The organism is Bacillus sp. FSL W8-0116 (assembly GCF_038003825.1).
GTDB lineage: Bacteria > Bacillota > Bacilli > Bacillales > DSM-4216 > Bacillus_O > Bacillus_O smithii.
The window spans coordinates 1,841,030-1,956,372 of record NZ_JBBOPY010000001.1 but is presented as its reverse complement, the minus strand read 5'-3'; the positions used below and the strand labels follow the sequence as shown (position 1 = coordinate 1,956,372).

The 115,343-nt window shown below is 42.4% G+C and carries 87 protein-coding genes, 6 tRNA genes, 9 rRNA genes, 1 other RNA gene, 2 pseudogenes and 1 other annotated feature (1 of these 106 cut by a window edge); of the genes and pseudogenes, 14 read left to right on the top strand and 91 right to left on the bottom strand.

Annotation, left to right across the window (positions count from 1 at the left end; translation table 11 throughout):
• Positions 1–109: 109 nt before the first annotated feature.
• Genes clpC through N1I86_RS09195 form a run of 4 tightly spaced genes read right to left on the bottom strand, consistent with a single transcriptional unit; the run spans position 110 to position 4,665 of the window.
• Positions 110–2,554, bottom strand: coding sequence for an ATP-dependent protease ATP-binding subunit ClpC (clpC, locus tag N1I86_RS09210; RefSeq protein ID WP_341096001.1), 2,445 nt, complete (start codon positions 2,552–2,554; stop codon positions 110–112).
• Positions 2,555–2,569: 15 nt separating this feature from the next.
• The gene (locus tag N1I86_RS09205) at positions 2,570–3,640 is read right to left on the bottom strand and encodes a protein arginine kinase (RefSeq protein WP_048622356.1); all 1,071 of its coding nucleotides are present in this window, start codon (positions 3,638–3,640) and stop codon (positions 2,570–2,572) included.
• The gene (locus N1I86_RS09200; protein WP_003354818.1) at positions 3,630–4,184 is read right to left on the bottom strand and encodes a UvrB/UvrC motif-containing protein; all 555 of its coding nucleotides are present in this window, start codon (positions 4,182–4,184) and stop codon (positions 3,630–3,632) included. The genes N1I86_RS09205 and N1I86_RS09200 overlap by 11 nt, the downstream gene beginning before the upstream one ends.
• Positions 4,185–4,200: 16 nt before the next feature.
• Positions 4,201–4,665 (bottom strand): CtsR family transcriptional regulator, encoded by a 465-nt coding sequence (locus N1I86_RS09195; RefSeq protein ID WP_371836624.1) that lies wholly within the window; start codon positions 4,663–4,665, stop codon positions 4,201–4,203.
• 279 nt (positions 4,666–4,944) lie between these two features.
• On the opposite strand from N1I86_RS09195, the gene N1I86_RS09190 reads away from it, so the two are divergent.
• Positions 4,945–6,126 (top strand): IS701 family transposase, encoded by a 1,182-nt coding sequence (locus N1I86_RS09190; RefSeq protein ID WP_003353085.1) that lies wholly within the window; start codon positions 4,945–4,947, stop codon positions 6,124–6,126.
• A gap of 298 nt (positions 6,127–6,424) precedes the next feature.
• Here the strand turns inward: N1I86_RS09190 and rrf (N1I86_RS09185) are convergent.
• The 18 genes from rrf (N1I86_RS09185) to spoIIE form a co-directional block, all read right to left on the bottom strand.
• Positions 6,425–6,540 (bottom strand): 5S ribosomal RNA (gene rrf / locus N1I86_RS09185).
• Between the two features lie 76 nt (positions 6,541–6,616).
• Positions 6,617–9,549 (bottom strand): 23S ribosomal RNA (locus N1I86_RS09180).
• A 260-nt stretch (positions 9,550–9,809) separates the two neighbouring features.
• Positions 9,810–11,364: ribosomal RNA gene (locus N1I86_RS09175) — 16S ribosomal RNA — on the bottom strand.
• The 16S, 23S and 5S rRNA genes sit together here, the layout of an rRNA operon.
• 279 nt (positions 11,365–11,643) lie before the next feature.
• On the bottom strand, positions 11,644–13,131 hold the full coding sequence (lysS, locus tag N1I86_RS09170; RefSeq protein WP_341095999.1) for a lysine--tRNA ligase: 1,488 nt from the start codon (positions 13,129–13,131) through the stop codon (positions 11,644–11,646).
• A 178-nt stretch (positions 13,132–13,309) separates the two neighbouring features.
• Positions 13,310–14,305: a tRNA dihydrouridine synthase DusB gene (dusB, locus tag N1I86_RS09165; protein WP_270584646.1), complete on the bottom strand. Its 996-nt coding sequence runs from the start codon at positions 14,303–14,305 to the stop codon at positions 13,310–13,312.
• 25 nt (positions 14,306–14,330) lie between these two features.
• Positions 14,331–14,537 (bottom strand): helix-turn-helix domain-containing protein, encoded by a 207-nt coding sequence (locus tag N1I86_RS09160; RefSeq protein WP_003352282.1) that lies wholly within the window; start codon positions 14,535–14,537, stop codon positions 14,331–14,333.
• Positions 14,489–15,016: a 2-amino-4-hydroxy-6-hydroxymethyldihydropteridine diphosphokinase gene (gene folK / locus N1I86_RS09155; RefSeq protein ID WP_003352283.1), complete on the bottom strand. Its 528-nt coding sequence runs from the start codon at positions 15,014–15,016 to the stop codon at positions 14,489–14,491. The genes N1I86_RS09160 and folK overlap by 49 nt, the downstream gene beginning before the upstream one ends.
• Complete coding sequence (gene folB, locus N1I86_RS09150) at positions 15,009–15,380, bottom strand: dihydroneopterin aldolase (RefSeq protein ID WP_040340789.1); 372 nt, start codon at positions 15,378–15,380, stop codon at positions 15,009–15,011. The genes folK and folB overlap by 8 nt, the downstream gene beginning before the upstream one ends.
• Entirely contained in the window at positions 15,373–16,194 is an 822-nt protein-coding gene (folP, locus tag N1I86_RS09145; RefSeq protein ID WP_081472993.1) for a dihydropteroate synthase, read from the bottom strand. The genes folB and folP overlap by 8 nt, the downstream gene beginning before the upstream one ends.
• Before the next feature lie 960 nt (positions 16,195–17,154).
• Entirely contained in the window at positions 17,155–18,084 is a 930-nt protein-coding gene (gene cysK, locus N1I86_RS09140) for a cysteine synthase A (RefSeq protein ID WP_341095996.1), read from the bottom strand.
• Between the two features lie 249 nt (positions 18,085–18,333).
• Entirely contained in the window at positions 18,334–19,212 is an 879-nt protein-coding gene (hslO, locus tag N1I86_RS09135) for an Hsp33 family molecular chaperone HslO (protein ID WP_003352288.1), read from the bottom strand.
• Positions 19,213–19,226: 14 nt separating this feature from the next.
• Positions 19,227–19,994 carry a type III pantothenate kinase gene (locus tag N1I86_RS09130; RefSeq protein ID WP_040340791.1) on the bottom strand — a complete coding sequence of 256 codons (768 nt, stop codon included), beginning with the start codon at positions 19,992–19,994 and terminating at the stop codon, positions 19,227–19,229.
• 423 nt (positions 19,995–20,417) lie between these two features.
• Positions 20,418–22,421 (bottom strand): ATP-dependent zinc metalloprotease FtsH, encoded by a 2,004-nt coding sequence (ftsH, locus tag N1I86_RS09125; RefSeq protein WP_003352291.1) that lies wholly within the window; start codon positions 22,419–22,421, stop codon positions 20,418–20,420.
• Between the two features lie 117 nt (positions 22,422–22,538).
• A complete protein-coding gene (hpt, locus tag N1I86_RS09120; protein ID WP_003352292.1) occupies positions 22,539–23,093 on the bottom strand; it encodes a hypoxanthine phosphoribosyltransferase in 555 nt (184 codons plus the stop codon).
• Positions 23,087–24,502, bottom strand: coding sequence for a tRNA lysidine(34) synthetase TilS (gene tilS, locus N1I86_RS09115; protein ID WP_003352293.1), 1,416 nt, complete (start codon positions 24,500–24,502; stop codon positions 23,087–23,089). Before tilS ends, hpt begins: the two co-directional genes overlap by 7 nt.
• A gap of 361 nt (positions 24,503–24,863) precedes the next feature.
• Positions 24,864–25,856 (bottom strand): protein kinase domain-containing protein, encoded by a 993-nt coding sequence (locus N1I86_RS09110; RefSeq protein ID WP_003352294.1) that lies wholly within the window; start codon positions 25,854–25,856, stop codon positions 24,864–24,866.
• Complete coding sequence (locus N1I86_RS09105) at positions 25,825–26,559, bottom strand: VWA domain-containing protein (RefSeq protein WP_003352295.1); 735 nt, start codon at positions 26,557–26,559, stop codon at positions 25,825–25,827. Before N1I86_RS09105 ends, N1I86_RS09110 begins: the two co-directional genes overlap by 32 nt.
• A gap of 75 nt (positions 26,560–26,634) precedes the next feature.
• Positions 26,635–29,115, bottom strand: a complete 2,481-nt coding sequence (gene spoIIE / locus N1I86_RS09100) for a stage II sporulation protein E (protein WP_003352296.1) — start codon at positions 29,113–29,115, stop codon at positions 26,635–26,637.
• A gap of 404 nt (positions 29,116–29,519) precedes the next feature.
• Here spoIIE and N1I86_RS09095 point away from each other — a divergent pair.
• Positions 29,520–29,593 (top strand) — tRNA-Met (locus N1I86_RS09095).
• 368 nt (positions 29,594–29,961) lie between these two features.
• Here N1I86_RS09095 and N1I86_RS09090 read toward each other — a convergent pair.
• The 27 genes from N1I86_RS09090 to metG all read right to left on the bottom strand — a co-directional run bounded on the left by N1I86_RS09090 (position 29,962) and on the right by metG (position 57,702).
• Positions 29,962–30,390, bottom strand: a complete 429-nt coding sequence (locus N1I86_RS09090; protein WP_003352297.1) for a S1 domain-containing RNA-binding protein — start codon at positions 30,388–30,390, stop codon at positions 29,962–29,964.
• Positions 30,391–30,465: 75 nt separating this feature from the next.
• Complete coding sequence (locus N1I86_RS09085; protein ID WP_003352298.1) at positions 30,466–30,861, bottom strand: FtsB family cell division protein; 396 nt, start codon at positions 30,859–30,861, stop codon at positions 30,466–30,468.
• A 22-nt stretch (positions 30,862–30,883) separates the two neighbouring features.
• Positions 30,884–31,513 carry a spore cortex biosynthesis protein YabQ gene (gene yabQ / locus N1I86_RS09080; RefSeq protein WP_341095992.1) on the bottom strand — a complete coding sequence of 210 codons (630 nt, stop codon included), beginning with the start codon at positions 31,511–31,513 and terminating at the stop codon, positions 30,884–30,886.
• Positions 31,510–31,809 (bottom strand): sporulation protein YabP, encoded by a 300-nt coding sequence (yabP, locus tag N1I86_RS09075; RefSeq protein ID WP_003352300.1) that lies wholly within the window; start codon positions 31,807–31,809, stop codon positions 31,510–31,512. The genes yabQ and yabP overlap by 4 nt, the downstream gene beginning before the upstream one ends.
• A 108-nt stretch (positions 31,810–31,917) precedes the next feature.
• The gene (locus tag N1I86_RS09070) at positions 31,918–32,139 is read right to left on the bottom strand and encodes a hypothetical protein (RefSeq protein ID WP_341095990.1); all 222 of its coding nucleotides are present in this window, start codon (positions 32,137–32,139) and stop codon (positions 31,918–31,920) included.
• A gap of 140 nt (positions 32,140–32,279) precedes the next feature.
• Positions 32,280–32,540: an RNA-binding S4 domain-containing protein gene (locus N1I86_RS09065; protein ID WP_040340798.1), complete on the bottom strand. Its 261-nt coding sequence runs from the start codon at positions 32,538–32,540 to the stop codon at positions 32,280–32,282.
• 75 nt (positions 32,541–32,615) lie between these two features.
• A complete protein-coding gene (gene mazG / locus N1I86_RS09060; RefSeq protein ID WP_003352303.1) occupies positions 32,616–34,082 on the bottom strand; it encodes a nucleoside triphosphate pyrophosphohydrolase in 1,467 nt (488 codons plus the stop codon).
• A complete protein-coding gene (locus N1I86_RS09055) occupies positions 34,082–35,677 on the bottom strand; it encodes a putative polysaccharide biosynthesis protein (protein WP_341095987.1) in 1,596 nt (531 codons plus the stop codon). Before N1I86_RS09055 ends, mazG begins: the two co-directional genes overlap by 1 nt.
• A gap of 202 nt (positions 35,678–35,879) precedes the next feature.
• On the bottom strand, positions 35,880–36,416 hold the full coding sequence (gene spoVT, locus N1I86_RS09050) for a stage V sporulation protein T (protein ID WP_341095984.1): 537 nt from the start codon (positions 36,414–36,416) through the stop codon (positions 35,880–35,882).
• 295 nt (positions 36,417–36,711) lie between these two features.
• Positions 36,712–40,239: a transcription-repair coupling factor gene (mfd, locus tag N1I86_RS09045; RefSeq protein WP_270583675.1), complete on the bottom strand. Its 3,528-nt coding sequence runs from the start codon at positions 40,237–40,239 to the stop codon at positions 36,712–36,714.
• Positions 40,240–40,309: 70 nt separating this feature from the next.
• Entirely contained in the window at positions 40,310–40,540 is a 231-nt protein-coding gene (locus tag N1I86_RS09040; protein ID WP_003352307.1) for an anti-sigma-F factor Fin family protein, read from the bottom strand.
• A 66-nt stretch (positions 40,541–40,606) separates the two neighbouring features.
• Positions 40,607–41,167: an aminoacyl-tRNA hydrolase gene (gene pth, locus N1I86_RS09035; protein WP_341097306.1), complete on the bottom strand. Its 561-nt coding sequence runs from the start codon at positions 41,165–41,167 to the stop codon at positions 40,607–40,609.
• 300 nt (positions 41,168–41,467) lie between these two features.
• Positions 41,468–42,112 (bottom strand): 50S ribosomal protein L25/general stress protein Ctc, encoded by a 645-nt coding sequence (locus tag N1I86_RS09030; RefSeq protein ID WP_048622336.1) that lies wholly within the window; start codon positions 42,110–42,112, stop codon positions 41,468–41,470.
• A 312-nt stretch (positions 42,113–42,424) separates the two neighbouring features.
• Positions 42,425–43,381: a ribose-phosphate diphosphokinase gene (locus N1I86_RS09025; protein ID WP_048622335.1), complete on the bottom strand. Its 957-nt coding sequence runs from the start codon at positions 43,379–43,381 to the stop codon at positions 42,425–42,427.
• A gap of 15 nt (positions 43,382–43,396) precedes the next feature.
• Entirely contained in the window at positions 43,397–44,770 is a 1,374-nt protein-coding gene (glmU, locus tag N1I86_RS09020) for a bifunctional UDP-N-acetylglucosamine diphosphorylase/glucosamine-1-phosphate N-acetyltransferase GlmU (protein WP_341095980.1), read from the bottom strand.
• A 183-nt stretch (positions 44,771–44,953) separates the two neighbouring features.
• On the bottom strand, positions 44,954–45,247 hold the full coding sequence (spoVG, locus tag N1I86_RS09015) for a septation regulator SpoVG (protein ID WP_003352313.1): 294 nt from the start codon (positions 45,245–45,247) through the stop codon (positions 44,954–44,956).
• Positions 45,248–45,519: 272 nt separating this feature from the next.
• Positions 45,520–45,897 carry a RidA family protein gene (locus tag N1I86_RS09010; protein ID WP_003352314.1) on the bottom strand — a complete coding sequence of 126 codons (378 nt, stop codon included), beginning with the start codon at positions 45,895–45,897 and terminating at the stop codon, positions 45,520–45,522.
• 15 nt (positions 45,898–45,912) lie between these two features.
• Positions 45,913–46,746, bottom strand: coding sequence for a pur operon repressor (gene purR / locus N1I86_RS09005; protein WP_003352315.1), 834 nt, complete (start codon positions 46,744–46,746; stop codon positions 45,913–45,915).
• A 61-nt stretch (positions 46,747–46,807) separates the two neighbouring features.
• On the bottom strand, positions 46,808–47,677 hold the full coding sequence (gene ispE, locus N1I86_RS09000) for a 4-(cytidine 5'-diphospho)-2-C-methyl-D-erythritol kinase (RefSeq protein ID WP_341095978.1): 870 nt from the start codon (positions 47,675–47,677) through the stop codon (positions 46,808–46,810).
• A 1,285-nt stretch (positions 47,678–48,962) separates the two neighbouring features.
• On the bottom strand, positions 48,963–49,148 hold the full coding sequence (locus tag N1I86_RS08995) for a small, acid-soluble spore protein, alpha/beta type (RefSeq protein ID WP_003352318.1): 186 nt from the start codon (positions 49,146–49,148) through the stop codon (positions 48,963–48,965).
• Positions 49,149–49,356: 208 nt separating this feature from the next.
• Positions 49,357–49,626 (bottom strand): biofilm formation stimulator Veg, encoded by a 270-nt coding sequence (gene veg / locus N1I86_RS08990; RefSeq protein ID WP_003352319.1) that lies wholly within the window; start codon positions 49,624–49,626, stop codon positions 49,357–49,359.
• 848 nt (positions 49,627–50,474) lie between these two features.
• Positions 50,475–51,356 carry a sporulation peptidase YabG gene (gene yabG / locus N1I86_RS08985; protein ID WP_003352320.1) on the bottom strand — a complete coding sequence of 294 codons (882 nt, stop codon included), beginning with the start codon at positions 51,354–51,356 and terminating at the stop codon, positions 50,475–50,477.
• 138 nt (positions 51,357–51,494) lie between these two features.
• Positions 51,495–52,370 (bottom strand): 16S rRNA (adenine(1518)-N(6)/adenine(1519)-N(6))-dimethyltransferase RsmA, encoded by an 876-nt coding sequence (gene rsmA, locus N1I86_RS08980; RefSeq protein WP_003352322.1) that lies wholly within the window; start codon positions 52,368–52,370, stop codon positions 51,495–51,497.
• Positions 52,367–52,924 (bottom strand): ribonuclease M5, encoded by a 558-nt coding sequence (rnmV, locus tag N1I86_RS08975; protein ID WP_341095975.1) that lies wholly within the window; start codon positions 52,922–52,924, stop codon positions 52,367–52,369. The genes rsmA and rnmV overlap by 4 nt, the downstream gene beginning before the upstream one ends.
• Before the next feature lie 201 nt (positions 52,925–53,125).
• Positions 53,126–54,331 (bottom strand): G5 and 3D domain-containing protein, encoded by a 1,206-nt coding sequence (locus tag N1I86_RS08970; RefSeq protein ID WP_003352324.1) that lies wholly within the window; start codon positions 54,329–54,331, stop codon positions 53,126–53,128.
• A 211-nt stretch (positions 54,332–54,542) separates the two neighbouring features.
• Positions 54,543–55,310, bottom strand: coding sequence for a TatD family hydrolase (locus tag N1I86_RS08965; protein ID WP_003352325.1), 768 nt, complete (start codon positions 55,308–55,310; stop codon positions 54,543–54,545).
• A 442-nt stretch (positions 55,311–55,752) separates the two neighbouring features.
• The gene (metG, locus tag N1I86_RS08960) at positions 55,753–57,702 is read right to left on the bottom strand and encodes a methionine--tRNA ligase (protein WP_003352326.1); all 1,950 of its coding nucleotides are present in this window, start codon (positions 57,700–57,702) and stop codon (positions 55,753–55,755) included.
• A 630-nt stretch (positions 57,703–58,332) separates the two neighbouring features.
• Between metG and N1I86_RS08955 the strand changes: the two genes are divergently transcribed.
• The gene (locus tag N1I86_RS08955; RefSeq protein WP_003352328.1) at positions 58,333–58,626 is read left to right on the top strand and encodes an AbrB/MazE/SpoVT family DNA-binding domain-containing protein; all 294 of its coding nucleotides are present in this window, start codon (positions 58,333–58,335) and stop codon (positions 58,624–58,626) included.
• A gap of 87 nt (positions 58,627–58,713) precedes the next feature.
• On the opposite strand, the gene rsmI is transcribed toward N1I86_RS08955, so the two are convergent.
• The 15 genes from rsmI to N1I86_RS08880 all read right to left on the bottom strand — a co-directional run bounded on the left by rsmI (position 58,714) and on the right by N1I86_RS08880 (position 72,517).
• A complete protein-coding gene (gene rsmI / locus N1I86_RS08950; protein ID WP_048622327.1) occupies positions 58,714–59,592 on the bottom strand; it encodes a 16S rRNA (cytidine(1402)-2'-O)-methyltransferase in 879 nt (292 codons plus the stop codon).
• Positions 59,582–59,857: a GIY-YIG nuclease family protein gene (locus N1I86_RS08945; protein WP_048622326.1), complete on the bottom strand. Its 276-nt coding sequence runs from the start codon at positions 59,855–59,857 to the stop codon at positions 59,582–59,584. Before N1I86_RS08945 ends, rsmI begins: the two co-directional genes overlap by 11 nt.
• Positions 59,841–60,581, bottom strand: a complete 741-nt coding sequence (locus N1I86_RS08940; RefSeq protein WP_003352332.1) for a tRNA1(Val) (adenine(37)-N6)-methyltransferase — start codon at positions 60,579–60,581, stop codon at positions 59,841–59,843. Before N1I86_RS08940 ends, N1I86_RS08945 begins: the two co-directional genes overlap by 17 nt.
• Before the next feature lie 349 nt (positions 60,582–60,930).
• Positions 60,931–61,290 (bottom strand): DNA replication initiation control protein YabA, encoded by a 360-nt coding sequence (gene yabA / locus N1I86_RS08935; RefSeq protein ID WP_003352334.1) that lies wholly within the window; start codon positions 61,288–61,290, stop codon positions 60,931–60,933.
• Positions 61,291–61,304: 14 nt separating this feature from the next.
• Positions 61,305–62,132: a PSP1 domain-containing protein gene (locus N1I86_RS08930; protein WP_003352335.1), complete on the bottom strand. Its 828-nt coding sequence runs from the start codon at positions 62,130–62,132 to the stop codon at positions 61,305–61,307.
• Positions 62,125–63,138 (bottom strand): DNA polymerase III subunit delta', encoded by a 1,014-nt coding sequence (gene holB / locus N1I86_RS08925; protein WP_315968599.1) that lies wholly within the window; start codon positions 63,136–63,138, stop codon positions 62,125–62,127. Before holB ends, N1I86_RS08930 begins: the two co-directional genes overlap by 8 nt.
• Before the next feature lie 13 nt (positions 63,139–63,151).
• Positions 63,152–63,592, bottom strand: coding sequence for a YaaR family protein (locus N1I86_RS08920; protein ID WP_003352337.1), 441 nt, complete (start codon positions 63,590–63,592; stop codon positions 63,152–63,154).
• A 375-nt stretch (positions 63,593–63,967) separates the two neighbouring features.
• Positions 63,968–64,603 carry a dTMP kinase gene (tmk, locus tag N1I86_RS08915; RefSeq protein WP_341097302.1) on the bottom strand — a complete coding sequence of 212 codons (636 nt, stop codon included), beginning with the start codon at positions 64,601–64,603 and terminating at the stop codon, positions 63,968–63,970.
• 349 nt (positions 64,604–64,952) lie between these two features.
• Positions 64,953–66,371: an aminotransferase class I/II-fold pyridoxal phosphate-dependent enzyme gene (locus N1I86_RS08910; RefSeq protein WP_341095969.1), complete on the bottom strand. Its 1,419-nt coding sequence runs from the start codon at positions 66,369–66,371 to the stop codon at positions 64,953–64,955.
• A 246-nt stretch (positions 66,372–66,617) separates the two neighbouring features.
• Positions 66,618–66,812 (bottom strand): sigma factor G inhibitor Gin, encoded by a 195-nt coding sequence (locus N1I86_RS08905; RefSeq protein WP_327805821.1) that lies wholly within the window; start codon positions 66,810–66,812, stop codon positions 66,618–66,620.
• A 580-nt stretch (positions 66,813–67,392) separates the two neighbouring features.
• Positions 67,393–67,508, bottom strand: a 5S ribosomal RNA gene (gene rrf / locus N1I86_RS08900).
• Between the two features lie 76 nt (positions 67,509–67,584).
• Positions 67,585–70,517: ribosomal RNA gene (locus N1I86_RS08895) — 23S ribosomal RNA — on the bottom strand.
• Positions 70,518–70,597: 80 nt separating this feature from the next.
• A tRNA-Ala gene (locus tag N1I86_RS08890) sits at positions 70,598–70,673 on the bottom strand.
• Positions 70,674–70,696: 23 nt separating this feature from the next.
• Positions 70,697–70,773 (bottom strand) — tRNA-Ile (locus N1I86_RS08885).
• Positions 70,774–70,962: 189 nt separating this feature from the next.
• Positions 70,963–72,517: ribosomal RNA gene (locus N1I86_RS08880) — 16S ribosomal RNA — on the bottom strand.
• A gap of 339 nt (positions 72,518–72,856) precedes the next feature.
• Between N1I86_RS08880 and N1I86_RS08875 the strand changes: the two genes are divergently transcribed.
• A complete protein-coding gene (locus N1I86_RS08875) occupies positions 72,857–73,900 on the top strand; it encodes an IS30 family transposase (protein ID WP_048622401.1) in 1,044 nt (347 codons plus the stop codon).
• Between the two features lie 688 nt (positions 73,901–74,588).
• Here N1I86_RS08875 and N1I86_RS08870 read toward each other — a convergent pair.
• From N1I86_RS08870 to tadA, 7 genes are all read right to left on the bottom strand, one after another.
• Complete coding sequence (locus N1I86_RS08870) at positions 74,589–74,855, bottom strand: pro-sigmaK processing inhibitor BofA family protein (protein ID WP_003352257.1); 267 nt, start codon at positions 74,853–74,855, stop codon at positions 74,589–74,591.
• A gap of 54 nt (positions 74,856–74,909) precedes the next feature.
• Positions 74,910–75,128, bottom strand: a complete 219-nt coding sequence (locus N1I86_RS08865; RefSeq protein ID WP_003352258.1) for a YaaL family protein — start codon at positions 75,126–75,128, stop codon at positions 74,910–74,912.
• Positions 75,129–75,141: 13 nt separating this feature from the next.
• Positions 75,142–75,738, bottom strand: a complete 597-nt coding sequence (gene recR / locus N1I86_RS08860; protein ID WP_003352259.1) for a recombination mediator RecR — start codon at positions 75,736–75,738, stop codon at positions 75,142–75,144.
• Between the two features lie 9 nt (positions 75,739–75,747).
• The gene (locus tag N1I86_RS08855) at positions 75,748–76,071 is read right to left on the bottom strand and encodes a YbaB/EbfC family nucleoid-associated protein (protein WP_003352260.1); all 324 of its coding nucleotides are present in this window, start codon (positions 76,069–76,071) and stop codon (positions 75,748–75,750) included.
• A 149-nt stretch (positions 76,072–76,220) separates the two neighbouring features.
• Entirely contained in the window at positions 76,221–77,912 is a 1,692-nt protein-coding gene (gene dnaX, locus N1I86_RS08850) for a DNA polymerase III subunit gamma/tau (RefSeq protein ID WP_003352261.1), read from the bottom strand.
• Between the two features lie 412 nt (positions 77,913–78,324).
• An RNA gene (gene ffs / locus N1I86_RS08845) (signal recognition particle sRNA large type) lies at positions 78,325–78,589 on the bottom strand.
• Positions 78,590–78,700: 111 nt separating this feature from the next.
• Entirely contained in the window at positions 78,701–79,177 is a 477-nt protein-coding gene (tadA, locus tag N1I86_RS08840) for a tRNA adenosine(34) deaminase TadA (RefSeq protein ID WP_003352262.1), read from the bottom strand.
• A gap of 289 nt (positions 79,178–79,466) precedes the next feature.
• On the opposite strand from tadA, the gene N1I86_RS08835 reads away from it, so the two are divergent.
• Positions 79,467–80,753 carry a LysM peptidoglycan-binding domain-containing protein gene (locus tag N1I86_RS08835; RefSeq protein WP_003352263.1) on the top strand — a complete coding sequence of 429 codons (1,287 nt, stop codon included), beginning with the start codon at positions 79,467–79,469 and terminating at the stop codon, positions 80,751–80,753.
• Positions 80,754–81,573: 820 nt separating this feature from the next.
• Here N1I86_RS08835 and N1I86_RS08830 read toward each other — a convergent pair.
• From N1I86_RS08830 to guaB, 6 genes are all read right to left on the bottom strand, one after another.
• Positions 81,574–81,666 (bottom strand) — tRNA-Ser (locus N1I86_RS08830).
• Positions 81,667–81,808: 142 nt separating this feature from the next.
• Positions 81,809–83,092: a serine--tRNA ligase gene (gene serS, locus N1I86_RS08825; RefSeq protein ID WP_003352267.1), complete on the bottom strand. Its 1,284-nt coding sequence runs from the start codon at positions 83,090–83,092 to the stop codon at positions 81,809–81,811.
• A 116-nt stretch (positions 83,093–83,208) separates the two neighbouring features.
• Positions 83,209–83,419: a binding site (T-box leader), on the bottom strand.
• 54 nt (positions 83,420–83,473) lie between these two features.
• Positions 83,474–84,058, bottom strand: a complete 585-nt coding sequence (gene pdxT, locus N1I86_RS08820; RefSeq protein WP_003352268.1) for a pyridoxal 5'-phosphate synthase glutaminase subunit PdxT — start codon at positions 84,056–84,058, stop codon at positions 83,474–83,476.
• 13 nt (positions 84,059–84,071) lie between these two features.
• Positions 84,072–84,953 (bottom strand): pyridoxal 5'-phosphate synthase lyase subunit PdxS, encoded by an 882-nt coding sequence (pdxS, locus tag N1I86_RS08815; RefSeq protein WP_003352269.1) that lies wholly within the window; start codon positions 84,951–84,953, stop codon positions 84,072–84,074.
• A gap of 158 nt (positions 84,954–85,111) precedes the next feature.
• Positions 85,112–86,455 carry a D-alanyl-D-alanine carboxypeptidase family protein gene (locus N1I86_RS08810; RefSeq protein WP_003352270.1) on the bottom strand — a complete coding sequence of 448 codons (1,344 nt, stop codon included), beginning with the start codon at positions 86,453–86,455 and terminating at the stop codon, positions 85,112–85,114.
• A gap of 368 nt (positions 86,456–86,823) precedes the next feature.
• On the bottom strand, positions 86,824–88,290 hold the full coding sequence (gene guaB / locus N1I86_RS08805) for an IMP dehydrogenase (RefSeq protein ID WP_003352272.1): 1,467 nt from the start codon (positions 88,288–88,290) through the stop codon (positions 86,824–86,826).
• A gap of 114 nt (positions 88,291–88,404) precedes the next feature.
• Here guaB and N1I86_RS08800 point away from each other — a divergent pair, with 114 nt between their 5' ends.
• Positions 88,405–89,370: a YaaC family protein gene (locus N1I86_RS08800; RefSeq protein ID WP_003352273.1), complete on the top strand. Its 966-nt coding sequence runs from the start codon at positions 88,405–88,407 to the stop codon at positions 89,368–89,370.
• A 302-nt stretch (positions 89,371–89,672) separates the two neighbouring features.
• On the opposite strand, the gene rrf (N1I86_RS08795) is transcribed toward N1I86_RS08800, so the two are convergent.
• The 13 genes from rrf (N1I86_RS08795) to dnaA form a co-directional block, all read right to left on the bottom strand.
• A 5S ribosomal RNA gene (gene rrf / locus N1I86_RS08795) occupies positions 89,673–89,788 on the bottom strand.
• Positions 89,789–89,864: 76 nt separating this feature from the next.
• Positions 89,865–92,797 (bottom strand): 23S ribosomal RNA (locus N1I86_RS08790).
• 80 nt (positions 92,798–92,877) lie between these two features.
• Positions 92,878–92,953 (bottom strand) — tRNA-Ala (locus tag N1I86_RS08785).
• A 23-nt stretch (positions 92,954–92,976) separates the two neighbouring features.
• A tRNA-Ile gene (locus tag N1I86_RS08780) sits at positions 92,977–93,053 on the bottom strand.
• A 189-nt stretch (positions 93,054–93,242) separates the two neighbouring features.
• Positions 93,243–94,797: ribosomal RNA gene (locus N1I86_RS08775) — 16S ribosomal RNA — on the bottom strand.
• A 367-nt stretch (positions 94,798–95,164) separates the two neighbouring features.
• A complete protein-coding gene (locus N1I86_RS08770; protein WP_003353413.1) occupies positions 95,165–96,256 on the bottom strand; it encodes an HD-GYP domain-containing protein in 1,092 nt (363 codons plus the stop codon).
• A 328-nt stretch (positions 96,257–96,584) separates the two neighbouring features.
• Positions 96,585–99,050, bottom strand: a complete 2,466-nt coding sequence (gene gyrA, locus N1I86_RS08765; RefSeq protein ID WP_341095964.1) for a DNA gyrase subunit A — start codon at positions 99,048–99,050, stop codon at positions 96,585–96,587.
• Between the two features lie 101 nt (positions 99,051–99,151).
• The gene (gyrB, locus tag N1I86_RS08760) at positions 99,152–101,077 is read right to left on the bottom strand and encodes a DNA topoisomerase (ATP-hydrolyzing) subunit B (protein WP_270583207.1); all 1,926 of its coding nucleotides are present in this window, start codon (positions 101,075–101,077) and stop codon (positions 99,152–99,154) included.
• Positions 101,078–101,356: 279 nt separating this feature from the next.
• The gene (gene remB / locus N1I86_RS08755; protein ID WP_003353417.1) at positions 101,357–101,614 is read right to left on the bottom strand and encodes an extracellular matrix regulator RemB; all 258 of its coding nucleotides are present in this window, start codon (positions 101,612–101,614) and stop codon (positions 101,357–101,359) included.
• Positions 101,615–101,618: 4 nt separating this feature from the next.
• On the bottom strand, positions 101,619–102,743 hold the full coding sequence (gene recF / locus N1I86_RS08750; protein ID WP_341095961.1) for a DNA replication/repair protein RecF: 1,125 nt from the start codon (positions 102,741–102,743) through the stop codon (positions 101,619–101,621).
• Between the two features lie 16 nt (positions 102,744–102,759).
• Positions 102,760–102,978, bottom strand: coding sequence for a S4 domain-containing protein YaaA (yaaA, locus tag N1I86_RS08745; RefSeq protein WP_003353420.1), 219 nt, complete (start codon positions 102,976–102,978; stop codon positions 102,760–102,762).
• A gap of 403 nt (positions 102,979–103,381) precedes the next feature.
• A complete protein-coding gene (gene dnaN, locus N1I86_RS08740) occupies positions 103,382–104,524 on the bottom strand; it encodes a DNA polymerase III subunit beta (protein ID WP_003353421.1) in 1,143 nt (380 codons plus the stop codon).
• A 187-nt stretch (positions 104,525–104,711) separates the two neighbouring features.
• Positions 104,712–106,055 (bottom strand): chromosomal replication initiator protein DnaA, encoded by a 1,344-nt coding sequence (dnaA, locus tag N1I86_RS08735; protein WP_341095958.1) that lies wholly within the window; start codon positions 106,053–106,055, stop codon positions 104,712–104,714.
• A 644-nt stretch (positions 106,056–106,699) separates the two neighbouring features.
• Here dnaA and rpmH point away from each other — a divergent pair.
• The 4 genes and pseudogenes from rpmH to N1I86_RS08715 all read left to right on the top strand — a co-directional run.
• A complete protein-coding gene (rpmH, locus tag N1I86_RS08730; protein WP_003353423.1) occupies positions 106,700–106,834 on the top strand; it encodes a 50S ribosomal protein L34 in 135 nt (44 codons plus the stop codon).
• Between the two features lie 93 nt (positions 106,835–106,927).
• Positions 106,928–107,284: a ribonuclease P protein component gene (gene rnpA / locus N1I86_RS08725; protein ID WP_003353424.1), complete on the top strand. Its 357-nt coding sequence runs from the start codon at positions 106,928–106,930 to the stop codon at positions 107,282–107,284.
• Between the two features lie 880 nt (positions 107,285–108,164).
• Complete coding sequence (mnmE, locus tag N1I86_RS08720; RefSeq protein ID WP_187118544.1) at positions 108,165–109,544, top strand: tRNA uridine-5-carboxymethylaminomethyl(34) synthesis GTPase MnmE; 1,380 nt, start codon at positions 108,165–108,167, stop codon at positions 109,542–109,544.
• Between the two features lie 32 nt (positions 109,545–109,576).
• A pseudogene (locus tag N1I86_RS08715) lies at positions 109,577–109,972 on the top strand (FAD-dependent oxidoreductase); the annotation flags it as partial.
• A gap of 219 nt (positions 109,973–110,191) precedes the next feature.
• On the opposite strand, the gene N1I86_RS08710 reads toward N1I86_RS08715, so the two are convergent.
• On the bottom strand, positions 110,192–111,235 hold the full coding sequence (locus N1I86_RS08710) for an IS30 family transposase (RefSeq protein ID WP_048622401.1): 1,044 nt from the start codon (positions 111,233–111,235) through the stop codon (positions 110,192–110,194).
• A gap of 104 nt (positions 111,236–111,339) precedes the next feature.
• Between N1I86_RS08710 and mnmG the strand changes: the two are divergent.
• The 4 genes and pseudogenes from mnmG to N1I86_RS08690 all read left to right on the top strand — a co-directional run.
• Positions 111,340–112,848, top strand: a pseudogene (gene mnmG / locus N1I86_RS08705) (tRNA uridine-5-carboxymethylaminomethyl(34) synthesis enzyme MnmG); the annotation flags it as partial.
• A gap of 192 nt (positions 112,849–113,040) precedes the next feature.
• Positions 113,041–113,757: a 16S rRNA (guanine(527)-N(7))-methyltransferase RsmG gene (gene rsmG, locus N1I86_RS08700; RefSeq protein ID WP_341095955.1), complete on the top strand. Its 717-nt coding sequence runs from the start codon at positions 113,041–113,043 to the stop codon at positions 113,755–113,757.
• 194 nt (positions 113,758–113,951) lie between these two features.
• On the top strand, positions 113,952–114,806 hold the full coding sequence (gene noc / locus N1I86_RS08695) for a nucleoid occlusion protein (RefSeq protein ID WP_341095953.1): 855 nt from the start codon (positions 113,952–113,954) through the stop codon (positions 114,804–114,806).
• Positions 114,807–115,089: 283 nt separating this feature from the next.
• Positions 115,090–115,343, top strand: the 5' portion of a protein-coding gene (locus N1I86_RS08690; protein WP_003353431.1) for a ParA family protein. Its footprint extends 508 nt past the window's final position; only the first 254 of its 762 coding nucleotides appear in the window; it begins with the start codon at positions 115,090–115,092; the stop codon falls past the right edge of the window.

Below are 115,343 nucleotides of genomic sequence, written 5' to 3'. Positions count from 1 at the left end.
TAACTTTAACGAAGCCAAATAACTTTCGATATCTCCGGGCATCAAAGGGAGGTTGTAACGGCTTTAGATCCGAATTCTTCCAGAATCGGGATAGGGTACTTTTTAGATGTCATTCCATTACTCCAATTGACGGTTGTTTTGTTTTTACTACGAATTCGTTATTTTCCACGTCAATCACGACATTTTGTCCTGGATGGATATTGCCTTTTAAAAGTTCTTCCGACAGCCGATCTTCAATATGTTTCTGGATCGCCCGACGCAACGGACGAGCTCCATATTCAGGATCGTATCCTTCTTCGGCAATTTTCTCTTTTGCTTTATCGGTCAGTTCAAGCTCAATATGCTGCTCTTTCAAACGTTTGGTTAATTGATCAGACATTAACGAAACAATCTGTTTCAATTGATCTTTTTCCAACGAATGGAACACAATAATTTCGTCAATTCGATTTAAAAATTCAGGACGAAATGCTCTTTTGAGTTCTTCCAGCACTTTCCCTTTCATATCTTTAAATTCCTGCTCGCCGTCCTGAATATTAAATCCAACATACTTGTTTTTCTTCAACGCTTCAGCGCCCACATTGGACGTCATTATCAGAACTGTATTCCGGAAATCAACCGTTCTACCTTTTGAATCAGTTAAACGGCCGTCTTCTAATACTTGAAGAAGAATGTTGAAAACATCCGGATGCGCTTTTTCAATTTCGTCTAGCAATATAACAGAATATGGCTTACGTCTAACCTTTTCTGTTAATTGTCCGCCTTCCTCAAATCCGACATAACCAGGAGGAGAACCAACTAAACGAGAAGTCGAATGTTTCTCCATATATTCTGACATATCGATTCGGATCATAGCATCTTCATCGCCAAACATGGCTTCCGCCAATGCTCTAGCCAGCTCTGTTTTCCCAACTCCGGTCGGTCCGAGGAAAATAAAGGAGCCGATTGGACGTTTTGGATCTTTTAATCCTGCCCGTGCACGGCGAACAGCTTTAGCCACCGCTTTTACAGCTTCTTCCTGGCCAATGACCCGCGAATGTAAAATCTCTTCAAGATTTAACAATCTTTCTGTTTCAGTTTGTGCCAGTTTGGAAACAGGGATTCCTGTCCAGCTGGAAACAACTGTCGCAATATCTTCAACCGTCACTTCGCTGTTTTCTTTTCCTTGTTTTTCTTTCCAAGATTTTTTCGTTTCTTCCAACTGCTCGCGCAATTTTTGCTCAGCGTCTCTTAAAGAAGCTGCTTTTTCAAATTCTTGGCTTTGTACAGCTGCATCTTTTTCTTTTCTAATTTCTTCAAGTTTTTGCTCCAGTTCTTTTAAATTCGGAGGAGTGGTAAAGGAGCGTAATCTTACTTTCGAGCCTGCTTCATCAATAAGGTCAATCGCTTTATCCGGCAAGAAACGATCCGAAATATAACGATCCGATAATTTAACCGCCGCTTCAATCGCTTCATCTGTAATGGATACACGGTGATGTGCTTCGTAGCGATCTCTTAGCCCTTTTAAAATTTGAATCGATTCTTCAATGGTCGGTTCATCTACTTGAATAGGCTGGAAGCGTCTTTCCAAAGCAGCATCTTTTTCGATATATTTGCGATATTCATCTAATGTTGTTGCTCCAATACATTGCAACTCGCCTCTTGCCAATGCCGGCTTCAATATATTGGATGCGTCAATGGCGCCTTCTGCTCCTCCCGCACCGATTAAAGTATGGAGCTCGTCGATAAACAAAATAATATTTCCTGCTTGCCGGATTTCATCCATGACTTTTTTCAAACGGTCTTCAAATTCTCCTCGATATTTCGTTCCGGCTACAACGGTCCCCATATCCAATGTCATAACTCGTTTATCACGAAGAGTTTCCGGCACTTCATTATTGACTATTTGTTGGGCTAATCCTTCCGCAATGGCTGTTTTCCCAACACCCGGTTCACCAATCAATACTGGATTGTTTTTCGTTCTGCGGCTTAACACTTCAATCACACGTTGAATTTCTTTACTGCGTCCGATCACAGGATCAAGTTTTCCGTCGCGAGCAATAGCTGTCAAATCTCTAGCCAAGCTATCCAGTGTCGGCGTATTGGCATGGGCGGACGATCCTGATGCATGCCCATGCGTTTCATTGCTTCCTAAAAGCTGCAGCACTTGTTGACGAGCTTTATTTAAACTAATTCCTAAATTGTTCAATACGCGGGCCGCAACACCTTCGCCTTCTCGGATCAACCCGAGTAAAATATGCTCGGTTCCAACATAAGAATGTCCCAGTTTTCTGGCTTCATCCATTGAAAGCTCAATTACTTTTTTAGCCCTTGGCGTATAATGAATGGTTTGGGCGACTCCTTGGCCTTTCCCAATTAAATTCTCCACTTCATTCTGAATTTTTTCAGGGCTCAAACCTAAACCGTAAAGAGCCTTCGCCGCAATTCCTTCGCCTTCCCTTACCAACCCTAATAAAATATGCTCGGTTCCGATATTATTGTGTCCAAGACGGATTGCCTCTTCTTGAGCTAATGCCAGAACTTTCTGAGCCCTTTCGGTAAATCTCCCAAACATCATCTCTTTTCTCCTCCTTTAATATCCATGTTCCTGTCTTAATTTTTCCCGAATCAATGTCGCTCTGCGTACATCTCGTTCCTCGGGGCGAAGCGAAGCTCCTGCATACTGTTGCAAAAATCCCGGCTGAGTTAAAATCAATAATTCATTTAAAACATTCTTAGAAATAGTATTAATATAACCTAAATCTATACCTAATCTAACATCGGAAAGACATTGAGCTGCTTCTTTTGATTCAATAATACGCGAATTGGCCAACACTCCATAGGAACGGAAAATCCTGTCTTCCAATTGTATATGATTTGTTTTGACCAATGCTTCTCTAGCGGATCTTTCTTGATCAATAATTTGGGAAACAACGCTTATTAAATCGTTAACGATTTCCTCTTCTGATTTCCCTAATGTCAGCTGATTAGAAATTTGGAATAAATTCCCCACTGATTGGCTTCCTTCACCATAAATTCCTCGGACGACCAGTCCTAATTGATTAATTGCCGGAATGATCTGATTCATTTGTTGAGTCATGACAAGTGCCGGAAGATGAACCATGACGGATGCGCGAAGGCCGGTGCCAACATTTGTGGGACAACTCGTGAGATAGCCGATTTTTTCGTCAAAAGCATATGGAACTTTTTCTTCGATCAAATCATCAATTTGGTTGGCTTTAACTAAAGTTTCCTTTAATTGTAATCCAGAAGCCAGGCATTGTATACGAATATGATCTTCTTCGTTCACCATAATGCTGATATCTTCATTTTCTGACAAAAAAACAGCTCCGTAATTGGTACCTTCTGCGAGAAGAGGACTAATGAGATGCTTTTCTACAAGCACTCTTTTTTGAAGCGGCTGCAGTTCATTCATTAACAGCAATTCCAGAGGATTTTCATTCATCCCGGGAAACCTTTTTAAAGCCTCTCCCACTTCATGCACGACTTTCATCGCCTCATCGCCAGAAAAAACGGTAGGAAATTGATGATTTTCTAAATTCCGAGCCAGCCTGATTCGGGAACTCAATACGATGTCAGAGTGAGGGCCTTCGTTTTTCATCCAAGAACTTACAGCATGATTAATAAATTTCTCAAGAGACATGATTTTCTCCTCCCTCTTGATTGATTTGACTTTCAAGAGAGCGAATTTCATCACGGACTTGCGCCGCTTTTTCAAACTCCTCTTTAGCTACTAACGACTGAAGTTGCTGCTTCAAATGGGCAATTTTCTTTTTTAAGTGCAGGGCTCCTCCTTTTCGTTTAGGGATTTTGCCATGATGAGCATTATTTCCTCCATGTAGTCGTTTTAATATAGAATCTATATGGTCCGCAAACGTTTTGTAACAATGCGAACAGCCAAATTTCCCTGTATTCACAAATTGTTGAAACGTCATATGACAATAGTCGCATTGCAATTCATCCGGCTGAACAAAAGGATTCTGATCTACCTTTTGAAAAACAGGCTCAACGTTAAACAATCCCGCTAGAAGGTTGTTAATGGAAAACCCTTGGCTTCCTCCAAAAAAAGAAAATTCCCCTTTTTCTTTTGCACAATGCTCACACAAATGAAATTCTGTTTTTTCTCCGTTAATGATCTTTGTGAAATGAAGAGTGGCTGGGCGCAGATGACATTCCTGGCATATCACAATATTCACCTCTCCATTACTTGAATTTTAAAGTTAAAAGCATCGCCTTAAGCATTCTCGCTCTTAACTCGTCCCGCTCCGGCAAATCAATATATAAAACAGAGCGATCCATAACACTGATCATAATTTTGGCTTCCCTTTTGGAAATAACCTCTTCTTCCACTAATCTATATACAATCTGTTCGGCGTTCGCTTGAGAAATTCGATTCCCGACTAAGGAAATCAACTGGTCTATTAAGTGGGATTGATCATGAGTCTGAACTTTCATGATGCGTATATATCCACCGCCGCCTCTTTTGCTTTCCACTAAATAGCCTCTTTCAATCGTAAATCTTGTGTTTATCACATAATTAATTTGAGAAGGGACACATTGAAATTTATCGGCAATTTCACTTCTTTTTATTTCTACAATTTCACTTTCGCTCATTTCTAAAACTTTTTTTAAGTAATTTTCAATAATGTCCGATATGTTTCTCACCAAGCCTCCTCCTCTTCTGACTTTGACTATATTTGACATTAATTATAACGGAAATAACTCTTGTTTGGCAATTTTTAAGTATGTATGATCCGCTTTTTCATAACAAAAAAATGAATGCTGCAAATCGACTTGCCGCAAAAGTCATTTCTCTTTTCAATTATTTTACTGTAGATGAGCAAATTCGCTAACATAAATTTACAACCAAACAAAAAAGAAGACATGAACCCGATTCCTTGGTTAGAATAGATGTGCCACAACTACTCACAAGGGGGTTCATGTCTCATGAATAGATTAGCACATCACCTAGGAATCCACAAGTTTTTGACGATGTTGGGGTTGGCACTTTATTTCTCAAAACCTGTCATGAAGCATCTCGTTCATATCGTGGATGCGATGATTACAAAGGGCTTTTCGGGAACACTGACCGATCTACATCACGGGAGTTTTCATCCGAACCATCGCACGACACTCAGCCATTTTTTCACGAAAAGCCCATGGGAAGAAGAGACGTTGCTTCGCAAACTCCAGCAGTGGGTGCTTCATCGTGTCGAACGCAGCTCGAAACGAGAGAATCAACCCATTTTTGTTTCGATCGATGATACGATTTGCCAAAAAACGAAGCCCTCGTCACGGGCAACACACGCCATTCAAGGGTGTGATTGGCACTATTCTCACGCAGAGAAAAAGTCGATCTGGGGACATTCTCTCGTTTGGCTCATGGTTCATACGATGACCCAAGCGTTTCCTTTTGCCTTTCGCCTCTACGACAAGACGGCGGGGAAAAGCAAAGGGGAACTCGCGATCGAGATGCTTTCTTCGTTGGATGTGAGTCGACCCGTTTATGTGCTCATGGACTCTTGGTATCCATCGAAAACCCTCGTGGGAGCCTGCTTGAAAAAAGGGTTCCACGTCATCGCGATGCTCAAGACGAATCGGATTCTCTATCCAAAAGGGACGGCCATTCAAGCAAAGGAATTTGCCAAATCTATGGAGCCACGGGATACCCGCCTCGTCACGGTGGGAAAAGAGCGTTATCGGGTGTATCGCTACGAAGGTGCTCTGAACGGTCTCAAGGATGCCGTGGTGCTGCTCGCATGGAAAGCCGATCAGCCGATGACACCGAAACATCTTCATTGCGTCTTGAGCACCGATCGCGAGCTAAGCGATGAAGACATCTTGTGCTACTATGCCGAGCGTTGGTCGATCGAATGTTTTTTCCGTCAAGCGAAAGACCAGCTGAAACTCGATGGATACCGCGTTCGCGGGCGTCGGGCGGTGAAACGGTATTGGATCTTGGTGCAACTTGCGTATGTGTACAGCATGTTCGAGTCGAACAGTGATGTTTCGGATGGGCTCGATCTCCTGCGCAAGAGAAAAGGACATAGCCTCGTGGAGTTCATTTATCGTGCAGCAAAACAAAATATTCCCATTGATGCCGTGAAAAAACAGCTCCACGTGGCATAAGGGGTACCCCGTTTGTCTCTTTTTCGTATGGTAATCATTGTTAATAAAAATGCTCATCTACAGTTATTTTATTCTTACGATCAATAATGTTAACAATTCTCGGCCATTTTATTCTTTTTTGGCGCAAAAAGAAAAGAACAAATTAAAAAATACTAGATTTTGCTCGATAATTGAGTACGAAAAAAGGGGATTAGCACCTCCTGTCCGATAGACGGCGTTTCAATGAAATTTAACGCAAATAAATTGCTCCCATTCTTGGTGCACAAAAAAACCCATTACGATTGTAATGGGATTTTCTGCCTGGCAGCGTCCTACTCTCGCAAGGGGAAACCCCTCACTACCATCGGCGCTGAAGAGCTTAACTTCCGTGTTCGGGATGGGAACGGGTGTGACCTCTTCGCCATCGCCACCAGACGGTATGCAGTTGTCGGAACGATTGTTCCTTCAAAACTAGATAGAAGAAGCAGTTTCACCGATTTCGCGCTTTCTTTTGGTTAAGTCCTCGATCGATTAGTATCCGTCAGCTCCACGTGTCACCACGCTTCCACCTCGGACCTATCTACCTGATCATCTTTCAGGGATCTTACTTTCCGAAGAAATGGGAAATCTCATCTTGAGGGGGGCTTCATGCTTAGATGCTTTCAGCACTTATCCCTTCCGCACATAGCTACCCAGCGATGCCTCTGGCGAGACAACTGGTACACCAGCGGTGCGTCCATCCCGGTCCTCTCGTACTAAGGACAGCTCCTCTCAAATTTCCTGCGCCCGCGACGGATAGGGACCGAACTGTCTCACGACGTTCTGAACCCAGCTCGCGTACCGCTTTAATGGGCGAACAGCCCAACCCTTGGGACCGACTACAGCCCCAGGATGCGATGAGCCGACATCGAGGTGCCAAACCTCCCCGTCGATGTGGACTCTTGGGGGAGATAAGCCTGTTATCCCCGGGGTAGCTTTTATCCGTTGAGCGATGGCCCTTCCATACGGAACCACCGGATCACTAAGCCCGACTTTCGTCCCTGCTCGACTTGTAGGTCTCGCAGTCAAGCTCCCTTCTGCCTTTGCACTCTGCGAATGATTTCCAACCATTCTGAGGGAACCTTTGGGCGCCTCCGTTACCTTTTAGGAGGCGACCGCCCCAGTCAAACTGCCCACCTGACACTGTCTCCCACCCCGATCAGGGGTGCGGGTTAGAATTTCAGTACAGCCAGGGTAGTATCCCACCGGCGCCTCCACCGAAGCTGGCGCTCCGGCTTCCAAGGCTCCTACCTATCCTGTACAAGCTGTACCAAAATTCAATATCAGGCTGCAGTAAAGCTCCACGGGGTCTTTCCGTCCTGTCGCGGGTAACCTGCATCTTCACAGGTACTATAATTTCACCGAGTCTCTCGTTGAGACAGTGCCCAGATCGTTACGCCTTTCGTGCGGGTCAGAACTTACCTGACAAGGAATTTCGCTACCTTAGGACCGTTATAGTTACGGCCGCCGTTTACTGGGGCTTCGGTTCGCACCTTCAAGCAAAGCTTTAAGCGCTCCCCTTAACCTTCCAGCACCGGGCAGGCGTCAGCCCCTATACTTCGCCTTACGGCTTCGCAGAGACCTGTGTTTTTGCTAAACAGTCGCCTGGGCCTATTCACTGCGGCTTCTCGGGGCTATGCACCCCAAAAAGCACCCCTTCTCCCGAAGTTACGGGGTCATTTTGCCGAGTTCCTTAACGAGAGTTCTCTCGCACACCTTAGGATTCTCTCCTCGCCTACCTGTGTCGGTTTGCGGTACGGGCACCTTTTTCCTCGCTAGAGGCTTTTCTTGGCAGTGTGGAATCAGGAACTTCGGTACTATATTTCCCTCGCCGTCACAGCTTGAGGTGAGTGGCAACGGGATTTGCCTCGCTGCCCCTCTCACTGCTTGGACGCACATCCAACCGTGCGCTTACCCTATCCTCCTGCGTCCCCCCATCGCTCAAACGGAAAAGAGGTGGTACAGGAATATCAACCTGTTGTCCATCGCCTACGCCTGTCGGCCTCGGCTTAGGTCCCGACTAACCCTGAGAGGACGAGCCTTCCTCAGGAAACCTTAGGCATTCGGTGGAAGGGATTCTCACCCTTCTTTCGCTACTCATACCGGCATTCTCACTTCTAAGCGCTCCACCAGTCCTTCCGGTCTGGCTTCTCTGCCCTTAGAACGCTCTCCTACCGCGGACACCCGAAGGTGTCCACCCGCAGCTTCGGTGATACGTTTAGCCCCGGTACATTTTCGGCGCAGAATCACTCGACCAGTGAGCTATTACGCACTCTTTAAATGGTGGCTGCTTCTAAGCCAACATCCTGGTTGTCTAAGCAATTCCACATCCTTTTCCACTTAACGTATACTTTGGGACCTTAGCTGGCGGTCTGGGCTGTTTCCCTTTTGACCACGGATCTTATCACTCGCAGTCTGACTCCCAAGGATAAGTCGCTGGCATTCGGAGTTTGTCTGAATTCGGTAACCCGATGAGGGCCCCTAGTCCAAACAGTGCTCTACCTCCAAGACTCTTCCCTTGAGGCTAGCCCTAAAGCTATTTCGGAGAGAACCAGCTATCTCCAAGTTCGATTGGAATTTCACCCCTACCCACACCTCATCCCCGCACTTTTCAACGTGCGTGGGTTCGGGCCTCCAGTAAGTGTTACCTCACCTTCACCCTGGACATGGGTAGATCACCTGGTTTCGGGTCTGCGACCCCATACTCATGCGCCCTGTTCAGACTCGCTTTCGCTGCGGCTCCGTCTTTTCGACTTAACCTCGCATGAGATCGCAACTCGCCGGTTCATTCTACAAAAGGCACGCCATCACCCGTAAACGGGCTCTGACTACTTGTAGGCACACGGTTTCAGGTTCTCTTTCACTCCCCTCCCGGGGTGCTTTTCACCTTTCCCTCACGGTACTGGTTCACTATCGGTCACTAGGGAGTATTTAGCCTTGGGAGATGGTCCTCCCAGCTTCCGACGGGATTCCTCGTGTCCCGCCGTACTCAGGATCCACCAGGGAGGGAACGAAGTTTCGACTACAGGGTTGTTACCTTCTCTGACGGGCCTTTCCAGACCTCTTCGTCTACCTCGTTCCTTTGTGACTCCACCATTGGTGTCCTACAACCCCAGAAGGCAAGCCTTCTGGTTTGGGCTGTTCCCGTTTCGCTCGCCGCTACTCAGGGAATCGCTGTTGCTTTCTCTTCCTCCGGGTACTTAGATGTTTCAGTTCCCCGGGTTGCCTTCCTTACCCTATGGATTCAGGCAAGGATGCTGCCCCATTACGGGCAGCGGGTTTCCCCATTCGGAAATCTCCGGATCAACGCTTACGTACAGCTCCCCGGAGCTTTTCGGAGTTAGTCCCGTCCTTCATCGGCTCCTAGTGCCAAGGCATCCACCGTGCGCCCTTTCTAACTTAACCATGTTGGTTCTATCCTAGATGGCGATACTCGGTTTATGCTGCTTCTTTCTTCTATCTAGTTTTCAAGGAACAAGTGCGAAGGATGAAATCCTTCAAAACTGAACAAAACGAAAGCGTACAATTGATATCTGTCCAGCTCCGGCTCCTAGGTGCTCGAGGTCACAATCCATCTTGCTGCGGTGGTTGAAATACTACCTCCTCGCAAGCTGTCTTGTGCTTGTCGCACCTGAACAGTCGCCTCTGCTTTTCTTCTTCCTTAGAAAGGAGGTGATCCAGCCGCACCTTCCGATACGGCTACCTTGTTACGACTTCACCCCAATCATCTGCCCCACCTTCGGCGGCTGGCTCCCGTAAGGGTTACCTCACCGACTTCGGGTGTTGCAAACTCTCGTGGTGTGACGGGCGGTGTGTACAAGGCCCGGGAACGTATTCACCGCGGCATGCTGATCCGCGATTACTAGCGATTCCGGCTTCATGCAGGCGAGTTGCAGCCTGCAATCCGAACTGAGAATGGTTTTTTGGGATTGGCTCCACCTCGCGGTTTCGCGACCCTTTGTACCATCCATTGTAGCACGTGTGTAGCCCAGGTCATAAGGGGCATGATGATTTGACGTCATCCCCACCTTCCTCCGGTTTGTCACCGGCAGTCACCTTAGAGTGCCCAACTGAATGCTGGCAACTAAGGTCAAGGGTTGCGCTCGTTGCGGGACTTAACCCAACATCTCACGACACGAGCTGACGACAACCATGCACCACCTGTCACTCCGTCCCCCGAAGGGGAACCCTCTATCTCTAGAGGTAGCGAAGGATGTCAAGACCTGGTAAGGTTCTTCGCGTTGCTTCGAATTAAACCACATGCTCCACCGCTTGTGCGGGCCCCCGTCAATTCCTTTGAGTTTCAGCCTTGCGGCCGTACTCCCCAGGCGGAGTGCTTAATGCGTTAGCTGCAGCACTAAAGGGTGGAAGCCCTCTAACACTTAGCACTCATCGTTTACGGCGTGGACTACCAGGGTATCTAATCCTGTTCGCTCCCCACGCTTTCGCGCCTCAGCGTCAGTTACAGACCAGAGAGCCGCCTTCGCCACTGGTGTTCCTCCACATCTCTACGCATTTCACCGCTACACGTGGAATTCCGCTCTCCTCTTCTGCACTCAAGTCTCCCAGTTTCCAATGACCCTCCACGGTTGAGCCGTGGGCTTTCACATCAGACTTAAGAGACCGCCTGCGCGCGCTTTACGCCCAATAATTCCGGACAACGCTTGCCACCTACGTATTACCGCGGCTGCTGGCACGTAGTTAGCCGTGGCTTTCTGGTCAGGTACCGTCAAGGTACCGCCCTGTTCGAACGGTACTTGTTCTTCCCTGACAACAGAGCTTTACGATCCGAAGACCTTCTTCGCTCACGCGGCGTTGCTCCGTCAGACTTTCGTCCATTGCGGAAGATTCCCTACTGCTGCCTCCCGTAGGAGTCTGGGCCGTGTCTCAGTCCCAGTGTGGCCGATCACCCTCTCAGGTCGGCTACGCATCGTCGCCTTGGTGAGCCGTTACCTCACCAACTAGCTAATGCGCCGCGGGCCCATCTGCAAGCGGCAGCTTGCGCCGCCTTTCAACCTTCCTTCATGCGAAGGAAGGTATTATCCGGTATTAGCCCCGGTTTCCCGGAGTTATCCCCGTCTTGCAGGCAGGTTGCCCACGTGTTACTCACCCGTCCGCCGCTAACTTTCAAAAAGCAAGCTTCTTGAAAGTTCGCTCGACTTGCATGTATTAGGCACGCCACCAGCGTTCGTCCTGAGCCAGGATCAAACTCTCCAAAAAGAAATTTGACTTGGCTTGTTTCTATCGAAACATTGATTTACGCTTCGTTTTGTTCAGTTTTCAAGGATCCATTCTGTTCGCAAATCAGCGACCTTTATATATTATCACTCTTCTCACACAACGTCAATACTTTTTTTGAAAGATCTTTGATCGTGCGTGATTTAACAGCGACAACGAAAATAAATATATCACCTGTTCAGAAAATGCGCAAGTATTTTTTTAATAAAAAACGGCTGCTGAAAATAATGCACGCAGCAGTTTCAGCAGCCACAGTCTCTCTTAATCTCTTTGACGCATTAATGGGAAAAGCAGCACATCCCGAATGGACGGTGAGTTGGTTAACAACATAACCAAGCGGTCCACACCGATTCCCAAACCGCCTGTAGGCGGCATTCCGTATTCCAGAGCTTCCACAAAATCTTCATCCATCATATGAGCTTCATCATTGCCTTGTTCGCGTTCTTTTAACTGAGCTTCAAAACGCTGACGCTGATCAATCGGGTCATTTAATTCCGTAAATGCATTGGCATGTTCGCGACCAACAATAAACAATTCAAAGCGATCCGTAAATCTTGGATCTTTTTCGTTTTTCTTAGCCAAAGGAGAAATTTCCACAGGATGGCCATAAACAAAAGTAGGTTGAATGAGTTTGTCTTCCACTCGTTGTTCAAAAAATTCATTAACAATATGACCGAATTTCATATTATCTGTTATCTCAATATTATGTTCTTTCGCCAACGCACGAGCCTCTTCATCGCTCATTTGTTTCCAGAAGTCAACGCCTGTATATTCTTTAATAGCATCGACCATGTGCAGACGTCTCCACTCAGGGGTAAGATCAACCGTATGTTCCCCATACTGGATAACTTGAGTTCCCAGCACTTCTTGCGCTATATGAGAGATTAAATTTTCTGTAAGCTTCATGATATCCGTATAATCAGCATAAGCTTCATATAACTCTATCATGGTGAACTCGGGGTTATGACGAGTTGAAATCCCTTCGTTTCTAAAAACTCGTCCGATTTCATATACCTTTTCTAACCCTCCAACAATTAGGCGCTTTAGATGAAGCTCAATGGCAATGCGCATATACAAAGGCATGTCCAAAGCGTTATGATGAGTAATAAATGGACGGGCTGCTGCTCCTCCGGCAATCGCATGCATCATAGGCGTTTCTACTTCAAGGTAGCCGTGAGCATCCAAATACCGGCGCATCGATTGAATGATTAAGCTTCTTGTAATAAACGTTTGTTTGCTTTCAGGATTGACGATTAAATCCAAGTAGCGCTGGCGGTAGCGTTGTTCGACATCTTTTAATCCGTGGAATTTATCAGGGAGCGGGCGAAGAGATTTGGTTAAGAGTTCAAAGTGGTCCACTTTGATCGATAGTTCATCGACTTTTGTTTTAAAAACAGTACCTGTAACGCCAACGATATCTCCTAAATCTGCTGTTTTAAACAAATCGTATTCGCTGTCTCCAACATTATCTTTGCGTACATAAATTTGAATTTGGCCGGTCAAATCCTGTATATGAGCAAAACCTGCTTTCCCTTTGCCGCGTTTTGTCATAATTCTTCCGGCCACCGCTACTTTTACGTTTTTATTCTCTAATTCTTCATTTTCAAGAGCTTCATATTCAGATCTTATTTCTTGAGATAGATGCGTGCGTTCGAAGCGTTTGCCGAACGGATCGATTCCTTTACTGCGAAGAGATTCTAATTTTTCTCTTCTTACAGCAAATTGATCATGTGTATCTTCATGACTCATTTTTTTCACTCCTACATCTGATATTTATTTATTGATGGTCGCACGTTTATACATTTACGATTGTGCATGTTCTTCATATATAGACATCCCTATTATTTTATAATTTATTTGTCCCAAATAGCAATGTTTATGGAAAACTTCCTTACAAAAAAACTGCCAATAAGTTGGCAGTTTCTATTCATCCTGCTTGAACAGATTGTTTTTCTTCTAGTTCTTCCACAAAAGAAGTCAGCAGATTGACGAGTTCGTCTCGAGTCGTGCAGGCATTAATCGCATTTCTGACTTTGGCGTTTCCGCGAATTCCTTTTAAATACCATGACGCGTGTTTTCTCATTTCTCTAACAGCAATTTCTTCATTTTTCAAAGCAATCAAACGATCCAAGTGAAGAATGCAGACATCGATCTTTTCTCTCGGGGTAGGTTCACCAATTAACTCTCCAGTTTCGAGATATTTAACGGTCCGATAAATCATCCAAGGATTCCCAAGTGCTGCTCTCCCTATCATGACGCCATCGCAGCCTACTTCTTCAAGCATTCTTTTTGCATCCTGCGGCGTACTGACATCACCGTTACCGATGACAGGGATGCTTACAGCTTGTTTTACTTCACGGATAATGTCCCAGTTTGACGTGCCTTCGTACATTTGAGCTCTTGTTCTTCCATGAACGGCAACCGCTTGTCCACCTGCGCGTTCTACTGCTTGCGCATTTTCCACTGCATAGATATGTTCCTCATCCCAGCCTATTCTCATTTTAACGGTAACCGGTTTTTCCACTGCGTCAACAACAGCGGCTACCATTTCATAAATTTTATTGGGGTCAAGCAACCATTTTGCCCCAGCATCACATTTTGTAATTTTTGGCACTGGACATCCCATATTGATATCAATAATATCAGCGTTCGTATTTTTATCAACGAACTTGGCCGCTTCTACGAGGGATTCTTTTTCTCCCCCAAAAATCTGCAGACTAAGCGGTTTTTCGCGTTCATCAATATAGAGCATGTTCATTGTTTTTTCGTTTTTAAAAATTATTCCCTTGTCACTCACCATTTCCGCATAAACAAGCCCTGCGCCAAACTCTTTTACTGTCAATCGAAAAGCCGAGTTGCAAACGCCAGCCATCGGCGCAAGAACCACCGGGTTTTTCATTTCGATATTTCCTATTTTAAGCATATGCTCTATCCCCTTTTACGTTTATTTAGTCGGAAGGGTTAAGCTCTTCCATTGAAATTTGCAGGCATTCAGCCACTTGCCTTAAAAAATCCTCTGTCGGCAAGCGGTTTCCCCTTTCAATCTCTCCTAAAACCGAAACCGAAATTCCTAATTCATTCGCCAATCCCTCTTGAGTATATCCCTTTAGCTTTCGAAAAGCGCGTATACGTCTTCCCCATTTATCTGTTTCCATAACCGTACCCCTTCTTTGTTTGGAATTTGTTCTAATATGTCAATTAAAGGTTTATCTATTGTCGGGATCTTTAAAAAAGGATCGATTTCTAAAATCGGAATAAGTACAAACAACCTTTCGTGCATTCGTGGGTGCGGTATGATCAAACGATCTGTTTTCCTATTTTCATTATTATAAAGCAAAATGTCAAGATCGATCGTTCTTGGCCCCCATTTTGTTTCTCTTACTCTCCCTAGCGACTTTTCAATTTCCAGGCAAGTTTCCAGCAATTCTTCGGCATCAAGCGATGTTTTTATTTTGACTGCCATATTTAAAAACTTCCCTTGATCAGTATATCCGACCGGATCCGTTTCATAAACGGAAGAAATGGCCAGAACGTTTATCTTCGGATGACAAGCCAATGCCTGAATGGCATGTTTCAAATAATTCATCCGATCGCCGAGATTTGAACCAAGCGATAAATATGCAATATTATTCATGATTTTCCCTGCCTCTAGTAATCTCTACCGCTACATAATTGTAATGGCCCGGGATGGGAGGATTGGGTTTCACCACCTTAATGGTGCATTCATTTACAATCGGAAACTTTTCTAATATTTGTCTAGCGATTGTCTCCGCAGCCGTTTCCACCAATCGAAAAGTCTGTTTCTCCATGATTTCTTTACAAACCATGTAAACTTCAGCATAATTGACTGATTGAGTTAAATCGTCTGTTTCTCCTGCTTTTTTTAAAGATAACCGTAATTCTGCGTCCACTTCGAACCGTTGTCCTAGCCGGTTTTCTTCGGGATAGACCCCGTGATAGGCGTAAAATCCCATCCCTTTTAAGATCACTTTATCCAATCCTCTCACCTTTTCCCATTAGTGCATCCATCATTTTCACCATTCGGCTGATCGGTTTCACATCGTGTACACGTACGATATGACATCCTTTTTGCATGCCAAATAAACAAGTTGCGCCTGTCCCTTCCATCCTTTCTTCTACCGGAAGGTCCAGCACATGCCCAATTACTCTTTTTCTAGAAGTAGCTAAAAGTACAGGATAGCCAAGAGCCACAATTTTATCGAGATTTTGCATCAACAGCATATCTTGATCTCTATCTTTTGCAAAACCAATACCCGGATCCAAAATGATTTTATCGTCGGGAACACCCGCTTTTTTCGCTATCTCAATACTTTCATATAAATCAAACAAAACATCTCTTACAAAATTTTCATAATCCATATTAGGGCGGTTATGCATCAAAATGATCGGCACTTTTTTTTCCGCTGCCACATCCGCAATTTCCGGGTCTTGTTTGGCCCCCCAAACATCATTAATTATATGGGCACCTGCTTCAATCGCTTCCGCTGCCGTCCTCGCCTTAAAGGTGTCAATGGAAATAGGCGCATCTACTCGCTTGGATACTTCTTGAATGACCGGAATCACCCTTCGCAATTCTTCCTCTATCGAAACAGGCTTATGGCCGGGACGTGTAGATTCTCCTCCTACATCGATAATCCCTGCTCCATCTTGTACCATCTCGATAGCATGAGATACTGCATCCTCCACCGAATAAAACTTGCCGCCATCCGAAAAAGAATCAGGGGTTACATTTAAAATCCCCATAATATACGTTTTTTTATCAAAATCGAACCGAAAGCGCCCCGCAAGCATTTTCATATGAATCATCCCCTTAGCACGTTAGAACTTCTCTTTTGGACTTATTGTAGCATAATTTTTGAAAAAACGATGGCAAATCAGATGCAAGCCGCGCGGGTGTTTTTATAAACCAAAAACAGCCCGTAATCAACGAAAAACTATTCATTGCTACTATTCATGTAAAGTTGTGGAAATCGATTCCGGAAGGTTTTTTGAGGGAAAATGATAGACTAATGCCCCGCGTTGTTATTCCTACGAGCTTAAGGGGGGTTGATGGATGCAAGGAAATACAGGGATCGAGTAGGAGGGAGCGATTAACTCCCGTCCTCTCACACCACCGTACGTACGGTTCCGTATACGGCGGTTCAATTAAGATAATTGACGCAAGTCTTTATAACTTCCGTGAATAGCTATTCTCTTTATGCCAGTGGTCACTCCACCCTCCAAGAGGTCTCCCACGGGATTCACCGCTTCCTCCCTCAAGTGAGGTACTACGTTTTCTGTGTTCATCATGACTCACTGAATACCAAGGGCTATTCTCTCTTAATTGTTCGGTCCTTCTTAGTTGTTCTAGACCAACTAATACTATGACCTCTGCTGACTTCTGACGGTTCAGCTACTTATCACTAAGTAGGTTATGAAGAGTACTTCACATATCCGCCAGACCTCCCCGGGTAAGTACATGCACTTTCACACCATCTATCCGCCTCATTTACTCGATATGACCTTCGACAGAAAGGGCTTTGTTTTGTTATGCAAACTCACTCCATCATACCTAGCCTTATATGAGGTTCGTGTTCCTCGGACCGGTGTTTTGCCTCCAGCTTCCTTCAGATTCCGCGTCACCACGGACACCCTTGCTCTTGGCTAACCTCTACTTCTGTCTTCGGGGTTCGGGGCTTACACCCTATAGTTCATGTACATGCCGGGCGCACATAAAAAAAAGCAAGCCATTTCGGCTTGCTTTTTCAAAGCTTAGTTTTCAAATTGATAAAGCGGTGTGCTTAAGTAGCGTTCCCCATTGTCTGGAACAATCGCCAAAACTTTTTTGCCTTTTCCTAACTTTTTGGCGACTTGAAGAGCCGCATAAATGGCAGCGCCAGCAGAAATGCCTCCGAGCACTCCTTCATTCAGTGAAGCTTTTCTTGCAGAATCGAATGCTTGTTCAGTAGTTACCGTAATCACTTCGTCATAAACATCGGTATCTAAAACTCTAGGAACGAAGCCTGCCCCAATTCCTTGAATTTTATGTGGGCCAGGTTGTCCTCCGGATAAAACCGGGGAATCTGCTGGTTCTACTGCATAAATTTTAATATTCGGATATTTTTCTTTCAGCACTTGGCCTGTTCCCGTAATGGTTCCGCCTGTACCGATACCGGCTACAAATGCGTCCAGTTGTTCATCACCGAACTGTTCTACAATTTCTTTACCGGTCGTTCGACGATGAATTTCCGGGTTAGCAAGGTTTTCGAATTGTTGAAGCAACAGATAGCCATTTTCTTTAGCGAGCTCTTCTGCTTTTTTGATGGCGCCTTTCATTCCTTCGGGACCTGGAGTAAGAACAAGTTGAGCTCCATATGCTTTCAGAAGGTTGCGACGTTCTAAACTCATCGTTTCCGGCATAACAAAAATCGCAGGATAGCCTTTCGCCGCAGCTACCATAGCAAGTCCGATCCCGGTGTTTCCGCTTGTAGGCTCAATGATCGTTCCGCCAGGTTGAAGTTTTCCTGATTTTTCAGCCGCTTCGATCATGGCCAATGCAATACGATCTTTTACGCTGCTGCCCGGATTGAAATACTCTAATTTTAAATAAACATCAGCTGAATCGGCATCGACAATTCTGTTCAGCTTTACAATCGGCGTATTCCCGATCAATTCTGTAATGGAATTTGCAATTTTTGCCACTTCGATCACCTCAAAACCGAGTAATTTTATTGGTATTATCGTAGATAATTTACCAATAAATTATCAAAATGTCAATTGATAATGTCTGAAATTTATAATAAAACAAAAAAAATCTTTGGATTTAAACGGAAAATACATTATTTTAAAAAAATATGATCTAATAGAGAATACTATCTTAAGTATCCAAAAAAGGAACAACAGCCCTATTATCAAAACGGGCGGGAAAATTTCCCGCCCAATAGATGGTCTTTATTTTGCTTCTTGCAGCATGGCTTCCAATTCGTCTTTAGTAAATACATATTTCTCATTGCAAAAATGACATTGCGCTTCCGCTTGGCCATCTTCATCGATCATGTCTTGAATTTCCTCTTTTCCCAGCCCAATAATGGCAGTCGCAAAACGTTCCTTAGAACAATTGCACTTAAATTGAACAGGTATTTTATCCAGTATTTTTACTTTGTCTTTCCCAAGAATTTCAAATAAAATTTCTTCCGGAGTTAATCCATTCTGAATGAGCTTTGAAATGGGCGGAATCGTTTTGAGTCGTTCTTCTATCCTGTCAATCGTATCATCATCGGTGCCAGGCATCAATTGAATAATAAATCCTCCGGCAGCCAGAATCGAATTGTCAGGATTCACCAAGACTCCCACACCGACAGAAGAAGGGATTTGTTCAGAGGAAGCAAAATAATAAGTAAAATCTTCACCAAGTTCACCGGATACAATCGGAACTTGTCCGGAAAAATTTTCTCTTAATCCAAGATCTTTCACGACTGTAAGTGTTCCTGAGGTCCCAACAGAACGGCGGACATCAAGTTTTCCATGTTCATTTAAATCGAAATGGGTTTGAGGATTGGTGACATAGCCGCGGACATTTCCGTTCGCGTCGCTGTCTACTAAAATAATCCCGATAGGGCCTCCGCCATCCACTTTAATGGTCACTTTGGCGTTTCCTTTCATCATGGAACCCATCATGACCCCGGCTGTCATAGTACGCCCTAATGCTGCAGATGCTGTAGGCCATGTGTAATGTCTTCTTTGTGCTTCTCCGACTGTGTTGGTTGTATTGGCAGCATAAGCACGGACCTTGCCATCAAAAGCAAGGGCTTTTATTAAATAATCACTCATATGTTTCTCCTTTCCTATTCCATGTTTCGCTTATAAATGAGTCTCAAGCCTTTCAACGTCAAAAACGGATCAACGTGATCGATGGTTTCCGATTCATTGGCAATAAGCGAGGCCAATCCCCCGGTGGCAATCACTTTCGGCTCAATTTTGCTATATGCTTTCATTCGACTGACAATGCCGTCAACCTGTCCTACAAACCCATAAAAAATCCCGGACTGCATGGCTGCAACCGTACTTTTTCCAATGATATGGTCGGGTGCCGCAATTTCTATCCGGGGCAGTTTTGATGCCCTAGTATATAAAGCTTCCGTGGAAATACCAATGCCCGGGGCAATAGCTCCTCCCATATACTGTTCCTTCTCATTGATATAACAATAAGTAGTTGCCGTACCAAAATCGACGATAATTAACGGACTTCCGTATTCGTGTATCCCGGCAACCGCATTCACAATTCGATCCGCTCCTACTTCACGCGGATTGTCGTATTTAATATCCAGCCCCGTTTTAATTCCTGGACCTACAATCAGCGGGTTCACATGAAAATACTTTTGACACATTCTCTCTAAGGAAAACATAATAGGAGGGACTACCGATGAAATGATAATACCATGAATATCTTCAAACCGAATCCCCACATGCTCAAAAAGAGATTTCACCAACATGCCGTATTCATCTTCCGTTTTACTCCGGTTCGTTTCGATTCGCCAATGGAATTTTAATTCGTCCTTTTCATATACCCCTAATACTGTATTAGTATTTCCTACATCCAATACAAAAATCAACCCACTCACCACACATATTAATCTTAAAAATTCCTGTCAACATCATATCACAGAATATCCGATTTTCGTAAAGATTGGCTCTTGCAGAAAAGTTTCCGAACATACCCGTTGATACTAGCCGTAAACTAAACGAAAAATCCAACTTGTTGAAATCCATGTTCATCTACTGCAGAGACGTATCCATATTCGTTCATCGCAAACATCCAACTCAAAAAAGTCGTTAAAAACCATTCTGCTCTTTTCCCATCTGTATTCATGAAACAAGTTTGCCGCGAAAGTTTATCTGCTTCATTTCAAAAATAGCCTCCCGGATATCAAAGCTGTTCCATCTTTGATATCCGGGAGGCTTTATATCATTGTCGTCTTACTTTATGCCCAAAAAAGCTTCCAAGCAAGCTTGCTTTCCTCTTGAAGGAGTCGATCTTAAACTGTTTTGTCCCCATCGTTCCCTGAATGCGGGGGATTTTTATCAGAATTGGAAGTCGATTCACTCTGATCTGTTGAATCATATTGATTCGATTCTTCCGTCGGCGACTCTTCTTTTTTCTGAATATTTACCTTTACATTATCATTGTTTGTTGCCTTTTTGTCAGTTGAAGCGGAACGGTCCGGTAAAGTGCCGTGTTCCACTAAATGTTTAATTTGAGCCGCATCCAGCGTTTCTACTTCCAACAGTGTTGTAGCAATCAATTTCACTTTATCTTGGTTTTCAGTCAGAATCTTTTTAGCGCGCTCATAACACTCTTTAATAATACGCTGAATTTCAAGATCAATTTCGTAAGCGATTGCATCCGAATAATTTTGCTCACTGTTTAAATCCCGTCCAAGGAACACTTGGCCTTGAGATTGTCCGAACTGAAGCGGACCCAATTTATCGCTCATTCCAAATTCGGTTACCATTCTGCGAGCGATACTTGTAGCGCGTTGGAAATCATTATGAGCACCAGTCGACACTTCTCCGAAGGTAAGCTCTTCCGATACACGACCCCCAAGCAATCCTGTGATCTTATCCAGCAATTCTGGTTTTGTCATAAAATAACGATCTTCTTTCGGAAGCATAACCGCATATCCACCAGCTTGACCGCGCGGGACAATCGTTACTTTATGAACCATTTCCGCATCATCCAGTACAAGTCCAATCACTGTATGCCCAGCCTCGTGGAAAGCCACAATTCTTCGTTCTTTTTCTGAAATCACTTTGCTGCGTTTGGCCGGTCCGGCAATGACGCGGTCTGTTGCCTCATCAATATCGGACATATCTATTTTTTTCTTGTTTGCACGGGCCGCAACAAGTGCCGCTTCGTTCAACAAGTTTTCCAAATCTGCTCCAGAAAAACCGGGAGTTCTTTGCGCAATCGCCTTTAAATCTACAGAATCATCTAAAGGTTTATTGCGGGCGTGAACTCGAAGAACCGCTTCTCTTCCATTCACATCAGGACGATCTACTGTGATTTGACGGTCGAAACGTCCCGGACGCAACAATGCTGGGTCGAGAATATCCGGACGGTTTGTTGCTGCAATGATGATAATCCCCTCATTTGCGCTAAATCCATCCATTTCAACAAGCAATTGGTTTAACGTTTGTTCTCTTTCGTCATGTCCGCCACCAAGACCTGCACCGCGTTGACGGCCAACGGCATCAATTTCATCTATAAAAATAATACAGGGGGCATTCTTTTTGGCTGTCTCAAATAAATCCCGGACACGAGAAGCACCAACCCCAACAAACATTTCTACAAAATCGGAACCGCTAATGGAGAAAAACGGGACTCCCGCTTCGCCTGCTACAGCTCGAGCAAGCAGAGTTTTCCCTGTTCCAGGAGGTCCGACTAAAAGCACACCTTTCGGAATACGAGCTCCTAATTCGGAAAATTTACGCGGATCTTTCAGGAATTCAACAATTTCAACCAGCTCCTGCTTTTCCTCATCAGCTCCAGCTACATCCCGAAAGCGTACTTTTTTCTTCTCGTCATTATACAACCGGGCTTTGCTTTTTCCGAAGTTCATGACACGACTTCCGCCGCCCTGCGCTTGGTTTAATAAGAAGAAAAATAGTATAAAGATAATCAAAAATGGAATAATTGTAGTAAAAAAGGAGACCCAACCGCTAGTTTCCTTAGCAGGCAGCACTTCCACTCTGGCGTTCTTCGCAGCATTGTCGATGCGGTTAAGAAGAGTGTCGCTGTTCATGACATACGTTTGAAAATAATTGCCATCATCGCCTTTTAATTGACCGCGAACTTCGTAAACGCCTCGCTCAGGCTGCATGGAAAAAGACTTTACATCATTATTTTCCAAGTGAGAAATAAACTCGTTATACGTTATATTTTTAGTTGGCTGGTTGTTGTTATTAAAATAACCGACAACGCCAATAATCACTAAAAAGACTAGCAAGTAAAATATGGTATAGCGAAAAATGCGATTCATCCCTTACCTCCTCCCACCATCAAGAAAACTATATATAATAGTATCACATTGAATCTTAGTGTTACAAACAATAATCATCCCTTGAATTCGTTTTTTCATTCGCACAACCCACTTTACCTATTTGCTTTCATTATTCCTATAAACTTCAGGTTTTAAAACCCCGATGAAAGGTAAATTCCGGTATTTTTCAGCATAATCCAAACCGTAACCAACCACAAATTCATCCGGAACGATGAAGCCAACATAATCCGCTTCAATATTCGCCTTGCGTCCTGTCGGTTTATCTAGAAGCGTTACGATCTTGATCGAATTTGCTTTACGGTAACGGAAAAGCTCGACTAAATAGCTTAAAGTCAATCCGCTGTCGATGATATCTTCAACGATTAGTATGTCCCGCCCCTCGACAGAAGTATCAAGGTCCTTCACAATTTTCACTTCTCCGGATGAAACGGTGGAATTGCCATAGCTGGAAACATCCATAAAATCCATTTCCAAATAGGCGTCCACCCGTTTCAACAAATCCGCCATAAACGGCATGGCTCCTTTCAAAACGCCGATCACAAGCGGAAACTTGTCCTTGTATTCTTCTGTCAAATGGCCAGCCAATTCTTTAATTTTTTCTTGGATCTCTTCTTCTGTGATTAAAATTTTTTCAATATCCTGATTCAGCACTTTGTTTGCCCCCCAGATGATGTTTGCTTAATATAAATTAAAATATCATCATTCTCATTTTCGTTTTGTTTTTCAAAGATCGATTTTCTAAGACCCGGGATCCATAAAACTTTCCCTTTGGAATCGGCCACAATTGGCCAATGATCACGATAAGAACGTGGTACTTTCAAATCAATAAAAACCTTTTTCACCTTTTTGAATCCGTTCATTCCTTTTAATGCGATGCGGTCGCCCGGTTTTCGCGTACGGATAATCAACGGCATTGCGACTGCTTCTCGATTCAGGCAAAATTGGTCATCTTTTGATGGAAATTTGTCCGCGTTCTTCCTTTTTGTCAGGATCAATTGGTCACCGTTCGGAAGGACAACTTTTCCTTCCGTTTTTAATTCATATGAATATTCTTTTGTTTCATCCTTTATGAAACCGAAAAAACATTCCTGATACTGCCGAATCACTTTCAATCCTTCCGGAAGATCAAGGCTTCCAGAGGGGTGGTGATGTTGGATCAATTGCAAAATTTGACGAATATGTACATTTGTAAATGGGGTTTTTTTCTTATAAAGATAGTTTAATATTAGATGAATCCCTCTTCTTTGTAAAGACAAAGGCATTTTTTGAAACTCTTCAATATCCAAGGAAATTCCGTCGTTTTTGTGCGTCCATATGTTTTCCATTCTTTCATAGGTCAATTTTAGCAAAAAACGTTCATCTTCCAGCATTTCCTCACTAAATGTTTGAAAATGTTCATGAACTTTCGGATTTTCTGTTTTCAAAAAAGGAAGCACTTCGAGACGAAAACGATTGCGTGTATATGCCCCTTTCGAATTGCTGGGGTCGATCCGAGGATTCAGTCTGTAAAAATCACAGTAGGCTAAAATCTCCTCTTTCGTTATGCCTAACAACGGACGGATGATCCATCCATTGTGGAAAGACCTCAAATAAGGAATCCCTGCCCTTCCTTTCCCGGATGTTCCTCTTGTCAACCGCATTAAGATCGTTTCTACCTGGTCATCCCCATGATGCGCAAGCGCCAATTTATTAGCCGCAAACTGGGTCATTGCCTGTTGAAAAACTTGATAACGCACCATTCTAGCGGTTTCTTGAAGCCCTGTTCCATTGTCTCGAATGATCTCACTAACGTTGATCCGCTTGGATAAGCACGGAATATGAAATTCTTTACAAAATTCTTCAACAAACAGAAGTTCTTCATACGACTCCTGCCCGCGAAACATGTGGTCAAGGTGAACGGCAAACAGATCGATCCCATAAAAATCTCGTTTTCTCGCCAAATAGTGCAACAAAGATAAAGAATCTGGCCCCCCTGATACCCCGACGACTATTTTATCGCCCTTATCAATCAATTGATGTTTCTTAATAAACTGTCTGACCTTTTCTTCATACTCAAGCATCGCAATTCGTCCTTTATCTTGAAAGCAGGTGAAAGGTTTCACCATGTGGGATATTCGGAATAGAAACCATTTTTCTGTTATACAATAAAACGCTCGCTAAATAAGCATGAACGTGGTGAACGTAAAAACAGCAATGCAGTTCCTATTAGACACTGCTTTTGTCGACTTAAAAACAAATGAGGCTTAGGCCTTTTTTCCGTAAAATAGCATTCCTCCGAAATCCCCTCACTAGATAAAGCCATAAAGCACCTGTTCAAGTTTATCTTTTATTTACTTATAATAGTATCATTTAACTTTATTGATCACAAAAATGTTTATATTTTGAATAAACATTTTCAAAGTCGAACGTATGATACATGATTTAGATCAACTGGAAAAACAAGTAGACTAAATAAAGGAAGGACAGACTCACGATGATCAAAAAAGTTTCAAGCAGCTTCCTGTTCTTTTTCTTTTTATGGATGGCTTTTCTGGACGGAAGCGGTTTTGCCGCGGCCTTCGCTGCCGAATTGGCCAGATGTTCATTTTTTTCAGACTTTTTCTGATTAGCTGGTGAAGATAGTGCTAACAGCAGTTCTTTTCTCATTTCTTTAGCGGAAGAATAATGCCCGTTGACAGCTCTCAGCAACACGTGTTTCATCAACTGTAATTCCGGTCTTTTCATCAACATCTGCACAATTTCCGCTTGACCGTTTACCCGCTTCTCAAATTTTTTTAAATAAGTAAGATTTAAAGCAATCATAGCCACCGAAAAAAGGTCATATGACGGTTCAGCTCTTCTATTCCCCATTCCCCAATAGCCTCTGTCGAAAAATTCCGTAAACTCTTTGATCGCCCTTCCTTGGATGGTTGCCCCACCCACATCTATACAACGAATGCGATAAGGAGGACCGGCAACAATTAAATTTTCAGGCTTTAAATCACCAAATACCCATCCTTGTTCATGCAGCGATTCTAAATCTCTTAACAATTGACTGAGCAAAACCCCAATCCAAGAAGGCCCTTTTTGCTTAATAAAATCAAGAAGATTAGGCCCTTGAATATACTCCATTACATAAAAAGGGATGGCAGACCCTTTTATGATCCAATCATCAACATCTAATAAAGAAGGCCCCAGGGAAGACCCTTGGACCCTTCGAAAAGCCTTTAGAACATTTACCTCCGATGTGATGGACATGCTGTTTTTGCTCATTTTTAAAGCCGCATACCCATTTTCATTTTGAACTAGATAAACCGTTCCGTTTGCACCATATCCAAGTTCTTTTAACAGAACATACATTTTTTGATTCCATTTTCCCTTAATGACTGTACCTTTTGGAAAATTAAACGGATTCTTCAAAGAATTCATCATCACTTGACAGCAAACTCCTTGCCGAACGTTTTTTCATAAATTGTCCTAATGCTTCCCGAATAGCAGGACCAGTTGGAGTCATTCCACTCGGGGTCAGTTTTGAAAAGATGCTGGTGAGCGATTCCATCTTAGGAGTCCAATCCAGAATTCTTTCAACTTCTCTTTGTTTCCCGGGAAATATATAGACAGAAAACAAGTTATTTCCCATTCTTGCATTCATGCTTAAAGAAAGATCCAAAAGAGCTTCCTTCACGATCGGCAATTTCTCTTTCATGCTTGCGCTAGTATCTACCAATATCAATACTTCTAAATTAGCCTTTTCACCAAGGTCTTCTACCACTTCCATTACCTCTCCGCGTTTTTCGGGGGGAAGTTCTTCCATGGAAATATCCCTGTTCAAAATTTGTTTTAATTCTTGATTTACCAATCCTTGCAAAGTTTGCGTCATCGCTTGACGCGTCACCATTTGAACGGTTTGCGATAACTGAGCTGCATATACAATTTGGCTGACCCCGCCGCCCGATTTGGCAATTCCCTCAATTTCTTTCATTCCCTTATCATCCATCGCATCGTTCGTTAGCACTCCAATGACATTGACGGTTATCCCTTGCTCGTTTGAAAGAGCCGCCATGGCAATAGGATCTTCTCCATAATTGGAACAGCCGTCTGTAATCAGCAAAATTTGCCGCAGCGTACCTGTTTTCATAAGGTCCCCTCCAATCTTGCACTATCGTTACCATTTTTTCCAACCGGAGGGGCGATTATACATTTCAAGAAAAAGTCATGAAGCATTCTTCTTCTTTTTCAATTTTGTTACCGGAATAGCGGCCCATTTTGGCATATTATGCTCAATCTTTGTAACGACGACTGTCATATCGTCTTCTATGCCGCCTCCCCCTGCACGAATGACTTTTTCCATAATTAAATCCGCTACTTCTTGAGGATCATTTGTTTCAATTTCTCCAATTTTTCTTTTCATCCACAAATCATGATTTTCAACATGCTTCGCTCCTTCAAAAACGCCGTCGCTCATCATAATGAGCAAATCTCCTGCTTTCAGCTGTTCCGAAACGATATCTACATCCACCTCCCGTAAGATGCCCATAGGCAAATTGCCTGCTTCGATTTTTATAATTTTGCTTCCCCTTTTAATAAAACTTGGAGATGACCCAATTTTCAGAAATTTAGCTGTTGCGTTTTGCAAATCAATAATCGACAAATCCAACGTCGAAAAAATTTCATCCGTCGTTCTTAAAGACAAAACAGAATTAATAGACTTGATCGCCACCTTTTCATCAATGCCGGATTGGAGAATTTTTTGCAAAAGATTTAACGTTTCATTGCTTTCATGATGGGCCCTTACGCCATTTCCCATACCGTCGCTGATGGCAACGGCATATTTTCCAACCCCTAAGTCGATCGTTGAATAGCAGTCTCCTGAAACCAAGCCTCCCCCCTTGGCCGCAAAGGCGACTCCTGTTTCTACAACAAATGCTTTTGCCGAACGAAAAGTCGCATAACAATAGCCTCCCGGGAATCCAGTATATTCTTCATTTTGCACCAAAATCGTTTCTCCTAAAATATCCGAAAGCATGGGCGCTACCAATTTTTCGCATTCACCGTGACCGCCCGCATAAGGAAAGACCATATCTATATCTACATTTCCTTTTTGGAGGCTGTAAATGTCAATCTTTTCTACCTCCAGTCCAAAGGATTGCAGAGCTTCATGTATTTGCTCTTCTTGGTTATGGTGATTTTCACGCTCTTTCTGGATCTCTTTCGCAAAATCGTCCATCACCTTAGAAACGCCCAAGAGTTGATCGGCAACAAGCTTTCGGCTTTCCTGAACTTGCTGTTTTAACTTTTGATTCGCCTGAAGATGAGCGAGCTCCTGCTGAATCACTTCTTGAACCCGTTTAGCCCGGACGCAATGCTTTTCCATTTCTCTTGCTACAGAGCCGGACAGCGTTCCTTCCTCCAAATCCAACGTAGCCTCCCTCATTAATTCGTACGTTTTATGAAAATTTTTGGTCCAGCACTGTTCTTTTTTAAAGCATGTCTGACAAGTCTTTTCCGTTACATTGCCCAGAAAATAATCCAACTCGCGCTCTTCAGATGTTTCTTCATGAAGCCGTCCGGACTGGGCAAAGCTTTTGGATAGAGCCTGAAAGACAGAAGAAAATTGCTCCACTCGATTCGCCGTTACATCACGGATCTTTTTCAAATACTGCTGCTGGTGATGGGAATGTTCCGGAGTGCCGGGAATATGCTTCGCGACTCGTTCTGTTAAATTTCTGGGCGTTAAAAAGAGCAGCATAATAGCAGCCAGAGTTTCATAAAGAGTGGGTATTAAAGAAACATTTTCTTCCCCGTACATCCCTATCAACAACGTAGCCACCAGCATTCCGGCTGCAGCACCGAATTTTTTCCCTTCTTTCAAAAGACCGCCTAGCAATCCGCCAAAAGCCAATAAACTCATTTGATAGAAGCTCGAAACGTTAGCTAGGCTAAAAATTAACCCGGTCACGACTCCTACGGTCGATCCTACAGTGGCACCGGCAACATATGCGAATAGCAGCACCAAATAACGTGAAAAGATATGTTCAACGGATAATCCATATAATCTCCAACCGATGGTTCCTGTCAAAATGGATGCTAATAAAATGATAAGACTGACAATTTCTTCTGTTTTTAATGAAGTTTTTCGTTTATGAATGGATAATAAGGGGATGCTTTGCATAAAAATTAAAGTAAGGATAAAGGTCAAGCCCGCCTCAATCAGTGCCATAAGACCATCATAGAGGCTTAACGTTTGCTGCTGATTGACGTAGGTAAAAGCCAGTTTAACTGTTATAGTAGTAAAAAACACAAAGAACGGCAAAGCATTTAACTCTTCTTTACGAAATTGTCTAGACAGCCGAAAAGCGATTAAAAACAAAGAGATGACAGCAAAGGTGTAGACTAAGTTTCCTATCGATAAAGTTAAAGCACCCGATAACAGTCCAATAAAAACGATCGGTGCCCGGTCTCTTCGAATCATGAAAACAGACGCAAAAAATGGCAATGCAAACGGCGTTAAATGGGATAAAATGAGAGCCCTTCCTAACAGAAAACCTATTAAAAACAACATCATTCCTTTTTGTTGAAGAGCCAATTCCAGTTTAAACAGAAATCTTTTAAACCTCCTTGTCACTTCCAATTTCGTTTCTTCCAGATTGACGTTTCCTACCGGCTCCATTACGTTTTGCTCTACTCTTTCCATCAAATAATCCTCCCCAACTCGTATTATTGAAGACATTATAAAGGGGACAAGCATAAAACTTTGTCAAAATGACCAGTTCCCGTTCAAGAAAAGTTCGACTATTTTCAGCCTAATCTTCAAAAAGGAAACAAATTGATCACGCAGAGAGGTGCTTCAGAGCAAAACCTGTGAATAAACTTCAAAGGAATTGTAAAAACATCACCCTTTTTCCCTTACGATAGGATTAATTTATCTGATCCGTAAAATGATTGTCGGAAAAAAAGATGATCTTCGCGCCAGCTGAAAGGGATCCATCTCGATGTCTCATTTTTTTGACAAGGAAAAACAAAAAGCCACCATTCTACCTCTTGACATTTTTTGATGTTGCCATTAATATATTCATTGTGTTTCAAATCACATACTTTGGCGGCGTAGCTCAGCTGGCTAGAGCGTACGGTTCATACCCGTGAGGTCGGGGGTTCGATTCCCTCCGCCGCTATCGATCGATTAAGTAAAAAAAAGCCAAAGAGGGATTAATCTCTTTGGCTTTTTGTATATAAAAAGCAATGCTTTCATATTAAAGCGTTAAATAAATCCTATTTTTCTCTTCAAAATAGGGATCCAGTCCTTTTTCAAACTTTTTTCCATTCTCATTTAGAACGGGTCTCTTCAATCGTTTGAAAAAAGGATCTGACTTTGAAAACCGTATGTCATCGAAACGACACAAAGTTCATTCTTCCAAAGATCCAACAACAGCACGCAAAACGCCTCATCATAAAATGAGGCTGATTACCCCGTTATGGAAAAATAGGTTTATTTATAAGAACAATAAAAATCTTACGGCCCCTGCTTGAAATAGACAGCAAGTTAGCCTCTTCTTGCCCCCCTGCCTCCACGACGGGATTCGGTATGACGTTTTAAAGAAGACAGACGATCTTCACTTTCTTTTAAAAAGCGGGCCATCTTCTGTTCGAAACTTTCTTTGGAACGATGATCATTTCCTTTGTTGTGCCGCTGTGGACGCTGGTTTCCATGATGATTATGGCTTGAATGTTGGGGCTGATCTTTTGCTTTACGGATCGATAACCCTATTTTTCCGTCATTCTCAACGTTGAGCACTTTTACTTCTACTTGATCACCGACATTTAAATGATCGTGGATATCCTTTACATAATTATCGGCAACCTCGCTAATGTGCACCAACCCCGTGGAGCCATCAGGCAATTCAACAAACGCTCCAAAATTCGTGATGCCTGTTACTTTTCCTTGTAACTTGCTGCCTACTTCAATTGACATAAAAAAATTGTTCCTCCTTAAAAAATATCAAGCTTATCTTATATTATATATCGGAAAAAAGGAGTGTCAATAAGACTACTCCACATCCTTTTCTTTCTTTTTCTCCTTGGGGAGATAAAAAATGATCTCACCTTTATCCGACAAAAAATATTTTTCACGGGCTAGCTTGGCAACATAGTCGTCATCCTTTAATTTTGCCAATTCTTCTTTCAGTAAAACCTGTTTTTTTTCAAGTTTGGCCAACGAATGTTCCAATTGTGCTTTTTGCCGCTGTTTTTCTTCCAAACGGGAAGTTTGAGATATAAGTGTCGAAACTAAAAGGATGGTGATGATTAAGAATAAGGAGGAAAAAGCAATCAATCTTCTGTATAGTTTCTTTTTTCGTTGCTGCATCAAATATTGTTTCTTTTCTTCGTTTTCCACATATGTGTTTCTAATGGAAGTGATTCCCTTTATATTTCGAACCGCCATTCCAAACCTCCCTTTCCAGTATTTACTTCTTTTTGCGTACTCCGTCCAACAGTTTAGTAATAGTATTCTTTATTTTTCCAAAAGTTCCTTTTAAACGTGCCAAGAACTTATCGACGAATATTTTAAACGATTCCGGCAATAACTTCCAAAATCCTTTAAGAATCCAATGAAACGGTAATGCAACGCCTTTTAAAAGCCAAAACAATACTTTCCATATGGCAAGCGTTAACATCAATATTGATTTTCCCATTATTATTATAGCAGTTTGAGTAAACAAAAAAATATACTTTACTGGAATATAAATGAAATTGTAAAGAATTTTTAACATAAATTTGTAAACAGTAGCTACAAATGTTATGACACTTTCCAATATGACTAAAAATCCTCTTTTCAAAAGCGCCTGATAAGCAGCAAAACCGCATAATAAAGCAAGAAAAATATAAAATCGAATTTCCCCATAATTCACAAGAAATAAAATGTAAAAAATAAGAAGTCCTTCCACGGCCCAAAAAAGCACATCGTGAAAAAAGACGATCCACCTATTCCGCTTGCTTCTTTTTAAAAATCGGTTGTACGTATCAAACGATGCACCAAAAAAGCTTCCCATTGCAATCATGGCAAGCATAGTATAAAACTGAGTTGTCAAGCTCATCGAAACAACTTGCTAAAGAACCCTTTAGCTTTCTCCCCATGCTGATCATCCAAATAAATAAGGTCATATACCCTCCCTTTGATCGATACAATTCCTTGATCGACATCCAAATTTTTCATCTGAAGATTTTCACCTCGAATAGACAAAAAACCCATGACTGTTTCAAGCAAAAACTCCTCATTATCAAAACTTTCTACTTGCTTTACGCCTGTGATATCAAGCAATTTTCTGCCCCTCATAATGACATCGTGTTCTTGATATGATCCATTATTTTTAGACTCTTGAAATTGCGCCATAGTTTCTCCCACGCTTCCTTTCATCGCTTTTTAAAAGGCTTTGTCCGTCATCGTCTTGGTCATTTGTATTTGTTTTTTAGTCTGAACCAACTGAGAAACCAAAGGGATCTACTTATAAACGGAAGCCTTGAAAAAGTACATGCTTTGTAACAATACATATGCACGCAAGAGAAGAAATAGAACAAGCCTGTTTTTTATGGAAGGAATGGTTTTCGGGGGAGCGTTGACAATCGAGAATTTCACTTGATTTCCGCGGACGGCCCCGCAAGACTCCCGTACCTTGCTGGGAGAGCTGGATTGGTACAATCGAATCGGGCTGATTGCCATCACCTACAATCTTCTGAAACAAGTGGAGGAAAAGAACCGCCTGCTTCAGAAAGAAAGCCACCCAAAAGAAAAACCCGTCGAGATAAATAGATATATCTCGGCGGGTCTTCTTGTTAAAAAGGGGCTTTGGAGAAAGCCTCAGTTCATTCTTCTATTTTTTCTTCGGACAATACGGAATAGAGACTCGCTGCGTCTTCTTTCCGGGTAGATTCCTGAAGACTTTCAACACGAACCTTTATGATTTTTTGTCCAAGACGGATGGTCAATTCGTCTCCTGCCTTTACATTCGTGCTCGCTTTTGCTTGCTGTCCGTTCACGAATACCCTGCCTTGATCCGCAACTTCTTTTGCTAACGTTCTTCTTTTAATAATGCGCGAAACCTTTAAAAATTTATCCAACCGCATCGTTTCCATTGCTTCTCCCCCTTTTTAAAGAGTGTTTTCACATTTAGATGGTTTGTTATAAAAGATTTGCTATTTTCAAAGTCCTTTTTCTTTTGCCTCATTCCAAAAACGGTCAAGTTCCGTTAAGGAGAAATCTTGGAAAGATTGACCGCTTTCCTTCACTTTCTGTTCCACATAAGAAAACCGCCTAATAAATTTATCATTTGCTTGAGCAAGGGCTTCTTCCGGATGAATGGAGAAAAAGCGCGCTGTATTGATTAATGCAAATAACACATCCCCCAATTCATCCACTTGTTTCTTTTTGTCGCCGCTTTTGACTTCATCTAAAAATTCCCGCCATTCTTCTTCCACTTTTTGAGCTGCTTCGTCCGCTTTCTCCCAATCAAAGCCTGTTTTTGCTGCTTTCTTTTGAATTTCGTACGCTCTAATAACGGCCGGAAGTCCTTTTTCGATTTCATCTAAAATACCGCCGCCTTTAGCGCTTCTGCCCTTTTCGCTCTGTTTAATGGCTTCCCACTTTTTCACAACCTCTTCCGCCGTTTTAGCGGTTTCATCTCCGAATACGTGTGGATGCCGATGCACCATCTTTCGGGATATGGATTCCAGTACATCTTCTATCGAAAACAAACCTTCGTCCTCGCCGATTTGAGAATGAAGCATCACTTGAAGAAGAACATCTCCCAACTCTTCAATCATATTATCAATGTCATCATGATCGATGGCGGATAAAAGTTCATAACATTCTTCGATTAAGTATTTTTTTAACGACTGATGAGTCTGCTTTTTATCCCAGGGACAACCATTTGGTCCCCGCAATATGCGAATGATTTCCCTCAATGAAGAAAATTCGCGGTAAACAAAGTCATCCTTCACCGGCGGTACATAAATGGAGGTTAGGTTGTTGACGGAAGAAATTTCATGATCCAATTGGTAAAGAGGGACTTTCGCTATTTTTTCCTCGCTCGATCCTGCCGCCTGAACGATATAAATCGGATAGTCGTCCGGGTATTTTTCCATTAGTGTCAGCTTCACATCGGATGCTACGAAAGAATCGTACACCTGCCCAATGATGATATGCCCGCGGACATGTATATCGTCTCTATGCAGATCAGTCCCGTCCAAAAATTGAAATCCTTCTACAGGATCGATTTTCAGAGCAGCAAACAACGAATCCAAAAAGCTTTGCCCGCCGCCGATCACCACGTCCACATCCGCATCTTTTCCCCTTTCAAGCAAAAGCTGGACTGTTTTTTCAGCCACAAGGGGATGCCCCGGAACAGCATATAGAATATCTTCCTCTTTTGCTTTTTTCAACAAACGCTCGACTATTTCTTCGTACACTTGTTCAAATTGGTCGTGTTGTTCGTAAACAGAATCAAAACTGATAAACGAAACACCTTCTTCCTCCAGCTGTCGGACGACAGGATGCTCCTTTGTCCGCAAAAAGACGGAAGACTCTTTTTTCAACTGTTTATAGACTCCTAATGGGAGCTGGTCTATATCACCTGCTCCCAATCCAACAATCGTTATTTTATAACCCATTATACATTTCTCCCATTCAGTTTTTCACTTATTTGAACCAATTTCCCGCCAAACGGAAACAACACCAATTCTTCTTTGGAGAATATCTTCATTTTTAAGATAAGCACTAGAAAAACGGTGCCGCCTAGAAAAACACCACCGACTGCTTCCAGCGCCGCTTGCATGCGGGTGCCGGAAAAATCCAAGCATCGGAAAAGAAACGCCCATACTTGTAAAAGAACAGTCATAGCTGCCGCCGCTAGAAGACTTTGACCAACGGATGACCATGTCAGCACTTGAATGCGCATTAATGTTTTGATTTTCAAAAACAAAATCAAGGATGTCAACATCAAAGAAAGAACCGTGGAAAAAGCTGCTCCCACCGCTCCACACAGATGGACAAAATATAAGTTCCCGACATATTTAACGACAAGACCGATGAAGAGGACGATAGCAGGAAAATACGGCGATCCTACCCCTTGCAAAATTCCCGAAAGGGTAAGCGCCATTGAGCTAAGCAAAATGCCAGCGCTAAAGAACGCCAAAATATTGGACCCAAATCCATTCTCAAACAGCATGATATTGGTTGGAACAAGAATATTTAACAACCCAACCATGGCAGCAAGGCCTATGACAAAACTGATTTTTACGGCAATGCGAACGCTCTTGTGAACAGACTCATAATCGCTTTCTTGATAGCTGGCGCTAATAAGCGGCACAAGCGTCAATGAAAAAGAGGTTGCGACCACCGTTCCCAATTGCAAAAGCGGCTGCCCTCGGTCATAGACGCCTTTCGCAACTTTTGCAGCCGATTTCGATATCCCTGAATCAACTAGCGACGAATATAAACTTAAAGCATCCATAAATTGAAAGAGAACCAGCATCATGCTAGATAAGCAAATCGCAACGCCTTCCAGCACTAAAGTTTGGATCAACCGTCTTTCCATTTCGCCAAATGAAAAGCGGTGAACATAAAAAATGGACTCTCTCCGATGCTTTAAGAAAAAAATCAACACGATAGAGGAAGCCAGTCCACCCATAATCGATCCAAAAAGGACAGCCCCGCCGACCGTATACAAATTACTGCCTAAATGGATAAACCAATAGGAAAAGCCTAATATAGCCCCAACTCTTATCAATTGCTCAGTCACTTGGGAAACGGCAGTTGGCACCATATCGCCTTTTCCTTGGAACAGTCCTCTTGCAACGGATAAAAACGGCATCAGCAAAAAGGATAGTGAAATGATTTGAATGAGCCTTGCCAATTTTAGATCGCCCATTACCGCTGCGATCGTTTTTGCTTGAAAATAAAGTGCTAAAAACAATAGCACTCCAAGCAGCGACAAAAATACAAAAGAAGCAGTTAATATTCTGCTTTTGTCCTTTTCTTCTCCTTGCGCTATCAATTTTGAAACGGCCACAGGAAAACCATAAGTAGAAAAGGCAACCGCAATTCCATAAATCGGATATACTTGTTGATATATGTAAAAGCCTACATCCCCGACAATGTTTTGAAAAGGAATTCTATAAACTGCACTGAGCACTTTGACAGCAAGTGCTGCAACGGTCAGCGTTAGCGCTCCTTTCATAAATATCTGTGATGATTGCTTCGACAAAAGAACGCCGCCTTTCTTCCATATAATAAGCATCTATAGTCGAATGTATTATATCAAAATGAGAGGTTTGCAGAATACCAATAATTCTCTTTTCTTTTTATCTAAAGCAAAAGCGGCGTTCCTGATTCACGATGTGTAAAATTCGTATGTTTTCTCCTGCTTATGAAAAAAGAACAGCTTTTTCAAGCTGCTCTTCCCGTTCTTATTGTTCCATTTGCCGTGCAAGAAATCCTGAAGCAGTTTCCGCGGCTTTTTTCTCCACTTCGCCTATCGTTCGATCAGTGGAAAAGACAATAACGGCTCCAATTGGATCGCCATTAGCGATAATTGGGGCAATGGTGTATGATTGAACCGTTTCTTCGTGGCCATCAACAAAAGAGACCTCACCTTGGTTTGTTTGGATCACCGACTGTCGTTCTTCCATAGCGTTTTCAATCAAATCACTAATGTTTTTATTTAAATATTCTTTTTTCGACACCCCGGCCACAGAAATTACTGCGTCCCTGTCACAAATGAGGATCGAACATCCTAGGCTGTCATATAATGCTTGTCCGTATTCTTTAGCAAAATCACCCAATTCACTTATCGGGGAATATTTTTTTAATATGACTTCACCATCCCGGTCCACAAAAATTTCAAGCGGGTCTCCTTCGCGGATTCTAAGAGTTCTGCGAATTTCTTTCGGAATGACTACACGTCCTAAATCATCAATACGACGAACAATACCTGTTGCTTTCATTTTTGCTGCCTCGCTTTCATCAGATGATATTTTGGCAATCCATTATTTGCTTGCCAGTTTTACAATCATTCTTTTTGTTGATGTTAGTATCTAACAACTTAGAAGTTCTATTCACTTTCAGTGAGAATTTTCTATTGAAAAAAAATATTTCAAGCGAGGCATTATTTTCAGTTTATACTCTTTTCAACAGTTATCCATAAAAATTTTTCATCATTTTGCATAAGAGGAACGGATCAAAAAACAGCATTCACTTCACGGCAAACAGGTCAATGGCTCCTTTCGGGTGCCGACTTATTCAAGAGGCTTTCTTTTTTGCTTCTTTTAAATTTTGAATAATGTTGTAAGCAATAGAAAACCATTTTTCTACAGGAACATTTTTAATATTCATCGTAATTTTTAATTTATACCCGTCCATTCCATATCCCATCATCCGACCGTATGTTTGGCATAATTCTACTACTTTTGATCCGTCTAAAAGCGGTGTCCCTTTTTCACTGACTAGAATCGTCACTTCATTTTTTGTCTGCTTAATGGACTCTAAATGAACGTCTTTCGCAAAGATTTTCATTTCCGCCACTCGGAATAAATATTCTACTTCTTTCGGATATTCACCAAAACGATCGACCATTTCCTCTTGCAATTCAGCCACTTCTTCCAACGTTTCAAGAGCACGGAACCGTTTGTACATTTCAATTTTTTGCTGTCCGTCTGGAATATAAGCATCCGGAATATAAGCATCGATATCCAGTTCCACTTCAAAAACAGGCGGTTTTTCTTCCACAGTGATTCCTTTTCTTTCTTCAATCGCTTCTTTCAACATTTGCGAATATAGATCGAATCCCACTGAATCAATGAATCCATGTTGCTGAGGACCTAATAAATTTCCTGCTCCCCGAATCGACAAATCGCGCATCGCGATTTTAAATCCCGACCCCAATTCCGTAAACTCTTTGATCGATTGCAGACGCTTTTCTGCCGTTTCAGAAAGAACTTTATCTTTTCTATACATAAAATAAGCATAAGCGATTCGGTTGGATCGGCCCACTCGGCCTCTTAATTGGTATAGCTGCGATAGCCCCATCCGGTCAGCATCATATACAATCAGTGTATTGACATTTGGGACATCGACTCCCGTCTCAATAATGGTTGTTGTCACCAACACATCGTATTCGCCTTCCAGAAAGCTTAAAATGACATCTTCCAGCTCAGACTCGGTCATTTGTCCGTGGGCATACGTAACGCGCGCATCCGGCACAAGTAAAGATATTTCCTCCGCTTTCCGCTCAATATCTTCTACTCGGTTATAAAGGAAGAAAACTTGTCCGTCCCGCGCCAATTCTCTTTCAATCGCTTCTCTGACAACCGTTCCGTTATACTCCATCACGTACGTTTGAACCGGGAACCGGTTTTCCGGAGGAGTCTCAATGATCGATAAATCCCTTACGCCTAACATCGACATATGCAGAGTTCTAGGAATAGGGGTAGCTGTTAGCGTTAATACATCTACATTCGTTTTTAATTGCTTGATCCGCTCTTTATGCGTCACTCCGAAACGTTGTTCTTCATCGACAATCAGCAAGCCTAGATCATGGTATTGAACATCCTTGGACAATAGCCGATGCGTGCCGACTACAATATCAATCGTTCCATTTTTAATTCCTTTAATGGTTTCTTGAATTTGTTTTCGTGTTCGAAATCGGCTTAACATTCCAATATTGATCGGATATCCTCGAAAGCGCTCTTTCATCGTTTCATAATGCTGCTGCGCTAATATCGTGGTGGGAACAAGCATAGCCACCTGTTTTCCGTCCATAATTGCTTTGAAAGCCGCTCTTAGAGCTACCTCCGTTTTTCCATATCCAACGTCTCCGCACAACAATCGATCCATCGGTCGTTCTCTTTCCATATCCCGTTTAATTTCTTGAATAGAGCGCAATTGATCCTCCGTCTCCTGATAAGGGAAAGCCGCTTCAAACTCCCGCTGCAAGTCGCCATCAGGAGAAAAAGCATATCCTTTTGATGCTTCTCTTTCTGCATAAAGCTTGATCAAATCGTCGGCTATATCTTGAACAGACGATTGTACTTTCTTTTTAACCCGCTTCCACTCACTGCCTCCTAGCTTGTAAATCTTCGGTTCTTTTCCTTCGGAAGCAATATACTTTTGAACTAAGTCAATTTGATCAACCGGTACATATAATTGATCCGTTCCCTGATACTTAATATGGAGATAATCTTTATGGACTCCGTTGATCTCCAATGTTTTAATCCCCAAATATTTTCCGATCCCATGATTCACATGGACCACATAATCCCCGACGTTTAATTCCGAATAGCTTTTGATCCTCTCGGCATTCGAAAGTTTTTGCCTTCTCTTGGACTGTTTTACCTTTTTATTAAATAATTCTTCTTCTGTAATCACGGCAAGCCGCAAAGAAGGAAGTTCAAACCCCGTTTGCAAATTCCCATATAGAATTTGATGATTGCCGATAAACAGATTCTCTTCTTCCTCCAACAATGAAGCTTCAATCTCATACTCTTCTAAATCACTTTGGAATTTTTTCATTCGTTCTTTGCTGGAACACAAAAAGACAACTGTATATTTTCCATGTTTCCATCGTTCCGTTTCCGCCTTTAAGACATTCATTTGGCCATGAAAGTTTTGCATTGGTTTGCAAGACAAATTCACAATATTTTGCGGATTGGTGTGAGGAATATGCCTTAAAAACAAAGAAAAATAGAGCCGTGGCATCTTTATCGATGACAGGAGATCCGCTAGCGAATGGGACACTTGCAAGTCATGTACCATTTGACCTTCTTCAATGAGTGACGTATACCATTCTGCTTCCTCTTTTTCCAGCGAGTCATTCATTTCATTAATTCGGCTTAACTCATCAAAAAACACGATTCCTCTGTCCGAAAGATAATCTACTAAACTTGCAGGATGTTCATAAGCAATCGCTATATATTTGGCCATTTGATCTGGAAGGCTGCCTGTTTTTAATCTCTCAACATCATTTCCAATATTTTGAGTGAGAAGTTCTTTTGTTTTTTCATTCTTCACCTTTTTCAAGCTGTTTGCCAGCGCTGTTTGAAGCCTATCGCCCACTATCACCAATTGATCACGATCGAGCGGCATTTCGGAAAACGGGCCAATGCTGACTTCCTTTAAATTTTCTATGGAACGTTGGTCTTCAATGGAAAACGTGCGAATCGAATCAATTTCCGTGTCAAAAAATTCGATCCTAATGGGATCAGGGGTTGTCAACGGGTAGATATCTAATATGCCTCCCCTTAAACTAAACTCGCCTGGGGTGTTCACCATATCGGCTCGTTCATAACCCATTACGACCAATTCTTGCAAAAAGCTGTCTAAATCTACTTCATCCCCGACAGAAAGCATCTTTTGAAATCTCTTCCAAACATCTTTTGGAGGCAAGATCTTTCGCAAACCGGCTACCGGTACGATATACACACCTTTAGTGCTTGTCGTTAAATGATTCAACATTTCAATCCTTTGGGCTTTTAACTCTGGACTCGCAATAGAGATTTCCGCCGCAATCAGTTCATTGGCCGCATATAAATACACTTCGTTTTCAGGGATGCTTTGAATAAGATCGTCATACAGTTTTTGCGCTTGCAGCAAATTATGGGTCACGACCAATGTCGGACGGTTCGTCTTGTGATATACGGAAGAGATGAGCAAAGAGCGCGCAGAGCCTGATAATCCGGCAATAAGCTGCTCTGAAAGCCCTATTTCTACACCTTGAGTGATGGATTGAATTTCATCATTAGTAAGAAGTAAATTTTCTAAATTTTTTAACATTATTCTCCCCTCCTGGCGTCCAAACAAAAAAACAGAAAAATGCTTTGGACCGCATCCAAAGCTTGTTCAATCAATGTATAAGATAATCATTTTGGTGAAAATCCGGATATCGTTCAAGCGATTCCTGGCAATCTTCACAAATAGACTTTATAGAAATATCGCCATTACTTTCATATTGAACCATCTCTTTTCGTTCATGGTCCGCAAGTTTATGAAGACCTAGCTTTTCACTGCTAATAATATGTTTTTCCAAACTGCCTAGTTTAATGCCGCAATGCCGGCAATAATAATGAATAGCCATTACGTCCTCCTCCGTGTGCACATCTTATTCTTAGTATGTACACATCGAAACGAGGATATTCATTCTTCAGGAGTTAAACTGGTTCATGACTTCGGGAAATGGCTTCTCTAACCATTCAAGGCAAGCATCCGCACTCTTTTTAACGGCTTCATTCATGATCAACTGCTGCTCTTTGTCAAACTTTCCTAATACATAATCAATAACCGTATTATTTCCGTCAGGGCGTCCAATGCCAATCCGAATCCTTTTAAATTGTTCTGTACCTGTATGTTGTATGACTGATTTTATGCCATTATGCCCGCCTGCGCTCCCTTTTTGGCGCAAGCGAATTTTTCCGGGCGGAAGATCTAAATCATCATACACAACCAATAAATTCTCGATATCTATCTTATAGTAACGCATGACTTCGGCAATGCTTTCCCCTGACAAATTCATATAAGTAAGAGGTTTGAGCAGCAAAACTTGATGCCCGCCTGGCCGTACAATCGTATAAATTCCTTTGTGTTTCGCAGTTGTCAATGGAGATTGCAATCGATGTGCAAGCTCATCTATCACATCAAATCCAATATTATGTCTTGTTCCTCTATACTTTTCACCGGGATTTCCAAGCCCCGCTATTAATTTTATCATCCAAAAACACCTCAAGTTCCTTCTTTACATTCTAACATATTATGCAGTATGTACAAAAAAAGCGAGGCAACCGCCCTGCTTGAAAAAATAACATTTTTCGTAAAAATTTCTTTTTCTTATCTTCAACTGAAGATTCTCTATTAAGGCAAAATAGATGCTTGAAATGGGAAGCGGATAAAAGCATAGAACCCCTTATGATTTTCATCGTAAAAAATTTTTGCCAACACAGTTATATTTCAGTAATAAACACAACTATGAAAGAAAGACACAGCCTTTCATGCTGTGCCCTTACACCTATTAACCTTCGCTTTCTTTGCTTGCCGGTGTTTCCCTTCCTTCTTCATTTTCCGGTATGCCAGGCTCTTGTTGTTCGCCGGTGCTGATTTCTTCTTCTTGACGCGGAGCCAAGATAGAGACAATCGTCTCTTCATCGCCGTGCTGAATCTCAAATGGATAATGTTCTTTTATATCTCCTACGGTAATCGTATCACCGACTTGCAATTGGGAAACGTCCACTTGAATGGCATCCGGTATATCGGTCACTTTGCCTTTTACAGTCAATTCAAATAACGGCTGCTGCAAAACACCGCCATCTTTTACACCTGGAGCTTCCCCTTTTAATTCCACCACAACTTCAGCGGAGATTTCCGTGGAAGGATCGACAGCAAAAAAGTCAGCATGAATCATTTCGCCTGTGAGCGTATCTTCTTGATAGTCGTGTAAAACAGCGCTCTGCTCACGATCATCAATATTTAAGGTGATTATTCCATTCCTTCCCACTTCTTTAATCGTTTTTAGCAAATCTGTTCTGCTTACGTAAACCGCTTGATTTTCTAATCCCTTTCCATATATAACGGCCGGTATGTTTCCTTCACGCCGAAGTTTATTTAATGTCGATTTTCTCAAGTCATTCCGTCTTTTCACTTCTAGTACTGCACTCATATTAGACATCCTCCCGTTCTAGTTTTTTAATGTAAAAACCCTTTTATATGAATTGCCTAAACAGGCAATCTTTAAACATGGTCATTACATGAAAAACAAGAATGGTGATAGTCAATCGGCTTGGTAGCTAGTTGAAAAGTACGGAGCCGAAAGCCAGAATCCAGCTTCGAAAAGACTTGAATGGGGCGACTAGAAGGTGTCTATATATTCTGTATGGAAAGCCGCCCATTATTGCTTCGAACACACCCTTCATTCTTTTGCTCCTTATTTTTGGAATCCATACCATCCGCAAGACCTATTTTCGATGATGGATTAATCAAACAGCATGCTGACAGATTGATCTTCATGAACACGAATAATGGCCTCACCCATTAATGGTGCAACGGAAAGTTCCACGATTTTATCGATTTTCTTTTCCTCGGGAAGAGCAATAGAGTTGGTTACAACAAGTTCCCGGATATTGGAATTTTGAATCCGATCAATCGCCGGCCCGGATAATACCGGATGTGTACAGCATGCATACACTTCTTTAGCCCCGTTTTCTACAAGGGCGTTTGCTCCTAATGTAATTGTACCAGCTGTATCAATGATGTCATCTATTAAAATAGCAATTTTCCCTTCAATATTTCCCACGATATTCATGACTTCAGCAACATTTGGTTTTGGACGACGTTTGTCAATAATGGCAATCGGTGCTTTCATGCGTTCCGCCATTTTTCGAGCGCGTGTAACACCGCCATGGTCAGGAGAAACAATCACAATATCGTCGTCAAACTGTTTCTTTTTGAAATAATCGGCTAAAATTTTTACTCCCATTAAATGATCAATAGGAATGTCAAAGAATCCTTGAATTTGCGGGGCATGCAAATCCAATGTGATGACACGGGTCGCACCGGCTTTTTCCAATAAATTTGCCACTAATTTTGCTGTAATCGGTTCGCGAGCGCGCGCTTTTCGATCTTGTCGTGCATAACCGTAATAAGGAATCACAAGATTCACCGTTCTGGCAGAAGCCCGTTTTAAGGCATCGATCATAATTAACAGTTCCATCAGATTATCATTCACCGGAGAACTGGTTGACTGAATGACATAGACATCGCATCCACGAATACTTTCCTCAATATTAATTTGGATTTCTCCGTCGCTGAAACGTTTAACAGAACACTTTCCAAGCTCCACTCCGACAAAATTGGCAATTTCTTCTGCCAATGCCCTGTTGGAATTGAGGGCAAAGATTTTCAAATTTGGATCTAAATACTGGTTATACATGATGGACCTCCGAAATTATTTGTTATGGTTTAATTTTTGAACATAGCCATCCTTATTGATTTGGCGGGCGCGCGCTATCGCTAAAGCATCCCCAGGGACATCTTCCGTAATCGTGGAGCCTGCAGCTATATAGGCGCCTTTGCCGATTGTCACAGGAGCAACTAGATTTGAGTTACAGCCGACAAAAACCCCGTCTTCTATTTTCGTCTTATGTTTATTCTTACCATCATAATTTACGGTAATGGAGCCGCAGCCGATGTTCACTCCTTTGCCCACTTCTGCATCTCCTATATAACTTAAATGTGAAGCTTTGCTTCCGCGGCCAAATACCGTCTTTTTAATTTCAACAAAATTCCCGATCCTTACTTCATCTTCAATTTGGGAATCTGGGCGGATATGCGCGAACGGGCCAATCTTCACATCACTGCCAATGGCACTATCGTATGCAACCGATTGGCGAATCGATGTTCGATCCCCTACGGTGCAATCTTTTATCTCACTATTAGGCCCAATTTCACAATCTTCTCCAATTACAGTGTGACCTGTGATCATCGTGCCTGGGTAAATGATCGTATCTTGTCCGATCACTACGTCCGTTCCGATATAGGTGTGGTCGGGATCAACGATAGTGACACCATTTTTCATATGACGAAGGTTGATTCTTCTTCTCATAATTTTCTCTGCTTGGCTTAAAGCAGCTCGATCATTGACTCCGAGCGTTTCTTCAAAATCATCGATTTGATAAGCGGCAACGGTTTTTCCTTCCGATTTCATAATTTCAATGACATCCGGCAAATAATATTCTCCTTGAGCGTTATCGTTGCTTACTTTCTTTAATGCTTCAAAAAGAGCTTTATTGTCAAAACAGTAAGTGCCAGTATTAATTTCTTGTACTTTTCTCTCTTCTTCCGTTGCGTCTTTATGTTCAACAATCCGCTCAACAAAGCCTTCCTGATTGCGGATTACCCTGCCGTATCCATCCGGCTGATCCATATGAACCGTTAAGATCGTAGCGCTTGATTGATGCTGTTGATGGTGTTCGATAAGCGCTTTCATTGTATCAGCCTGAATAAGCGGCGTATCACCGCAAATCACTAATGTCATTCCTTCTTTATCACCTAAAAGCCCTTCCGCTTGCATAACGGCATGAGCTGTACCTAATTGTTCTTCCTGTACTGCAAACTCCGTTTTTCCATCCAACTGCGCTTTTACTGCTTCCGCGCCGTGGCCTACAATTGTAACAATCTTATCTGTATTCAAAGTCGAAACTTGATCGATTACATGCTCTACCATTGGTTTGCCGCATACAGGATGCAATACTTTATAAAGCTTAGACTTCATTCTTGTGCCTTGGCCGGCAGCCAAAATAATGGCATATATATTTGTCATACAGGGTCCCCCAATAACCTTTTTATCCATATTGAATAATATCCTAAATACACAATCTTTTCAAGGTTGCTTGGGAAACTCATGCTTTCAGCGTGGGAAAGAAAAGGATGGTAAATGATGGGGGGTAGAAGCGCAAAAAAAGAGCCTTACTTATGAAGTAGGCTCATGCTGTTTCATATGTGATTAGGAAGCTCCGGCTTCTTCTAATTCTATTTCTTCTAACTCTCCTAAACGATGATATTCGCTCAATACTGCGTCTTGAATTTTACCGCGAGTATTGGAGTTAATTGGATGAGCAATATCACGGAACTCACCATCCGGTGTCCGTTTGCTCGGCATGGCGACAAATAAGCCATTATTGCCATCAATTACTCGAATATCATGAATAACAAATTCGTTGTCCAGAGTGATGGAAGCGATTGCCCTCATACGACCGTCCGTGTTGACACGGCGGAGTCTAACATCTGTTACTTCCACTCTGTTCACCACCCTTCCTTTGTGAAAATCTAATAAATATATTCAACAGTATTTCTAATTTTCCTTCTTTTAATAGGAAAATTTTTTAAAAATTTTTAGTAGTCATTCCTTTTCTCTTAACGTCTCCAAAATAATTTTGTAAAACAGCCGGTAAAAAAATGAGGATGATGGATGAACCCATCTCTATTTCCAACCATCAAAGAAGCTGAATCATTATGTGTAAGGAGTCCAATGAAAAAAAACTGCCGACGATGTCGACAGTTTTTTATCCATCATGATTTCACGAGTGCAACCACTTCTATTTCAATTTTTGCGTCTTTTGGCAGCCGAGCCACTTCCACACAAGATCGAGCCGGTTTATGGTCCCCGAAAAACTCCGCATAAATGTCGTTTACAACGGAAAAATCATTCATATCCTTTAAAAATACCGTTGCTTTTACAACGGTTTCCAGCGACGCTCCTGCCTCTTGCAATACAGCTTGCAGATTGCGGAACACTTGCCTTGTCTGTTCTTCAATGCTTCCTTCCACCAATACTCCCTCAGGCGTCAACGGAATCTGACCTGAGCTGAAAAAGAGGTTATTGACAATGATTCCTTGGGAATAAGGGCCGATGGCAGCAGGGGCATTCTTCGTAGCAACTTGTTTCATCCTTCTTTTCTCTCCTTAAATAAAATGAATATTTTTAGTAAAATAATTCCCTTCATCTACCTTTATTTCCTTCTTTTTTACATCAACATCCCGCAATTTTACAAGTGAAATATAATCTTCCACCAATCGTTCCTCTGCATGCTCGGACTCAACCAAAACGGCGATGCCTGCCACTTCGGCATTAAATTCAGCCAGCATGCTTTTCATTCCGTTGATCGTTCCGCCGGCCTTCATAAAGTCATCCACGATCAACACTCTTGATCCCTCTTTTAAACTTCGTTTTGACAACACCATGGTTTGTATCCGTTTTGTCGAACCGGAAACATAGTTGATGCTTACAGTGGGTCCCTCTGTTACTTTACTGTCGCTTCTGACAATGACCACTGGCACATTTAAATGGGCAGCTGTAGCGTAAGCGATTGGGATACCCTTGGTGGCCACCGTCATAATCACATCTATTTCGATTTCAGAAAACGCGGATCCTAATAGTTTCCCAATTTTGTGTATGATTTGCGGGTTTCCAATGAGATCTGTCATAAATAAATATCCACCGGGAAGAAGCCTCTCAGGTTTTTCTAATTGCTGACATAATTCTTTAATAAATGCCCTTGCATCCTCTTCTTTTACTTTTGAAAAAAACTTGACCCCACCTGCAGCGCCGGGAATGGTCTGTAAAGTGCCCATCCCTCTTTGCTCCAGCGTTTCTTTCAAAATTCCCAAATCCTCACTAATGGAGGATTTGGCGGAACCGTACCTTTCCGAAAAAAAAGTTAAAGATACTAGCTCGCGGGGATGTTCTAATAAATAATAAGTCATATCAATGAGCCGTTCACTTCTCCGAAATTTCATATAATCACCGCGCCTCCTTAAAACCGAATATTTTCTTTTAAATATACATTAATATACGGTTTTACACAATGGTCGGCGGTCCGCCCAGCATTCTAACCGCAAAAACTTGGCCGCAGAATCCTCTCAACCCATTGTAAATCCGATTCATTCGTGAATCATGCTGTACAAGAGCGAAAACAGTAGGCCCGCTTCCGCTCATTAATACTGCATCCGCTCCCGATCGAATCATTTGTTCTTTGATTTGCGCCACTTCCTTATGCATTTTTAAAGTGACACTTTCCAATACATTTCCTACATTTTGGCACATTTTTTCATAATTTTGCTCGACAATCGCTTCAATCATTGCTTTCGTATTCGGATGTCGAACCTCTTCCAATTTCAAATTTCGATAAACTTCCGCGGTAGAGACTCCTATTTGGGGTTTGGCCAAAACCACCCAGCAATTCGGCGGTGTTGGAAGCGGGGTAATTTTTTCCCCTCTACCGGTTGCAAGCGCCGTTCCTCCAAAAACACAAAATGAAACATCAGATCCAATTTGAGAACCTAGGTCGGCCAGTTCCTCTAGAGAGAGACCTAATTGCCACAGTTGATTAAGACCTTTAAGCACAGCCGCGGCATCGCTGCTCCCTCCTGCAAGTCCGGCCGCTACCGGAATCGCTTTATCAATGGAAATGGAGACGCCTTTTTTGATGTGATACGTTTCTTTTAACAACTTAGCTGCTTGAAACGCCAAGTTGCGATGATCGTCGGGAACAAAACGGTTATGAGAGTCAATTCTAATTTCATCTTGTCGTAATTCTTTTAACTCTATTCGATCTGCCAGATCAATGGTCGTCATTACCATTTCCACTTCATGATAGCCGTCAGGTCTCTTATGAAGGACATCTAAAGATAAATTGATTTTCGCCGGTGCTTTTACATGCAATTTCATTTATTCACCTACTCTATTGAACCGAAGAATGATGGTTTGATATTGGAAACCGCCCTGAGCAGTTTGAAATCGGAAGGTATTTAGAGACAGAAAAGAACACCCATGTGCCTTTCCTTCATCCCAATCGAACGTTCGATGTATTTGTCAATCAATCATTTACTAAAGAAAAAATAAAACGTTGTTATGCAAATGTATGTATTCTTTCACATTATAGCCATTCAAGTATGTTATTTTACCATTTTCAAAAAACAATGAAAAGACCGGGTTCATGAACTCTATCTCTTAGCTGATATCATTGTGAAGCTTTTCAATAAACAGTAGACAAAACGAACGGATAAAATCCTCGTAAACATGCATCATGAATGACTTAAAAACACGGACAGTTCCTATTCAATGCAAAAGAGTCGTTTTACTTCACACAAAACCAAGGTTTAGATGAAAAAAATCGATATCATTTCATGAACTTTTACTTTCCCTGTATCAGAAAATCCGTCTATCATGGTTGTCGCTTCATCGAAATTTTTCTGTGATCTTTGCGTGTTATTTATTTTGAAGTGATAAAGAGGACACAGTCGAGGAATAAAGAGGATCTCTTCTCTGCATCGAGTAGGAGGGAGCGATGAACTCCCGTCCTCTCACACCACCGTACGTACGGTTCCGTATACGGCGGTTCAATTAAGATCATTGACGCAAGTCTTTATAACTTCCGTGAATAGCTGTTCTCTTTATGCCAGTGGTCACTCCACCCTCCAAGAGGTCTCCCACGGGATTCACCGCTTCCTCCCTCAAGTGAGGTACTACGTTTTCTGTGTTCATCATGACTCACTGAATACCAAGGGCTATTCTCTCTTCATTGTTCGGTCCTTCTTAGTTGTTCTAGACCAACTAATACTATGACCTCTGCTGACTTCTGACGGTTCAGCTACTTATCACTAAGTAGGTTATGAAGAGTACTTCACCTATCCGCCAGACCTCCCCGGGTAAGTACATGCACTTTCACACCATCTATCCGCCTCATTTACTCGATATGACCTTCGACAGAAAGAGCTTTGTTTTGTTATGCAAACTCACTCCATCATACCTAGCCTTATATGAGGTTCGTGTTCCTCGGACCGGTGTTTTGCCTCCAGCTTCCTTCAGATTCCGCGTCACCACGGACACCCTTGCTCTTGGCTAACCTCTACTTCTGTCTTCGGGGTTCGGGACTTACACCCTATAGTTCATGTACATGCCGGGCGCACATAAAAAAGGCCGGGAATTTGATTTCCCGGCCTTTGTGCGGCTTTTATTCAGATTGTTGCTTATTAATGAGCTGATGTTCGGCCATTTCGATAGCTCGTTTAACCATGTTTCCTGCGTCTCTTGCCGTTATGCCGCCCCAACCATCTCGTTGGACGACATCATAAAACCCAAGTTCTTTGGCAAGTTCTTCTTTGAAACGATCGGACATAACTCCTCGTCTTTTGCCCATATAAGCATCCCCCTTTTATCTTGCTTTAACGAACCCCTACTCTATACAGAGAAAAGAGCTCGAAAAAAGCAAGATCGGTTCACTCATCGGTCATAAAGAATCGATGAAAGTTGTAGCTATGCCGCATATTTAGTTTGTTTCGAAGTACTTTATTTATAACAGGGGGCTGCCGCCAATATTGGAAAACAAAAAGCAGCAAACATGATGTCTACTGCTGCCCTAATACCATATTCCCTGTTGAATCTTCGTAAAATTTTAACTCCACTGTTTCTGTCAACACATCCGCATAGCTGTACGACACTCTTTCAAAAGAGTTTTCGTCTTGATCCAATTCAACGACGAACACAGCTGGATACGTTTCAGCTAATATACCGGATCGCTCGATGGTCTTTCTCCGACCACCATTTGCTCTTAGCAAAAGTCTTTTTCCAAGATTGGAATCAAGTGCTTTTTTAATGTCGGCTAATGTTTTCGGCATTTGCTTCCACCTCACTGTCCTTTATTATAGCACAGCTTGTACATGTGGTCAAATAAATTAATAATTTTATCAACGAAAACCCTTACTGTCAACATTTTTATTTTTTCAAAATATTTCTTTTTTCTACAGTTCTAATATGCCACTTCACTGATGTTTTATGTAAACACCGCTTTAATTTTTTTCATCCAATCGAGTAGGAGGGAGCGATGAACTCCCGTCCTCTCACACCACCGTACGTACGGTTCCGTATACGGCGGTTCAATTAAGATCATTGACGCAAGTCTTTATAACTTCCGTGAATAGCTGTTCTCTTTATGCCAGTGGTCACTCCACCCTCCAAGAGGTCTCCCACGGGATTCACCGCTTCCTCCCTCAAGTGAGGTACTACGTTTTCTGTGTTCATCATGACTCACTGAATACCAAGGGCTATTCTCTCTTAATTGTTCGGTCCTTCTTAGTTGTTCTAGACCAACTAATACTATGACCTCTGCTGACTTCTGACGGTTCAGCTACTTATCACTAAGTAGGTTATGAAGACCGCCAGACCTCCCCGGGTAAGTACATGCACTTTCACACCATCTATCTCATTTACTCGATATGACCTTCGACAGAAAGAGCTTTGTTTTGTTATGCAAACTCACTCCATCATACCTAGCCTTATATGAGGTTCGTGTTCCTCGGTCCGGTGTTTTGCCTCCAGCTTCCTTCAGATTCCGCGTCACCACGGACACCCTTGCTCTTGTCTATCCTCTACTTCTGTCTTCGGGGTTCGGGACTTACACCCTATAGTTCATGTACATGCCGGGCGCACATATAAAAAGCTGTAATGAAACTCCTTTCATTACAGCTTAATCATCTAAATTCCAATGGTACGGCATTCCAGTCCTTAAAACTCCCCTCGTTTCTACACCGCCTAACCCTTTATTTCCAGTTAATGTATTCTTAAGGACATCTAACACATTAACCGATTGATGAAAAGGGGTATAACTGATTTTAGCTACAATATAGACAGGATCCAAGGCATGAATGTTGACTCGAAACGGCGAACTGGCAAAATTGGCGCCGGCCCTAATTAATGATTCAAAATGGGATTGGCAAGCACCCGCAAAAATAATTAACTGATCAAGACTCGGTATTTTTTTTCGAGCTTCCTTTACGGTTTGAACAAAATATTTGGAATTTCGATAAGCATTTAAATCCGATTTTTTCCCTTTTGACTTTGAATAGGAATCATGTCCCGTTATGACAAGAATCTCTGGCCGATGCCGTTCCAAAAGCTCCAACACTTTTACCGGCATATCTTTCTCACTGCAATGTATGCCTTTGACGGGAACTCCAAATTGTCCATAGACAGCCAGACATTTTTTTAAAAAAGCCGGATCTCCGTCTAAATGCAACACTTTTCCAGGTATCTGAAATATATTGGATCCTTCCTCGTTGTAGCCCCCTGTAACTTCATATTCTTGCCTTTCCTTCAGCAAATGGAGGTCTCGTTGAAAAAGCTCAAATGATTGTTTTTCCAGCGTTCTGATTTGGCGAGCCGCTTCCAGCTGTTCTTTTTGTTCGATGACGATCAAATCCTCAATCGGGGCGTCTGCCATTAATCGAAAATCCTCACCGTATAAAATCGCCATCTCTTTTCCGTTTATATTTGTGAAATCGATAACCCGAAACAACAAATCGCATTTGTAAGACTGCCGGCCGACCATATCATTGATTTTGATCCCCATAACCGTCATCTCCACAGGCAAAAATAAATATTTCCTTGCCAGCATATTCAATCGCGGAAGGAAGCGTGTATGAAGGGGACCGCCACAAAATTTGCCTCTTTTACAAGAGTTGGAAATCCAAATGATGAGTTCTCCTTGTTAAGAAAATAACGGATAAAGCAAATTGCTTAAACGAGCAAATTCTTGTATGGATAAAGATTCACCCCGGCGGGAAGGATCAATCTCCGCTTCAGCTAGAATGTTGAGAATTTGTTCTTTTTTTTCTTTGCCATTGGGCATTTGCGAAGTTAAGTTATTGATTAACGTTTTTCTTCTTTGCGCAAAAGCCGCTTTGACGAGAGAAAAGAAGAAAGATTCATTATCCACTTCCACGAGGGGCTTTGTTCGTCTTTTTAAATGAATGACAGCAGAGTCGACATTAGGCTGAGGGATAAAAACGGTTTTAGGTACGACAAACGCTGTCTTTGCTTCCGTATAATATTGTACGGCGATGGATAAAGAGCCGTACTCTTTCGTACCTGGTTGTGCCGAAAGCCGATCAGCGACTTCCTTTTGCATCATAACCACCAGCCCTCTAATCGGCAAACATTCTTCCAATAATTTCATAATAATTGGAGTGGTGACATAATAAGGAAGGTTAGCCACCACCATAATATCGGAATATCCGGAAAGCTCTTCTTTAATAACCTCTTTTACATTCGCTTTCAAAACGTCTTGGTGAATAATTTCTACGTTCTTATAGGGGGAAAGCGTGTCCTTCAAAATAGGCAATAGCCGCTTGTCAATTTCAAATGCCACCACTTTTCCCGCTTTTCGCGCCAAATGCTCGGTTAAAGCGCCAATACCCGGGCCGATTTCAATGGCAGCTGTTTCCTTCGTCAAACCGGCAGCTTCTGTGATCCGATTTAACACATTAGGATCGACGAGAAAGTTTTGCCCTAAACTCTTTTTGAACGCAAAGCCATATTTTTTTAAAATTTCTCTCGTTCTGGACGGTGTAGCAATATCTTTCATCGTTTTTCCTCCTGCAGCACTTCCTCCATGGCATTCAAAAACTGTTCTCTTGTAATTTGAAACATCTTTAGCCTGTTATAAAGCTGTTTTCCGTTTGTGTAGCCTATTTTTAACTTAATTCCTAATTTTTCTCTTCTTTCTCTGGCATTTACTCCACCGATTAATCCGGCAGTGATCAAATCTTCTTTCCTTATTTGCTCTTCTGCTTCTTTTTCCATCCATTGCGCTTCTTTTAACGCTTCCCTGATGCTTTCAGGACTGGCATGTTCGACTCCGATTCCTTTTCCATTCTTCGGCTTCGCTTCGTCCTTTGGCAAAAAAGCATGCTTGCAATTGGGAACCGCTTGAGAAATAATGTGCCTGATCCGCTCGCCGGGATAATCCGGGTCTGTAAAAACAATGACCCCTCTTTTTTCTTGTGCCAGTTTAATCTTTTCGATCGTCTCTTTCGAAACAGCAGATCCGTTTGTCTCAATTGTATCGGCATCAACGGCACGCCGGATCGCCGTTGTATCATCTTTCCCCTCTACAACGATCACTTCTTTTATTTTCATGCATTTCCTCCATAAAAATAATTCTTATCCGCCCAATCCAAAATGAGGCGGGCAAACCAATTTTTCAAAGCTGCGGAAATGAAAATATTCTTAAAAAATCATCTCCGTCAGCCGCTTGAGTACTTTTATCATCCGATGAATACTTGTCTATTATATTTTATATAAATAGAAAAAGCGAGGTTCCCCTCGCTTCATCAAGAATCAATCGATAATCTGAACCTTGACTTGTTTCCGACCCCATTGTGCTGCTACGGATTGGGAAGGCATAAGAATGTCAATCCGGTTGCCTTTGATGGCTCCTCCCGTATCCGCCGCAACGGCATAGCCGTATCCTTCCACATATACCCTTGATCCAAGGGGAATAAGCCCCGGATCGACAGCAATGATTCTCATATTAGGACTGGAATGTATGTTTATGCCTGTCGCCGTAATTCCTGAACAGCCGCTGCAATTGGAGGTATAGGCAGTGGCCGTTACCAAAAGCTCTCTTCCTCTAGTGCCAGCGGTCGACGCTGTTTCAGCCGCAAATTGACCATCTCTCTTTTTCGTGCCTTCCGCAATAATTTTATTTCGACCTTCCACTATCGTCCTTTGCTCTAAAAGTTTTTTAGAGATGAGCCGACCATTTTCATAGACAGACTCATATGTGTTTATTACTGTACCGTTTCGCCCTTCCTGAAGAACCTTTCTCTCTCCTTCCATAAGACTTGAATCTTTTTGGATGGTGATAGCAAATGCTTTAGACTTTTCCACTACATCGGTGATTTTTTTAACTCGAACGATTTTCACGGAGCTGTTTGAATGCAAGTAATCGTCGAATCCAGGCTTTACCTTGTCCCATTTGCCAAAAGTGATCCCCTGTTGTTTTAAAAAATCACCGACAGTAGTCGAAGCAGTCCATACTGTTTTTTTCCTGTTTCCGTCCACTAACGTCACCGGAAACGCCTTATTGATTTTGACATTCATATGATTTTGAAGGGTTTGATTAAACGAAGGAGCCACTTTGTCGAATTTAGAAATGGACAAATGTTCTTCCTTCAGAAAGTCCTTCACCGTATCGGCTGTTGTCCAAACCGTCTTTTTCTTGCCTTCGATCGTAAGATGGATCTGCTTGGATGGCTTCCATTCAATATTCATTCCGTCTTTTATTTTGGTCTGTTTTGAAGGAACTAAATAATCTTTTGGTTTGACAGGCAGCTTGAGTTCTTTCACCACCTCTGCCACGGTGTCGGCCCTTGTTTCAATCGTTTTCTCCCAGTTGTTGATTTTGACCTCAACCGTTTTCTCTGTGCTTTCATAATAAGAATAAGCACTTGTAGATGATAGAAGAACTACTCCAGCTGCCAATAAAAAACTTTTTCTCGACTTAAATCTTGAACGATCCTGTTTAAATTCGTTTACTGTCATTCAAAATAGGCCCCCTTTGTCATCCTTTCCTCAAACAGAGAATCTATCGCTCTGTCCTCTCTCTTTTTCCAACTATTATGCATAGCTGGATAAAAAAATGATAGAAAGACTTATCGACAGGCTTAGTGTATGAATGAAAGGAGGCTTGTAGAACTTTCAAGAAAATCGAAAGTTGACAACAAATTGTAAAGCAATGCGACAAAATTTGCCGTCAGACAATACCGAATAATTTTTGGGCATTTTCCGTCGTTTTCCGGGCTACCTCTTCATAAGGAATGCCCTTTAATTCGGCAATTTGCTCGGCAACGAGTTTTACGAGTGCAGGTTCATTTCGTTTGCCGCGGTAAGGATGCGGAGCTAAATACGGACAATCTGTTTCGATTAATAGTTTTTCTAAAGGAATTTCAGCAGCAACTTCCTTTGGCTTTTTCGCATTTTTAAATGTTACCGTACCGCCCAAAGAAATATAAAAATTCATATTGATACATTCTCGTGCTGTTTCAACGCTGCCGCTGAAGCAGTGCATAATTCCTCCTACTTCATGCGCTCCTTCTTCTTTCAAAATTTCTATAGTGTCTTGTGTCGCTTCTCGAGTATGGATAATAATCGGCAATTTTACTTTTTTGGCTAGTCGAATTTGTTTGCGAAACACTTCTTTTTGAACCTCTTTTGGGGACTTATCCCAATGATAATCCAACCCTATTTCTCCTATTGCTACTACTTTTGGATGAGAGGTCAATTTTTCAATCCACTCCAAATCAGCCTCTGTCATATCGATAGCATCCACCGGGTGCCACCCTATACTGGAGTATAGAAAATCGTATTGATCTACTAGTTTCATCGCTTTTTCAATCGTAGGTCGGTCAAAACCTACCACCACCATCTTTTCGACACCGGCTTCTTTTGCTCTGTCTATCACCTCGTCCAAATCATCGGAAAATTGTTCATCGTTCAAATGAACATGAGTATCAAACAACATCTTTTGCTCTCTCCTTTACTCTACATTGTTTCCTTTCAAAAAAGACATGTCAAATAGATTACAATTTTCCCTTTATGCCAAAAATCCAGAACACGCCCATCATCATAGGTAGTTTTCCTCAAAATACAGAGGAAGATGTGTCGTCTGGTCCTTTGTCCATCCTTTCCTTTTCTTCCATCCATATGACAAAATGATGACAATAGCGGTTCATTTGTCATCAAAATATCATGTATATTTTTCGATTCCTATTTTTTAAAGCATATACCTTTCAATCAAATTCCTTGATCAGCGGTTGAGCGGAAAAAGAAGAATAGCCAAAACGGAAGAATATACATACTGGACAGTTTTACTAATGAATGGATTTAACGTCTAAGAAAAAAGAAACATAGAAGTTTCCGTCGAATCTTGTTTCACGTGAAACATTCTATGTTTCTTAGTCTTATTATTTAACCTTTGCACCGTTTGGAAGATTTTCATCGACGCTCGCCAATGATAATACGCCGTCTTTTTCTCCGGCTAAAATCATTCCTTCTGATAATTCTCCTCTTAATTTAACTGGTTTTAAATTGACTACGCAAATCACTTTTTTACCGATCAACTCTTCCGGCTTATAATATGGAGCGATTCCTGAGATCACTTGGCGCTTATGGTCTCCTAAATCAAGGCGCAGTTTTAACAGCTTATCCGCTTTTTTAACCGGTTCAGCCTCAATGACTTGAGCGACTCTTAAATCAATTTTCATAAAATCATCAATTGAAATTTCTGCAGAAGAGTCATTTGTTTTTTCTTTTTTCACTTCAGCGGGTTGCGAATCGCCTTGCATTTTCGATTTAATAAATTTCACTTCTTCGTCAATATCCAGCCGCGGAAAAATCGGCTCTCCTTTTTCCACTACTTTTGTGCCATCTGGAATGACGCCGAATGTTTCTAAGCTTTCCCAAGATGTAAACTGTTCCGTAGAAAGGTTCAGCTGCTCAAAGATTTTTTTCGGAGCCGTTGTTAAAAATGGCTTAAGCAGAACAGCTACACGACGTAAAGATTCTGCCAAGTGAACCATGACACTGGCCAGCTCTTCGCGTTTATCTTCCTCTTTTGCCAAAATCCAAGGCTGAGTTTCATCAATAAACTTATTCGTTCGACTAATCAGCTGCCATACGACCGTCAATGCAACGGAAAATTCCATGTTTTCCATCGCTTCTTCGTATTTTTCTACCGTTTCCTTATTAGCTTCCAGCAACTGACGTTCATACTCGCTTTCGGATCCTTTATAAGCCGGAATCCGCCCATCAAAATATTTATTGATCATAGCAACTGTCCGATTGAGCAGGTTTCCGAGGTCATTTGCCAAATCATAGTTGATCCGTTCTATAAACCCTTCTGGTGTAAAGACGCCGTCTGATCCAAAAGGAACTTCGCGCAGCAAATAGTAGCGCAGCGCATCAAGTCCGTAACGGTCGATCAATGTTACCGGATCGACAACATTCCCTTTTGATTTAGACATTTTTCCATCTTTCATAAGCAGCCAGCCATGGGCAAATACTTTCTTCGGCAGCGGCAAATCCAGCGCCATTAGTATGATCGGCCAGTAAATAGTATGGAAGCGGACAATTTCTTTTCCGACTAGATGGACATCAGCAGGCCAATATTTTTTGAATTTTGATTCATTTTCGCTTCCGTATCCAATGGCGGTAATATAATTGGTCAAAGCATCAATCCAAACATAAATGACATGCTTTGGATCTCCCGGCACTTTAATCCCCCAATCAAAGGTAGTGCGGGAAACTGCTAGATCTTCCAATCCCGGCTTAATAAAGTTATTAATCATTTCATTTTTTCGGGATTCAGGCTGGATAAAATCAGGATTTTCTTCATAAAACTGCAACAAACGGTCGACATATTTGCTCATTTTGAAGAAATAGGATTCTTCTTTCACTTTTTCAACCGGCCGGCCGCAATCAGGGCATTTACCGTCTACAAGCTGTCTTTCAGTAAAGAAAGATTCACACGGTGTACAATACCAGCCTTCATATTGATCAAGATAAATATCGCCTTGATCTAATAATTTTTTAAATATCTTTTCAACCACTTTTTTATGGCGGTCTTGTGTCGTGCGAATAAAGTCATCATATGAAATGTCGAGTTTTCTCCATAATTCTTGGATGCCGGCAACGATTTCATCGACATATTGTTGAGGGGTAACCCCTTTTTCTTCCGCTTTTCTTTGAATTTTTTGCCCGTGTTCATCCGTCCCCGTTAAAAACATCACGTCATAGCCGCGCATCCTTTTGTAACGTGCCATCGCATCACCGGCTACCGTTGTATAAGCATGCCCAATATGTAAATTTCCGCTTGGATAATAAATTGGCGTTGTCAAATAAAAAGTTTTTTTCATTCATATAACCCCCTTTAACAACATAAAATGTGCACCTTGCCATGAGAGAAGAGGTTGCCTCCTACCGATTGCATTCGAGATCGATAAGGCATCCTGCATAAAAAGCGGGGTCGTCCATCTCTCCCATCAAAATGCTTCATAATCAATCGTCACGATTTTTGCTTGCCGTACGCTGATCTCACAGAAGCTGAAAAAAACCGAAGCGGAAATTCCTAACACGGTAATAGCATCCGATCAGTCCATTCCATTTGCATGAAAAGACCATTTATGCTACATCATTTCCTCTTATAACATCAAAATATACATAATCTGATAAGCTTCTGCAAATAATCGAATCCTCTTTTTATTTTCTCGCATTCTTTCCTTAATGTAAATACAAAGGGACAAAAGTTTTCCATGATTTCGTCCCGAGATTTTAAAAATTCTTAAAAACAGCATTTATCAAATCCCCTTTATTTACAAATGATAGTAGTTACTAGAAGTCTGACATTTATTAGAAAAATTTCATTTTTCTTGTTGACTATTTTTGGCAGCATTGGTATTATTAAAATATAAACAAAATTTGTCGAAATTTGACGAATCAGAGAGAAATATAGAGAACAAAAAATGAAATGAGAGGAGAATTGACAAATGAAATCAACTGGCATTGTTCGTAAAGTTGATGAACTAGGCCGCGTGGTTATTCCTATAGAGCTTCGTCGTACATTAGGCATTGCTGAAAAAGACGCTTTGGAAATTTATGTAGATGATGATAAGATTATTCTAAAAAAATATAAACCGAGCATGACCTGCCAAATCACTGGAGAAGTTTCTGATGACAACGTAAAATTGGCAGGCGGAAAATTAATTTTAAGCCGTGAAGGCGCCGAATTGTTGTTAAAAGAAATCGAAGAAGCTTTTCACCTGTCCGCAGCGAATAAATAATTTTTGTTAGAAAATGCAAAGAGGCCGTATCGACACTGGATTATGCCGATACAGCCTCTTTTATTTTGCCTGATTCGCTTCCTATTTTTATGTATTATGATACATTTGGTATACTTCCCGCTTTGGCATATTTCTGTCTTTTGCCGTTTGTTTCACCGCTTCTTTTGCATCCATTTTCTTTGCGTCAATGTAAAAATTGACATGATCCACAATCGACAGCGACTCCCACCATTTTTCCCCTGTTTCAGCCTCTTGTTCTTTTGCCCCTTCTAAAATTAGACAAAATTCTCCCATGACTTTTTCGTTTTCTACCCAATTCAACGCTGCTTTTATGTCTCCGCGCAAAAATTCTTCAAATTTTTTGGTCAACTCTCTGCATAATGTAATGGGACGGTTGCCAAGAATATCAAGCATGTATTCCAACGTTTCTTTAAGACGATGTGGAGATTCATACAAAATAATCGTATCCGTGATATTTTTTAACCTGTTCAGCTCTTCTTTTTTTTCTTTTTTTTGCCGGCTCAGAAACCCAAAAAAATAAAACGGCTGTGTTGGAAGCCCTGAAGCAATTAATGCAGTAAGAGCAGCATTGGCGCCGGGCAGCGGCACAACAGGAATCTTTTCAGCAACGGCTGCTCTTACCAGTTCATACCCCGGATCGGATATCGTTGGCATACCGGCATCGCTCACTAATGCAACTTGCTCTCCTTGTTTTAACCGTTCTATGATTTGGCGTCCGCTCGCTTCTTTATTATGTTCGTGGTAGCTCATGAGAGGAGTGTGGATGTCATAATAATGACAAAGTTTTCTTGTATTCCTTGTATCTTCGGCAGCAATGACGCTGCTTTCTTTTAAAATGCGAAGCGCCCGAAACGTAATGTCTTCCAAATTGCCGATTGGCGTCGGCACTAAATAAAGAATTCCCCGATTCTCTTGTTCGACATAACTGCGTTGTTTACTGATCATCTCGATCACCTGCCAGCCCCAAAAACTTTTCCTTTTGTTTTCTCGTCAACTTCTTAAAACGATATTCCGCCCTCAACGCTTCTCCTTTTGTCTCAAAAGCTTCCGTATAAATAAGCTTAACCGGACCTTTGCTTCTCGTATATTTTGCCCCTTTTCCGTCGTTGTGCTGGCGAACTCTTCTTTGAACGTCCGTCGTATACCCGCCGTAAAACGAACCATCGCCGCATTTTAAAACGTAAAAATAATGTTCACTTGCTTTCTCCATATAAAATCTTCCTAACTTCTTCCGTATATTCATTATTTTCGCGATAAACCGTCAAAGGCGGCAAAATTTTCATTCCCGGTTTTCCGTCCTTAATCGCCTCAAGCAAAATGGTATTCGCATCTTTTCCCGGTTTAGGATAGACAAATTGCAATCGTTTCGGCTCCAATCGATACTTGCGCATAGCTGTCACCAAATCGAGCAGCCTTTCAGGCCGATGGACAAAAGCTGCTTTTCCGCCTTGTTTCAAAAGCTCGCTGCTCGCCTTCACACAGTCATCAAGCGTGCACATAATTTCATGGCGGGCAATGGCGAAATGTTCATTGAGGTTCGTTTCCCCAGTAGGAGGAGTTGAAAAATAAGGAGGATTGCAAGTGACAACATCATGTTTTTCATATCCAAGCACTCGAGGAGCATCTTTTAAATCGCCGTGCACCATTTGAATTTGATGTTCCAGGTGGTTGTATTCAATGCTTCGCACCGCCATGTCGTATAACTTTTCTTGAATTTCGACACCGACGATCGTTCCTTTCGTCCGCTTGCTTAACAACAGAGGAACAACTCCATTCCCCGAACATAAATCAACCAAACTTCCTTTTTGAATGGGAACGTATACGAAGCGGGCAAGCAACACAGCATCAAGGGAAAAGGCAAACACATTTGGACTCTGGATGATCCGCATATCCTCAGCAAGCAAAAAGTCCAAGCGTTCGTCCTCTTTTAACATCAATGAAAAACCTCCGCTTCCAAGTAGTATCTCAAATAAACTCATATTCCAAAACAGAAAGCCACACGATCATCTCCACAAAAAAAGAAAACAGCACCAATCGAATGCCGTTCTAACGTCTTATTTTATCGGGGGATGAAATCCAAATGGAAAGATCACTGACCGTTAAATTTTTGAGAGCATCGCTTATTTCAATTGTTAAAACTTATTAAATCAATGCTGCCATGCAAAGCTTAAATCGACATTCATCTTTGGAAAAATTCCTCAGAGGAAATTCGCTTCTTTATATATTGGCAGTCTGTCCCCATTATACTGGTTATAAAAGACAACGTACAACGAAAGCTTTGATTTATTTTTTATTCAAAAAGGATAAACAAAATAAACAATCTTCATTTTGACGAGGGCTTCCAAAGTGGACGTTGCAAATATGAAAACCTTCGTGATAAAGTCGGGCAAGGTTATCGTACCCTTCCCCGATATCCATTGTTTTGGGAGAAAAACGGCTGTTTTTTTCAGACGATGCGGTTTGTTCACCAGAGTTCTCCATTTGCTCCAGTCTCCGGCGCAAATGTTCATTTTCCAGTTTAAGGGAATTGTTTTCCTCCAATAACTCTGCCAGTTTTTGTTTCAATTCCCCCAGTTGTTGATACAAATTTCCGATTTGAATTTCCATATGGCTGACTGAATCAAAGAACTCTTTTTTATCCACTGGTTCCACCTCAATTACTCTGTGGCTTGCGATGAAAAGGCACCTTCATTAAAAATTTCTTCCAAAGTAAACTCCAACACCCGATCGTGTTCAGCCAGCTCTACTTGAAGCACCCGTTCCAAAATGTTTAGTCCCACTACTTTGCCGACTCCACGTGGCGTCTTAATGACTTCCCCCAAGTCAGGGAGTTCTTCTTTCGCCGTTTCGTACTCATCATTTTCATATTTTAGGCAGCACATCAACCGTCCGCACAAACCGGAAATTTTTGTTGGATTTAAAGAAAGATTTTGATCTTTTGCCATTTTAATGGACACCGGTTCAAAATCTCCTAAAAATGTGGAACAGCAAAGCATTCTTCCACACGGCCCGATCCCGCCCAGCATCTTGGCCTCGTCCCGAACTCCAATTTGCCGAAGCTCGATTCTCGTCCGGAACACTGCCGCTAAATCTTTTACTAGTTCACGAAAGTCCACTCTGCCGTCAGCCGTAAAATAAAAAATCACTTTATTGCGGTCAAACGTATATTCTACATCGACCAGCTTCATTTCCAGCTGATGATCCATAATTTTTTCATTACAAATATGGTACGCTTCCTGTGCAGCTTTTTTATTTTCTTCCACAATATGATGATCTTTTTCATCCGCCGGCCGAATGACTTTTTTCAACGGCAGAACAACGTCATTTTCATCCACCGTTTTGCGGCCTACTACCACATGGCCATATTCGATCCCTCTAACCGTCTCTACAATAACCGGGTCTCCTTTTTCAATCGAAAAATCGCCCGGATCAAAATAATATATTTTGCCCGCTTTTTTAAATCGGACACCTACTACATCATACAAAGGTGAACCCTCCCTGTAATTTTAGCACAAGCTGTTCCATTAACAGCTGAGAATTCATATTGGCTTGCAGCTTGCGCTTCGCCTCAAAAATGGCTTCCATACATTCCGTAAGACGCTTGATCGATAGTTGAAGGGACCTGCTTTCAAAATGTGCACGTTGATCAGGATAGGCTAAATGGTCACTTTTGCCTATTTGGATGGATAATAAATCTCTATATATAAGGAGCAATAAATCCAAGGCTCTTTCTATCTGCTGCTTATCTTTAAAATGTTGATGAAACTCTTCTTGAAGTTTGATCATGGCTTCTAGAGGTTGTTTATTAAGCGCTTCATATAATTTTAACACTATTTTACGCGCTTGCGCAAACCACTCATCTGCGCTCAACTCCAGCGCATCTTGAAGGTTATTCGTAAGACGAGCGGCTAAAGCAGCCATATTGGCACCTACCTGCTCTTCCCTCAGACGAGTTTCAAGATAATCAACCGGCAATGGTTTAAACGTAATCGTTTGACAGCGGGATATAATGGTTGGAAGTACTCGATGATACTGTTCAGTCAACAAAATGGCAGTTGTTCCCGGATGAGGTTCTTCCAAAAATTTCAATAAACTGTTCGCGGCACTTGTCGTCATTCGATCTGCATGTTCGATTATATAAATCTTGCGTTTTGATTCTACCGCCGTTTTGGCAAATTCCCTTTGCAGTGCTTCAATTTGCTGTTTCTTAATCGATAAACTGTCCGTTTCTGTTTCAATCAAATGAAGATCAGGATGGTTGCCATTTTCAATTCTGCGGCAATGGCTGCATTGTCCGCAAGGCGTATAATCAGGAAGAGGCTGTTCACATAATAGGCTTTTGGCCAAAAATAGGGCAGCTTGTTTTTTGCCGGTCCCTTTTTCTCCTTCAAAAAGGTAAGCGTGGGCTATGCGTTCTTTTTTCAAACTATTGTGCAGCATATTGGCTGCCTGTGGCTGTATGTTTTTCCACTCATCCCAATTTTTTAACAACACTAATCCCTTCCTACGCATATAAATTGATAAGCAAGCCTTTAATTTCCCCTATTTTGCCCAAAATATCAATCGTCAACTTTTCTTTATTCACTAGATCCTCGGCCAATTCTACTAATTTTTCATCTATCGTCTTGACTACTTTCAGCTGCCTGCCTTCGCCGTATAAGTTCCAGGAATGTGAACTGCTCAACTCCATTCCATAATCGACTGTTTCCTTTATAAATTTTTTAATTAACGTTTTATATTTTACTAAATCTTGAAGATTTCTGGATTTAGCCAACCGTTCTCCAGCTTCATCAATATTGGCCATTAGCTGTTTGAGCTGCTCATCTTTTAATTTTTGATCATATTGTTGTACCAGATTTGAAAACTGGCCATGAACAGCTGGTGTTCTCTTTATGTCTCCTCGAAAATTTTCCGCTCCGATCCGAAGATCTTGGTTTATTTTCATCCTGTACAACCTCCGTTCAAATTGATGAAACTCATCTGCCGAAAAGGATATAACAGGAAAGCGCAATTAATGAATGGCTTTTCCGATTTTCATCAGCTAAAGCAAGTTTCATCAAGAGGCCTCTTTAAAAAGCATTTTCTTTTATTATACTTGATCATGCTTGTAGAATAAACGAACAGAGAGAAAAGATACAAACGCGGAGAATGGGGATGCGCTTGCTGGAAAAAGCAGAAAATCTTTGAAAACCAAACCGTATTGGAACGACCGAAAGGGACCAACATACCGTGTTAGGCCGCCTTTCCGTTCCATTGAACTTTTGAGTATAAAGAATCAGCAAGAAACGCTGGAAATTTTGAGAAATGTGGGGGGAGATTCTCAACGATTGAGGAGAAACTTCAGAACCGTTTTCCAGCTGTCTTGAAACACTGATTCAATTGGCTGTTCAGCATTAATTTTGACCATTCTTTCCGGAAACTGATCAAGCAACTGCCAATATCCTTTTCTCACTCTCTGATGGAAATCGAGCGTTTCAAGATCAAGCCGATTCACTTCTCTCCCTTTGTTCTGTTGAATTCGACGCAAACCAATTTCAGGAGAAATGTCGAAGTATAGCGTTAAATGGGGCATGGCATCATCTACGGCAAATTCATTGATTTTATATACTTCCTCTACGCCAAGCCCTCTGGCATACCCTTGATAGGCAAGAGAACTGTCAATAAATCGATCGCATACTACAATGGTTCCTTCTTCCAGCGCTGGAATCACCTTCTCTACCAAGTGCTGACGTCTGGCCGCTGCATAAAGAAGCGCTTCTGTACGGCCATCCATTGCAGTATTTTGGCTATTTAAAAGAATTTGTCGAATTTGTTCAGAAATGGAAATGCCTCCTGGCTCTCTTGTGTACATAGCCTGGTAGCCTTCTCGTTTTAAATTTTCTACGATCCTTTGGGCGATCGTCGTTTTTCCGGCGCCTTCAGGACCTTCCACCGTAATAAAAATACCATTATTTATCATCTTTCGAACCTCCGGATTCTTATGCCTCCAAACACGTACTTAAGTATACCTGATCGAACCGGAAAACAGGAAGGTATCGTACCGCGTTTATTTTTCCAGTTGATCCAACCAAAACGATCTCAATAGTGAGATGAATCACGCTTTTCAAAGGGCTTCATGATGTTAATTTATAAAAAACAAAAGCTTCTCTACAGGAACTCTAATTTGTAGACGAAGCTTTTTCAACATAAATATCGTCCTTTCTATTCTACTGGTTTTCATATGTTAGGAAAATAGCAAAAGATAAGGAAAACCGAAAAGAAATTTAGCTTTCACTAAGAAAAGGATTTGCCGCCATGTTTTCTCACTAATATACAGCGATGAATCCCTCATTCAGCTGATGATCTCCTTGTATATGAGCACCTCTTGCTACTAATTCTTCAATAAAATCGATTTTTTCCTTCGTCACTCTTTCTCCCATCATTAAGAGCGGTATCCCCGGTGGATAAGGAATGATCATGGCGGCGGATATGCTTCCTTCCGCTTCGGAAAGCTTTACCCACCTCTTATCTTTTTCCTTCCAATTTTCGAAAGAAACGGGAACAGATGATACTTTAGAATGGGAAAGTGCCGGCAACTCCACAGGTCGTACATTTCGTTCTGTTATTGTCACTCTGGCGATTGCTTCTTTTGCTTGCTGATAAAAAATACGATTTCCTTCCTTAAGTAATGGCAGCGTAAAAAGAACTTGATAAGGATCGGCCAGTTCAGGAAAAACTCCTGCTGTTTCAATATCCTTTTTCAGCTGAAAACCATCGCTGTTTGGACTCCGCACTATTAGCTTCAATGGATCATACGGGAACTCAGACACCGCTACTTGCAAGTCCTTTTCTTTTTGAAGCCATTCCACAAAACGCTCTCTTTCCTCCAACGTAAAAGCCACATCTTCTTCCTTTATCAATGCTAAATACTGTCTGGCAGCATCTAAGGAAGCCATAATCGGATAAGAGGGACTGCTCGATTGAAAAAGCGATAAGTAGAATTCCACTTTTTCTAACGAAGGTCTCTCCGTGCCGACATGAAAAAAAGAACCCATTGTCATCGCCGGAAGCATTTTATGCGCCGATTGAACGACCATATCTGCTCCCATGCTCAAAGCCGATGGAGGAAATGGATCCCCGAGAACGAGATGAGGCCCGTGAGCTTCATCGACCAATACGATACAATCCTTTTGATGGGCATAATCGATCAGTTCCTTGATCGGGTAAGATACGCCGTAATAGCTGGGATAGATAAGAATCAGTCCTTTGGCATTTGGAAACCGCTCCAATGCAAGCTTCAATGTATCCAAAGAAACACCTGCAGGGCTTTTTGTTTTTTCATCATATTCCGGCTCCAGAAAAACAGGGCGAATGTTGGCCAGCATCAATCCGTGGATGATGGATTTATGGCAGTTTCTTTGTACCAATACAATATCCTCTTTCTGAAAAGAACTGGAAATCATGGCAAGGTTGCCGGCGGTGCTTCCGTTTACTAAAAAATAGCTTTTCTTAGAACCGTATAGTTTGGTTAAAAGAGTCTGAGCCTCCAGGATCGCTCCTTCGGGAGAATGAAAATCGTCAAGGCCGGTAATTTCGGTAGCATCATAAGATAAAATCGTCCGAAAATCGTCTGGAATCTCTCCTATTACTGTTCCAAATTTATGACCGGGTACATGAAAAGAAACAGGCCGTTTTTGTTGATGTTTGATTAACGCATCTATAATAGGCATTTTTTCTTGTTCCATCTTGTCTTTTTGTCCTTTCTTGTTTTCTACTCATCATTATACAAAAAGACCCCGTGCAAAAAATCAACCACGGGATTCCGAAATATTTGAAATAATCCATCTTAAAATAGCAAATTGGTATATCGACCGTTCCACTCTATTGGACTAGCCGGCGATAGAAAGAACACTTGCTGCTGAAAAATTGATTCCAATCCTCATACTATAAACAGAATGTTATTTTCAATGAAAATAGCAACATAACAGTACTTATGAATAGACATTGGATGATTTTATTTTTTTTAATTTTTGTACATAGTAGGAGTAATCCGAATGTGTCGTTTCAATAGAAGTCATCTTTTTTTCGCAATCCGTACAAATAAAAGACTCCAATACATGAATGCCTTCCGTTTTTTGATTTTCGCAAATGATACAAATCTCCCCGCTGTCTCTCTGATTCTTCATTTCATCTACCTCCCCTTCTCTATCATTCTGCCCATTTTCTCCCTTTTTATACGAAAATAGAATATATTTCCTTGTGGATCACTTTCGCATTATGCAATCGTTCTGATAAAGCATATCTAGCGATGGTCTTTTTTATAGTGAAAGGAACTGGGCGACCAAGGGTCATCATTTTTTCAAACCTTAGCGTTTTAATCCAAAGAATCGCGCCGCTTCCATTTGCTTTTTTGGGACGGAATTTAAACCTTCTAGGACTATTTGTTGTCATTGTTGTTGATTCAAACACAGTTAAAGTCTCTCTACTTTAAGAGAACAGCTTTTATTTCTAACAACACCTTTATAGAAAAGCGTTCAAGAAAAAAGAGACTTTGATCTTCTAAGAAAGATTGTTTTGACGAAAGATCACTAATTAGACGAAGTAGATTTTTTCAGAAATGATGTCCCTTTCATTCATTAAAATAAGAAAAGAATCTTAACAGCCATCCGTTAAAGCACACCATAACAAGCCAAAACTGAATATCGCTTCTTTCAAACAAAAAAGGACTCGTTCAACAGGGATCTGTTCAACAAGTCCTTCTCTATTGCCTGGCAGCGTCCTACTCTCGCAAGGGGAAACCCCTCACTACCATCGGCGCTGAAGAGCTTAACTTCCGTGTTCGGGATGGGAACGGGTGTGACCTCTTCGCCATCGCCACCAGACGGTATGCAGTTGTCGGAACGATTGTTCCTTCAAAACTAGATAGAAGAAGCAGTTTCACCGATTTCGCGCTTTCTTTTGGTTAAGTCCTCGATCGATTAGTATCCGTCAGCTCCACGTGTCACCACGCTTCCACCTCGGACCTATCTACCTGATCATCTTTCAGGGATCTTACTTTCCGAAGAAATGGGAAATCTCATCTTGAGGGGGGCTTCATGCTTAGATGCTTTCAGCACTTATCCCTTCCGCACATAGCTACCCAGCGATGCCTCTGGCGAGACAACTGGTACACCAGCGGTGCGTCCATCCCGGTCCTCTCGTACTAAGGACAGCTCCTCTCAAATTTCCTGCGCCCGCGACGGATAGGGACCGAACTGTCTCACGACGTTCTGAACCCAGCTCGCGTACCGCTTTAATGGGCGAACAGCCCAACCCTTGGGACCGACTACAGCCCCAGGATGCGATGAGCCGACATCGAGGTGCCAAACCTCCCCGTCGATGTGGACTCTTGGGGGAGATAAGCCTGTTATCCCCGGGGTAGCTTTTATCCGTTGAGCGATGGCCCTTCCATACGGAACCACCGGATCACTAAGCCCGACTTTCGTCCCTGCTCGACTTGTAGGTCTCGCAGTCAAGCTCCCTTCTGCCTTTGCACTCTGCGAATGATTTCCAACCATTCTGAGGGAACCTTTGGGCGCCTCCGTTACCTTTTAGGAGGCGACCGCCCCAGTCAAACTGCCCACCTGACACTGTCTCCCACCCCGATCAGGGGTGCGGGTTAGAATTTCAGTACAGCCAGGGTAGTATCCCACCGGCGCCTCCACCGAAGCTGGCGCTCCGGTTTCTAAGGCTCCTACCTATCCTGTACAAGCTGTACCAAAATTCAATATCAGGCTGCAGTAAAGCTCCACGGGGTCTTTCCGTCCTGTCGCGGGTAACCTGCATCTTCACAGGTACTATAATTTCACCGAGTCTCTCGTTGAGACAGTGCCCAGATCGTTACGCCTTTCGTGCGGGTCAGAACTTACCTGACAAGGAATTTCGCTACCTTAGGACCGTTATAGTTACGGCCGCCGTTTACTGGGGCTTCGGTTCGCACCTTCAAGCAAAGCTTTAAGCGCTCCCCTTAACCTTCCAGCACCGGGCAGGCGTCAGCCCCTATACTTCGCCTTACGGCTTCGCAGAGACCTGTGTTTTTGCTAAACAGTCGCCTGGGCCTATTCACTGCGGCTTCTCGGGGCTATGCACCCCAAAAAGCACCCCTTCTCCCGAAGTTACGGGGTCATTTTGCCGAGTTCCTTAACGAGAGTTCTCTCGCACACCTTAGGATTCTCTCCTCGCCTACCTGTGTCGGTTTGCGGTACGGGCACCTTTTTCCTCGCTAGAGGCTTTTCTTGGCAGTGTGGAATCAGGAACTTCGGTACTATATTTCCCTCGCCGTCACAGCTTGAGGTGAGTGGCAACGGGATTTGCCTCGCTGCCCCTCTCACTGCTTGGACGCACATCCAACCGTGCGCTTACCCTATCCTCCTGCGTCCCCCCATCGCTCAAACGGAAAAGAGGTGGTACAGGAATATCAACCTGTTGTCCATCGCCTACGCCTGTCGGCCTCGGCTTAGGTCCCGACTAACCCTGAGAGGACGAGCCTTCCTCAGGAAACCTTAGGCATTCGGTGGAAGGGATTCTCACCCTTCTTTCGCTACTCATACCGGCATTCTCACTTCTAAGCGCTCCACCAGTCCTTCCGGTCTGGCTTCTCTGCCCTTAGAACGCTCTCCTACCGCGGACACCCGAAGGTGTCCACCCGCAGCTTCGGTGATACGTTTAGCCCCGGTACATTTTCGGCGCAGAATCACTCGACCAGTGAGCTATTACGCACTCTTTAAATGGTGGCTGCTTCTAAGCCAACATCCTGGTTGTCTAAGCAATTCCACATCCTTTTCCACTTAACGTATACTTTGGGACCTTAGCTGGCGGTCTGGGCTGTTTCCCTTTTGACCACGGATCTTATCACTCGCAGTCTGACTCCCAAGGATAAGTCACTGGCATTCGGAGTTTGTCTGAATTCGGTAACCCGATGAGGGCCCCTAGTCCAAACAGTGCTCTACCTCCAAGACTCTTCCCTTGAGGCTAGCCCTAAAGCTATTTCGGAGAGAACCAGCTATCTCCAAGTTCGATTGGAATTTCACCCCTACCCACACCTCATCCCCGCACTTTTCAACGTGCGTGGGTTCGGGCCTCCAGTAAGTGTTACCTCACCTTCACCCTGGACATGGGTAGATCACCTGGTTTCGGGTCTGCGACCCCATACTCATGCGCCCTGTTCAGACTCGCTTTCGCTGCGGCTCCGTCTTTTCGACTTAACCTCGCATGAGATCGCAACTCGCCGGTTCATTCTACAAAAGGCACGCCATCACCCGTAAACGGGCTCTGACTACTTGTAGGCACACGGTTTCAGGTTCTCTTTCACTCCCCTCCCGGGGTGCTTTTCACCTTTCCCTCACGGTACTGGTTCACTATCGGTCACTAGGGAGTATTTAGCCTTGGGAGATGGTCCTCCCAGCTTCCGACGGGATTCCTCGTGTCCCGCCGTACTCAGGATCCACCAGGGAGGGAACGAAGTTTCGACTACAGGGTTGTTACCTTCTCTGACGGGCCTTTCCAGACCTCTTCGTCTACCTCGTTCCTTTGTGACTCCACCATTGGTGTCCTACAACCCCAGAAGGCAAGCCTTCTGGTTTGGGCTGTTCCCGTTTCGCTCGCCGCTACTCAGGGAATCGCTGTTGCTTTCTCTTCCTCCGGGTACTTAGATGTTTCAGTTCCCCGGGTTGCCTTCCTTACCCTATGGATTCAGGCAAGGATGCTGCCCCATTACGGGCAGCGGGTTTCCCCATTCGGAAATCTCCGGATCAACGCTTACGTACAGCTCCCCGGAGCTTTTCGGAGTTAGTCCCGTCCTTCATCGGCTCCTAGTGCCAAGGCATCCACCGTGCGCCCTTTCTAACTTAACCATGTTGGTTTTATCCTAGATGGCGATACTCGGTTTATGCTGCTTCTTTCTTCTATCTAGTTTTCAAGGAACAATCAGATTTGGTGGAGCCTAGCGGGATCGAACCGCTGACCTCCTGCGTGCAAAGCAGGCGCTCTCCCAGCTGAGCTAAGGCCCCTTCATTTCTATTGGCTTTTCACATGGTGGGCCTGAATGGACTTGAACCATCGACCTCACGCTTATCAGGCGTGCGCTCTAACCAGCTGAGCTACAGGCCCCCACCAGGAAGGATTGATCCTTCAAAACTGAACAAAACGAAAGCGTACAATTGATATCTGTCCAGCTCCGGCTCCTAGGTGCTCGAGGTCACAATCCATCTTGCTGCGGTGGTTGAAATACTACCTCCTCGCAAGCTGTCTTGTGCTTGTCGCACCTGAACAGTCGCCTCTGCTTTTCTTCTTCCTTAGAAAGGAGGTGATCCAGCCGCACCTTCCGATACGGCTACCTTGTTACGACTTCACCCCAATCATCTGCCCCACCTTCGGCGGCTGGCTCCCGTAAGGGTTACCTCACCGACTTCGGGTGTTGCAAACTCTCGTGGTGTGACGGGCGGTGTGTACAAGGCCCGGGAACGTATTCACCGCGGCATGCTGATCCGCGATTACTAGCGATTCCGGCTTCATGCAGGCGAGTTGCAGCCTGCAATCCGAACTGAGAATGGTTTTTTGGGATTGGCTCCACCTCGCGGTTTCGCGACCCTTTGTACCATCCATTGTAGCACGTGTGTAGCCCAGGTCATAAGGGGCATGATGATTTGACGTCATCCCCACCTTCCTCCGGTTTGTCACCGGCAGTCACCTTAGAGTGCCCAACTGAATGCTGGCAACTAAGGTCAAGGGTTGCGCTCGTTGCGGGACTTAACCCAACATCTCACGACACGAGCTGACGACAACCATGCACCACCTGTCACTCCGTCCCCCGAAGGGGAACCCTCTATCTCTAGAGGTAGCGAAGGATGTCAAGACCTGGTAAGGTTCTTCGCGTTGCTTCGAATTAAACCACATGCTCCACCGCTTGTGCGGGCCCCCGTCAATTCCTTTGAGTTTCAGCCTTGCGGCCGTACTCCCCAGGCGGAGTGCTTAATGCGTTAGCTGCAGCACTAAAGGGTGGAAGCCCTCTAACACTTAGCACTCATCGTTTACGGCGTGGACTACCAGGGTATCTAATCCTGTTCGCTCCCCACGCTTTCGCGCCTCAGCGTCAGTTACAGACCAGAGAGCCGCCTTCGCCACTGGTGTTCCTCCACATCTCTACGCATTTCACCGCTACACGTGGAATTCCGCTCTCCTCTTCTGCACTCAAGTCTCCCAGTTTCCAATGACCCTCCACGGTTGAGCCGTGGGCTTTCACATCAGACTTAAGAGACCGCCTGCGCGCGCTTTACGCCCAATAATTCCGGACAACGCTTGCCACCTACGTATTACCGCGGCTGCTGGCACGTAGTTAGCCGTGGCTTTCTGGTCAGGTACCGTCAAGGTACCGCCCTGTTCGAACGGTACTTGTTCTTCCCTGACAACAGAGCTTTACGATCCGAAGACCTTCTTCGCTCACGCGGCGTTGCTCCGTCAGACTTTCGTCCATTGCGGAAGATTCCCTACTGCTGCCTCCCGTAGGAGTCTGGGCCGTGTCTCAGTCCCAGTGTGGCCGATCACCCTCTCAGGTCGGCTACGCATCGTCGCCTTGGTGAGCCGTTACCTCACCAACTAGCTAATGCGCCGCGGGCCCATCTGCAAGCGGCAGCTTGCGCCGCCTTTCAACCTTCCTTCATGCGAAGGAAGATATTATCCGGTATTAGCCCCGGTTTCCCGGAGTTATCCCCGTCTTGCAGGCAGGTTGCCCACGTGTTACTCACCCGTCCGCCGCTAACTTTCAAAAAGCAAGCTTCTTGAAAGTCCGCTCGACTTGCATGTATTAGGCACGCCGCCAGCGTTCGTCCTGAGCCAGGATCAAACTCTCCAAAAAGAAATTTGACTTGGCTTGTTTCTATCGAAACATTGGTTTACGCTTCGTTTTGTTCAGTTTTCAAAGATCAATTTCCTGTCAACTTTTAAATAATATCACAAATCTAAGTTTATGTCTACTGTTTTTTCTTTTTTTCAAGAACTAACAGCGACGATATATATATTATCACCATTAAATATAGCTGTCAATACTAATACTACATTTTTTTAAAAAGTGTAAAGAAAATTATTCGGTGGCTAGTTGTATAATCAAATGCAACAAGCATAAAAAATGAAAAACCATAGATAAACCACGTATGATTAAGTCGACTAAAACAATATCGATACGGAGGATTTATCTATGGCAATTACTAATTCTACCATAGGAGCTCGGCATTTCAAACACTTAACGGCTTATGACCGTGGGAAAATTGCGGCCTTACACGCTGCTGGTAAGACTCAACAGGAGATTGCAGATTATGTTGGTTGTCACAAAAGCACCATCTCCCGTGAGTTAAGAAGAGGTACAGTGCCACAAAGAAAAAGCAACGGGAAAATTGTTCATGTCTATTTTCCAGACACAGGTCAACTTCTCTATGAGAGAAACAGGAAAGCCTGTGGCCGCAAGCTAAAACTAGACGATGCCATCGAGTTTATTAAGTATGCCGAAACTCAGATCCTTGATAAGAAATGGTCTCCTGATGCGGTATGTGGGAGAGCCAAACGTGATGGGAAATTCAAAGACAAAATGGTTTGCACCAAGACCCTTTATAACTATATTGATCTAGGACTTATAGGCGTTAAAAACATTGACCTACCTATGAAAATTACCCTGAACACCAAGAAAAAACGTAACCGGAAGAATAAGAAGATCTTAGGACGCAGTATCGATGAGCGACCAATTGAAGTCAATGAACGCCAAGAGTTTGGTCACTGGGAAATTGATACGGTTATAGGCAAGAAGACTAAAGATCAGGCCTTATTGACTCTTACTGAGCGCAAAACCCGTAAAGAAATAATTTTGAGAGTGACAGCCAAGGATAGTCTATCCGTTTCAGAAGTCATATCTCAGTTGAAAGTGTCTTATGGTAATCGGTTCTCTAAAGTGTTTAAAACCATTACGGCTGATAACGGTTCTGAATTTGCTGACCTCGGCCTTAGTGTTGAAAAAGATCTAACAGAGGTTTATTTTACACACCCTTACACATCCTGTGAACGAGGAACCAACGAGCGTCATAATGGCCTTATTAGGCGCTTCATACCAAAGGGGAGACCCATTTCCTCTGTGGCAGACGAAACCATTACCTATGTTGAAAATTGGTGTAACCATCTTCCAAGGAAGATCCTCAATTATCGTACACCTGAGGAGTGTTTCCAAATAGAGTTAGCTGGCTTAGCTTCTTAACCTTAAGCCAGCTAACCCAAAGGGTTGGTTTTTAGCAACTTGACAAAGAGCCTCTGCGGGCATGGCTACCAGCCATGAAGCCAGGTATACGGTACTGGCTGGGCCAACCAGGCTACCATGCCCACCACTCCACGTCAAGTCGCGCAGAGTGTCCCGATTCTACTTAATCATGGGTTATCTGGTCTTTCAATACTTGTTGCATTTAATATTGCAATTTAAGGAAAATTATTCGGTCCAATATGGTAATATCATCATTTTACTTAAGTTACAGCTCTTAATAACAAAAACAAAGAGAATGAAATCTAGTTTCACAAGTCCATTCGATCATATCCAGTAGATTTTTCAAAAGCATGCCTTCACTTTGAACAAGAAGCCGTGTAACAAAAAGATAATCGTAAAAAACAATTGGGATAAGCAAAATGAAAAAGCAAATCGGCGCCACCCGCATAGCAGGTGGTTTATTGTTTCGCACGCTATCGCGAGCTCAACTTACTAAAGTCATAACAAAACAGAGTCGCCCTTGTTGGACGTCTCTGTCTGGTTCAACATACCTTTCAAAAACATTTAAAGAAATTCCAAATAAATGATGATTTCCATTACGAAAAGAAAATATCTCAAATTCCAACATACCCGCCCGTGCAAACAGCTCAGCTGAAAAGCAGGTATCGATTCAATCATCGTACAAACATTACGAAAGAATCCATAACTGAATGGCGGCAAGGGCGCAAACTCCCGGAATTCCCAAAAGACCGGCTATAAAAGAAGTTGCTAGGTTAATAGGGACATGCAAACTATACTGGTTGCCGAACAAATTCAGAAGAAATAAGAATAGAGCACCGATGGCCCCCTTTATAACAATGTTGCCTAAAAATTTTAACGGTTTGACATTTGCTTTAAAAGCAATCCACAACAAAAGCAAGATCGCCAATATCCCCAATGAATAAGCAAATTCCAAAAAAGCCCCTCCAATCTCATAAGTTTGTCCACTTAGGAGATCTTATGAACCAGGCTATCTTTTTATGATAATTTTTCTTTTTTTAGCTTCTCGATAGAGAAAAAAATATTTGGCTTCAGCGATTTTCTTTCGCGTGATCAAATCGAGGCTTTGCTCCATGCTTAGTTTTAAAAAATTGCTTTGCTGCAGCCATTCTTGCCGCGCCGCTTCCATCTGTTCAATAAGTTTGTTGTCAAATTCCGCTTTTAATTTATGTTTCTTCCGAATCAGCACTTACCTTCACCGCCTATATCTCTCTTCTTCCTTCCAGGGCTTTCGACAACGTTACTTCATCCGCATACTCCAAGTCTCCTCCAACCGGAAGTCCGTGAGCAATTCTCGTTACTTTGATACCGGTCGGTTTTAGAAGACGAGAAATATACATTGCCGTTGCTTCTCCTTCGATATTGGGGTTGGTGGCAAGAATCACTTCTTGAACCGTTTCATCTTGCAGCCTTTTTAGCAAACTAGGAATATTGATATCTTCCGGTCCGATGCCATCCATAGGAGAAATAGCCCCGTGAAGTACATGATACAATCCGTTATATTCTTTCATTTTCTCCATGGCAATCACGTCTTTTGGATCTTGGACAACGCTGATTACGCTTCGGTCTCTTCTTTCATCCTGACAAATATAACACGGATCCTGATCCGTGATGTGCCCACAGATGGAACAATATCCAAGATTTCGTTTAGCGTCGACAAGCGCTTTGGCAAAATCCAATACTTCATTTTCCTTCATGTCGAGAACAAAAAATGCCAGTCGGGCGGCAGTTTTCGGCCCGATTCCTGGCAGTTTCATAAAACTATCGATGAGTTTTGTAATCGGTTCTGGATAATGCATAATTTCCTCCTAGAACAACCCTGGGATGTTTAACCCTTTTGTAAATTGCCCCATTGTTTCATTCGTCAATTCATCTACTTTCTTGAGTGCGTCATTTGTAGCAGCAAGCACTAAATCTTGCAGCATTTCAACATCTTCCGGATCCACTACTTCTTCTTTTATGATTACGTCCAGCACTTCTTTATGGCCAGAAACAACCACTTTTACCATGCCGCCGCCTGCCGTACCTTCTACTCTTTTTTCACCGAGTTCTTCTTGTGCTTGCTGCATCTTCTTTTGCATTTTTTGCATTTGCTTCATCATATTCTGCATATTGCCCATTCCACGCATCATTTTTATCATCCTCCATTTTTATCTGCTCCATGACCTGCTTTAGAAAGGTAATTATTCAATGAGCAGGAGCATTCCTATCACTAAAAATAAGCTGACCAAAATACATATTTCTTAAAAAGACTAAGCCAGGATGTGATATACCATGAATATTAATCTTTAATCTCTAGCAAGTCTTCTCCCACAAGCTTCACTGCTTCGGCAATTAGAGGATCTTCCTCATTACGGCTGCCGTCATCGGCGATGTTCTCCTTTTGTTGTCTGATAAAATTTTCGCGAATGATATGCCATTTTTCTTCCGGAATACCCACCGGCACATAGCGAACTCCCGTCAATTCCCCAAACACCGAAGAAATCGCTTCTACAAATTTTGCATTTTCCATCGCCATTTTACAATGAATGTCATATTTAAATTTTAATACAAACGAATCCGGCGAAGCAGCTACTGGTTCCGCATCGTTCAGTAATGCCGCCTGTGACCGCATTTGGCGTTGATTGAGAATTTCGAGCATTTCTCCCCACCGGCTTTTCAATAATTGCAAATCCTGTTTGGTCGCCTCTTTTAAAATATGCTCGATCTTCTTCACTGGCACTTTATAGTCATGGTGCGACCGTATTGGATTCTTTGGCGGTGTTTTCACAGGGGAAGTTTCTTCCGGGGAAAGTCCTCTGCTTCTCAATTCATGCAACTCTTGCTCTAGTGTTTCGATCCTGCTAAGCAGTTTCGACAAGTCCGGCTGAACTTGCGATGTGACTGGTTTCGTTTCCGCTTGAGACATTTTCACGAAAGCTACTTCCAAATATATTCTAGCATGATTCGTGAATTTCATTTCTTGTTGAGTTTGATTTAAAATCTCTATGCAATCATAGATGAAATCAGTCGGAAACTCTCGAGCCAAAGAAATAAATTCTTCATCAGCAGGGTGCTCTAAAGTATCTTCGAGCTGAGGGGCTGTTTTATATAAAAGGAGATCTCGAAAATAATGAATGAAATCTTCCGTAAATCTTGAAGGGTCTTTCCCTTTCATGAATAGACTTTCCAACCCTTCCATTGCTGATGCAATATCTTTTTCCAAAATAGCCCGCCCAAGATGATTCAATGTGCTATGTCCAACGGATCCGGTGACTACAAGGGCATCCTCTTCCGTCAACTTTTCATTGCTGAAGGAAATCGCCTGATCCAATAAACTTAAAGCATCCCTCATTCCACCTTCCGCTGCCCGAGCTATGATCCGCAGAGCATTTTCTTCGTACGAAACGCCAGACTCATCTGCGATCAGCTTCATTCTTTCCACAATCGCTTGGGTTGTAATACGCTTAAAATCAAATCTCTGACATCTTGAAATAATGGTCAGCGGAATTTTATGAGGCTCCGTTGTAGCTAAAATAAAAATAACATGTTTCGGCGGTTCTTCCAACGTTTTCAGCAAAGCATTGAAAGCGCCAATCGACAACATGTGAACTTCATCAATAATGTATACTTTAAAAGGAACCGCACTCGGCGCATATTTGACTTTATCTCGAATATCCCTAATATCATCCACTCCCGTATTGGAAGCGGCGTCAATTTCTATTACGTCCGGTATCGATCCATCCGTAATTCCTTTGCATGCGCTGCATTGATTACAAGGCTCCATAGTTGGTGCATGCTCACAATTGACGGCTTTTGCCAAAATTTTAGCCGCGCTCGTTTTCCCCGTTCCTCGCGGGCCCGTGAACAAATAAGCATGAGAAATTTTTTGTTGAAGGAGGGCATTTTGCAATGTCTTCGTCACATGTTCTTGGCCTACGACATCAGCAAAAGTTTGCGGACGCCAGACACGGTATAAAGCTTGATAACTCATGATTCCCCCTCCGTAAAGTTATGATTCCATTATCTGATCAGGCAGAAGAATCTCTCTTATCGATTGAAATGAAATTTCCAGCAAAAGAGTTCTATCATCTCCACTGATGATTAATGAACCTATCAGACATTTAGAGACAGTCAACACCGCCAAACGATCATTTTTGCTTCGGATCCTTAATGCAGGAGTCTTACTGGCCCCAAATAAAAAAACATAAATTTTCTGCCTGAGTATGTCTGATTGAGCCAACGAATCGCCACTACAATATACGATTTCCAAATAATAAAAGCTTCACTTTATTATAACCTATAGAAAAAACTTTTTACACCAATACAAAGAGACGATTAGGTAATCAAAAGCGAAAAAGCCCATCCCATGAAAGGATGGACTTTTTTTATTATGTATGAAACTGCCGTGCACCTTCCTTTGACCGACTCCCACAAGCGTTACTTAAGCAGTTAGCTCGGTTCAGGCACCCCTGCGGCACATGAGATGGTCCACTTAATGCTGCTTCCTTCCGGACCTGACATGGTTCGTGGATTCTCATTGCGCAGGACCCAAACGTCAACACCACTTTCTTAAGGCAGACCCTGCAGAATATCGACCGGGGGAAGGGATTCAGTCCCGCTAGAGCGGATTGCGGGTACAGGGCACCGCTACCTCCCCACCTAGCACGGCATAGTTGATACCATATTAAGCACCTTATTGGTGCATATATTAGTATACTAGGTCGACTATAAAAAAGCAACCGATGTTAAGATTTTCATCCTATCATTGATATTTTATATTTATCCCTTATTTTTCTTTTTTTCTTCTCTTAATTTTCGAAAAAAATCCGTCAATATTGCCCCGCACTCTTGTTCAAGCACTCCGGCGGTCACGTCGCATTGATGATTAAAGCGATCTTCCGTCAATAGATTCATCAGCGTGCCTGCGCAGCCTCCTTTTGGATCTTTAGCTCCGTATACCACACGTTCTATCCGTGACAATACAATCGCCCCGCTGCACATGGCACATGGTTCCAACGTAACATACAATGTCGCTCCCTCCAACCTCCAAGAGCCAACGTTTCTGCAAGCTTCTTGAATCGCTAACACCTCTGCATGGGCAACAGCATTTTGGGACGTTTCCCTTTTGTTATGAGCTTTGGCTATGACTTGATTGTTCATAACAATGACTGCGCCTATCGGAACCTCGCCGATTTCTTCCGCCTTTTTTGCTTCTTCGATCGCTATTTTCATAAAAAAAAGATCTTGTTCTTTCATGTGGAACAACTCCTCATATTCGTTTTCAAGGGACAATCATTTCGATCATAAACACTTTTCACCTTAAACAGGGAAAAATCACATCCTCATAAAATACGAAAGGCAAAACCCAATAAGCGGCGCGGGGAAGAATCTTCTTTTCGCACAGAAAAATGAACATATGTACAGTCAATCATATTTTATATTGCACAGGAAAAGCGGATCCGAATGAATAGTCAAAACTTTCGAATATCTTGCTCGTCTCTGTCATAAACATTTACTAATGAATACATCTAGAGGGGGAATCGGATTGCAAATTCATGTGGTTAGACAAAATGAGACATTAACTAGCATTGCCCGAGAGTATAACATAAACGCAAATGCTATTGAAACGGCCAATCAATTGCCGAATCCCGATCATCTGGTAATCGGGCAAGCGATTGTCATTCCTACTTCTGGGAGCTTTTATACTGTTCGTAGGGGGGACAGCCTTTGGTCCATTTCCCGCAGATATGGCTTATCTCCTGAAGAACTTGCTCGCGTAAACGGAATTTCAGTAAACACAGTGCTAAGAGAAGGATTGCGCCTGTTTATCCCCCCATCGCGGAAACGAAATGCAGAATTTAACGCCTATGTTGAGCCTTTTGGAACCTCTGTATCGCCAGAACTCGAATCCAGCGCAAGAGAAGCCGCTCCTTATTTGACTTTTTTGTCTCCTTTTAGTTTTCGAGCAAAAAGGGATGGAACTTTGGACACGCCTCCCCTGGGCAATTTGGCGGCCATTGCTTCACAATACCGCAATATTCTCGTGATGGTCATTACGAATCAAGAACAGGGCCAATTCAGTGCCGAGTTGGGTCAGATTTTGTTGAACGATCAACAAATTCAAAACCGCTTTCTCCAAAATATTATCTCCCTTGCCAACAGATACCACTTTCGAGACATCCACTTTGATTTTGAATACCTTCGCCCCGAAGATCGGGAAGCCTATAATCAATTTTTAAGAAAAGCAAAAGACCTCTTTTCTCGCCAAGGATGGTTCATTTCCACTGCTCTTGCTCCAAAAACAAGTGCAGACCAAAAAGGGAGATGGTACGAAGGACACGACTATAAAGCCCACGGAGCCATCGTTGATTTTGTCGTCATTATGACATATGAATGGGGATACAGCGGCGGCCCTCCAATGGCCGTATCACCTATTGAACCTGTACGTCAAGTTCTTCAATATGCTGTTTCAGAAATTCCTTCGCAAAAAATTTTAATGGGGCAGAATTTGTACGGTTATGATTGGACTTTGCCGTTTGTGCCGGGAAGAGATACGGCAAAAGCCATTAGCCCGCAGCAGGCTATTCTTTTGGCAGTGAAATACAACGCCGCCATTCAATATGACCAACAAGCTCAAGCCCCGTATATCGACTACATCGATGAACAAAATCGAAGGCATAAAGTATGGTTTGAAGACGCTCGTTCCATTCAAGCAAAATTTGATTTAGTGAAAGAACTCAATTTAAGAGGCATGAGCTATTGGAAACTAGGTCTTTCTTTCCCTCAAAATTGGCTGCTTCTAGCTGACAATTTCAATCCCGTCAAAAAATAAAAGCGTCATTGAAAGTTTGGCTGCCTGCATTCTTCGGTACAGATCAGCTGTGCCTCCAATAAAAGTCTAAACGGATGAAAGATTCTGTTTCAAGAGCAGGGCAAAAAGACATCGAGTAGGAGGGAGCGATTAACTCCCGTCCTCTCACACCACCGTACGTACGGTTCCGTATACGGCGGTTCAATTAAGATAATTGATGCAAGTCTTTATAACTTCCGTGAATAGCTGTTCTCTTTATGCCAGTGGTCACTCCACCCTCCAAGAGGTCTCCCACGGGATTCACCGCTTCCTCCCTCAAGTGAGGTACTACGTTTTCTGTGTTCATCATGACTCACTGAATACCAAGGGCTATTCTCTCTTAATTGTTCGGTCCTTCTTAGTTGTTCTAGACCAACTAATACTATGACCTCTGCTGACTTCTGACGGTTCAGCTACTTATCACTAAGTAGGTTATGAAGAGTACTTCACATATCCGCCAGACCTCCCCGGGTAAGTACATGCACTTTCACACCATCTATCCGCCTCATTTACTCGATATGACCTTCGACAGAAAGAGCTTTGTTTTGTTATGCAAACTCACTCCATCATACCTAGCCTTATATGAGGTTCGTGTTCCTCGGACCGGTGTTTTGCCTCCAGCTTCCTTCAGATTCCGCGTCACCACGGACACCCTTGCTCTTGGCTAACTTCTACTTCTGTCTTCGGGGTTCGGGACTTACACCCTATAGTTCATGTACATGCCGGGCGCACATAAAAAAATTCGCTACATAGTTGTAACGAATTTTGTACAATATCTCCAATATTATGCGCTTGTGAGTGATGGCGGAGGAGGAGGGATTCGAACCCCCGCGCGGTGTAACCCGCCTGTCGGTTTTCAAGACCGATCCCTTCAGCCAGACTTGGGTACTCCTCCATACGGACAAAAAATAATTTATCACAATCAATGAATAGTGTCAATAACCAAAAATATAAGAAGAAGGCAGAAGTTTTTTTCCTTCTGCCTATAAAGTTCCGATGACCCGTTGAAAGCATCTTTTCAATCAGGTCCCTTTCCTTTATTTTTCCGGGCGGATCGCTTCTTTTCCTCCCATATAAGGACGGAGTACTTCCGGAATGATCACACTTCCGTCCGCTTGCTGATAATTTTCTAAAATGGCTGCTACGGTACGTCCAATAGCCAAGCCAGATCCATTTAACGTATGGACATGTTCCGGCTTTGCATTTTTTTCTCTGCGGAAGCGAATATTCGCTCTTCTCGCTTGGAAGGCCTCAAAATTGCTGCAAGAAGAAATTTCGCGGAACGTATTGTAGCTTGGAAGCCATACTTCAATATCATATTTTTTAGCCGCTGTAAATCCTAAATCCGCCGTACACATGCTCATGACTCGATACGGAAGTCCTAAAAGCTGCAAAACTTTTTCTGCATGCCCTGTCAATTTTTCCAATTCTGCATAAGAATCTTCAGGTTTGACGATGCGGACAAGTTCGACTTTATTAAATTGGTGCTGACGGATTAATCCCCTCGTATCTCTTCCCGCCGAACCCGCTTCAGACCGGAAGCATGCACTGTATGCAGCAAATGCAATGGGCAGCTGGTCGCCATCCAAAATTTCATCCCGGAAGTAATTGGTGACAGGCACTTCAGCTGTAGGAATGAGGAAATAATCCTCTTTTTCAATTAAAAAGGCATCTTCTTCAAATTTCGGCAATTGTCCAGTACCTGTCATACTGGCGCGATTGACCATATAAGGAGGGAGAATCTCTTCGTATCCGTGCTCTTCCACATGAAGATCGAGCATAAAACTGATTAACGCTCGTTCCAGTCTGGCGCCTAACCCTCTATAAAACACAAACCGGCTTCCTGTCACTTTAGCCGCTCTTTCAAAATCTAAAATACCTAATTGATCAGCAAGATCCCAATGCGGTTTCGGTTCAAAATCAAAGGTTTTGATATCTCCCCACCTGCGGATTTCCACGTTGTCATCCTCAGAATCGCCAACCGGTACGCTTTCATGTGGAATATTCGGAATGGATAACAACAACTGCTGAAGTTCTTCTTCTACAGTTTTCAATTGATGGTCCAACTCTTTAATTTCGTCCCCGACTTCTCGCATCTCTTGAATCAAATGGTCAGCATTTTGCTTTTCTCGCTTCATTTGAGCAATTTGTTGGGACACATTATTTCTTTTGCTTTTCAATTGTTCGCTTTTCGTAAGAAGCTCTCTCCGCTTTTGATCTAGCGTTTCAAACTTTTCAAAATCAGATAAATCTTCTCCACGGTGCTGCAGACGTTCTTTTACTTCTTCAAAATGATTGCGTAAATACTTGATGTCTAACATTATCGCCACTTCCTTTCCAACGTTTTTATATCCATGAATTCGAACAATCAACTAGACGTTGAAGCTTCCAGGCTCAACCGGTTTCTCTGAATCCACAAAAAAACTCTCATCCCTGTATAAGGGACGAGAGTAACCCGCGTTGCCACCCTAATTGAAAGTTGCACACTTTCCACTTCATCTGGATAACGGCGAGAACCGGAAATGCCTACTCATTTTTTCAGCATTCCACTCCAGGATGGATTCACAAGCATCCCGGTTCGATTTCCACCGACCATCGACTCTCTATGCCAGGGATGTCCTGCTACTATTTCCTGTCATTGCTTTGATCTTCTTTAATTTTCAAGACCAATTTACTATAATTTTCGTTCTCTCGCAAGTTGTTTATACGCGAGCTTGTTTGGCTTCTTTTACCATGTTCAAAAAATACTTCGTAAACCGATAATCATCCGTTAATTCCGGGTGGAAAGAACATCCTAATAGATTGCCTTCCCGTGCCGCTACAATCCGATCTTCATGTTTTGCGAGCACTTCGACATTAGGGCCGACTTTCACAATATGCGGAGCACGAATAAATACTGCCGGGAAAGACTCGCCAACGTCTTTAATATCAAGTTCAGCTTCGAAGCTTTCCCGCTGTCTACCAAATGAATTTCGTTCCACCGTCACATCCATGAGTCCTAAGTGCGGTTGTTGATAACCGACAATTTCTTTCGCCAGTAAAATAAGGCCGGCACATGTTCCAAAAATCGGTTTTCCGCTATTGGCCAATTCTTTAATAGGTTCTAAAAATCCATAGCGGTCGATCAGCCGTCTCATTGTAGTGCTTTCTCCCCCGGGAAGAATCAGCCCGTCCAAATCTTTCAACTGATCGACTTTTTTAATTTCAAACGCTTCTTCGCCGCATGCTTCTACAGATCGAATATGTTCACGAACAGCACCTTGAAGTCCTAGTACTCCAATTTTCATGTTGTTTAACCCCTTACCAACCGCGCTCTTGCATCCGGTTTTCCGGAGAAAGCGTGGAGATTTCCATTCCTTTCATCGGAATTCCTAAATTCTTCGATAATTCTGCAATTAATTCATAATCTTGGTAGTGAGTCGTTGCTTCTACAATCGCTTTTGCAAATCTTTCCGGATTTTCAGATTTAAAGATACCAGAACCGACAAATACTCCGTCCGCTCCCAATTCCATCATAAGCGCTGCATCAGCAGGTGTAGCAACCCCACCAGCCGCAAAGTTGACAACTGGAAGACGACCTTCTTTTTTAATTTGAAGCAATACTTCATAAGGAGCTCCTAATTTCTTAGCTTCCGTCATGAGCTCGTCTTCGCTCATATGAACTACTTTTCGAACTTGCGCGTTGACTTTGCGCATATGGCGAACTGCCTCCACAATATTTCCGGTACCAGGTTCTCCTTTTGTCCTTAACATAGACGCTCCTTCCCCAATACGACGGGCAGCTTCTCCAAGATCACGGCATCCGCATACAAATGGAACCGTAAATTCTTTTTTATTAATATGAAATTCCTCATCTGCCGGTGTCAATACTTCACTTTCATCGATATAGTCTACACCCATCGCTTCCAGCACACGAGCTTCCACAATATGACCAATTCTTGCTTTTGCCATGACTGGAATGCTAACAGCATTCATAACTTCTTCCACAACGCGCGGATCTGCCATTCTTGCTACTCCACCGGCTGCTCGGATATCAGCAGGGACTCTTTCCAATGCCATAACAGCCACTGCTCCTGCTGCTTCAGCAATTTTGGCCTGTTCAGCATTGACAACGTCCATAATGACTCCGCCTTTTTGCATTTCGGCCATTCCTCTTTTAACCCGATCTGTACCTGTACTCACTTGTAATTCCCCCTTCAGACAAGGACGTCTATATGATTATTTGTTAAAAATTTTGAAATATCCGGGTTTTCTGATATGATTGGAGGATCATATGATTCCCTTGAATTTAAATAAACAACAAAAAAAACCTCCTGTCAATACAAGGAGGTCAAAAACTATCAAAACCAGCTTTTAACTGTGGAAAACATTCCATCGAAAAGATCCCCAATACTTCGTAGTGAAAGGATGAACCAGTTCGCTTTATCCACCGCTTTTGCCGTTACAACCGGGATGCTAGCCTTTTTTTCTTCCTCTTTTGACAAGTATCCCAACGGATTGTTGGTTTCAGAATGGAAGGTTAAATAGCCGACTGTTTCACCTTTTTGAACAGGTGCTTTCAAAGCGCCGTTTTTATCAATCTTTGACCTATCCGGCGTGAAAGAAGCGGTATATTTTTTAGGTTCACCTTTTTTTACGAGGTCATAAAAAGGCTTGTTTGTATAAATGGTCACTTCTTTGTCTTTTCCTTTTTCAACCTTTATCGTTTCGTATCCTTTTAATTGTAATTTAGCCGGATAAATTTTTTGTCGAGAGAACTCATTAAACCCATAATCCAACAGTTTTTTCGTTTCGGTAAATCTGGCATTATAAGAACCTTTTCCACTTGGATCCTTTGCATTCATCACAACAGAAATAAGACGTACATTTCCTCGCTTGGCCGTACCTGCAAAACAATATCCAGCAAAATCGGTTGTCCCTGTTTTTAAACCATCCATTCCTTTGTAAGCAAAAACTAATCCCGGCAACATCCAGTTCCAATTTTCCATATTGATTTCATCGGCTGTTCCAGGGCGAAATTTCTTTTTGGGAATGCTGGCTGTTTTTAACACTTCCGGATAATCTTTTATAAGTCGATAAGCTAATTTTGCAGTAGATCTTGCTGTCATCAAATTTTCATCGTTTGGCCCTGAATTTTTCGGATACATTCCTTTTAAATCTTTGTTGCTTAAACCGGTTGCATTCACAAATTTGCACTGCAAGCCAAGTTCTTTCGCTTTTTGGTTCATTAATTTCACAAAGTTTTCTTCGGAGCCAGCAATGGTTTCGGCGATAGCTATTGAAGCGGCATCGGCAGAATAAATTGCCATGGCTTCATATAATTCTCGTATTTTATACTTTTCTCCTAATCGCAGTGGGACATTTGAAAAATTTCTTTCCTGGGAAATTTTATAAACACGATCACTTACTCGATATTCCGTATCCCAGCTGACCTTTTTTTCTTTAATCGCTTCCAAAAGCAAGTATTCTGTCATCATTTTAGTCATACTTGCAATTCCCAACATTTTATCAGCATTTTTTTCGTATAAAATTTTCCCGGTATCTCCATCTATTAAAATCGCAGCTGCAGCGTTAATATTTGGAGTTTCTTCCGCTTGAGCTTGAACGGGAGATTGAAGTAAAACGGTCAATAGCAACAAGCTGACTAAACAGGCGATACTTTTGTAAACCTTCTTCTTTCTCACTCAATAGCCCTCCATCTTTATATGTACACCTTCGATATTTTATCATACTCTCAAGACAAAAAGTAGACAGAGGATTGGACTACTTTTTATTTTCGAAACGATCACAATGGGCCCATAGGCATGACTATATCCGTAGAATCTTTTTTCCTTTCAGCTTATTTGAAATGTATTAAGTAATCTGGTTCATTTCGTTTACGGCAAGAATGAAAACTGATTTTATGATTTTTAAAACTTGAATTCTATTAGATTACTAAAGGACTCCCTTTCATTGTGACCTACTTTTAGACCAGAAAAAATAAACGGCGGCAGGGCTATTTCCCTACCGCCTCGAGATTTGTCATGTTGACATCAAAAACAGATTTCAATCATTAAGACAAAGAATAATTTGGGGCTTCTTTCGTAATTTGGACATCATGCGGATGGCTTTCTCTTAATCCAGCACCTGTCATCCGGATAAATTGAGCATTTTCTCTCAATTCTTCCAAATTTTTGGTGCCACAGTATCCCATGCCCGAACGGATTCCGCCAACCAGCTGATAAATCGTGTCAGCAAGCGGTCCTTTATAAGGAACACGACCTTCAATCCCTTCCGGAACTAATTTTTTGGCATCTTCTTGGAAATAACGGTCTTTTGAACCACTTTCCATCGCACCGATCGAACCCATTCCTCGATACACTTTAAAACGTCGTCCTTGATAAATTTCCGTTTCTCCAGGGCTTTCGGAAGTTCCAGCCAGCAAGCTTCCTAGCATAACAGCATGCCCTCCGGCAGCCAACGCCTTGACAATGTCTCCGGAATATTTGATTCCACCGTCCGCAATAATCGCTTTTCCGTATTTTCTTGCTTCCGTTGCACAATCATATATCGCTGTTATTTGCGGCACGCCTACTCCAGCCACAACGCGCGTCGTACAAATCGAACCAGGTCCGATCCCAACTTTCACAATGTCTGCCCCTGCTTCAATTAAAGCTCTTGTCGCTTCTGCAGTTGCAACGTTACCGGCAATAATATTGAGTGTCGGATAAGCGGCCCGTATTTCTTTCACGGTATTAATAACTCCTTGCGAATGGCCATGCGCGGTATCAATGACAATGACATCGACATTCGCCTTTACCAACATCTCCACACGTTTCATCGTGTCTTTCGTAACACCTACAGCAGCACCCGCTAAAAGCCGTCCTTTCTTATCTTTCGCAGAGTTCGGAAACTCAATCACCTTTTCAATATCTTTAATCGTAATTAATCCTTTTAATACACCGTTCTCATCAATCAATGGCAGTTTTTCAATTTTATGCTTCTGAAGGATTTTTTCAGCTTCTTCTAATGTCGTCCCAACCGGAGCCGTTACTAAATTCTCTTTTGTCATCACTTCAGAAATCTTGATGGAATAATCTTGTACAAACCGTAAATCCCGGTTCGTAATAATGCCGACTAATTTTTGTTCTTGTTCATTGTTTACAATCGGGACCCCGGAAATTCTATACTTGCCCATCAAATGTTCAGCATCATACACTTGATGTTCAGGCGTTAAAAAGAAAGGATCCGTAATGACGCCGCTCTCTGACCGTTTCACCTTATCAACTTGCTCCGCCTGCTGTTCAATGCTCATATTTTTATGAATAATCCCCAATCCGCCTTGACGAGCCATGGCAATCGCCATTTCCGCTTCCGTTACGGTATCCATACCAGCGCTGATAATAGGAATATTTAACTTCAATGTTTCTGTTAAAGAAACACTTAAATCCACGTCTCTTGGCAATACATCCGACTTTGCAGGCATCAACAGAACATCGTCAAAAGTTAGTCCTTCTTTTACAAATTTGGTTTCCCACATTTTTTCTCGCCCTCCTAGTCCAAAATATTATTAGTAGGTTATCAATTGGATAAAATACTGTCAAGATATCCACAATAAGTTTGATTTTTCAAACATTTTGGGAGGCAGTTTATCATGATAGAGAACCATTTTGATCCATTCCAAATTTTAAATTATTTTCAGTCCGCTTCCACCTCTCAAAAATATCTATATCAATGCTATAAATCCTTAAATCGTGAACAAGCCACTTCCCTCAGTTTTCATAATTGCACCCGATTTATGCACTTTATCGAACATGGAATATCCTATTTTCAACAAGTACGACAGTCGCCTGTTTCTTTGCAGCCTATTTTGCTTTTTTACGGCACCATTCAATTCATCAAAGCTTGTTTATTAACAGTAGACCCTTATTATCCGGAAAATACATCTGTGCTTGCACACGGCCTCTCCACCAGAAAAAGAAAAAAACAAAATTATCAATTTCTAGATGATGAAGTGAAAATCCAAAAAAACGGTTTATTTATGCATTTTGCCAATAAATTGTTTCACGTGAAACAACTAGAAGGAGAAAAGTTTGTTATGAAACATCTATTGCTTGAAGTACCTGAACTATCGAATGCCTTCAGATTTCTTTTCGGAAAAAACAGCTTTATTCTTCTTGAAAAGAAACAGCACCAATCTTTCTTATTGACAAAAAATATATTAAACGGTTTTCATATGACCGAAACAAGATTCATCGATTACCTGAACAGTAAAATAAGAGAAGAAATGAACATTGAACAACATGATGACCATTATTTTCAGCTTACCTTTCAAGGGAATAAATTAGAGTATCCTCCGCTGCGATACCACTTTGAAAATCAAACACTCGCCTTCCCTATAGAAAAAAGGAACTTTTTTCTACCAGAACTAATGGTTCACTATGCCTTGTTGTACAATCTTAGTATGATCGCGAGATATGAAACAGAGTGGTGGCTTGAACTGATAAAAACCAACCCCAATGAAGACTATCCCTTTATTACCCAATTCATGTCAGTATCTTCTCACAAGGTGCCAATTTTTATTGCTCACTACTTGCAGCAATGGCCAATGGAAAAATAGGATTATCTTCTTAAGATTTTTTATTGAAATATTTAGCACACCATTCTTTTTTTCACATCTTTACTCGATTTCTTCTTTTTTCAATTTGACCTTGAAATCCCGCTATGCTAAGTGCGAGCAACTTGGGAAACATGCCTGATTAAAAAAATGGAACAGTCGATCAAAAGTAAACGCAGTCGATTGTTTTATTTAGAAAAAGAGACACATTAGTTTCTCTCATTCAAGCGGCATCACAACAAGCCAAAACGGTATATCACTTCTTTCAAACAAAAAAGGACTTGTTGAACAAGTCCTTCTCTTTTGCCTGGCAGCGTCCTACTCTCGCAAGGGGAAACCCCTCACTACCATCGGCGCTGAAGAGCTTAACTTCCGTGTTCGGGATGGGAACGGGTGTGACCTCTTCGCCATCGCCACCAGACGGTATGCAGTTGTCGGAACGATTGTTCCTTCAAAACTAGATAGAAGAAGCAGTTTCACCGATTTCGCGCTTTCTTTTGGTTAAGTCCTCGATCGATTAGTATCCGTCAGCTCCACGTGTCACCACGCTTCCACCTCGGACCTATCTACCTGATCATCTTTCAGGGATCTTACTTTCCGAAGAAATGGGAAATCTCATCTTGAGGGGGGCTTCATGCTTAGATGCTTTCAGCACTTATCCCTTCCGCACATAGCTACCCAGCGATGCCTCTGGCGAGACAACTGGTACACCAGCGGTGCGTCCATCCCGGTCCTCTCGTACTAAGGACAGCTCCTCTCAAATTTCCTGCGCCCGCGACGGATAGGGACCGAACTGTCTCACGACGTTCTGAACCCAGCTCGCGTACCGCTTTAATGGGCGAACAGCCCAACCCTTGGGACCGACTACAGCCCCAGGATGCGATGAGCCGACATCGAGGTGCCAAACCTCCCCGTCGATGTGGACTCTTGGGGGAGATAAGCCTGTTATCCCCGGGGTAGCTTTTATCCGTTGAGCGATGGCCCTTCCATACGGAACCACCGGATCACTAAGCCCGACTTTCGTCCCTGCTCGACTTGTAGGTCTCGCAGTCAAGCTCCCTTCTGCCTTTGCACTCTGCGAATGATTTCCAACCATTCTGAGGGAACCTTTGGGCGCCTCCGTTACCTTTTAGGAGGCGACCGCCCCAGTCAAACTGCCCACCTGACACTGTCTCCCACCCCGATCAGGGGTGCGGGTTAGAATTTCAGTACAGCCAGGGTAGTATCCCACCGGCGCCTCCACCGAAGCTGGCGCTCCGGTTTCTAAGGCTCCTACCTATCCTGTACAAGCTGTACCAAAATTCAATATCAGGCTGCAGTAAAGCTCCACGGGGTCTTTCCGTCCTGTCGCGGGTAACCTGCATCTTCACAGGTACTATAATTTCACCGAGTCTCTCGTTGAGACAGTGCCCAGATCGTTACGCCTTTCGTGCGGGTCAGAACTTACCTGACAAGGAATTTCGCTACCTTAGGACCGTTATAGTTACGGCCGCCGTTTACTGGGGCTTCGGTTCGCACCTTCAAGCAAAGCTTTAAGCGCTCCCCTTAACCTTCCAGCACCGGGCAGGCGTCAGCCCCTATACTTCGCCTTACGGCTTCGCAGAGACCTGTGTTTTTGCTAAACAGTCGCCTGGGCCTATTCACTGCGGCTTCTCGGGGCTATGCACCCCAAAAAGCACCCCTTCTCCCGAAGTTACGGGGTCATTTTGCCGAGTTCCTTAACGAGAGTTCTCTCGCACACCTTAGGATTCTCTCCTCGCCTACCTGTGTCGGTTTGCGGTACGGGCACCTTTTTCCTCGCTAGAGGCTTTTCTTGGCAGTGTGGAATCAGGAACTTCGGTACTATATTTCCCTCGCCGTCACAGCTTGAGGTGAGTGGCAACGGGATTTGCCTCGCTGCCCCTCTCACTGCTTGGACGCACATCCAACCGTGCGCTTACCCTATCCTCCTGCGTCCCCCCATCGCTCAAACGGAAAAGAGGTGGTACAGGAATATCAACCTGTTGTCCATCGCCTACGCCTGTCGGCCTCGGCTTAGGTCCCGACTAACCCTGAGAGGACGAGCCTTCCTCAGGAAACCTTAGGCATTCGGTGGAAGGGATTCTCACCCTTCTTTCGCTACTCATACCGGCATTCTCACTTCTAAGCGCTCCACCAGTCCTTCCGGTCTGGCTTCTCTGCCCTTAGAACGCTCTCCTACCGCGGACACCCGAAGGTGTCCACCCGCAGCTTCGGTGATACGTTTAGCCCCGGTACATTTTCGGCGCAGAATCACTCGACCAGTGAGCTATTACGCACTCTTTAAATGGTGGCTGCTTCTAAGCCAACATCCTGGTTGTCTAAGCAATTCCACATCCTTTTCCACTTAACGTATACTTTGGGACCTTAGCTGGCGGTCTGGGCTGTTTCCCTTTTGACCACGGATCTTATCACTCGCAGTCTGACTCCCAAGGATAAGTCGCTGGCATTCGGAGTTTGTCTGAATTCGGTAACCCGATGAGGGCCCCTAGTCCAAACAGTGCTCTACCTCCAAGACTCTTTCCTTGAGGCTAGCCCTAAAGCTATTTCGGAGAGAACCAGCTATCTCCAAGTTCGATTGGAATTTCACCCCTACCCACACCTCATCCCCGCACTTTTCAACGTGCGTGGGTTCGGGCCTCCAGTAAGTGTTACCTCACCTTCACCCTGGACATGGGTAGATCACCTGGTTTCGGGTCTGCGACCCCATACTCATGCGCCCTGTTCAGACTCGCTTTCGCTGCGGCTCCGTCTTTTCGACTTAACCTCGCATGAGATCGCAACTCGCCGGTTCATTCTACAAAAGGCACGCCATCACCCGTAAACGGGCTCTGACTACTTGTAGGCACACGGTTTCAGGTTCTCTTTCACTCCCCTCCCGGGGTGCTTTTCACCTTTCCCTCACGGTACTGGTTCACTATCGGTCACTAGGGAGTATTTAGCCTTGGGAGATGGTCCTCCCAGCTTCCGACGGGATTCCTCGTGTCCCGCCGTACTCAGGATCCACCAGGGAGGGAACGAAGTTTCGACTACAGGGTTGTTACCTTCTCTGACGGGCCTTTCCAGACCTCTTCGTCTACCTCGTTCCTTTGTGACTCCACCATTGGTGTCCTACAACCCCAGAAGGCAAGCCTTCTGGTTTGGGCTGTTCCCGTTTCGCTCGCCGCTACTCAGGGAATCGCTGTTGCTTTCTCTTCCTCCGGGTACTTAGATGTTTCAGTTCCCCGGGTTGCCTTCCTTACCCTATGGATTCAGGCAAGGATGCTGCCCCATTACGGGCAGCGGGTTTCCCCATTCGGAAATCTCCGGATCAACGCTTACGTACAGCTCCCCGGAGCTTTTCGGAGTTAGTCCCGTCCTTCATCGGCTCCTAGTGCCAAGGCATCCACCGTGCGCCCTTTCTAACTTAACCATGTTGGTTTTATCCTAGATGGCGATACTCGGTTTATGCTGCTTCTTTCTTCTATCTAGTTTTCAAGGAACAATCAGATTTGGTGGAGCCTAGCGGGATCGAACCGCTGACCTCCTGCGTGCAAAGCAGGCGCTCTCCCAGCTGAGCTAAGGCCCCTTCATTTCTATTGGGTTTTCACATGGTGGGCCTGAATGGACTTGAACCATCGACCTCACGCTTATCAGGCGTGCGCTCTAACCAGCTGAGCTACAGGCCCCCACCAGGAAGGATTGATCCTTCAAAACTGAACAAAACGAAAGCGTACAATTGATATCTGTCCAGCTCCGGCTCCTAGGTGCTCGAGGTCACAATCCATCTTGCTGCGGTGGTTGAAATACTACCTCCTCGCAAGCTGTCTTGTGCTTGTCGCACCTGAACAGTCGCCTCTGCTTTTCTTCTTCCTTAGAAAGGAGGTGATCCAGCCGCACCTTCCGATACGGCTACCTTGTTACGACTTCACCCCAATCATCTGCCCCACCTTCGGCGGCTGGCTCCCGTAAGGGTTACCTCACCGACTTCGGGTGTTGCAAACTCTCGTGGTGTGACGGGCGGTGTGTACAAGGCCCGGGAACGTATTCACCGCGGCATGCTGATCCGCGATTACTAGCGATTCCGGCTTCATGCAGGCGAGTTGCAGCCTGCAATCCGAACTGAGAATGGTTTTTTGGGATTGGCTCCACCTCGCGGTTTCGCGACCCTTTGTACCATCCATTGTAGCACGTGTGTAGCCCAGGTCATAAGGGGCATGATGATTTGACGTCATCCCCACCTTCCTCCGGTTTGTCACCGGCAGTCACCTTAGAGTGCCCAACTGAATGCTGGCAACTAAGGTCAAGGGTTGCGCTCGTTGCGGGACTTAACCCAACATCTCACGACACGAGCTGACGACAACCATGCACCACCTGTCACTCCGTCCCCCGAAGGGGAACCCTCTATCTCTAGAGGTAGCGAAGGATGTCAAGACCTGGTAAGGTTCTTCGCGTTGCTTCGAATTAAACCACATGCTCCACCGCTTGTGCGGGCCCCCGTCAATTCCTTTGAGTTTCAGCCTTGCGGCCGTACTCCCCAGGCGGAGTGCTTAATGCGTTAGCTGCAGCACTAAAGGGTGGAAGCCCTCTAACACTTAGCACTCATCGTTTACGGCGTGGACTACCAGGGTATCTAATCCTGTTCGCTCCCCACGCTTTCGCGCCTCAGCGTCAGTTACAGACCAGAGAGCCGCCTTCGCCACTGGTGTTCCTCCACATCTCTACGCATTTCACCGCTACACGTGGAATTCCGCTCTCCTCTTCTGCACTCAAGTCTCCCAGTTTCCAATGACCCTCCACGGTTGAGCCGTGGGCTTTCACATCAGACTTAAGAGACCGCCTGCGCGCGCTTTACGCCCAATAATTCCGGACAACGCTTGCCACCTACGTATTACCGCGGCTGCTGGCACGTAGTTAGCCGTGGCTTTCTGGTCAGGTACCGTCAAGGTACCGCCCTGTTCGAACGGTACTTGTTCTTCCCTGACAACAGAGCTTTACGATCCGAAGACCTTCTTCGCTCACGCGGCGTTGCTCCGTCAGACTTTCGTCCATTGCGGAAGATTCCCTACTGCTGCCTCCCGTAGGAGTCTGGGCCGTGTCTCAGTCCCAGTGTGGCCGATCACCCTCTCAGGTCGGCTACGCATCGTCGCCTTGGTGAGCCGTTACCTCACCAACTAGCTAATGCGCCGCGGGCCCATCTGCAAGCGGCAGCTTGCGCCGCCTTTCAACCTTCCTTCATGCGAAGGAAGGTATTATCCGGTATTAGCCCCGGTTTCCCGGAGTTATCCCCGTCTTGCAGGCAGGTTGCCCACGTGTTACTCACCCGTCCGCCGCTAACTTTCAAAAAGCAAGCTTCTTGAAAGTCCGCTCGACTTGCATGTATTAGGCACGCCGCCAGCGTTCGTCCTGAGCCAGGATCAAACTCTCCAAAAAGAAATTTGACTTGGCTTGTTTCTATCGAAACATTGGTTTACGCTTCGTTTTGTTCAGTTTTCAAAGATCAATTAAGCGACTTTTATATATTATCACATTCAAATTAGTGAGTCAATATTTTTTTAAAAGAAAAAACATGACCAAAAAACTTTCCGCTAGATATGATAACAATGATCTTGAAAGATTTCAACCCCTATTTTCGTATAATGTCTGTTTTTGTTTTTTCAAAAGTATAGTTTAAAACAATAGTTAAACTCCTATTTTCAATGAACTGCGAAACAGCTCGAATTTCAATCATCCATTAAATGTAATTTGATTAAAATAACATAAAAGAATATAGACCTCCGTGATTGAGCTTTAAACTCTTTTAAAGAACCTTATCAATGACCAAATTTCTTTTAGCCGCCATGTCAATCACTTCGTTTGTACCCTCTATTTTAATAATCGGTCTTGTTTTTTCATTGTCATTTACAAATAGAACCGTTGCGATCCTTTGATCCATCAGCTGGATTCTTGTGCCAATCGATAGACGAGCGAAAACACTTAAAAGAGCATTAACAACTTGAATATCAAATTGTCCGAACAAATCATGACGAATCGTTTCGAGCACTTTAAATAACGGTTGTTTTTTCTCATGAACTCTTTCTGAAACCATATGATGAAAAAGATCCGCAATACCTACTATTTGTGAAAGTAAATGGATTCTCTTACCTTTTTCACCTAGAGGATAACCGCTTCCATCTAGTCTTTCATGATGCTGGAGAATGCTAAGCTTCGTTTCCGTCCTCAATAGATTAATGTTTTTGACCATATTATAGCTATGCATGACATGCTGCTTAATGTCATTATATTGAGAAAATAATTGTTTATCCGGCTTTAAAAGAGTACCATTGATTTTAGCCATGCCGCAATCCGCTAATAAACCCGCTAGTCCCACTTGAATGGACGTCCCATTTCCAAGCTTCATTTCTTGGGCTAAGGAACTGCTGATCATGCCTACAGATACTGCATGATGAAATAAATATTTCTCTTTTGTCGTAAAATCAAGAATTTCAATCAATTTATCTTTTTGAAATTCGATCGTTTTTATTAAAGGCAGAATAATCTTTCTTACAGCATTTATGTCAATTCCCAATCCGGACTGCCATTTTTTGAATTCTCTTTCGTACGACACTACCCCATTCATATACAAATCAAAAAGGTTTGTTTGCTTATTCGTATTTTTTTCAAATTCTTGCGTTCGAACGGCTGACACTGGCGATTGATTTTTGGATTTAGTGAATGAATTCTTCCGTTCCTTGCCTTTTACATCGACAGATGATATGGAAAAGGCTTTCAAGATCTCGATATGCTCATCTGTTAGTACTGTATTTTTAGGAATAATAGGATAGCCTGAAAGACCTAAAACATCGCTGTTTAAAGTCAGACCCTCTTCCAGCTCTTCCACTCTTACCTCCATTAAGAATCCCTCCATCATTATCTATTACCAATTTACCAAAAAAACTCCGAAATGAGGAGAGAATTAAAAAATATAGCAAAAAATTATTAATTTTACAATTTTTCATTCATTCCTAATCGGTCTAAAATAGTTCTTTTTTTCATCCCAGTATACAAAGGAAATTAGACAAAAGAAAAAGGTCTATCTTCTCTTTCTTCAATCGAGAGAGAAGATACACCATTTTTAAGACCACCTAATGAATATATATAAATCGATTAGCTTATATGTTTCCTCACATCATTACAGTTAGCGGAAAATTTAATGAATTGTCCTGAAGAAGAAATTTGACCTATTCTTCCGTTTCTTGATCTTCTTCTTTGTCGCTTTCTTCTTTTTCAACAACGGCTACGGTGGCGACATATTCATCTTCGTCAAGGCGAATTAATTTTACTCCTTGTGCATTTCTTCCCGTTCGAGAAATGTCTTGAACATCCATCCTAATTAAAACACCACCAGCAGTCATGAGCATGATGTCTTCTTCACCAGAAATCGTTTTTATAGCGACAAGAGGACCGTTTTTCGGAGTGATTCTGCAAGTGCGCAATCCTTTTCCTCCGCGCCCTTGAATTCGATATTCAGCTTCATTTGTTCGTTTTCCATAACCGTTTCGAGTAACGATCAGAACTTCTTCGCCATCATGCAGCAATTCCATTCCAATAACTTCATCGTCATCATCCAACGTAATTCCTTTCACACCAGTAGAAGTTCTACCCATCGACCGAACTTCCGTTTCTTTAAACCGAATCATCATGCCGTTCTTTGTTCCAATGACAATATCTTGGTTTCCATCTGTCAATTTAACCGAAATGAGTTCGTCATTTTCCCTTAATGTCAAAGCAATCAAGCCGTTCGTACGAATATGAGCATACTCTCTCAGCGGCGTTCGTTTTGTAATCCCATGCTTGGTCGTAAAGACTAAATACCAATTTTCATGATATTCTTCCACGGCTATCATGGTATTAATCCATTCATCTTTCTCAATTCCAAGCACATTGATGATTGGAATTCCCTTTGCGGTTCTTCCTAATTCCGGTATCTCATACCCTTTCGTTTTATACACTTTTCCTTTGTTAGTGAAAAATAAAATCGTGTCATGGGTCGACGTCGTAATGAGATGTTCCACAAAATCATTTTCGTTCGTTCCCATGCCTTGAATGCCTCTGCCGCCGCGCTTTTGGCTTTTGTAAGTAGAAAGTGGAAGGCGTTTAATATAACCGTTATGAGTGAGCGAAATCACGATATTTTCCTCGGGAATCAGGTCTTCATCTTCAATTTCGTCGACTCCGCTATCCATGATCGCTGTACGGCGTTTATCATTAAAACGTTCTTTAATTTCTAAAAGTTCGTCGCGGATAATTTGCAGTACTTTCTCTTCATCGGCAAGAATTGCTTTTAGTTCAGCGATTAAACGAATCAGATTTTGATATTCTTCTTCAATTTTTTCCCGTTCCAAACCTGTCAACCGCTGCAGCCTCATATCAAGAATGGCTTGGGCTTGTTTTTCGGATAAAGAAAAACGTTCCATTAATCCTTGCCGGGCAATATCCGTTGTTTGAGAGGAGCGGATAAGATTAATAATTTCATCAATATGATCGAGTGCAATGCGCAATCCTTCCAGAATATGTGCACGCGCTTCTGCTTTTCGCAAATCAAATTCCGTTCTTCTGCGAATGACAACTTTTTGGTGCTCGAGATAATAATGCAGGCATTGCTTCAAGTTCAATACTTTAGGTTGACCGTCTACAAGAGCCAACAAATTGATGCCAAAACTTGTTTGCAAAGCTGTATGTTTATATAAATTATTAAGCAATACATTGGCATTGGCATCTTTGCGCACTTCGATGACAATTCTCATACCGCGACGGTCTGATTCATCTCTTAAATCCGTAATGCCATCTATTCTTTTATCACGAGCGAGTTCTGCGATTTTTTCAATTAATTTGGCTTTATTGACTTGATAAGGAATTTCAGTGATGATAATGGCTTCTTTTCCGTTGGATTTTGTTTCAATTTCCGCTTTCGCCCGTAGTGTAATCGACCCTCTGCCGGTTTCATACGCTCTACGAATGCCTCTTCTTCCCATAATAAGTCCTGCTGTTGGGAAATCAGGCCCCGGAATGTACTCCATTAACTCTGAAATCGTAATGTCCGGGTTTTTGCTTAATGCTAAAATGCCATCAATGACTTCTCCCAACTGATGAGGCGGGATATTGGTTGCCATTCCAACCGCAATTCCTGATGATCCGTTTACAAGCAGGTTAGGGAATCGGGATGGTAACACTTCAGGCTCTTTTTCAGATCCATCATAGTTATCTTTATAGTCAATCGTGTCTTTATTTATGTCCCTTAATAATTCCATCGAAATTTTGGACATACGGGCTTCCGTATAACGCATAGCGGCAGCGGGATCACCGTCAATGGAACCGAAATTTCCATGTCCGTCCACAAGCATATAGCGGTAGCTGAAATCTTGAGCCATACGGACCATCGTTTCATAAACGGCGGCATCACCGTGAGGATGGTACTTCCCAATGACTTCGCCGACAATACGAGCCGATTTTTTATATGCTTTATCCGGCGTCATTCCAAGATCGTTCATCGCGTATAAAATACGGCGATGCACCGGCTTAAGACCATCGCGGACATCGGGGATAGCACGGGAGACGATGACGCTCATGGCATAATCAAGAAAGGAAGAACGCATTTCCTGGCTGATATTCACTTCTTGTACTCTAGAACTAGGCATATCTGCCATTTATTAAGAACCTCCTTCATACACACAGTTCCCGGCGTGTCAGCCGTAAGAATCTGTTTTCTTTACGAAGGCAGGATAGACTTTTCATCTATCCTGCTGTATTAAACATCTAGATTTTTTACGTGCAAAGCATTTTCTTCAATAAATTGTCTGCGCGGTTCTACTTTGTCTCCCATCAGCATTTCAAATGTTTCGTCAGCTTCTATGGCATCTTCCAAACTAACTTGAAGCATTGCTCTTGTTTCAGGATCCATTGTTGTTTCCCATAATTGTTCCGGATTCATTTCCCCTAAACCTTTATAACGTTGAATGCCTGGTTTTGGACTTTCTGGAAGACTGGATAAAATTTCGTCCAATTGCCGATCATTATATGCATACTCAATTCGCTTTCCTTGAGAAACTTTATATAAAGGAGGCTGTGCTATATAAACATAGCCCGCTTCAATGATTTGGCGCATATAACGATAAAAAAAGGTTAATAATAACGTACGGATATGAGCACCGTCTACATCGGCATCCGTCATGATGACCACCTTATGGTAGCGGGCTTTTGAAATATCGAATTCTTCCCCGATTCCGGTGCCTAAAGCGGTAATGATCATTCTGATCTCATTGTTGGATAAAATTTTATCCAACCGCGCTTTTTCCACGTTCAAAATTTTTCCTCTCAAAGGCAAAATGGCTTGGAAATGACGATCGCGGCCTTGCTTGGCAGATCCTCCTGCCGAGTCCCCTTCCACAATAAACAATTCGCTGATGGATGGATCGCGTGAAGAACAGTCGGCAAGTTTTCCCGGTAAACTGGAAACTTCCAATGCACTTTTTCTTCTTGTCAATTCACGTGCTTTTTTAGCTGCCAGCCGCGCTCTCGCCGCCATCAATCCTTTTTCTACGATTTTTCTGGCCACGGATGGGTTTTCAAGTAGGTAGGTTTCAAAATGCTCAGAGAAAAGAGCGTCCGTAACGGTGCGAGCTTCTGAATTTCCTAATTTTGTTTTCGTTTGACCTTCAAATTGAGGATTTGGATGTTTAATGGAAACAATGGCGGTCAGCCCTTCTCTGACATCTTCTCCTGATAAATTTTGATCCGAATCTTTTATCAGTCCGTTTTTGCGGGCATAATCATTGATTACTCGAGTCAAGGCTGTTTTAAAACCAGATTCATGAGTTCCGCCTTCATACGTATGAATGTTGTTGGCAAATGAATAAATATTGCTGGAAAAACCTTCGTTGTATTGCAAGGCAATTTCTACTTGAATATCATCTTTTAAACCTTCAACATAAATGGGTTCTTCATGAAGTACTTCCTTGGTACGATTTAAATGAGCGACATAAGACTTGATTCCGCCTTCGTAATGATATTCATTTTTTCTTTTTTGCCCTTCACGGCGATCTTCGATGGTAATCTTGATATTCCGGTTTAAAAAAGCAAGTTCACGAATTCTTGTCGCTAATACGTCATAATCAAACACGGTGGTTTCCGTAAAAATTTCCGGGTCTGGCTTAAAATGAACGGTTGTTCCCGTTCGATCGGTATGACCGATCGTTTTCAAATCTTCTACTGGGACACCGCGCCGGTATTTTTGATAATAAATATTGCCATCCCGATGGACAAACACTTCCAGTTCAGTGGATAAGGCATTAACAACGGAAGCACCAACTCCGTGAAGGCCCCCGGATACTTTATACCCACCTCCGCCGAATTTCCCGCCGGCATGAAGAACGGTCATAATGACTTCTACTGCCGGACGGCCCATTTTTTCTTGAATGTCCACTGGGATACCGCGGCCGTTGTCAATCACCGTTATACTGTTGTCTTCTTCAACAATGACATTGATTTCACTGCAATATCCGGCAAGTGCTTCGTCAATACTATTATCAACGATTTCCCAGACTAAGTGGTGAAGACCTTTGCTGCTTGTTGATCCAATATACATACCAGGTCGTTTTCTTACAGCTTCCAGACCTTCTAATACCTGGATTTGGCTAGCATCATACGATTGAGAATTTTGTTCGTTCTTATCTATCGCCAAATTCAATCACCTGCTCTTTCTTCAATGCCTTTTCCTGCTTTCACTGCTCGTACAGCCCCGTCAAAAAACGGGGAAATAACCGCAAAAGCCCGACACAACATAAGCGGGCATCCAATGTTGATTTATATAAACGATCTAAAGATCTGTATACTTCGCATAAATGAGCCGGGTCGAGTGGATCAGGAGGAAATTTCTCCATTTCGTCGGAAGTCGGAAGTTTGTTGAACAAACCTTTCCGGACAGCAAATCCCGAATCCGTTCTTGTTAAGGAAATTAAAAATTAAAAACTGAATGACCATTTATGCGGGTTAAATGTTTTTTCAGAGTACTTGAGGCAAACGGTGAAAAATAGATTTGCTCCGTTGTAATGACGATCGATTTACAGTCAGGAGGCAAAACCGATGATTCCGGGATCTTCCCCGTTCTATTCCAATACTGCAAAAGGCTGGGAATATCCGAACCTTTCCGATCCAAAATGGCCACAATATCTTTTGCATGTATTATGCAATCATCTCCTACATGCAAATACATTCTTTTAACCTCCATCTTGTTTTGACACCCTGCCGGCCACCACATGAAAAGTATCTGCTTCTTTCAACGTTTGATGATGAATGCCGTCTGTACTAGTTGTAGTGACAAATGTCTGAACTTTTTCGCGAATGGTGTTCAGCAAATGCGACTGTCTAAAATCGTCCAATTCCGATAAAACGTCATCCAAAAGCAGCACAGGGTATTCGCCGATTTCCGAGCAAATTAACTCAATTTCCGCCAATTTTACAGAAAGAGCTGTCGTTCTTTGCTGTCCTTGCGATCCAAAGATATGAACGTTTTTTCCATTCACCATAAAAACCAATTCATCCCGGTGAGGGCCTATCAACGTGACCCCGCGCTCAATCTCCCGCTCCTTTTGAGAAGAAATTTTTTCTTCGAATACTTCTACCATTTTTGACCAATCGTCATCTTCTAATACATCGATAGACGGACGATAATCGATTTTTAATTTTTCAAGTCCTCTGGAGATTCCGGAATGAATCGGCTGAGCCCATTCTTCTAAAAGCCGGATAAACTCAAAACGTTTTTGAACAATCTTTACCGCTAACGTAATTAACTGTTCATTCAAAACTTCCAGCATCGTTTTGTCGTGCTGCTTATTAGCCTGCAGCTGTTTTAAATAATGATTTCTTTGCTGTAAAACTTTTTGATATTGACTAATATCATGTAAATAGACAGGAGAGATTTGTCCGATCTCCATATCAATAAAACGGCGTCTAACTTGCGGGCTTCCTTTGACTAAATGAAGATCCTCAGGAGCAAACATCACGACATTCAAATTTCCAACATATTGACTTAATCTTTGCTGCTCAATATGATTGGATTTCGCTTTTTTCCCTTTTTTTGAAATCGTTAATTCTAATGGAATCGAGGTATGCCGTTTTTCCACTCTACCTTCTATTTTAGCATACTCTTCATCCCAGCGAATCAAATCTTTATCGTTTGACGTGCGATGGGATTTAGCCATCGCCAGTACATAAATCGCTTCGAGTACATTTGTTTTTCCTTGAGCATTTTCCCCAAGTATCACATTCACCTTATTCTCAAAAGTTAATTGCAAAGATTCGTAATTTCTAAAATTTTCCAATATCAACTCTTTCATGTACATTTACGCGACACCCTTTTTAAGTTCGTGTAATGACAAATTCACCGACGGAAGGAATGACAACGGTATCGCCTGGTTTTAATTTTTTCCCTCTCCGTTGGTCCAGTTCTCCGTTTATATACACTTCGTTTTCACTCAAAAACCATTTAGCCATTCCACCCGTAGAAATCACATTGATCAATTTTAAAAATTGTCCAAGAGTAATGGTGTCTGTATCGATAAAAACCTTTTCTGCCATTCGTGCTCACTGCTTTCCGATTTTAGTATCTAAAATTTAATTTTACTAAAATAATCAGGTAAATTCAAAATTATACTTGTCTCAAAACACCCAAATCCAAGAATGGAATTAAATAGAGATGGCCGCAACTGATTTTCTCTTTCGATCATCCAATAAAAAACTGACCCTTTTAAAGGCCTGCCTTCGCCATAAAATCCACTATAGAAGGAAGAACCTTAAGAGTCAGATACCAGCAAATAGTGAAAACTCTGTATCAAAACCTTTAAACATTTTGTTTGCAGTGATTTAATCTCAAGCCACCCTATAGCATAATGCTTTAAACAAAGATCCGCCTTGCGGTAATCGTTGAGGCACCGCAAAGCGGACAGCTTTCAAATGGATCGAAAACAGTTTAATGACGAAATTAATACGTTCTCACCGGCAAAATAAGCTGCAAAATTGAGTCATCCATAATAGGTCTTATCACAAAGGGGCGCATAGCTCCCGTAAATTGAATACGAATTTCGGTGCCTTCCAACGCTTTTAAAGCATCCATCATATATTTGGCGCTAAATGAGATTTTTAGCTCTTCCCCTTCAATTCGCTGGCTTTTTACCAATTCAATGACCTTCCCGATTTCAGGAGAATTAGAAGAAATTTCAATTTCATTTTGTTCTACGGTGGATAGCTTGACAACATTATTTCGTCCTTCTCTTGCAAGGAGAGAAGCGCGGTCAATAGCTTGCAAAAACTCTTTTGTATTTAATTCAATGGTGGTTTTGCTTTCGGTAGGAATCAGTCTAGATGTATCCGGATAATTCCCTTCCAGCAATCTTGAAAAGAATAAAATATGTTTCATTTTGAATAAAACTTGATTCTCCATAAACACAATTTCTACTGGATCCGATGAATCATCTAAAATTTTGCTTAATTCGCTTAAACTTTTTCCCGGGATCACCACGCTGTATGCTTCTTCAAATTCAGTTTCTACAGCCGCTTTTCTCAGCGCAAGCCTATGGCTATCCGTGGCTACGCAAATAAGTTCATTTCCTTCCACTTTCCAGTTGACACCTGTAAAGATTGGACGTGTTTCTGACGTGGACACTGCAAAAACAGTTTGCCGAATAATGGTTTTCATTAAATCCGCTGGCAATTGAAAGACTTTCCCATCTTCGATTTGCGGCAAATGCGGGTATTCATCAGGATCCAATCCGTTTAAATTGAACTCCGCTTGCCCTGACCGTATGACAGTTTGGTAATTGCTTTTATTGGTGACTTCAATTTCCACTGTGTCGAGCGGCAGCTTTTTGACGATTTCACTGAAAAATTTAGCTTGTAGAACAACAGCGCCGCTTTCTTGTATAGTCGCTATTTGATCATCTTCTTCTACCGTAGGAATAAAAGATTCAATGGAAATGTCGGAATCGCTCCCTGTTAAAGAAACTCCTCTGTGATCGGCTACAATTTTTATACCAGTTAATATGGGGATTGTTGTTCGTGAGGAAACTGCTTTCATTACATCTTGAACACTTTGAACAAGACGGTCTTTTTGAATGACGAATTTCATTTTAATAGCCTCCATGAGAATAATTTTTTGTTAAAAACATATATATTTTTTATTTAAAAAAAATCGTAGTAGTAATAGTAGTGCCTGTGGATATGTGGATAAACTTGTTAATTACACGAAAACACAGCCTATCCACATGTGGACAGACTGTGGCTAGCCTTGCTCATGTTATTCACAGTATTCCCTTTTACGATTTCAATTTATTTTCAATTTCCGCAATACTTCTCTTCAATTGTTCATCCGTTTGCAGCAGCTTCGAAATTTTCTCATGCGCATGAATAACCGTTGTATGGTCACGGCCCCCAAACTCTTCCCCGATTTTAGGCAGCGAGGAATCTGTCAGTTCCCTTGACAAATACATAGCAATTTGCCTTGGAAACGCGATGGACTTTGTTCGTTTTTTCGCTTTAAAGTCTTCTATTTTTACATTGTAGTGTTCACCTACAACACGTTGAATTTCTTGAATGGTAATTACTTTTGGCTTGGAACTTGGAATAATATCCTTTAATGCTTCCGCTGCCAGATCGGCATTTATGTCTTTATTGATAAGGGAAGAATAGGCAACAACACGAATAAGAGCTCCTTCCAGCTCCCGAATATTTGTATCTATTTGATTGGCTATATAAAGCATGGCTTCATTAGGGATGTCCAAACCTTCTGCTTTCGCTTTTTTGCGGAGGATGGCAATTCTTGTCTCCAAATCAGGCGGGGTGATATCCGTAATTAATCCCCACTCAAAACGCGATCGCAGCCGATCCTCCAAAGTTGGAATTTCTTTAGGAGGACGGTCACTGGAGATGACAATTTGTTTGCTTTCCTCATGCAGCGTATTAAAGGTATGGAAAAATTCTTCTTGTGTTTGTTCTTTTTTTGCTAAAAATTGAATATCATCAATTAAAAGAACGTCGACATTTCGATATTTATTGCGAAATTCATCGGATTTGTTATCGCGAATTGAATTAATAAATTCATTGGTGAATTTTTCGGATGTTATATAAAGAACTTTCGCTGAAGGATTATGCTCTTGAACATAGTGTCCGATCGCATGCATAAGGTGGGTTTTGCCCAATCCAACTCCCCCATAGATAAACAAAGGATTGTATGCTTTAGCAGGTGCTTCGGCCACTGCTAAAGAAGCGGCATGGGCAAAACGGTTTCCGGATCCAATGACAAAAGTGTCAAATGTGTACTTTGGATTCAGCATACTATGAGGAAAGTCATACTCATCATCTTTAGGTTGGACTTTTTTGGGAACGGGAATGTCATAATCCTTTTCTTCCTGATTTTGAGGGATGATAAATTTTATTTCTAGTTCTTCACCAATCAATTCATAGATAACTCCCGCAATTAGCTGCGAATAACGCCCTTCGAGCCAATCTCTGGCAAATTCATTGGGAGCGGTGATGATTAATGTGTCGCCTTGAAGCGCATGAGCTTTGGTAGACTTTAGCCATGTTTCGAAGCTTGGCTTGCTGATTTTTTTTTCAATACTGGCAAGCGTCTTATTCCACAAATCCTCGATATTCTCCATGCCGTCCCCTCCTTAGGGCATGATCAACTTTTATAAATTCATATAGCAACATTTTAGTAGAATTTATAATTATGCATATTATGCATAGTGGATAATTATATAATAATGATATAAATAGCTTTTCGACAAAATCCGCAATATGTGGATAAATTTTTTGCAAGGTTGTGGAATAAACTTTCCACAGGTTATTCACAGTTGTGGATAAGTAAGTTTATCCCGAAAAGCTATCCAGAGTAAAAACACATTAATAATAGCAGATAATGTTAGTCGTTGCAATGACTTTCTCTGTTTATCCACAATTTCAAAAAGGTGTGCAAAAACGGTTTTCCACAAGCAGGGGACGTGTTTAAAACTTGTCAATATTCCATGTGGATAAGAAAAAAACTGTCGAAAGATATCCACAAATCTATTCAGAAGCTGTTTTGAATATGAAAAAGATTTTTTTGCTAGAATGATAGAACTTGCTATTTGAATGGATCTCAAATCCCCATTTCACACAGACGTATGGAAAATAATTGATTGTTTCACCGGACGCTGATCGATGCTTTTTGGAAACAAGTTGACAATGATACCGTAAGATCTTTATAATGAATTAGACTGTCTTTTACTGTTGACTAACCGATCCTCAGGGAGGTGTAATAAAAATGAAAAGAACATATCAACCGAATAAACGGAGAAGAAGCAAAGTTCATGGTTTTCGTAAACGCATGAGCACGAAAAACGGACGAAAAGTATTGGCACGCCGTCGTAGCAAAGGAAGAAAAGTATTGTCTGCATAGGCCACTGAAAACCTCAGTGGTCTTTTTTCGCTTTAGGGCAAATAGATGCTAAAGAAAAGCGTCTGTAAAGGATCAAATAGGTGGATGAGAAAAATGAAGAAAGCTTTTCGGATCAAGAAAAATAAAGAATTTCAAATGGTGTTTAAAGGTGGAAATTCAGTGGCAAACCGTCAGTTTGTTTTGTACTATTTTCCAAAAGAGCAGAAGGTGCCCTTTCGGATCGGGTTATCCGTCAGTAAAAAAGTAGGGAAAGCGGTCATTAGAAATCGGATTAAACGATACATAAGGCAAACATTCAGTGATTTGAAAGAGGATATTAAACCTGGGTTCGACTTTGTGGTGATTGCGAGAAAGCCTACGGCGGAGATGGATTTTCATGAAACCAAAAAAAGTTTGGTACATGTCTTAAAAAAAGCGAAGGTTTTAAACAAAAATTCAAGTGAATGTTAGTCCTAAAGTAGGAAGGCAGACAATCATTGATTGATAAGGTATACCTTGCTGACTTTTTCGTGCTTTTCACTCTTCAAACAGATGTCCGTTTTTTTTGCGGAAAGAATCAGCATAAAGAACGACGGTCAGGGACGGGAAGAAAAATATGAACGAATATACGGTGATCGGACCAATCATTAAAGAAAACGTGCAAACAGTCTTTGGCGCGCTTGGGAGTGAAACGGGGCGCCGTTGAATAAGACATTTTCGCTTGTACGATGACTCATTCAGAATGAGCGGAACGCCATCTCTTTGTCGTCATTTCTCTCAAAATAAAAGAAAATTTTCACCGTTCCGTCTCCAAAAATCGGGTGGAAATTAATATTTGTAGCGTGAAAAAGAAGCTCTAATTTCAAGAAAAGTTCATAACTGTATAATATAGGGAAATTTTAAGTATAAATTTGTTAATTTCTATAAACGAAAAACACAAGCTAGACGGCTTGTGTCGTTTTTTTTGTGAAAGTTTTCTCCTTATCTCTCATTTCAATCCTTTCTCTTTCCCGCTCACTTAATTCTCTTCGTTTTACTTTGAAAACTGTCTTTTCTTCCGAAGATATTCACATGTTTATAATGCCACTGTTCGAAGGTCGATCTGATTATTGTTATTCACATGTGAATAAGTTAAAATAATACCATTATCCGTTTATACTGTGGATATTTTTTGATACACTTATGGGTAGAAAATCATAAAATGAGATCTGAACCAAGCCTTGACAAAAAGCAAGGTTCTTTTTTTGAAATACCTTATGTGGTAACCTAATAATTTAGAGGATTTAAAACCAATCCAATTTATTTATATAGATCAAAAGTTTGAGACGAAAAGAGGTGAGTCGATATGGATATCGACACGATTGCAGCTATTTCGACACCGCTTGGGGAGGGAGCGATCGCGATCGTTCGTTTAAGCGGCCCCGATGCTGTTTCTATTGCTGATCGAGTGTTTCACAGCCCCAATGGAAAAAAATTGGCGGACGTTCCTACCCATACGATCCATTACGGACAACTGCATGATCCACAAACCGGAAATGTTGTCGAAGAAGTAATGGTATCGGTCATGAGGGCTCCCAAAACGTTTACAAGGGAAGACGTGGTGGAAATTAACTGCCACGGAGGCCTTGTTTCGGTGAATCGTGTATTGCAGCTAGTACTAAATTCGGGAGCCCGGATGGCAGAACCGGGTGAATTTACAAAAAGAGCCTTTTTAAATGGACGTATTGACTTGTCGCAGGCAGAAGCAGTGATGGATTTAATCCGCGCCAAAACCGATAAAGCGATGAATGTGGCTCTTAATCAAATAGAAGGACGCCTTTCCAAGTTGATCCGTAAACTTCGTCAGGAAATTTTAGAAGTGCTCGCTCACGTGGAAGTGAATATTGACTATCCGGAATATGATGACGTGGAAGAAATGACCCACGAGCTGCTTTTGAAAAAATCTTTATACGTCAAACAAGAAATTGAAAAACTGTTACGGACGTCTCAGCAAGGAAAAATTTTAAGAGAAGGATTGTCAACGGTTATTATTGGCCGGCCGAATGTAGGAAAATCATCGCTGTTGAATGCTCTTGTTCATGAAAATAAAGCGATCGTCACCAATATTCCGGGAACAACGCGCGATGTAATTGAGGAATATGTAAATGTAAGAGGCGTGCCTCTTCGATTAGTGGATACAGCGGGGATCCGGGAAACGGAAGATATCGTCGAACGTATAGGGGTAGAACGGTCGCGGCAAGTACTAAAAGAAGCAGATTTAATTCTACTCGTATTAAATTATTCAGAAGAGCTGACGCCGGAAGATGAAAAATTGTTTGAAGCGGCAAAAGGAATGGACGTCATTGTCATCGTCAACAAAACCGATCTTCCCCAAAAAATTGATATGGAACGGGTACAGAAACTGGCAAACAACCATAAGATCGTAACGACATCTCTGTTGGAAGAACAAGGAATTGATGAATTGGAGGAGGCGATTGCTTCACTATTTTTCGAGGGGTCGATCGAATCGCAGGACGCTACTTATGTATCCAACAGTCGCCATATCGCTTTGCTGAACCAAGCGCTTAATGCGATCAATGATGCGATTGCAGGAGTGGAAGCGTCTATGCCGGTCGACATGGTGCAAATCGACTTAACAAGAACGTGGGAATTGCTCGGTGAAATCATTGGGGATAGCGTCCATGAAAGTTTAATCAATCAGCTGTTTTCACAATTCTGTCTTGGAAAATAATGATCAGTACTTTTTAGAGGAGGAATATTACGATGCAGCAATATGAAGCAGGCCAATATGATGTCATTGTCGTCGGTGCCGGACATGCTGGAGTCGAAGCAGGCCTGGCTGCTGCCAGAATGGGTGCTAAGACGTTAATGATTACCATCAACTTGGATATGATCGCATTTATGCCTTGCAACCCGTCAATCGGCGGTCCGGCAAAAGGAATTGTTGTCCGCGAAATTGACGCATTGGGCGGGGAAATGGGAAAAAATATTGATAAAACCTATATCCAAATGAGAATGTTAAATACAGGTAAAGGTCCGGCCGTCCGTGCGCTAAGAGCGCAAGCGGATAAAGTTTTATATCAGCGGGAAATGAAAAAAACGCTGGAAAACGAACCGAATTTAACATTAGTTCAAGGAATGGTTGAAAAATTAATTGTCTTAAATTGCAATATTAAATGCAACAAGTATTGAAAGACCAGATAACCCATGATTAAGTAGAATCGGGACACTCTGCGCGACTTGACGTGGAGTGGTGGGCATGGTAGCCTGGTTGGCCCAGCCAGTACCGTATACCTGGCTTCATGGCTGGTAGCCATGCCCGCAGAGGCTCTTTGTCAAGTTGCTAAAAACCAACCCTTTGGGTTAGCTGGCTTAAGGTTAAGAAGCTAAGCCAGCTAACTCTATTTGGAAACACTCCTCAGGTGTACGATAATTGAGGATCTTCCTTGGAAGATGGTTACACCAATTTTCAACATAGGTAATGGTTTCGTCTGCCACAGAGGAAATGGGTCTCCCCTTTGGTATGAAGCGCCTAATAAGGCCATTATGACGCTCGTTGGTTCCTCGTTCACAGGATGTGTAAGGGTGTGTAAAATAAACCTCTGTTAGATCTTTTTCAACACTAAGGCCGAGGTCAGCAAATTCAGAACCGTTATCAGCCGTAATGGTTTTAAACACTTTAGAGAACCGATTACCATAAGACACTTTCAACTGAGATATGACTTCTGAAACGGATAGACTATCCTTGGCTGTCACTCTCAAAATTATTTCTTTACGGGTTTTGCGCTCAGTAAGAGTCAATAAGGCCTGATCTTTAGTCTTCTTGCCTATAACCGTATCAATTTCCCAGTGACCAAACTCTTGGCGTTCATTGACTTCAATTGGTCGCTCATCGATACTGCGTCCTAAGATCTTCTTATTCTTCCGGTTACGTTTTTTCTTGGTGTTCAGGGTAATTTTCATAGGTAGGTCAATGTTTTTAACGCCTATAAGTCCTAGATCAATATAGTTATAAAGGGTCTTGGTGCAAACCATTTTGTCTTTGAATTTCCCATCACGTTTGGCTCTCCCACATACCGCATCAGGAGACCATTTCTTATCAAGGATCTGAGTTTCGGCATACTTAATAAACTCGATGGCATCGTCTAGTTTTAGCTTGCGGCCACAGGCTTTCCTGTTTCTCTCATAGAGAAGTTGACCTGTGTCTGGAAAATAGACATGAACAATTTTCCCGTTGCTTTTTCTTTGTGGCACTGTACCTCTTCTTAACTCACGGGAGATGGTGCTTTTGTGACAACCAACATAATCTGCAATCTCCTGTTGAGTCTTACCAGCAGCGTGTAAGGCCGCAATTTTCCCACGGTCATAAGCCGTTAAGTGTTTGAAATGCCGAGCTCCTATGGTAGAATTAGTAATTGCCATAGATAAATCCTCCGTATCGATATTGTTTTAGTCGACTTAATCATACGTGGTTTATCTATGGTTTTTCATTTTTTATGCTTGTTGCATTTGATTATACAACTAGCCAAAAATTAATTGTCGAAAATGATGAATGTAAAGGGGTTATAACGAAAACAGGTGCGGTGTATCGTTCAAAAACAGTCGTTTTAACGACAGGAACCTATTTGCGCGGGGAAATTATCATCGGAGACTTGAAATATTCGAGCGGCCCGAATAATCAACAACCTTCGATAGGCCTTGCTGAGCATTTAAAAGAACTTGGATTTGACATTGTTCGATTTAAAACGGGTACACCACCGCGCGTCAATAGCAAGACTATCGATTACAGCAAAACGGAAATTCAACCGGGCGATGAAGAACCAAGAGCTTTCAGTTATGAAACGACCAAATTTATCACCGACCAGCTCCCTTGCTGGCTGACATATACCAATGAGGAAACACACAAAATCATTAATGCCAACTTGGACCGGTCTCCAATGTATTCCGGTATGATTAAAGGGACTGGACCGCGATATTGTCCGTCCATTGAAGATAAAGTCGTTCGTTTCCATGACAAACCACGTCATCAAATTTTCTTGGAACCGGAAGGACGAAATACAGAGGAAGTATATGTTCAAGGTTTGTCTACGAGTCTGCCGGAAGATGTGCAACATCGTATTTTGCAAACTATCCCCGGTCTTGAAAAAGCACAATTAATGCGTGCTGGCTATGCCATCGAATATGATGCGATCGTGCCAACACAACTGTGGCCAACTCTAGAAACGAAAAAAATTAAGAATTTGTATACTGCCGGTCAAATTAATGGAACATCCGGCTATGAAGAAGCAGCTGGACAAGGGATTATGGCAGGTATTAATGCAGCATGTCGGGTTCTTGGAAAAGAAGAAGTGATTTTAAGCAGATCCGATGCTTATATTGGAGTGCTTATCGACGACTTGGTGACAAAAGGAACGAACGAACCGTATCGTTTGCTGACATCGCGGGCTGAATACCGCTTGCTACTCCGTCATGATAATGCCGATCTTCGTTTAACGGAAATTGGCTACAAGCTTGGATTAATTAAAGAAGAACGCTATCAAGCCTTTTTAAATAAAAAGCAAGACATTGAAAATGAAATGAAGCGGCTGAAATCTACTATCATCAAGCCGAATGAAGAGGTACAGCAGCTGATTTCAGAAGCAGGAGGAAGCCCGCTTAAGGATGGGATCCGAGCTTCAGACTTGCTGAAAAGACCGGAAATGACATATGACCATATCAAAAAAATCGTTCCGGCCGAAAAAGAGCTAAGCCCAGAAGTCGAAGAACAAGTTGAAATTCAGATTAAATATGAAGGATATATTCAAAAATCGCTGCAGCAAGTTGATAAGTTGAAAAAAATGGAAAATAAAAAGATTCCGGAAGATATTGATTATGATGCCATCAACGGTCTTGCCACAGAAGCTCGACAAAAATTAAAAAAAGTGCGGCCGTTGTCGATTGCTCAAGCGTCACGTATTTCCGGCGTCAATCCGGCGGATATTTCCATTTTGCTTGTTTATATTGAACAAGGAAAAATTGCACGCATCGCTAATTAAAATGAATATGGATCGGATCATTTTCCCGGAAGCGTCAAGCTGAACGAATACGATAAGCATTGTGGGAGAAAAGTTCCGTGAAAGACACTGCAAATAGTTTTTTTCAAAAATGTCCCCCACTTTTTGTCGATTTGAACAAGTGGGGGATGACTGCCTATAAGTGAGAGAATCAAAATAGGGAATGATGAAGTCATGAACATTGATCAATTTCAAGAAAAACTTAAAGAAAAAGGAATTATATTGACTTCTTTTCAGCTTGAGCAATTCGAACGCTATTACGAAATGCTTGTGGACTGGAACGAGCGAATGAATTTGACTGCCATAACCGATCGGGAAGAAGTCTATTTAAAACATTTTTATGATTCGATTTCCGCTGCTTTTTATTTCGATTTTCGCAAAGAATGGTCGGTATGTGACGTGGGAGCGGGGGCCGGTTTTCCAAGCATTCCTTTAAAAATCGTATTTCCATCGTTAAAAATAACCATTGTCGATTCTTTAAAAAAACGAATTACCTTTTTGGAGGAATTAGCCAAAACATTGAAATTGGAAAATACGTCCTTTTACCATGACCGCGCAGAAAGTTTTGGACAAAAGAAAGAGCATCGCGAGCATTACGATGTGGTCACGGCTAGAGCCGTTGCCAGAATGTCGGTGTTGAGCGAACTGTGTTTGCCGCTTGTGAAAGAAAATGGAGCCTTTTTGGCGATGAAAGCTGCCTATGCCCAAGAAGAACTGCGTGCGGCTGAAAAAGCCATCTCCACTTTGGGAGGCAAAATCAAAGAAATTGGATCGTTTCTGTTGCCGTACGAACAAAGCGAAAGAAATATTATCTGGATTGAAAAAGTAAAACAAACGCCTAAAAAATATCCGCGCAAGCCTGGAGTGCCTAATAAAATGCCGTTGGAATAACGTTCCATAATAAGGAGAAAAAAGTTATTATAGAGAGGGAAAAGTCCGGACCGTCAAAATATTTTCCGGGAAATATATAAAAAATGTCGAAAGAAGATTACTGAAAAACACGAATTGACCATTGGTATGGCAGGAACTTGTCGTCAAGATAAAGAATATGTAATAAGGGAGTTTCCTAAAGGTGGTGGAGGACGATGAAGCATCCTTTCTCTCGTTTTTTTGGTTTGGGTGAAAAAGAAGTTGATGAAACGCAAGAAATAATGAGTGAGAGAGAAGAAGTAAAACACATCCCCATATCCCAAATTATCCCCAATCGTTTTCAGCCGAGAACGATTTTTGATGATGAAAAAATAATAGAATTATCCAGAACAATTCATACGCATGGGATTATTCAGCCGATTGTTGTCAGGGAATTTGAGCAAGGAAAATATGAAATCATTGCTGGCGAGAGACGTTGGCGGGCTGTCCAGAAATTAGGATGGGAAACGGTACCGGCTATTATAAAGAATTTAAATGATACGGAAACAGCTTCTGTGGCCTTAATCGAAAACTTACAGAGGGAAGAGCTTTCACCCATAGAAGAGGCAATGGCTTACGGCAAGCTGTTAGAGCTTCATAATTTAACTCAAGAGGCTTTAGCTCAAAGGCTGGGAAAAGGTCAATCCACTGTGGCCAATAAGCTTCGTCTCCTAAAACTGCCTCAAGAAATCCAAGAGTCTTTATTGAAAAAAAACATTACAGAAAGACATGCGAGGGCGCTCATTCCTCTCAAAGATCCTGAAAAACAAATTCAGCTGTTGAATGAAATTATCGAGAAAAATTTGAATGTCAAACAAACCGAAGAACGAGTTGCCAAAATGTTAGACAAAACACCGGCAAAACCGAAACCGAGAAAAAAAGCAATCAGCAAAGATATGAGAATTGCGGTTAATACGATCAGACAGTCCCTTACCATGGTTGCAAAAAGTGGAATCAAGCTGGATTCAGAAGAAAAAGATTTAGGAGAGTTTTATCAAATTACCATTCGAATCCCGAAAAAAAAATCATAGATTACGTGAGTGAGAAGCATTCAATTTCATAAATGTTTCTCACTTTTTCATGGACTTTTCACATTTGTCTTCATTGCATCGATACGACCAGTCTCCTCCTAATCTTTCTCCCTCTTAAATAAACAAAAAATTTTGATTTTAAAAAAATAATTTAGATTTAAGAATCTTTTATAAAAAGTAAGTTTCGCTTTATTCTATCGTGGTTAAATCTGCACTGTACTTTAACACAGCCTTTGATAAAATAGATTACATAATTGGTAGAGCAAAAAGGTAGGTGAAAACCGTGGGCAAGGTCATAGCAATTGCAAATCAAAAAGGAGGAGTGGGGAAAACAACGACATCCGTCAATTTGGGCGCTTGTCTTGCTTACATAGGAAAAAAGGTTCTGCTCGTAGATATCGATCCTCAAGGAAATGCAACGAGCGGTGCCGGTATTGAAAAGGGAGAAATTCAGCAATGCATTTATGATGTTTTAGTTGATGATGCTGATATAGCCAAAATAGTGAACCCGACCGCTGTTGAAAATTTGTATGTTGT

Excerpts from the sequence above, each read along its gene's own strand:
- rnmV (WP_341095975.1), bottom strand. The coding sequence starts at position 52,924 with ATGAAAATAAAAGAAGTGATCGTTGTAGAGGGGAAAGATGATACAACG.
- glmU (WP_341095980.1), bottom strand. The coding sequence starts at position 44,770 with ATGACAAATATATATGCCATTATTTTGGCTGCCGGCCAAGGCACAAGA.
- tadA (WP_003352262.1), bottom strand. The coding sequence starts at position 79,177 with ATGAAAGAACAAGATCTTTTTTTTATGAAAATAGCGATCGAAGAAGCA.
- mazG (WP_003352303.1), bottom strand. The coding sequence starts at position 34,082 with ATGGGTTATAAAATAACGATTGTTGGATTGGGAGCAGGTGATATAGAC.
- N1I86_RS09010 (WP_003352314.1), bottom strand. The coding sequence starts at position 45,897 with ATGAAACAAGTTGCTACGAAGAATGCCCCTGCTGCCATCGGCCCTTAT.
- gyrA (WP_341095964.1), bottom strand. The coding sequence starts at position 99,050 with ATGGCAGATATGCCTAGTTCTAGAGTACAAGAAGTGAATATCAGCCAG.
- N1I86_RS08710 (WP_048622401.1), bottom strand. The coding sequence starts at position 111,235 with ATGGCAATTACTAATTCTACCATAGGAGCTCGGCATTTCAAACACTTA.
- dnaN (WP_003353421.1), bottom strand. The coding sequence starts at position 104,524 with ATGAAATTCGTCATTCAAAAAGACCGTCTTGTTCAAAGTGTTCAAGAT.
- spoVT (WP_341095984.1), bottom strand. The coding sequence starts at position 36,416 with ATGAAAGCAACAGGTATTGTTCGTCGTATTGATGATTTAGGACGTGTA.
- N1I86_RS08940 (WP_003352332.1), bottom strand. The coding sequence starts at position 60,581 with ATGTTAAAAGAGGACGAACGCTTGGACTTTTTGCTTGCTGAGGATATG.
- remB (WP_003353417.1), bottom strand. The coding sequence starts at position 101,614 with ATGTATTTGCATGTAGGAGATGATTGCATAATACATGCAAAAGATATT.
- rpmH (WP_003353423.1), top strand. The coding sequence starts at position 106,700 with ATGAAAAGAACATATCAACCGAATAAACGGAGAAGAAGCAAAGTTCAT.
- guaB (WP_003352272.1), bottom strand. The coding sequence starts at position 88,290 with ATGTGGGAAACCAAATTTGTAAAAGAAGGACTAACTTTTGACGATGTT.
- rnpA (WP_003353424.1), top strand. The coding sequence starts at position 106,928 with ATGAAGAAAGCTTTTCGGATCAAGAAAAATAAAGAATTTCAAATGGTG.
- N1I86_RS09090 (WP_003352297.1), bottom strand. The coding sequence starts at position 30,390 with ATGTCAATTGAAGTAGGCAGCAAGTTACAAGGAAAAGTAACAGGCATC.
- rsmA (WP_003352322.1), bottom strand. The coding sequence starts at position 52,370 with ATGAAAGATATTGCTACACCGTCCAGAACGAGAGAAATTTTAAAAAAA.
- N1I86_RS09030 (WP_048622336.1), bottom strand. The coding sequence starts at position 42,112 with ATGAGTGCAGTACTAGAAGTGAAAAGACGGAATGACTTGAGAAAATCG.
- spoIIE (WP_003352296.1), bottom strand. The coding sequence starts at position 29,115 with ATGGAAAGAGTAGAGCAAAACGTAATGGAGCCGGTAGGAAACGTCAAT.
- N1I86_RS09040 (WP_003352307.1), bottom strand. The coding sequence starts at position 40,540 with ATGGCTATTCATTATTATTGCCGGCATTGCGGCATTAAACTAGGCAGT.
- N1I86_RS08945 (WP_048622326.1), bottom strand. The coding sequence starts at position 59,857 with ATGGAGAAAGCAAGTGAACATTATTTTTACGTTTTAAAATGCGGCGAT.
- yabP (WP_003352300.1), bottom strand. The coding sequence starts at position 31,809 with ATGGCGCAATTTCAAGAGTCTAAAAATAATGGATCATATCAAGAACAC.
- N1I86_RS09105 (WP_003352295.1), bottom strand. The coding sequence starts at position 26,559 with ATGAAAACAGGTACGCTGCGGCAAATTTTGCTGATTACAGACGGCTGT.
- N1I86_RS08955 (WP_003352328.1), top strand. The coding sequence starts at position 58,333 with ATGAAATCAACTGGCATTGTTCGTAAAGTTGATGAACTAGGCCGCGTG.
- N1I86_RS09025 (WP_048622335.1), bottom strand. The coding sequence starts at position 43,381 with ATGTATAACCAGTATTTAGATCCAAATTTGAAAATCTTTGCCCTCAAT.
- N1I86_RS08905 (WP_327805821.1), bottom strand. The coding sequence starts at position 66,812 with ATGAAGAATCAGAGAGACAGCGGGGAGATTTGTATCATTTGCGAAAAT.
- N1I86_RS08920 (WP_003352337.1), bottom strand. The coding sequence starts at position 63,592 with ATGAAAATAAACCAAGATCTTCGGATCGGAGCGGAAAATTTTCGAGGA.
- yaaA (WP_003353420.1), bottom strand. The coding sequence starts at position 102,978 with ATGGCAGAAAAGGTTTTTATCGATACAGACACCATTACTCTTGGACAA.
- recF (WP_341095961.1), bottom strand. The coding sequence starts at position 102,743 with ATGTACATGAAAGAGTTGATATTGGAAAATTTTAGAAATTACGAATCT.
- yabQ (WP_341095992.1), bottom strand. The coding sequence starts at position 31,513 with ATGAGCTTGACAACTCAGTTTTATACTATGCTTGCCATGATTGCAATG.
- ftsH (WP_003352291.1), bottom strand. The coding sequence starts at position 22,421 with ATGAATCGCATTTTTCGCTATACCATATTTTACTTGCTAGTCTTTTTA.
- ispE (WP_341095978.1), bottom strand. The coding sequence starts at position 47,677 with ATGAAATTGCATGTAAAAGCACCGGCGAAAATCAATTTATCTTTAGAT.
- veg (WP_003352319.1), bottom strand. The coding sequence starts at position 49,626 with ATGCCGAAAACATTAGCCGACATTAAAAAAGCACTTGATTCCAATCTT.
- yabG (WP_003352320.1), bottom strand. The coding sequence starts at position 51,356 with ATGGGGATCAAAATCAATGATATGGTCGGCCGGCAGTCTTACAAATGC.
- N1I86_RS08875 (WP_048622401.1), top strand. The coding sequence starts at position 72,857 with ATGGCAATTACTAATTCTACCATAGGAGCTCGGCATTTCAAACACTTA.
- hslO (WP_003352288.1), bottom strand. The coding sequence starts at position 19,212 with ATGAGTGATTATTTAATAAAAGCCCTTGCTTTTGATGGCAAGGTCCGT.
- N1I86_RS08965 (WP_003352325.1), bottom strand. The coding sequence starts at position 55,310 with ATGTTGTTTGATACTCATGTTCATTTGAACGATGAACAATTTTCCGAT.
- N1I86_RS08800 (WP_003352273.1), top strand. The coding sequence starts at position 88,405 with ATGATAGAGAACCATTTTGATCCATTCCAAATTTTAAATTATTTTCAG.
- folP (WP_081472993.1), bottom strand. The coding sequence starts at position 16,194 with ATGCTTGCGGGGCGCTTTCGGTTCGATTTTGATAAAAAAACGTATATT.
- N1I86_RS09205 (WP_048622356.1), bottom strand. The coding sequence starts at position 3,640 with ATGTCTCTTGAGAAATTTATTAATCATGCTGTAAGTTCTTGGATGAAA.
- rsmI (WP_048622327.1), bottom strand. The coding sequence starts at position 59,592 with ATGATCAGTAAACAACGCAGTTATGTCGAACAAGAGAATCGGGGAATT.
- dusB (WP_270584646.1), bottom strand. The coding sequence starts at position 14,305 with ATGCTTAAAATAGGAAATATCGAAATGAAAAACCCGGTGGTTCTTGCG.
- metG (WP_003352326.1), bottom strand. The coding sequence starts at position 57,702 with ATGAAAAAAACTTTTTATTTGACAACGCCAATTTATTATCCAAGCGGA.
- serS (WP_003352267.1), bottom strand. The coding sequence starts at position 83,092 with ATGTTAGACATCAAGTATTTACGCAATCATTTTGAAGAAGTAAAAGAA.
- N1I86_RS08995 (WP_003352318.1), bottom strand. The coding sequence starts at position 49,148 with ATGGGCAAAAGACGAGGAGTTATGTCCGATCGTTTCAAAGAAGAACTT.
- dnaX (WP_003352261.1), bottom strand. The coding sequence starts at position 77,912 with ATGAGTTATCAAGCTTTATACCGTGTCTGGCGTCCGCAAACTTTTGCT.
- N1I86_RS09190 (WP_003353085.1), top strand. The coding sequence starts at position 4,945 with ATGAATAGATTAGCACATCACCTAGGAATCCACAAGTTTTTGACGATG.
- purR (WP_003352315.1), bottom strand. The coding sequence starts at position 46,746 with ATGAAATTTCGGAGAAGTGAACGGCTCATTGATATGACTTATTATTTA.
- lysS (WP_341095999.1), bottom strand. The coding sequence starts at position 13,131 with ATGAGTCATGAAGATACACATGATCAATTTGCTGTAAGAAGAGAAAAA.
- pdxT (WP_003352268.1), bottom strand. The coding sequence starts at position 84,058 with ATGAAAATTGGAGTACTAGGACTTCAAGGTGCTGTTCGTGAACATATT.
- folK (WP_003352283.1), bottom strand. The coding sequence starts at position 15,016 with ATGAATAATATTGCATATTTATCGCTTGGTTCAAATCTCGGCGATCGG.
- N1I86_RS08910 (WP_341095969.1), bottom strand. The coding sequence starts at position 66,371 with ATGGAACAAGAAAAAATGCCTATTATAGATGCGTTAATCAAACATCAA.
- N1I86_RS09085 (WP_003352298.1), bottom strand. The coding sequence starts at position 30,861 with ATGGCGGTTCGAAATATAAAGGGAATCACTTCCATTAGAAACACATAT.
- rsmG (WP_341095955.1), top strand. The coding sequence starts at position 113,041 with ATGAACATTGATCAATTTCAAGAAAAACTTAAAGAAAAAGGAATTATA.
- N1I86_RS09160 (WP_003352282.1), bottom strand. The coding sequence starts at position 14,537 with ATGGAAACAGATAAATGGGGAAGACGTATACGCGCTTTTCGAAAGCTA.
- N1I86_RS08970 (WP_003352324.1), bottom strand. The coding sequence starts at position 54,331 with ATGACAGTAAACGAATTTAAACAGGATCGTTCAAGATTTAAGTCGAGA.
- N1I86_RS09065 (WP_040340798.1), bottom strand. The coding sequence starts at position 32,540 with ATGCGGTTGGATAAATTTTTAAAGGTTTCGCGCATTATTAAAAGAAGA.
- mfd (WP_270583675.1), bottom strand. The coding sequence starts at position 40,239 with ATGTTAAAAAATTTAGAAAATTTACTTCTTACTAATGATGAAATTCAA.
- N1I86_RS08770 (WP_003353413.1), bottom strand. The coding sequence starts at position 96,256 with ATGGAGGTAAGAGTGGAAGAGCTGGAAGAGGGTCTGACTTTAAACAGC.
- tilS (WP_003352293.1), bottom strand. The coding sequence starts at position 24,502 with ATGCTTGAGTATGAAGAAAAGGTCAGACAGTTTATTAAGAAACATCAA.
- N1I86_RS08855 (WP_003352260.1), bottom strand. The coding sequence starts at position 76,071 with ATGATGCGTGGAATGGGCAATATGCAGAATATGATGAAGCAAATGCAA.
- recR (WP_003352259.1), bottom strand. The coding sequence starts at position 75,738 with ATGCATTATCCAGAACCGATTACAAAACTCATCGATAGTTTTATGAAA.
- noc (WP_341095953.1), top strand. The coding sequence starts at position 113,952 with ATGAAGCATCCTTTCTCTCGTTTTTTTGGTTTGGGTGAAAAAGAAGTT.
- clpC (WP_341096001.1), bottom strand. The coding sequence starts at position 2,554 with ATGATGTTTGGGAGATTTACCGAAAGGGCTCAGAAAGTTCTGGCATTA.
- dnaA (WP_341095958.1), bottom strand. The coding sequence starts at position 106,055 with ATGGAGAATATCGAGGATTTGTGGAATAAGACGCTTGCCAGTATTGAA.